Raw genomic sequence first — 102,627 nt, forward strand, 5'->3', positions numbered from 1 at the left:
CCGCCAGCCCACCCCCGGCGTCTTCGAATGGCGCACCCCCTCCGGCCACGCCTACCGCCGCGACATCACCGGCACCACCATCCCCATCCCGCCCGACACCTTCGACCCACCCACCTACTGACCAACGTCGGCAGGATGCCGCGACGGCACCCCGACGCCCGGCAAAGGAAGCGTCCCGAGGCCCGCCCGGCACACCGGCGCCCGGCGATCACCAGAACAACCGTGGCAACGGCGACCGCCTGGCTCAGGCGGCGCCGTCGTCCGGGCTCAGGGCACCCGGGCGACGACGAAGACCCGTCGGAAGGGCAGAACTGTCCCGTGCGGCCCGGAGGGATACGCCACGCGGAGCCGGCGGCGGAACTCCGCCTCGAAGCCCGGCCGCAGGTCATCCGGCAGGGCTTGCAGCGTGGGCCGGGCCCCAGTGCCGCTGACCCACGTGAACACCGGGTCCTCGCCGGTCAGCACGTGGAGATAGGTCGTCTCCCAGGCATCTACCGTGGAGCCCAGGTCCTGCAACCGTCGCAGGTACACGGCAGCACCGTGCGCGTCGGGCTCGGCGACTCCTCGCACATGATCGACGTACGGTTCCTCGGCGCCCATCTGACGGTAGATCTCATGGCTGGGCTCGGCGAAGTTGCCTGGCACCTGGAACGCGAACCAGCCGCCGGGAGCGAGGTGGCCGACCAGTCGGGGCAACAGCTCGAGGTGACCAGGAACCCACTGCAGGGCCGCGTTGGAGACGAGCACGTCGACCGGGGCGGGTGGCTCCCACGTCCGCAGGTCGCCGAGCTCCACCTGCACACCGGAACCGCCAGCCCTGGCGGCGGCGACCATGTCGGGCGAGGAGTCCACGCCCATGACCTCCGCGCCGGGCCACCGACGCGCGAGGAGCGAGGTGAGGTTCCCAGGTCCGCAGCCGAGGTCGACCACCAGCCGCGGGTCCGCCGCGTCCACGCGGGCGATCAGATCCAGGAAGGGCCGGCCGCGCTCGTCGGCATACGTCAGGTACCGGTCGGGGTCCCAGGTGTGCATCTGCCGAGGGCCGCGGTCACACGACGCCGTAGAGGCGGTCGCCCGCGTCACCCAGTCCCGGGACGATGTACTTGTGCTCGTTCAGGCGCTCGTCGACCGCGGCGGTCACGATCGTGACGTCCCCGCGTTCCCCGACCGCCTCGTCCAGCGTCCGGAGACCCTCCGGCGCGGCGAGCAGGCAGATCGCGGTGACGTCGCGCGCGCCCTTCTCCAGCAGGTAGTTGATCGCGGCGATGAGGGTGTGGCCCGTGGCGAGCATCGGGTCGAGGACGTAGCACTGACGCCCGGAGAGGTCCTCGGGCAACCGGTTGGCGTAGGTGATCGCCTCGTAGGTTGTCTCGTCGCGCTGCATGCCGAGGAACCCGACCTCGGCGGTCGGGAGCAGGCGCGTCATGCCCTCGAGCATGCCCAGCCCGGCACGGAGGATCGGCACGACGATGGGCCGCGGCGCTGCCAGGTGGATGCCCACGGTCGTCGCGACCGGCGTCTCGATCTGCACCTGCTCCACGCGCACGTCACGGGTGGCCTCGTAGGCCAGGAGGGTGACGAGCTCGTCGACGAGCAGCCGGAAGGTCGGGGACTCCGTGCTCTTGTCGCGCAGGACGGTGAGCTTGTGGGCGATCAGCGGGTGGTCCGCGACGTGCAGGCGCATGGCTTGAATCTATCGTCCACCGTGAGGGACGCGTCGGCGCAGCCGCCGCCCGCCGCGCCGGTCCCCGCCGGGGCGGTTGACATGATGACCCGGTGAGTACCACCCGTCCGCGCCGCCACGTCGTCGTCGACCCCGCCCTCGACGCCGCCATGGGGCAGTCGCTCGACCTCGCGCGCGACGCGCTGGGCAGCGGGGACGTGCCGGTCGGCGCCGTCGTCCTGGACCCCGGCGGCGCCGTCATCGGCCGGGGGCGGAACCGCCGGGAGGCCGACGGCGACCCCACCGCCCATGCCGAGGTCCTCGCCGTGCGGGAGGCCGCCGCGGCCCTGGGCACCTGGCGGCTGGAGGGCTGCACGCTCGTCGTCACGCTCGAGCCGTGCACGATGTGCGCCGGCGCGATCGTGCTGGCGCGCCTGGCCCGCGTGGTGCTCGGCGCCTGGGACCCCAAGGCCGGGGCCGCGGGATCGGTGCGCGACGTGCTGCGCGACTCCCGGCTCAACCACCGGGTGGAGGTCGTCGGCGGGGTGCGTGAGGAGGAGTGCGCCGCGCTGCTCCGGGACTTCTTCGGCGAACGGCGCTAGCTGGTCGCCACCGCCGGGGCCGCGAGGGCCCGACCGCTCGGTCAGTCGTTCGACCGCACGTGGTGCTCGGGAACACCGTCGCTGCAGCGGGCGGACAGCACGACGTCGTCCTCGTCGCTGGAGAACTCGACCTTGACCCGCTCCGGACCGGTGTCCCGGACGTCCACGCTCCAGCCGTCGCTGGGCGTCGCGTAAAGCAGAGCGATCTCGCCGGCGACGCACTCGGCCGCAACCCGGCCGGCGTCGGTCTCCCACGTCCGCGCCACGGCGGTCGGCGCGTCCGGTGAGCTCCCGACGGTCGGCGCTCGGGGCGCTGGGGAGGGCGGCGCGGGGGAGGGCAGTGGCCCCTGCGCGGCGAGGGCCGCCGACACCTCCGCACGCGTGAGCACGCCGGCCTCCCGGCTGTGCTCGCCGCCGATGGTCACGACCGCCAACCACGCCAGCGTGGTCGCCGCCGCGACCGCCAGTGCCCAGGCCAGGACGACGAGGCCCGGGACCATCCGCCGGCGGCGGCGCGGCGCGGCGGCGTCTGGCGTGGTGGCGACCGGCCGGGGCGTCATGGCGCGATGATGCCCCGACACCGGGCAAGCCGACGTTAAGACGAGAACAAGGTTCCCGAGGCCTGGCGAAGGCCGCGATCACTTGGCCCGCCCACCCGCCCACCCGCCCACCCGCCCACCCGCCGACCCGCCCGCCCGCCCGCCCGCCGGACGAGACGGCGGCGCGAACGGGGCCGCGGGGGTCGGCGACGGCCTACCGTCGATGCGTGGCCGATGTTCTGATCATCGAGGACGACGCGACGATCCGCACCGCCCTGGTCCGCGCCCTCGCGGCCCATCAGCACGCCACGACGACGTCGCCCACCGCCCTCGAGGGCCTCCAGCGACTCGTCGACCGACGCCCCGACCTCGTCCTCCTCGACCTCGGTCTGCCCGACCTCGACGGCGCCGCCCTGCTCGCGATGATCCGCGCCGTCTGCGATGTCCCGGTCATCGTCATCAGCGCCCGCGACGACGGCGCCGCCGTCGTCGCCCTGCTCGACGCCGGCGCGGACGACTACCTCGTCAAGCCCTTTGCCGCGGACCAGCTCGAGGCGAGGATCCGCGCGGTGCTGCGCCGGGCGGGACGCGTCGCCACCCCCGGACCTCTCACGGTGGGCGCCCTCGTCATCGACGCCCGCGCCCGCTCCGCCGTCCTCGAGGGGCGCCCGCTGGACCTCAGCCCCAAGGAGTTCGACCTCCTGCACTACCTGGCCGAGCGGGCCGGGGAGGTCGTCAGCAAGCGGGAGCTGCTCAGCCACGTGTGGAACCAGCCCTACGGCGGGGCCGACAAGACCGTCGACGTCCACCTGCACTGGCTGCGCCGCAAGCTCGGGGAGAGCGCGGAGGCCCCGCGCTATCTCCACCGCGTGCGGGGCGTCGGCGTCAAGCTCGTCGCGCCGACATGAGGTCGCTGCTCGTCCGCTACGGGCTCGCCATGACCTCGGTGGTGCTCGTGGCCTTCCTGGTTCCCCTCGGCCTCCTCGCCCGGTCCCTCGCGGAAGAGCGCGGGCTCGACGGCGGCCGGCAGGACGCGCAGAGCGTGGCGGTCTTCGCCGCCGGCAGCCAGGACGCCACGCAGCTCGAGGCTGCCGTCCTGGCCGTGAACGACGGCGCGCGACGCACCACCGTCTTCCTCCCCGACGGGCGGGTGGTGGGGGAACCGGCCGCGCCGTCGTCCGCCGTCGAGCTCGCCGGCCGGGGCCGGGCCCTGACGGCCCGCACCAACGGCGGCGTCGAGGTGCTCCTGCCCGTCGGCGGGCCGACCGGGGTGGCGGTGGTCCGCACCTTCGTCCCCGATGCCGCGCTCACCCAGGGCGTGCAGCGATCCTGGCTCCTCCTCGCCGGCGTCGGCGTCGTCCTCCTCGGCGCCACCGCGCTGGCCGGCGGGCTCATCGCCAGGCGCCTGTCCCGCTCGGTGCTGGAGCTCTCGGAGGTGGCCGACCGCCTCGGCAACGGCGATCTGTCTGCCCGCGTCGAGCCGTCCGGGCCGCCCGAGGTCGCCTCGGTGGGGCGGGTGCTCAACGGCCTGGGCGCCCGCGTCGCCGGGCTGCTCGCCGCCGAGCGGGAGGTCGTCGCCGACGTCTCGCACCGGCTGCGCACCCCGATCACCGCCCTCCGCCTCGACGTCGACCTGCTCGCCGACCGCAACGACCGCGAGCGGCTGGCCGGGCACGTGGACCACCTGGTCAGCGCCGTCGACGAGGTGATCCGCACGGCCCGGCAGGGCGTCCAGGACGCCCCGGCCGCCCGGTGCGACGCCGTCGCCGTCGCGCGGGAGCGGGCGCGGTTCTGGCGGCTGCTGGCCACCGACCAGGGGCGCGAGCTGCGGGTGGACGCGCCCGGCGAGGCGCTGATGGTCGGCCTCTCCGCGGCGGACCTCGGCGCCGGGCTGGATGCGCTGGTGGACAACGTCTTCACCCACACCCAGGACGGCACCGCCTTCGCCCTCGTCGTCACCGCGGCCCGGGACCTCGTCCGGGTGGCCGTGGAGGACCGCGGCGCGGGCTTCCCCATCGGCGACCTCGCCGCCCGGGGTCGCAGCGGCACGGGGTCCACCGGGCTCGGCCTCGACGTCGCCCGCACCACCGCCGAACGCGCCGGGGGGCGCCTCCTGCTCGAGCACCCGGCCACCGGGGCGCGGGTCGTCCTCGAGCTGCCTCGGCTGGCTTAACCGAGCCTTAGCGTCGCGTTGCCGCGCCGCTCACGTGGCAGCGGCGAGGGTGGGGCCACGTGCCGCCGCGCTGAGGAGGAGCCGTGAGCAGAAGCAGTCGCACCGTCCTCGCCGTCGCCACGCTCGCCGCGGTGGCCGGGGCCGGCGCCGTGACCCTGGAGCAGGCGGGCTGGTGGGACACCGGCGCCGCGACGACGTCGCACTCCTCGGCCCCGGCGCCCACGACGCCCACGACGGTCGAGCTGCGCGGTTCCGTCGAGACGTTGCTCGCCCAGGCCGCGGCGCTCAAGCGGTCAGGACCGGCGGGGACGACGGCGGGCCCCGGCGCTGCCGGCGGAAGGACCGGGCGGGCGGCGTCCGGGGGTGACGGCGACGACGGCGGGCGGGCGGCGTCCGCCGTCGGGACTCCGGACGCCCGCGACGCGGACACCCGCGGCGACGACGACGACCACGAGTCATGGCAGCACGACCGGCGGGAACGCGACGAGCACGACAGCCACCACGACGGCCACCGGCACCACCACGACCGGGACGAGGACGAGTCGGACGACTCCTGACGACGCCGCGGTCGGCTCGCCGGTCGGCACGCCGGCTCCCCGTGCCGAGACGCGCCGCGCCGTCGCCGCGGGCACACTGGGACCGTGATCCGGCGGCGCGCGATCGTCCACGGCCTCGTGCAGGGGGTGGGGTTCCGCTTCTCCTGCCAGGCGCAGGCCGAACGGCTGGGCTTGGGCGGGTTCGCCGTCAACCGCGACGACGGCACCGTCGAGGTCGTGGTGGAGGGCGACACGGTGGCCGTGGACCGCATGCTGGCCTGGCTCAACGACGGTCCGCGCGCCGCCCAGGTCACCCGGGTGGACGTCACGGTGGAGGAGCCGCAGGGGGAGGGCGGCTTCGACACCTTCTGAGCCCGTGGTGGGGGTGGAGGGTCCGCCCGCTCACCGATGAGGAGATCGTCTCGTCCGTACGTGACCTGGACGGTTGGGGAGCGGGGCACCATCGCCGCGTCGCTGGCGGGTGGTCTGAGCCCGCCGGGCGCCGGGCGAGCACAGCGCCTTGGGTCAGCGCCTTGGGCCAGCACCCCGGGCCAGCGCCTCAGGCCAGCGCCTGCGCCAACGCGCTGAGCGTCTCGGAGGTGCCGGCCTCGAGCTTGACCGTGGCGAGCGCGTCGCCTCGGGTGGCGCCGCGGTTGACGATGACCACCGGCTTGCCGGTCTTCGCGGCATGCCGGACGAAGCGCAGCCCGCTCATCACGGCGAGCGAGGAGCCGGCGACGAGCAGCGCCTCGCCCTCGTCGACGAGGTCGTACGCCGCCGCGACCCGTGGCTTGGGCACGTTCTCGCCGAAGTAGACGATGTGCGGCTTGAGCATCCCGCCGCACGCCTCGCACGCCGCCACACGGAAGCCCTCCGTGGACTCGATGACGGCGTCGGCGTCCGGGGCGATCTCGACGTCGGCCACCTCCGTGACGGACTCGAGGAAGCCGGGGTTGAGCGCGGTCAGCCGCTCGTGCATCCGCGCCCGGGAGATCACCCGACCGCAGCTCAGGCACACCACCTCGTTGTAGTGCCCGTGCAGGTCGATCACGCGCCGGGACCCGGCGGCCTCGTGGAGCAGGTCGACGTTCTGGGTGATGACGCCGACGACGACGCCGCCCGCCTCCAGCCGCGCCAGCGCCCGGTGCCCCGCGTTCGGTTCGGTGCGGCGCATGTGCCGCCAGCCCACGTGGTTGCGGGCCCAGTAGTGGCGCCGGAAGCGCGAGTCGCCGACGAACTGCTGGTAGGTGATCGGGTTGCGCGGCGGGGAGTCCGGTCCGCGGTAGTCCGGGATGCCGGAGTCGGTCGAGATGCCCGCGCCGGTGAGGACGGCGAGGCGGCGCCCCTCGAGGACGTCGAGGACGTCGTCGAGCACGGACGTGGCCGCCGGCGCGGACGTCCACGTCACCGCCGCGGGGGGCGCCGGCGCTGCGGGAAGGTCACGTCCGGTCACCCGGACAGGCTACGTTCTCGCCCCCCAGGCCGCTCCTATGATCGTGGGCATGCGCAGCATCGTGGTGGGAGCGGGAGCCTGGGGCCTGCCGGCGGCGGCCGAGCTGGCCGGGCGGGGGCACGAGGTGGTCCTGCTGGACCGGTACGGCGTCGGCAACCCGCTGAGCTCCTCCTCCGGGCCCACCCGGCTGTGGCGCTTGACCCACCCCGACCCGCTGCGGGTCCGCCTCGCCCGCCGCAGCGTCGACGCGATGGAGCGCCTGGCCGCCCGCAGCGGCCGGGAGGTCTTCCTGCGCCGCGGGCTGCTCTGGCGCGACGACGTCTCCCTCCCCGCCGTCACCTCGGCGCTCGCGGCCGAGGACGTCCCGCACGAGGTGATCGAGCCCGACGACGTCGCCCGCCTCTTCCCCGGCCTGCGCCCCGACGGGCGGCCGGCGGTGTGGCAGGCCGAGGCCGGTCCGGTGCTGGCCGCGGAGTCGCTGCGGGCCCAGGCCGAGCTGTTCGCGGCGGCGGGTGGCGAGCTGATCGTCGGCGCCGTCGTCCGCGAGGTGACCACGACCAGCCGCGGCGTGGCGGTGGCCTGCGAGGACGGCATCATCCTCGAGGCCGACACCGTGGTCCTGGCCCCCGGGCCGGGCGCCGGCCCGCTGCTCGCCGGCCTCGGCGTCGACCTGCCGCTGCGCCCCCGCCTCGAGCAGGTGGTCCACGTGGGCGACCCCGCCCACCCGCACGCGGCGGACGACCTCCCGTGCCTGTTCGACGGCCCGCGCGCCGAGGAGCCCGGGCTCTACGCCATGCCCACCCCGGGGGTGGGCTACAAGCTCGGCCTGGACCGGCACCTGCGCGACCTGCTCCCCGGTGACACCGACCGCACCCCGGACGCCGCGCTCGTCGAGGAGGTCGTCGCCCGCGTGCGCCGCGACCTCACCGCGCTCGCGCCCCAGGCCCTGGAGGCGCAGGTGTGCTCCTGGACCCTCTCGCCCGACGGCCGCTTCATCCTCGACACCCTGCCCGGCGGTGTCGTCGTCGCGTGCGGCGACAGCGGCGAGGGCTTCAAGTTCTCCGCCCTCATGGGCCCGATGCTCGCCGACCTGGCCGAGGGGCGCACCCCGGACGACGACGTCGCCAGCTTCTCGCTGGCCCGCTTCGCCGCCGGCGCCGAGATGCGCGAGCACGTGCTGGGTCGCTGAGCCCGCGCCTCGCTCAATGGCCGGGACCCGTGCAGGGCCGGCTCAGCGTGCCTGGCGGCGCCTCACCACAGCTGCGGGGCGTACGGCCGCGCCCACAGCGCGACCTGAAGGATGACCGCCTTGCGCCAGGCCTCCTGCATCGCGTCGACCTCGGCCGCGGGGCGCTCGCCCCGGGCGAGGAAGTCCCGGACGGTGAGGGTGATCGGGGAGATCAGCGCGATGAGGTAGCGCAGCGGCACGTGGTCGACCGAGGGGGCGTGGTCGGTCTTGTTCTTCTTCGCCGGGGTGTGGCGCTCGGCGATCTCCTCCTGGTAGGCGAGCCAGGCCTCGTCGTACGGCCGCAGGCAGGTGTCCTTAATCCACTGCCCGAAGCGGGGCCGCACCCGGTCGAGGTAGGTGGTGACCGGCTCTCCCTCGGGGCCGCCGAACGCCGCGACGAGCGGGGGGTTCGCGGCGACGAAGGCGTACCAGACGTCGAGGATCGCCTCGACCTGCTCCCCCAGCACCTCGCCCGCCCGCCGCAGGGCGGCCTCGTCCTCGGGCCCGAACAGCACCGCCGCCTTGAGGGCGTCGAGGTCGTCCTTGCCCACCGGTGAAGGGCCGACCCGGCCGTAGTCGTAACCCGCGATCGTCGTCTCACTCATGGTGTCCTCCCGCGTCCTCGTCAGGAGAATCCACGGTACGTCCGGAGGGGGTGGCGGCTGAAGGGCGAGTGGCGCGGGCCCCGCCCACGTGCCGGGCGCAGGCACGCGGGGCGTGCGCGGGGCGCGCCGGTGTGTCAACAATGGGCAGGGCCGAGGTCGCCGAGAACCCCGGGGTGAGCGATGAGCCGGTACGTCGTGGTGCTGGGCAAGGCGGTGCGCTCGGTCGCGCGGCTGCGGGGCGGCGGCACGGCGCTGCCCGGCCTGGTCGTCGAGAAGCTCGACCCGGGCTTCATGGGCCGCACCCTCGCGCAGCTGCCCCGCGGGGTCGCGGTGATCAGCGGCACCAACGGCAAGACGACCACGACGAAGATGGTCACCGAGCTGCTCGAGAGCCAGGGGCTGCGGGTGTTCACCAACCGCACCGGCAGCAACTACTCCCGGGGCGTCGTGGCGGCGCTCCTCGGCGCCGTGGACCGGCACGGCCGGCTCGACGCCGACGTCGCCGTCCTCGAGCTCGACGAGGCGCACGGCACCCGCTTCGTCCAGGAGGTCGCGCCGCGCTACACGCTGCTGCTCAACGTCATGCGCGACCAGCTCGACCGGTTCGGGGAGATCGACACCACCGCGCGGCTGCTCGAGCGCATCGCCGACGCCACCTCCGACACCGTCGTCCTGAACCGGGAGGACCCGCGCGTCGCCCACCTCGCCGCGCACCTGCCCACCACCACCCGGGCCCGGTACTTCGGCCTGAGCCGCAAGGTGCGCCCCACCTTCCCCTCCGACGACGACCTCTACGGCGCCGCGCCCGCCGTCGCCACTCCCGACCAGGCCGCCGACGTGACGCTGGACGACTTCGACGACACCGGGGACGGGGAGGTCGACCCGGCGGCCTCCTTCTCGGTCGCCGGCGCGACGTACCGCACCCGGCTGCACGTGCGCGGGGTGCACAACCTCGCCAACGCCGCCGCGGCGCTCGAGCTGGCCCGGGTCATCGCCGGCGACGGCGCCCCCGCCCCCCGGCTCGTCGAGGCGCTCGGCGCCGTCAGGCCGGCGTTCGGGCGCGGGGAGCAGCTGCTCGTCGACGGCCGCCCGCTGGAGCTGGTGCTGGTGAAGAACCCCGGCGGGTTCCGGCTGAGCCTGCGCTCCTTCCCCGCCGCCGGCCACGCGACGATGATCGCGATCAACGACCAGCACGCCGACGGCCGCGACACCAGCTGGCTCTGGGACGTCGACTTCACCAGCCTGCGCGACGAGGGCGTGCAGGAGGTCACGGGCATCCGCGCCTTCGACATGGCGCTGCGCCTGGCCTACGACGGCGTGCGGGTCGGCCACGTGACCAGCGACCTGTCCGGGGCGCTGCACCACCTGCTCGAGGCCAGCGGCGACCGGCCGATGCGGGTCTACTGCACCTACACCGCCATGCTGGCGCTGCGCCGTCGGCTCTCCGCCCTGACGACGGTGGAGGCGTTCGCATGACCCGCCCGGTGCGGGTGGTGTGGCTCTACGCCCGGGACATGAACGTCTACGGCGACCGGGGCAACGTCCTCACCCTCGCCCGACGGCTGGAGTGGCGCGGCTTCCCGGTGACGGTCACCGAGTACAACCCGGGCGACCCCTTCCCCGCCGACGCCGACCTGCTCGTCGGCGGGGGCGGGCAGGACTCCGGCCAGGACCGCATCCACGCCGACCTGCACGCGCTCGGCCCGCGGCTGGCCGAGCTGGCCGCGCGCGGCACCCCGATGCTCATGATCTGCGGGATGTACCAGCTCTTCGGCCGGTTCTTCCGCACCGGGGAGGGGCGGGTCATCGAGGGCCTGGGCCTGCTCGACCTCGAGACCCGCGCCGGGCCGCGGCGCCTCATCGGCAACGTGGTGGTGCGCCACCCCGACCTCGGCGACGTCGTCGGGTACGAGAACCACAGCGGCCAGACCTTCCTCGGCGACGGCGTGCGCCCGTTCGCCACGGTGGTGCGGGGGGCGGGCAACAACGGGCGCGACGGCACCGAGGGGGCGGTGCACCGCAACGTCATCGGCTCCTACCTCCACGGGCCGCTGCTGCCGAAGAACCCGGCGGTCGCCGACCTGCTCATCGAGCGGGCCGTCCACCGCGACCTCGAGCCGCTGGCGGGCACGGCCGACCGCTTCGCCGCGCTCTCGCGCCGGGTGGCGATGCGGCGCCCGCGCTGAGGGCGCCGGCGTCCCCGCGGCACGTCGCGTGACCCACGGCACGCGGCGCCGGTTTGGGAGGCCCGCCGACCGGCAGGTAGCATCACTCGGCGAGGTAGCGTGTCCGAGCGGCCTAAGGAGCACGCCTCGAAAGCGTGTGAGGTTAACAGCCTCCGTGGGTTCAAATCCCACCGCTACCGCCGGTGCGAACGGCCCGGTCCTGGGAAGTCCCAGGTCCGGGCCGTTCGCCGTTGGTGCCGTGCCTCAGAGGTGCGCCAGCGGGCGGCGCGGCGCCAGGTGGCCGCCCAGCAGCACCATCCCGGCCCCGGCGAGGACGACGGTGAGCAGGCCCACCCGCAGCCCCGCGGCGTCGGCCACCAGGCCGACCAGCGGCGGGGAGGCGAGGAAGCCGATGCGCAGCAGCCAGCTCACCACCGTCAGCCAGGCCCCGGGCGGCAGCCCGGGCAGCTCGTCGGCGGCGGCCATGGCGCCGGGGATGAGGGTGGCGACGCCCAGGCCCGCGAGGGCGAACCCGGCCAGGGTGGTGCCCACGCTCGGCACCGCGAGGGCCAGGCCCATGCCCAGCGCCACGGCCACGCCGCCCGCGCGCCCGACCGTGGCCTGGCCGAAGCGGTCGACGACGCGGTCGCCGGTGAGCCGGCCGACCGTCATGGCCACCGACAGTGCCACGAACCCGAGGCCGGCGGTCGCCGCGTCCGCGCCCAGCGACCCGGAGAGGTACACCGCGGCCCAGGAGCTGCCGGCGTCCTCCACCAGCGCCCCGCAGATCGCCAGGACGCCGAGGACGGCGAGGCCGGTCGCCGCCGTCCGGGAGACCCGGCGCCGGCCGCCGCCGGGCGTGGGCGCGGGCGCCTCGCGCTCGGCGTCCTCCGGGCCCGGCAGCATGAACCGCGCCGCCACCAGCGCCACGGCGCCGAACAGCACCGCGGAGACGCCCAGGTGCAGCGGCAGGGGCACCGCGAGCCCGGCGGCCGCGGCGCCCATGAGCCCGCCGGCCACCGCGCCGACGCTCCACAGGCCGTGGAAGGAGTTGACGATCGAGCGTCGGTAGAGCCGCTGGACGCGCAGCCCGTGGGCGTTCTGCGCGACGTCGACGATCGCGTCCACCCCGCCGGCGACGAAGAGGACGACGGCGAGGACGAGCGCCGTCGGCGCCACCGACACCGCCATCAGCGCCGCGGCGAGGACAACGATGCCCAGCGTCGCGACGCGGGAGGAGCGGAACCTGGCGATGAGGGCCCCGGCGAGCAGCCCGGCCACCAGCGCGCCGGCGGGGAAGGCGGCCAGCGCGGTGCCGTAGGCGGCGTTGCTCAGGCCGAGGTCGGCCTTGATCTGCGGGTAGCGCGGGATGAGGTTGGCGAACAGGGCGCCGTTGGTGAGGAAGACGGCGGCGACGGCGCCCCGGGCCCGCCGGACCTCCGGGGTCACGCCGCGCCCCGGGCGGCCGCGGCCCGCGCCCGCAGCAGCGCCTCGACGAACGCCGCGGCGGCGTCCTCGCCGTGGTGGCCGATCTCCAGGCGGGCCACGGCCTTGACCGGCGGGCGGGCGTTGGCCATGGCGACCGGCCAGCCGACCTGACCGAGCCACGGCACGTCGTTCTCGCCGTCGCCCAGGCCGGCGACGTGCTCGGGGGCGACGTCGAGGCGGCGGAGGATGGCCCGCAGCGCCACCCACTTGTCCGCGCCGGCGGGGCCGAGCTCGAAGACGTTGTCCATCGAGCGCACCGCCCGCGGGAAGGCCGCACGCACGGCGCCGTCGATCTCGTCGAGGCGCTCGGCGGCGCCGAAGAGCATCGCCTTGGTCACCCCCTCGCGGGGCAGGTCGGCCAGCGGCACCATGCGGGTCACCTCGTCGGGGTGGACGCCCACGAGGTAGGGGTAGGCGACGCTGCCCTCGGCCACCACCATGTCGGTGGCGGTGAACACCAGGGGCTCGACGGCGGCGGCGAGGCCGAACGCGACGACCGCCTCGACGTCGGCGGCCGTCATCACCGCCGTGTGCAGCGGCTCGGCCAGCCGCGTGTCGACGGCGACCGCGCCGTTGGAGGCGATGGCGAACCCGTCGACGCCCGCCCCGGCGAGGATCTCGGTGGCGGCGCCGACGATCCGGCCGGTGACGATGATCGGCTCGATCCCGGCCTCGTGCAGCGCCGCCAGCGCCCGCAGCGCCCGCGGGCTGACCCGGTGGTCGGCGCCCGCCAGGGTGCCGTCGACGTCGAACGCGATCGCGCGCACGCCCAGCAGCTCCCTGGGCAGCTCGGCGGGCAGGTCCATGCGGCACTCCTTGGTCGGCTCCGCCCACCGTATCGGGGCGGGCGCCCTCGCCATCCAGGTGGCGGCGGGGCGCGGGCACGACACAATCGGGCCCATGTGGACCGCCTACTGGACGACGTGGCCCGGAAACGGTGAGCTGCGGGCCGAGGCCGAGCGCGACCCCGGGCCCGGCGAGGCGATCGTGCGCACGCTGCGCTCGGGCGTCAGCCGCGGCACCGAGCTGCTCGTCCACCGCGGCGAGGTCCCGGCCGAGGTGGCCGCCACGATGCGCGCCCCGTTCCAGGTCGGCGACCTGCCCGGCCCGGTCAAGTACGGCTACCTCAGCGTCGGCGTCGTCGAGGCCGGCCCGACCGAGCTGGTCGGCCGGCGGGTGTTCTGCCTGCACCCCCACCAGGACCGCTACGTCGTGCCCGTCACCGCGCTGGTCCCGGTGCCCGACGACGTGCCCTCCGACCGCGCCGTCCTCGCCGGCACCGTGGAGACGGCCGTCAACGCCCTGTGGGACGCGGCGCCCCGGCTGGGGGACCGGGTGGCGGTCATCGGGGCCGGCATGGTGGGCGGGGCGGTGGCCGCGCTGCTGCGCACCTTCCCGCTCGGGCGCCTCGAGCTCGTCGACGTCAACCCCGCCCGCGCCGCCCTCGCCGACGCCCTCGGCGTCACCTGGCGGCGCCCCGACGACGCCGCGGGGGAGTGCGACCTGGTCATCCACTGCTCCGCCTCCGAGGCCGGGCTGGCCCGCGGCCTGGAGCTGCTCGGGGCGGAGGGCGAGCTCGTCGAGATGTCCTGGTACGGCACCCGCGCCCCGCGGGTGCCGCTGGGCGCCGCCTTCCACGCCCGGCGCCTGCGCATCCGCGCCAGCCAGGTGGGCGCAGTGGCCGCCGCCCGCCGGGCCCGCCGCACCCCGGCGGACCGGCTGGCGCTGGCGCTGGGGCTGCTCGCCGACCCCGCCTTCGACGCCTTCCTCACCGGGCGGGCCCCGTTCAGCCGGCTGCCAGCGACCATGGCCGCCCTGGCCGACGACCCGACCGCGCTGTGCCAGGTGGTCACCTACCCCGAAGGAGACTGATGTTCCGCCTCACCGTCCGCGACCACATCATGGTGGCCCACTCCCTGCCCCACCCGGCCTTCGGCCCCGCCCAGCAGCTCCACGGCGCCACGTTCGTCGTCGAGATGGCGATCTCGCGCGCGGAGCTGGGCCCGGAGCGCATCGTCATGGACATCGGGGAGGCCAACGGGCTGCTGCGCGACGCGCTGGCGGACCTCGACTACACCAACCTCGACGCCCACCCCGAGCTGACCGGGGTGCTCACCACCACCGAGACCCTCGCCCGCCTGGTGGCCGAGCGGGTGGCGGTCAAGCTGCCCGTGGGCGTGTACTCCCAGCTCGAGGTCACCCTGCGCGAGCACCCCGACGCGTGGGCGAGCTACACCCTCGACCTGCGCTAGTGCCTCCCTCTGCGCCGGCGCTGGTGACCTGGGCCGCCGAGGGGCCCAGCGGTGGCAACACCTACAACCGCGAGCTCGTGGCGGCGCTGCGCGAGCGTGGCGTGCCGGTCGAGGTCCGGGCCGTGCCCGGCCGCTGGCCCGAGCCCACGGCGGCGGACCGCGCCGCGCTGGCGGCCGCGCTCTCCGCCCCGGTCGCGCTCGCCGACGCCATCGTCGCGTGCGCCGCGCCGGCGGAGGTCGCCGCGGCCGTGGCGGCGGGGCGCACGGTGGCGGTGCTCCTGCACATGCTGCCCTCCGCCGAGGTCGGGCTCGCGCCGGCCGAGCGGGAGCGTCGCGTGCGCGACGAGCGCGCCGCGCTGGCGGCCGCCTCGGCGGTGGTGTGCCCCAGCGCCGTGGCCGCGGCCGAGGTCGCCCGCCGCTACGGGGTGGCGGCACGGGTCGCCCCGCCCGGCGCGCGGCCCGCGCCCCTCGCCGCCGGCTCGCGGCCGCCGCGCCTGCTCGCGCTCGCGGCGCTGACGGCCACGAAGGACCAGCTCACCCTCGTCCGCGCGCTGGCCCGGCTGCCCGACCTGGGCTGGACGGCGCGCCTGGTCGGCCCCACCGACGCCGATCCCGGGTACGCCGCCGCGGTGCGCGCCGAGCTCGCCGCCGCGGGGCTGACCGGGCGGGCAGTGGTGACCGGCCCCAAGGTCGGGGCCACCCTCGAGGCGGAGTGGGCCGCGGCGGACCTGCTCGTGCTGCCCTCGCGCACGGAGACCTTCGGCCTGGTGGTGCTCGAGGCGCTGGCGCACGGGGTGCCCGCCGTCGTCGGGGCCGGCACCGGGGCGGTCGAGGCGCTCGCGGCCGGCGCGGCCGGCGCGGAAGCGGGCAGCGCGGCGCCGGGCGCCGCGGTGCCCCCCGGAGATCCCGCGGCGCTGGCGTCCGCGCTGCGCGCCTGGCTGACCACGCCCGCCCTGCGCGAGGCGTGGGCCCACGCCGCCCGGGCGCGCCGGCCGCGCCTGCCCGGCTGGGACCTCACCGCCGCGCAGGTTCTCGGCGCGCTGGGCTGAACCGGCGGCTTCTCAGACGGGCGCCGCCGACAGGTCGAACTCCGTGCAGATGTCCGGCCCGAGCACGAACCGGCGCACCGGGGCCGCCAGCGCGTCGGCGAGCCGGTCGGAGCCGGTGAAGCGGATGCCTGGCACGCCGTCGCCGATGAGCAGCGGCGCGGTGGTGAGGAAGAGCCGGTCGAGCCGGCCGGCGGCGAGGAAGGACGAGACCGTCCGTCCGCCGCCCTCGACCAGCACCCGCCCCAGCCCCCGCCGGTGCAGCGCGGCCAGCACGGTCGCCGGCGCGAACCCGTCGGGGCCGACCGGCAGGCGCACCACCTCGACGTGCCCCGCCAGGCCGCCCGGCACGCCGGCGTCGGGCCCGACGCACCACAGGGTCGCCGCGTCGGCCTCGGTGAGCACCCGGCTGCCGGCCGGGACGCGGGCGCTGGGGTCGAGCACCACCCGGACCGGGGAGACGCCGGTGACGGCGCGCACCGTCAGCCGCGGGTCGTCGGCGACCACGGTGGCGGCGCCGACGACGACGGCGTCGACGAGCGCGCGCAGCCGGTGCAGGTGCTCGCGGTCGTCGGCGCCGGTGACGAACTCCGCGTCCCCGCTGCGCGCGGCGATGAACCCGTCGGCGCTCTGACCCAGCTGGCCGATGGTGAGGCGGGGGCCGGCGGCCACCAGCGGGCCGTACCGGTCGAGCAGCACGGTGTCGAGCCCGGCCACCGCGGCCGCGGGGACCCGCCCGGCGATCAGCTCGGACCAGGCGTCGGGGGCGGCGGCCAGGCTGTCGTGCCCCATCCGCACCCGCTTGGTGGTCAGGTAGAAGGCGTTCTCCGGCCGGTCGGCCACCGGGAGGGCCTGGCGGGAGACGACCTCGACGCCGAGGTCGGTGAGCTTGGTCGCCTTGTCCGGGTTGGAGGACAGCAGCCGGACCCGGGCGACGCCGAGGTCGCGCAGGATGGCCGCGGCGTCGTCGTACTCGCGGGCGTCGGCCGGGTAGCCGAGCCGGAGGTTCGCGTCGACCGTGTCCACGCCCTCGTCCTGCAGCGCGTAGGCGTGCAGCTTGGCGAGCAGGCCGATGCCGCGCCCCTCGTGGCCGCGGAGGTAGATGACCAGGCCCCGGCCCTCGCGGGCGATCTCGCGCAGGGCGGCGTCTAGCTGCTCGCCGCAGTCGCACCGGCGCGAGCCGAGCGCGTCGCCGGTGAGGCACTCGGAGTGCACCCGCACCAGCGGCGCGAGGTCGTCGAGGGTCTCCGCGGCGACGTCGCCGAGCACGAGCGCCACGTGGCCGAGGCCGGCCGCGCCGTCGTAGCCCAGCATCTGGAAGGTGCCGTGCGCGGTGGGCAGGGTGGTGGCCACCACCCGGCGGGTGAGGACGTGGACTTCGGCGTCGGTCATCCGCACAGATTGGCACATGAGCACGGCTCCGGGCAGCGGCGACGGGCACGCGTCTCACCTGCGGGGCTGCCCGCTGCCCGGGGGCGCGCAGGGGTCGGTCGCGGGTGTGCCGGGCGGCGGGTCGGTCGCGGGCGTGCCGGGTCAGTCCCGGGCGTACCGCTCGACGAAGGTGCGCAGGATGCGGTTGGGGGAGCCGTCCACGGCGGCGGTTCGGGCCATCTGCTCGACGCGGGCCTGCTCGCCCGGCGGGAAGTAGCCCGCGTCGCGGTAGATGCGGATGCGCTGGAGCAGCCCGGGCACGTCCAGCTCGGGGTGGAACTGGGTGCCGTAGAGGTTCTGCCGCACCCGGAACATCTGCACCGGGCAGGTGGCGGAGGTGGCGAGCAGCACCGCCCCCTCAGGCAGGGAGGTCATCGCCTCCTTGTGGCCCACGAACGCGCGGAACGCCGGCGGCAGGTCGGCGAGCAGCGGGTCGGCCCGCCCGGCCTCGGTCAGCTCGATGGCGGGCGCGCTGATCTCCTCGGCGTACGTGCCGTCGATGAGCGCGCCCTGGTGGCGGCCGAGGGTGCCGACCCCGTAGCAGGCGCCCAGGAAGGGGAAGTCCTCGGCGACGACGACGTCGAGCAGCCCGGCGAGGTCCGCCTCGGCCCGGCGCTGGGTGTCGCTCTTGTGCTCGAGGGGGATGGAGCCGGTGTACGGGCTGCCCCCGACGAAGACGCCCGAGTAGTCGGCGAGCTCGATGGGCGGCAGCGGGGCGGCGTCGAGCCGGATGCGCACCAGCTCGCGCTCTTCCAGTCCGCCGTAGCGCAGGAACGCCTCGTACTCGCTGTCCGCGGCGGCGTCCTCCGGCCGCGTGGCCAGGAGCAGGAAGGGCTTCACGGCATCGAAGGGTAGCCCGGCCCGGCGGGCCCCCGGCGCGCGGGCCTCCTGGCCACGAGGGCCGCCTGCCACGCGACCGCCTCTCCCGGCTGGCGCCTGGCGGCGGTGGCCTCCCCGCCGCCCCTCACCGGGTCAGGCCCGGGCGAGCAGGAGCCCGGCGAGCACCGTCCACAGCGCCGTCAGCGCGTACCCGAGGACGAGGCCGGCGACGGCCAGGCCCCGCCCCTCCCGGGCGTGCCCGGGGGCCAGGCCCGCCATGGCGCGGCCGTGCCCGGCCGGGGTGGCGCGGTGCAGCGCGAGGTGCCCGCACACGATCGCCGCGATGCCGACGAACGGCACGACGGCAAGCAGCCCCAGGGCGAGCGCGGCGACGGCCACCGGGTCCGGTGCCGCACCCGGGAACGCGGCGGCCCCCTGGTCCGACGGCGCGTCGTCTCCGGCTGGTGGGCGCGCGTCGTCGTCGTCGGGCCGGCCGCCGGCGGGGCCTCCGGGGGTTGCCTTCTTCATCGGGCGTCCCTCCCTCCTGGCGGCCAGCGTGGCACGGCGCGCGTGCCCCTCACTCTGACGGGATATCCTGACCACCCGAGCCGTGGCCCCAGCAACTGAGGGCGCGGGGATCCACGAGCATCGGGAGGGCGTCATGGACGCGGCACGCAAACGTTTCAGCGGCTGGAAGCTGTACGGCGACGGCCGGCACCTGGGTGCGGGCGAGGTGGTCGCGCCCGACGAGCGGCTGAGCTGGCCCAGCACCATCGGCATCGGGGCGCAGCACGTCGTCGCCATGTTCGGCGCGACGTTCCTCGTCCCGCTCATCACCGGCTTCCCGCCGTCGACGACGCTGTTCTTCTCCGCGATCGGCACCCTGCTCTTCCTCGTCATCACGGCCGGCCGGGTGCCCAGCTACCTGGGGTCGAGCTTCGCCTTCATCGCCCCGATCGGCGCGGCCACCGACCTGTTCGGCAGGCCCTCCGCGCTCGGCGGCATCGTGTCCGTCGGCGTGCTGCTCGCCATCATCGGCGTCGTGGTCCACTTCGGCGGCGCGAAGTGGATCGACATCGTCATGCCGCCGGCGGTGACCGGCACGATCGTGGCGCTCATCGGCTTCAACCTCGCGCCCGCCGCCTGGAGCAACGTCCAGAAGGCCCCGGTCACGGCGATCGTGACCATCTCGGCCATCGTGCTGGTCACGGTCCTGTTCCGGGGGCTGCTCGGCCGCCTGTCCATCCTGCTCGGCGTGCTCGTGGGGTACGCCACCGCGACGCTGCGCGGTGAGGTGACCTTCGAGAAGGTCAGCGCGGCGCCCTGGGTCGGCCTGCCGGAGTTCACCGCGCCGCACTTCGAGCCGGCCACGCTGGGCCTGTTCCTGCCCGTGGTCCTCGTCCTCATCGCCGAGAACGTCGGCCACGTGAAGTCCGTCAGCGCCATGACCGGCAGGAACCTCGACGACGTCACCGGCCGCGCCCTCTTCGCCGACGGCGTCTCCACCGTCCTCGCCGGGTCCGGCGGCGGGTCCGGCACGACCACCTACGCAGAGAACATCGGCGTCATGGCGGCGACGCGCGTGTACTCCTCGGCGGCCTACCTGGTCGCCGGGCTCGTGGCGCTCCTGCTGAGCCTGTCGCCGAAGTTCGGCGAGGTGGTCAACACCATCCCGCCGGGGGTCCTCGGCGGGGCGGCGACCGTCCTCTACGGCATGATCGGCATGCTCGGCGTGCGCATCTGGGTCCAGAACCGCGTGGACTTCTCCGACCCGGTCAACCTCAACACCGCCGCCATCGCCCTGGTCATCGGCATCGCGAACTTCACCTGGGTGGTCGGCGACATGCGCTTCGAGGGCATCGCGCTCGGCTCGGCGGCGGCGCTCGTGGTCTACCACGTCATGCGCCAGATCGCCCGGGCCCGCGGCACCGTCCAGGAGGCCGCCAGCCCGGCGTCGGCCCCCGCCGGCACCGAGCTCGAGGACGGCGCGCTGCACCGGGACCGCTGAGCGCCGGGCGCCTCGCCCCCGCCCTTCGGGGGCCGGGGTGGCGTCCTGGTCGCAGCCAGTACGCCACTCCGCTCGCAGCCAGAACGCCAGTCCGGCTGCGCGCCCCGGGGCCGCGGCGCAGGGTCAGGCCGGCGCCTGCGTGGGCGCCTCGACCGGCGTGCAGCCCGCCGGCGCCTGCAGCGGCGCCGAGGGGTCGAGCGCGGCGATCTGGTCGGGCGCGAGCATCTTGTCGTACTTGGCCCCCAGCACGACGTCCACCGTCTCGTCGCCACGGGAGGAGTCGAGGCTGACGACGGCGCCGGGGAAGACCCGCGCCAGGGAGTACCCGGCGGCGACGCCGAGCGGACCGACGACGATCTGCACCGCCTCGGCGTAGGCGCCCTGCGGCCAGTTCGCCTGCTGGTTGACGACCACGCCGAGCTGGCCGAGTGCCTGGCCGGTCTCGCCGGCGAGGCCGCCGCGGTCCGTGCCGTTGTAGACGTTGGCCAGGACCTCCGAGAAGGGGACCGGGGTCGCGCCCTCCGGCGGGCACGGCGTGACGATCTGCGCCTCGCTCGGGCTGGCGCTGGAGAACTGCCGGGTGAACGGTGCGGGCACCGCCCCGGCCCACATCAGCCCCGCAACGAGCCCGACCACGAGCAGCACGGCGATGAGCGCGCCGAAGATGACGGTCTGGCGTTGCTGCAGGCGCCGGCGGCGCAGCGCCTGCTGCCGCGCGGCCTCGTCGGTGGCGGTGGCTGTCACAGCACTCACGGTAGTGGAGTCAGGACGACGCGACCGGGTGCCCCGCCTCGTCGAGCTCGAGGATCCGGGCATGGAGGATGAGGCGCTGCTGCAAAGCCGCGCGCAGCGCCCGGTGCAGGCCGTCCTCCAGGTAGAGGGTGCCGCGCCACGAGACGACGTGGGCGAACAGGTCGCCGTAGAAGGTCGAGTCCGACGACAGCAGCGAGCGCAGGTCGAGCTGGCTCTTGGTGGTGACCAGCTGGTCCAGCCGCACCTGCCGCGGGGGGATGCCGGCCCAGTCCCGGGGCGTGGTGAGCCCGTGCTCCGGATAGGGGCGCCCGTCGCCCACGGCCTTGAACATCACGGCCACGATCTTAGGTGCTGCGCGTGTCCGAGCAGGTGAGGGCACGGCTGCGGCGTGGAAGGCGTCGCCGGTGTGCCAGGCCGGCTACGCGCCGGGCGGTCCCACCCGGCGCGCACGCGCGCCCGGGCCGGCCCGGGCGCGATGGCCGGGCCGGCACCGCGCCGCTCACATCACCCGGATGAAGACCGGGTTGGCCATGTAGATCGGACCCTCGGACAGCGGCGTACCGGGGTTGCGGGCCGCGATGTGGTGGCCGCCGCCGGTGTAGATGCCCACGTGACCCGGCCCCCACACGAGATCACCCGGACGGGCCTCGGCCGCGGAGACCACGGTCCCGGCGTAACGCTGCTGGCTCGAGGACCGGGGCAGGGAGACCCCGACCTGGGCGAAGACGTACTGGGTGAACCCGGAGCAGTCGAAGCCGCCGGGGCCGGTGCCGCCGTGGACGTACGGCGTGCCGAGATACTGCCGGGCGACGTTGACCACCGCGCTCGCCGACGCCGACGGCGGCGGTGCGGGCGCGGGAGCCGGGGCGGGGGCAGCTGCCGCCGGGGCGGCCGCCGCACCGCCGGCAGGGGCGGCGCGCGTGGCCGTGCGGAGGGCCGTCCGGTCGCCCGCACGGGACGCGGACGGGGCGTTCCGGGCGACCGCGGGCGCCGGTGCAGGGTCGGGCGGAGGCGGCGGGGTGGCGACGGCGTCGATCGTCGCCACGCTCCAGGTGACCTCGGCGGGCACCTTGACCGTCGGCGTGATCATCGCCGCGATGGCTGCTTTCGGCGGGGTGCCGGTGTCGACCTTGCGCGGCGGGTCGGCGCTGGCCGCGGTGGCCGCGACCGCGACGACGAGGCCCGAGGCCACCAGCGCGGCCACCCCCCGGCGGGCGACCGCTGCGGCGGAGTCCGGCGCGGCGAATACGGGCATGGATGGACGGCGCGGCAGTGTGCGGGGCGCGCCGGTGCTGCAGTTCGGCATGAGGTGCCTCTCCCGCCGCCTGCGAGGTGAGCTGTCGGGTTCGGGTGGGAGAACACCCGGTGGGCCGCATCGCCGCACTTCACCCCAGGCCCTGTCGCCAGGGCCGCAAAACGTTGGGTCCCCCGTCCCTGCCACGCGTCCATGGCCCCCGGCCGGCGGCAGGGCTCGGCGTTCCGACCGGAGGCTCGCCGTATGGAAGGGTCCGGCGAGCGCGTGTGACGTTACTCGCATTCCAAGTCGATTATCACGTTTTGGTCACGGCATGTGCGCAACCTCCGTCCGGCCGCCACCACGGGCTTCCGGGCCTGCAGGGTGGTCACCGGACCGACCGCGTGCCGATCGGGCGGCCTCGGGGACGACGGCGGCCCCCGGACCGCGCGGGGAGCGCGATGCGGGGGCCGCTGCCGTTCGGGGGCCGAGGCTCAGATGGCGCCGTGCTGCTGCAGCCAGGTGAGGGGGTTCATGGTGTTGTCGGCAGCGTCGTGGACCTCGAAGTGCAGGTGCGGCCCGGTGGAGTTGCCGTTGGAGCCGACCCCGCCGATGACGTCGCCGGCCGCGACCTGCTGGCCGGGGGTGACGTACACGCCGTCGTCGTACATGTGGACGTACCAGGTGTAGAACGTCTGGCCGTTGATGTTGTGCTGGATGATGATCAGGTTGTTCGAACGCCCGTTGATGCCGGCGCCGGCGTGGGTCACGGTGCCCGCAGCCGCGGCGTGGATCGGGGTGTTGCGCGGGGCGGCGATGTCCTGGCCGAGGTGGAAGGAGTAGGCGGAGCTGCGGCCCAGCGGGTCGTTGCGGTGCCCATAGCTCGAGGTGAGCGAGATGGGGCCGGCGATCGGCGAGACGACGCGGTTCGCGGCCTCGGCGGCCTTGCGGGCCTCCTCGGCGGCGGCGGCCTCGGCGGCCCTGCGGGCCTCCTCGGCGGCGGCGGCCTCGGCGGCCTTGCGCGCCTCCTCGGCGGCGGCGGCCTCGGCCGCCTTCTGGGCCTCTTCCACGGCCTGCCGCTCGGCAGCGCGCGAGGCAGCTGCAGGGTCGTTGCGCAGGGACTCCGGGGTGTTCGCCTCCGGGGAGGCGACGTCGATCGCCGCGAGGGCGTTCGGCTTGTCGTGCCCGGTCGCCGCGACGGCGCCATCGGTGAGCCCGGAGGTGCCGACGACGGGCGTCAGGATCGCCAGGGCGGCCAGGGTGCCGGCCATCAGGGCGCGGGGACGGGGGCTGCGCGGGGAGCCGTCACGCAGGTCTCGGCGTCGGGGGCCGGTGGCCAGGGCGAGGACCTCGGTGGCGACGGAGTCGGCGGCCGGCGTCGCGTGGCCCTGGGCCACCATCTGGGCGACGGTCTTGGAATCGACGCTCACGGTGGAGGTCGCACTGCCGGGCAGGGGGGACGTGTTCACGAATGCCTTGACGAGGCGGCGGCGCCAGTCGCGCCGCTCGGCTTCGCGGATCTCACGTCGGGTCTGTGGCGTCCGGGTCTCGGGCACGTCACGACACGGCATCTACTGAACCTCCACAGGTTGGTTGGCCCTTATAAAGGACGGGGCTGGGCGGTTACCACGACGTTTTCGGTAGCGCCACCCGGGAATGTCACGAAACGATAACGAGGCCCGATCTGGACGGTCTACCCCCCTAGCCGTGTGCGACCGGTCACGAGCGGGTGGCGCACCGGCGATGCCCGGTTCGGGGGTGGTAAAAGCGCAGCCCAGGAGGGGGAGGTTCCGGACGTGGCGGAACCTACGTAGCGGGTTGTGAGGTCGGGCACGGTTCGGTCGGTCTTCGTCCGTCGCTTATGGCACCTGGCGATGGCGGGCGTCGAGCCGGCCGGGTCGGGGGGTGCCTTCAGCAACGACGAAGCCCGGGCCCTCGAGGGAGGGTCGGGATGTCAGATGTATCCCGGCATCAGGTCCGGCGGAGCATGCGGGATGCGTGGACCGCGGCGCCCTCCTCTGCGTGCCTTGGAGCTGCACCGGATCCGCTGCGGCTGTCGACGGTGGCGCTGCGGCGGCTGGTCTGGATGGTTCAGCTGCCGCCCACGACGGCGGCGAGGGTGGGCCTTCGGAAGTACTGAGGCGGTCGGTTGGCTGCGGGAGGTTACCTCAGCCAATATTGAGGCAATGAACGACGAGCGAAGTGACGGTTTGCGGCGCCGGGTCTCGCTGCACGCGGCCCTGGCCGACCCGGCCAGGCTGCAGATCCTCGACACCCTGAGCCTGGGCGATGCCTCCCCCTCCGAGCTCGCCGAGACCCTGGGGGCGCCCTCGAATCTGCTCGCCCACCACCTCAAGGTCCTCGAGCAGGCGGGGATCGTGGCGCGGGCCCGGTCCGAGGGCGACAAGCGACGCTCCTACGTCCACCTGGTGCCCGGTGCCCTGGACGACCTGTCCGCGCCCGCGCTCCGGCCGGCGCCCCGGGTGCTCTTCGTGTGCACCGCCAACTCCGCCCGGTCCCACCTCGCGGCGGCGCTGTGGCGTCGGGCCAGCGACGTTGCTGCTGCCTCCGCCGGCACTCACCCCGCCGAGACGATCGCCCCCGGCGCCGTCGAGACCGCCCGCCGCCACCGCCTCGAGCTGCCGCAGGTCCGCCCCCAGCACGTCGACGACGTGCGCGCCGACGGCGACCTCGTCGTCACCGTCTGCGACCGCGCGCACGAGGAGCTCGACCTGCCCGTCGACGTCCACTGGTCCATCCCGGACCCGGTCGTCCCTGGCACGCCGGAAGCGTTCGACCATGCCCTGGAGGAGATCGGCCGCCGCGTCGACAACCTCGCCCCGCACCTGTGCCCGCTCGCCACCCCCGCCAACACGACTACCGCCGTGCCCGCTCACTGAGTCCCAGGAGACCCCATGTCTGACCGTCCCAGCGTCATGTTCGTCTGCGTCCACAACGCCGGCCGCTCCCAGATGGCCGCCGGCTACCTGGCCGCCCTGTCCGGCGGCCAGGTCGAGGTCCGCTCCGCCGGCTCCGCGCCCGCCGCCCAGATCAACCCCGTCGCGGTCGAGGCGATGGCCGAAGAAGGTATCGACATCACCGCCGCCAAGCCGAAGGTCCTCACCCCGGACGCCGTTCAGGCCTCCGACGTCGTCATCACCATGGGCTGCGGCGACGCTTGCCCCTACTTCCCCGGTGTGCGCTACGAGGACTGGGAGCTCGAGGACCCGGCAGGCAAGGATCTTGACACCGTCCGCCGCGTCCGCGACGACATCCGTGACCGCGTCGAGACGCTCCTCGCTGAGCTGCTTCCCTCGGTTCAGGCCTAGGGGTCGAAGGTGACCGAGAGCCCGCCCCGCAGAGCGGGGTTGGCGCCGCGGTCCTCAGGATCAGTCGGGAAGTCCAGGTCGCTAGCCCACTCCCAAGGCATTGCTGAGCGGACCCAGCGAGACGATCCGTCGCATGCCTGCGGACGCTGGTGCCGACGCCGCCTTGGGCGGGAACTGTGACCAAGGATGTTGACCCATACGGTTCAGCGTGCAAGGCTAAACCGTATGGTTGAGCAAACGGCAGACCTGGATCGGCTCTTCCACGCCTTGGCGGATCCGACACGGCGTGCCGTCCTCGAGCGGCTCGGCCAAGGGTCGGCGACGGTGACCGAGCTGGCCGAGCCGTTCGGTGTCTCGCTGACGGCCATCAAGAAGCACCTCCACGTCCTGGAGGACGCCGAGCTCGTGGTGACCGAGAAGGTCGGCCGCTCACGCCACTGTCGGCTCGGCGCGGAACGGCTGGACAGCGCCATGTCCTGGATCTCCTTCTACCAACGGCTGTTGGAGCGCCGTCTCGACGGCCTCGACGCCTACTTCACCCTCACGAAAGGAACGGACCGATGACCGAACCCACGACGAAGACGGCCCCGCTCGAGCTGCGCTTGTCGCGGCACCTGCCGGCCACGCCCGAGGAGGTCTTCGACGCCTACACCGATGCCGAGAAGCAGAAGACCTGGTTCTCCATCCTCGACGAGGAGCCAGGGATCGTCAGGATCGAGGTCGACCTGCGGGTTGGCGGGCAGCAGGTGGCGGTCTGGGGGCCCAGCGAGGACGCCCTGTTCCGCGAGACCCAGACCTTCCTGGAGATCGACCGCCCGCACCGGCTGGTCACCGAGTCCGTCGGCTCCACGCCCGACGGGCAGTCGATGACGACCCACATCACGGTGACCTTCCAGACTGACGGCGACGGCACACTCATGACGGTCCACCAGACCGGGTTCCCCGCCCCGGAGATCCGCGACTTCTTCGCCTCCAAGGCCTGGGTGGGCGCACTGGACCGAATCGATGCATACCTGCGCACCCACGGCAACCGGGCGGTGCGATGACCGGGTCCATGAGCGCCCCGACGCCCTGAAACGTCGAGCGTCTCGTCATACGCAACAGCACCGGCCGTCGACATGGCGCCGACCTTCCGCTTGGTGCTGGCCCGCCGTCGGCAGGGTCGACCGGTCGACCCGCGAGTCCAGGCCCCGCAGGCGCGAGCTCCGGCGTCGTCGGCGCTACTGATCGCGGAAGTTCAGCCCCCGCGAACCAAGCTCCTCGCGCAGGATACGGATCGCCTTGGGGCCCACGCCATGAATCTCCAGCAGCTCCCGCTCCGACCACTCCGTCAGCTGCGCGACCCGGGTGATGCCGTGCGCCGCCAGCCCGCGAGGCGCCACTGCGCCGAGGGAGGCGGGGAACTCGGTTTCCTCGGTGGTCATCCGGGCTCCCATTGTTCGTCGTTGCCCGGCCACGTGGTCACGGAGGAGCGACATCAGCGAATCGTGACGGTCTGGTCCACAGGTATACCCGAGCGCATCATCGAACGTGGCGCGAAGCGGGCGGGAGACTGCCGCGCTCCGAGCGCTGCGCGCGAGGCAGCGGCGCGGGTGCGACCCCAGACCAGCTCTTGGAGAACGTACGGACGGCGCGTTCCTGGCCTCAGCTCGTCGACGGCTCGGGATCCTCCTCGGCCGGCGCGAACTGAGCGAGCGAGACCTGGACCGCCTCGGCAAGCTGCTCCACCGTCGCGGTCCCCGAGGCCTCGACGGTCCTCGCCCACGCACGGACGGACTTCGCATTGAAGGCCACGACCTCGGGCGAGCCGGCCGCGGCGACCGGATCCTCCGGTGCCTCGCCGGCCCGGAACAAGGCCCAGCCCCATCAGGGCACCGTCCCAGCCCGGACCGACCCACATCGCGCCGGCGCCACTCTGCACCATCTCGATCGGCACGGTGTGCTCGAGCTCGAACACGGTGCGCTCGCCCTGGGGCGTCAGTCGGACCTCGACGATGGAGACCTCGGACCGGAACGTCACGCGGTAGCGGCACGGCGCCTCGCACTCGAGAATGTCGCCGCCTGAGTTGCCCTCGAGCTGGAAGCTGCCGCCCGCTCGCAGGTCGCCGCTGATGGCATGAACCAGCGGGCAACGCGCTCGGGGTCGGTCAGGGCGTTCCAGATGTCGGTGGCCGCGGCGTCGTAGGCGCGCCGGGCGACGACCGTGACGTCCTCGCCGCCGTCGTCCCGTCGGCGGCGCTCGACCGTACGGTCGATGGCGCCGATCTGAGCGGCGATGTCAATCATGGCTGCTCCTCGGGGGCTAGCTGCTGATGGTTGACGGGGCCGCGGGTGCGGCGCTGGCGCTTGCTCCGGGCGAGCTCGGTGGCGAGCGCGTCGAGAGGCTGGTCCCAGATGTGACGGAACTGCTCCAGCCAGGCGTCGACCTCATGGAGCGGCCCGGGCGCCACCGAGTACAGCCGACGCGCACCCTCGGCGCGCGCCACCGCGAAGCCGCTCTCACGCAGCACACGCAGATGCTGCGACACGGTGCAGGCTGGGAGATCCCGAACTCGCCGCGCACAACGACCGGGGGTATGGCGCTACCCGGTGCGGAGTGCAACCACCGCGGGGATGCGGCGCCGACCTTCGTCGGGCTGATGAAGCATATCGAGACGGAACTTCGTGTAGCCGGTGCCGACATTCCGCACCAGTGAGTCCCGTGCCGGTCGTTCGTGACGTCGCCAGTTTGAGGGGCGTTCCCACGGGTTGAGTTGTGGGATGCCCGGCTTGGTGGCCGGGCATCCCGGGCATTCACCAGTCCGCTGGCCGGGTGTCCTTGCCGTCGAGCCAGAGTCGGTCGCTCGCGTCTCGGTGGGAGCCGGTCGACCCGACGTGCTTGGTGCTGATCCGGTCGCCCTTGGTGATGACGTGGACGAGAGCCATCGCGTGCCCGTGGCCGAGCCCGTAGGTCTCCTTGAGCCAGGAGGCGACGGGCGTGGCCTTGCTGCCCGGACCGAACCCTTGCTCGTGGGCGTGCTCGATGAGTTGGCGCGGGGTGAGTCCGGTCTTCGTCTCGACGTTGTCGAGGTATGCCTGGAAGGACATCAGCGGTTCTCCTGGATCATCGTGTCGGAGGCGTGAATGCAGATCATGCGCAGGGTGCCGGACCCGGTGTTGGTGAACCCGTGCCAGATGCCGGGGCCCACGACGGCGGTGTCGCCGGTGCGGGCGACGACGGTCTCGTCCCCGATCGTGAGGGTGGCCTCGCCCTCCAGGACGTGCCACGTCTCGCTGTAGGGGTGGCGGTGCGGCCCGGGCCCCTGGCCGGGGTCGGTGGTGACGAGGAAGAACGAGACCCCGGACCCGTGTTCGCGGCCTTCGTAGCGCAAGGTCCGCGAGCCCGGCATCCGCACCGTGTCCGCATGGACGACCGTGACCATGCCCCTCTCCCTTCGGTGGATCGGCCACCACCGATCGACTGTCATCGACCGGTGGTGGCCGACGCCGGTCCAGCGTCGTAGGGGTTGGAACTGCCCCGCTATGGTTTCGACGTGGATCGAAACGTCGTTGAGTTCCGGCTCGCGCCCGGCGACCTCTCCTCGATCCGGTTCGGCGTCTCTCCCGGGCACGAGCTGGCGCACGCGGTACGGGTGCTCGGACAGGCGCAGTACCACCCGCTGCAGTGGGGGTGGCTGCGGCGCACGCGCGGACAGGTCCCCGGGGCCGCGTTCGAGCTCCTGGGCCTGCTGGTCGGCTCCGACGGGTACATGCCGGACTTCCTCACCTCGACACCGGGATGGGACCTCGGCCCTGACGAGGAGCTCGCCCGGCTGCGCGAGGCCGACCTCGGGCCCATGCGGGTGGACCTGCTCAAGCGCGTCGACGGCACCAGCGGCGCCGAGCAACGTGTCCTGCGTGCGATGGCCGACGACCCGGAGCGCGCGCGGGCGGTCGTTGCCGACGCGTGGAAGCAATGCTGGGACGCCCTGCTCGACCCGTACTGGCCGCAGCTCGAGCGGGTCCTTCGCGCCGACATCGGTGTGCGGTCGCGCCGGATGACGATCCATGGCACCGGCGAGATGGTCGACAGTCTGCACGAGGCGGTGAGCTGGGCGCCGCACGCCGTCCGCGTGCGGCTCCGCCTCCACGCCGAGGTGCTGGACTGTGCCGGCGGCGGGCTGGTCCTGGTGCCCTCGGTGATGGCGCCTCGTTGCGCCGTGGTGACCGAGCCGCCCGCCCAACCGACGCTTTTCTACCCCGCCCTCGGCGTCTCTGAGCGATGGGCCGACGCCGCCACCGACGCCGGGAGTGCGCTCAGGGACCTGCTCGGGACGGGACGCGCCGGCGTGCTGCTCGCCCTGCGCGGGCCGCTGTCTACGACCGAGGTCGCCGCGGCCGAAGGGCTGGCGGCATCGACGGCCTCGCACCACCTGTCGCTCCTGCGCGCGGCGGGCCTGGTCGACTCCCGGCGCGAGGGCCCGCGGGTCGTCCACGTGCGCACCCCGCTCGGCGAAGCACTCGCCGGCGGATCTGTCCCCCAGCCCCAGCCGTAGCGGCTGCGCCTCGCAACTCTGGACGCGCAACGTGGCACGAGTCGAACGCTTCGCACAAAGCGGCCGCCCGGGCCGTGCCTCGCGGTCAGCCCACGGGGTCGGTGCGGCCGCTCACGGAAGGACCTGCTCGCCGGTCGATCACCGGGGCGATGGGCCCGGATCTCCTTGAGCCCCTCATGAGCCGTGCCGGGTCAGTGAAGGCAGGGGCGGCCATGCCTGCATCGCAACGGCGAGCAGTTTGCGCGCGAGAGGCGCCGGCGTTCGCCATGGCCGACAGTCGGTGTCAGACGCAGTGAATGTGTCCGGGCAGGGTCTCGACGGACGTCGACCGGGGCAGTTCGCTCGTGTATGAGGTCCAGGCCCATACGCATCTCGGAGACGCTTAGCACATGGAGCAATGCACGAAGGCCCCTGACCTGCGTTGCTGCAGGTCAGGGGCTTGAGATACCGGCGGAGGATGGCGGATTCGAACTGTTCGCCAGCCCCTCACGGGCGAGGTCACGGATCGCCGTTTGGCGCGCAAACACTGGGGTTTCGGCGGGCTGGCCGATGGATGACAATGTTGAGATTCACCGATCTACAGGGCCGGTAGCACATGAGTTAGCACATGAACGAGCGTTCAATCGGCCGACCGTGCGAGGCGGCACCATCCGCTACGTGGCACTGCCCCCTGCACCGACCCGTCCGTTGCGGACTGGCTCACCAGCAGTCAACTGCCGTGGAAGCGGCTTGTCACGCTCGGCCCCGGCCGACTTCCCGGCGTACGCGGGACTGCGCTCTTCCCCGACCCGGCATGCCCGCCTTGGTCGGGGCGAGCTGACCGCGCCTGGTTTAGACACCCGGCCGCCCTCCGTCTTGTTGGCCCCTGCCGTGCTCAGCGTTTTGCCAGCCCTCAGGGGTCTACTGAACGTCGTGGTCGCCGGATTCGAGGTCCGTGCCTCTGGCAGCGGGGGAAGAGCCCGGCTGCTCGAGGATCTGTCTCACTCGCACGGGCTGCTGACGACGCCGCTGCCCGGAACGGTGCTGGCACTTGGCGCGGCGGTGCTCGCCGTCGTGGTGGTGCGACGCGCGCGCCGTTCCCGCGGCGGCCGGGGCTCGCTCGTCGCGGGGCTGGCGGGTCTCGTCGGCCTCGGGGTGTTGTCCGCCGCCGCGTATGTCAACGCCTATGCGGGGTACCTGCCGACCTTCGCCGCCCTGGAGGAAGCGGTCGGGCTGCGCCAGACAAGCGGGCCGGCAGCGGAGCCGCCGGCGGCGCACACCGCACCGGAGGCTGCGACGGACGCACCTGGCTCCGGGCCGAGCCGCACCACCGGGACCGTCACGCAGGTCGAGGTCCCTGCGCCCACGCTCGGCATCCGGGACGGCACCACCTACGTCTACACGCCGCCGGGCTACGACCCGTCGGCCGCGCGGCGGTATCCGGTGATCTACCTGATCCCCGGGAGCCCGGGCACTCCCGCCGACTGGTTCCGCGCCGGCAGGGTCGACCGGGTGATGGACGCCCTCGTCGCTGCCCACGCGGTACGCCCGGCGATCGTCGTCGCCGTGAACACCGGTGCGGGTGCCCTGGGCGACACGGAGAGCCTCGACGTGGTCGGTGGCCCGAAGGTGGAGAGCTACTACACCACGGTGGTCGTGCCCTATGTCGACGCGCACTACCGCACGGTGCCGGACCGGCGGGACCGGGTCATCGGTGGGATGTCCTCGGGCGGGTTCGGTGCCCTCAACGTCGGGCTGCGGCACCTGGAGCTGTACTCCACCATCCTCGCGTTCGAGCCCTACGGTGACCCGGGCCGGGAGAACCTGCGCCGCCTGCTGGGCGGCGACGCCAGACGGTTCCGCGAGAACTCCCCCAACCCGTACATCCGCACCATGGCCTTTCCCCTGCCCGTGAACGTGTTCCTGGACGTCGGCGGCGCCGCCGGCCGCGAGGTGCACGAGGTCCGGGCGTTGGCCGATGCGCTGTCCCAGCGGGGACAGCAGGTCGAGTTCCGCATCGAGCCTGGGGCGCGCCACACCTGGAACGAGGCCGTCGTCGGGCTGCCCTACGCGCTGTCCTTCGCGGCCGCGCACCTGCCCTGAGCCCACTCGTCGACTCCCGGCGCTCAGTCGACGTCAGGCTCGGCGGCGACGTCGGCCATCTGCGGCGCGGGCGCGGCGGGCGCCGCGCGGCCGCCGTCGGACGTGGCAGGGACCAGTGCCACGTCCCGGCGCGACACCGCGAGGTAGCCGACCACCGCGAGGATGACCAGCAGGAAGAGCGCGCTGGTCACCACGGTGCCGAGGCCGAGCCCGCCGTCCCCGCGGTCCTGGGAGAGCAGGTCGCCCAGGGAGGCGCCGAGCGGGCGGGTGAGGACGTAGGCGATCCAGAACGCCAGGACCGCGTTGAGCCGGAAGCGCCAGTACGCGAGCCCGACGACGGCGATGAGCGCGGCGAAGATGACGACGGAGAGCCCGTAGCCCAGGCTCAGGCTCTCGGCAACCAGGTCGCCGGCCGCGGTGCCGAGGGCGAAGGTGAACAGGATGGCGAGCCAGTAGAACCGCTCGCGGCGCGCGGAGACGATGCTGTGGATCGACAGCGTCCGCTCCTTGGCGTACCAGGCGGCAAAGGTCGCGGCCAGCGCCACGGCGAAGACGATGGTGGTGGCCTGCAGCGGCACGCCGAGGTTGTCGGTGAGGTTGTCGGTGATGAGCGTTCCCACCACGGAGATCAGCACGACGGCGAGCCAGTAGATGCCGGCGGTGTAGCGCCGGGTGCGGAACTGCAGGACCAGGGCGACGACGAGGAGCACGGTCATGACCACGGTCGTCCCGCTCAGGCCCAGGCCGAGCGTGGAGTTGAGGTAGTCCGCGGCGGTCTCGCCCACGGTCGTCGCCATGACCTTGACGATCCAGAAGTAGAGGGTGATCTCTGGGACCTTGCTCCAGAGCTGGCGGGAGGCGGAGGGGGTCCGCGGGATGTCGTATGTCACCGGAGGGAGGTTTCTCGCATCTGCTGGGCAGAACCTGCGGGCATCCTGGCAAGACCCTGAGACGGTGTGCGGCCGGTGCGGAGACCGGCAAGCATCCGGGCGCTGTCATTCGCGGAGCCGCGGCACATCTGCGGACGGGATTGCCGTCACAGGCCTTCTGCACGACATTCCCAGCAATCGCCCGTATGGTGCCCCGTCGTGATCCCGATCCTCGCCAGCGCTTCACAGACGGCCGCGTCCGCCCCCCTCGACGGCGTCGCCGGATGGGCAGTAAGCATCATGGAGACGCTCGGCGGCCTCGGCGCCGCCCTGCTCATCGCCCTGGAGAACATCTTCCCGCCCCTGCCCAGCGAGGTCATCCTGCCGCTGGCCGGGTTCACCGCCTCGCGCGGCTCGCTCGGCCTGGTGGCGATGATCGTGTGGTGCACGGCGGGGTCCGTGGTCGGCGCCTGGGTGCTCTACGGCATCGGGGCACTGCTCGGGCGCGAGCGCACCCGGGCCATCATGAACTGGCTGCCCCTGGTCAAGCTCGACGACGTGGACAAGACCGAGGTGTGGTTCGACAAGCACGGCCGGGGCACCGTGCTCCTCGGCCGCATGATCCCCATCTTCCGGAGCCTCATCTCCATCCCCGCGGGCATCACCCGCATGCCGCTTGTGCTCTTCACGGTGCTCACGGCGGCCGGCTCGCTGGTGTGGAACACCGCGCTGATCCTCGCCGGCTACTGGCTCGGCGAGCAGTGGACGGTGGTGCAGGACTACGTCGGGATCTTCACCAAGGTCGTCATCGTCGCCGTCCTCGTCGCCCTGGCGTGGTTCGTCATCGCCCGGGTGCGCAACACCCGCATGTCACGCACGTCCGGCGAGACGGGCGACGACGCCGCCTGAGCTGACGGTCCGGGCTGTCGGCTGGGCGCGCTCCGGGTCATGAACCGATCGCCGGCCGTGGGCGGGCCTGGCGCCCGGCGGGGGTCACCGGGCCGGATTCGGCGGGGGTGTCGCGAGGGAGGGTGAGCACCATCCGAGTGCCCACGGCACTCTCGCCCACCCGGAGGTCGCCGCCGTGGGCGCGGGCGATCTCCCGGGCGATCGGCAGGCCCAGGCCGGTGCCGCCGGCGGAGCGTTCGCGGCTGTCGTCCAGGCGCACGAACCGGTCGAAGACCCGGTCCCGCATCGCGGAGGGGATGCCCTCGCCGTCGTCGGCCACCTCGACGACGGCGACCGGCCCGTCGGGCCGGAGCGAGAGGGTGACGTGGCGGCCGCCGTGCAGGACGGCGTTGTCGGTGAGGTTGCGGATCGCCCGGTGCAGGCCTGGCCCGTCTCCGGTGACGCGCACCGGTGGGGCGTGGACGCTTACCTCGACCCCGGCGGCGCGCAGCCGGCGGGCGTCGTCGAGCAACAGGTCGTCGAGGTCCACGTCCTCGCGTCGCAGGGTGTGGGCGTGGTCGTCGGCGCGGGCGAGCAGCAGCAGGTCGGCGACCAGGCGGTCGAGGCGGTCGGTCTCCGCCAGCACGTCGTCCGCGACCGCGTCCCAGTCAGCGCTGTCGGGGTGGCGGCGGGCGACCTCGAGCTCGGCGCGGATGGTTGCCAGGTGCCGCGGTCGTCCTCGCGGCGATCGCCGTCGCCGTCGCCCTCGTTCTCGCCGCCGTGCGCCGCCCGCCCATCACCGAGCTCCGGCGCCTCTAGCGACGAGCGGAGCCACACGACCAGACGACCGAAGCGAGCCATACGACCGATCCGGCCACCACGCCCAGGCGCCACTCAGCGCCTTCTCAGCACGTGTGGGCATGCTCGGCTTGGCGGTTCACCGCCCCGGAAGGAGCACAGATGATTGCGACGTTGACCGCGGCCGTTGTCGCGCTGGTCTCGGGCCTGCACGGGCCCGCGCTGTACGCCCTCGTCGGCCTACTGGCGTTCGGCGAGGGCGCCGCGTTCCTCGGGCTCGTGCTGCCCGGGGAGACGGCCGTCTTCCTCGGCGCCGCGCTCGTCGCGCAGGGCCATGGACGCCTCGCGCTCCTCGTTCCCGTCATCGCCGTCGCGGCGGTGGCGGGCGACTCCGTCGGGTACGAGGTGGGCCGCTGGCTCGGACCCCGCCTGCGGAGCGGGCGGCTGGGCCGGTGGATCGGTGTGGCACGCTGGCGTCGCGCGGAGGCCGAGATCGAGCGTCGGGGCGCGGCGGCCGTGGTGCTGGGCCGGTGGGTGGGGGTGCTGCGCGCCCTTGTGCCCGCGGTGGCCGGGGCCACGCGCATGCCCTACCGCCGCTTCTTGACGGCCAACGTCGCCGGCGGGGTGAGCTGGGCGGTGGCCGTGAGCCTGCTCGGCTACGGCGCCGGCGCTGCGTGGCCGCAAGTCCAGGCGTGGCTTGGCCGGGGTGGTCTCGTCCTGGTCGCGGCCGTCGTCGTGATCCTGCTCAGCCGGCGCGTGCTAGGCCGCGGCGGAGGTCGCCCCGGCGGGCATGACCGGCACGAGACTGCGCCGGAGGCGGCCGTGCCGGAGCGGCGCGCCACGAGCGCTGCGCCCGCCCGGGCGGCCCTGTGACCGGGCCCACCGCGCATCGCACGGCCCGCCCGGCCAGGTCCCTCGTGCCGCTGCTAACCCCCATCCTGCTGACGGTGCTCGCGGTTGCGGCCGCCGCACTGGTCTGGCACGGCGTCGCACACCACACCGGCCTGGCCCGCAACGACCTAGCGGCCACCAGCTGGGCGGTCGCCCACCGGACGCCGCTTGGCACCGCCGTCATGCGGACCGCGACGTTCCTCGCCGGGACGGCGGCGTCGGTGGGGCTCGCGGTCCTGGCGGCGCTCTGGCTGTACTACCGCACCCGCGGGTGGACATGGCCGGTGATCGTCCTGGCCGCGATGGCGGCCCAGGCGCTGCTTGCCGCGACCCTCAAGATCCTCACCGCCCGGCCGCGGCCGCCGCTGGCCCTCGAGCTCGGCGCACCGGCCCGTACCTTCGCCTTCCCCTCCGGGCACACCCTCTCCGGCGGCACGCTCGCCTTCACCCTGGCCCTCGCCATCGCCGCGACGACCGCCCACCGCTGGGTGCGGGCGCTCGTCGGTGTTCTCGCGCTCGTCGCCACCGCGGTGGTCGCGGCCAGCCGCGTCTATCTCGGGTACCACTGGCTCACCGACGTCGTAGCCAGCGCGCTCCTCGCCCTGGCCATCACCGCCGTGTGTGCCGCAGCGGCCGCGCTCCTGCCCGTGACGCATGCGGCCCGTCCGGCGGCCAGGGCATGTGTCGCTGACGACCCCGCCATCGGGCATGCCGAGGGCCAGGGGGACGGAACGCCAGAGCTGCGGGGGAGACCGTGAGGGTGCTCGTCGTCGAGGACGAGCACCGGCTGGCCGAGACGCTCCGCCGAGGGCTGAACGCCGAGGGCTTCAACGTCGACGTCGTCCACAACGGGGTCGATGGACTATGGGCCGCGAGCGAGCACGGCTACGACGTCGTCGTCCTGGACATCATGCTGCCCCGGCTCAACGGCTACCGCGTCGTGGAGGAGATGCGTGCCCGCGACGTGTGGACCCCCCGTGCTCATGCTCACCGCCAAGGACGGCGAGTACGACCAGGCCGACGCCTTCGACCTCGGGGCCGACGACTACCTCACCAAACCGTTCTCCTTCGTCGTGCTCGTCGCGCGCCTGCGGGCCCTGGTGCGCCGCGGGGCACCGGAACGTCCCGTCCTGCTCACGGCCGGCGACCTCACCCTCGACCCGGCCCAGCGCCGTGTTGCCCGCGGCGAGGTGCAGATCAAACTCACGCCCCGCGAGTACGGCCTGCTCGAGTACCTCATACGCCGCGCCGGCGATGTGGCCACCAAGACCGAGATCCTCCGGGCCGTCTGGGACACCAACTACGACGGCGACGACAACGTCGTCGAGGTCTACATCGGCTACCTGCGCCGCAAGATCGACCAACCCTTCCACCGTCAGGCCATCGAGACCGTCCGTGGCGTGGGCTATCGGCTCGCCGCCGACGGCGGCTGAGGCCGTGGGCCGCTGGCACCCCCAGAAGGCCCTGGTACGGGCCACATCCACGCCATCTTGAGCCGGAGTCCTCGGGTTGTGAGCCTCGCAAACGGGACGGTCCTGGTGTGACCGCTGCCGCTCAGGCGGCGGGACGCACGTTGGGGCGGGCCGCCCGCGCGGTCGCGGCGAGCAGCGTGACGATGTGGTCGGCCGGGTCGCCCTGGGGGGCGCCGGTCCGTGGCCGGGCGGACTGCTCGAGCAGCGCCCGGGTCAACTCGTCTGCGGTCCGCGCCCACGGCGCGCCCCCGGCGGCCTCGAGCACCGCGGCGTTGGCCCGGCCGTGCCCAGCGATGCAGCGATAGCTCACCGCCGGGAGGCCGGCCACGAGCGCCTCGGTGAAGCTGAGGCCACCGGCGTTGTGGACGAGGACGTCGGCGAGGTGCATAAGCTCGTGGACGTCGTCGCGCCAGCCGCACGCGATGACGCCGGGAATGCCGGAGAGCCGGCGGCGCAGGGCGGCGTTCCGCCCGCACAGCACCAGCGGCACGAGGCCGACCTGCTGGACGACGCGGCTGGTCTCGTCGAGGTCCCCGAGCCCGAGCGAGCCCGAGACCAGGAGCGCGACCGGCCGGTCACCGGGGATCCCCAGCTCCTCGCGGAGCGCGGCGAGGCGGGCCGGCCCCGGACCGGCGGCGAAGCGCGGGGGGACGAGCGGCCCGGCCGCATGCATGGGAAAGCCGTAGACCGCCTCTCCGTGCTCGGCGGTGGCGGTCGTGACCGTGAGGTGCACGTCGATCCCGCGATGGACCCAGGTCTTGTGCGCCGCCGGGTCGGTCAGATAGGTGACCGCAGGGACGGTGACCTGCCCTCGGGTGCGCAACGTGCCCAGCGTCTGGCTGGCCAGGGGGTACGTGGAGACCACGGTTCCGTACCGCTTCGCCCGGGTCCACCGGTGGACGCGGCGGTCGCCGAGGTGGCAGGACAGGATCACCGCGCCGCGGACCCAGCGGCTGTGCTCGATGCTGTCGAACAGCCACTGGAACGCGGCCGGGATGCGCTGGACGCTGGCCGTGTAGCCCTCGCGCAGGAAGAACCGGAACCACCGGGGGAGGGCCTGGAGGTAGTCACGCACGTCGACGTCGACCCCGCGGTCCCGCAGCCGACGAGCCAGCTCGTGCGCGGCGCCGTCGTGGCCGGCCCCGACGCTCCCGGTCAGGATCAGGACGGCGGGTGCGCCCTCGCCCCCGCCGTCCGGGGCGACGATGGGCATCGGGCTCCACGTGCTGGCTGCGCGGAGATGATCGATCAGGGGCACGAGGTCGGGCCTTCCGAGAGGTGACGGGTTGCCGTGCGCAGACCCATGGGGGAGTCAGGATCGTCGGGGCCGCGAGCCGAGGTGCCCTGGGTCAGTGCGGCCAGGCGGCACACCCCGCAGGCCATGAGGACGAACCCGACCACCTGGGCGACGACCGCCGTCGGGGCCGTTGCGAAGACCTCACCGAAGGCGACGGCGCCCACAATGACCGCGACCAGCGGCTCGGCCATGGTCAACGGAGGCAGGGAGGAGGCCAGGCGCCCCGCCTGGTAGCCCCGCTGCACCACAGCCGTTCCCAGCAGTCCGAGGGTGACCATCAGGTACCCCGGCCAGGTCGTCAGCAGCCGCTGCGGGGCGATCGTGAACTGGTCGACAACCTGCTTGAGCAGTGCGCTCATGAGGCCGAACGCAACCCCGCCGGCAAGGCCGAGCAGCGCCGCCCGGTGCCTCGGCATGGGGCCGTACGCCAGCGCGACCGCGATCGCCGCGACGAGGATGCCGATACCGATCGCCGCGGCGAGCACCCACCCGTCGGCGAGACGAGCGCCCGGCCCGGGGCGTGCGGAGACCAGAAACGTCGCCAGTCCCGCCACCACGACGAGTGCGTAGAGCCACTCGCGTGCGCTGGGGCGCCGGCCGTTGAGCAGCGCGCTGGCCGGCAGGGCGAACAACATCTCCGAGACCAGGAGAGGCTGGACGGCGGCGAGCTGCCCGGCCGAGAGAGCGAGGGCCTGCAACCCCATGCCCGCCGCGCCCGCGACGAATCCCAGCAGCCAGACGGGGCGCCGGGACAGGCCCAGCAGAAGCCCCATCCCGAGCCCGGAGGCCGCGGGTGCGCGCGCGGCGGCGCGCTGCTGCAGCACGCTCGACATCGCGAAGCAGATCGCCGCGAGCAGCGCGGTGAGCAAAGCCACCACGTCAGCGCCCCACGTGCTCGGTCAACGTCCGCACCTGCCAGCGGCGGGCCTGCACGTGCGCGGCCAGCAAGGGGAGCGCGCGGACCGTCCCGCGCCACGAGCCGGGCTCGCTGGTGCAGTCGGAGTCGTGCAAGAGAACGGTTCCGCCGTCCCGCAGGGTGCGCAGCACCGTCGCCGTGATCGCCTCGGCCGGCGCGGAGATCCAGTCCCGCCCCCACGCCGTCCACAGCACCGGCCGCAGCGCGGCCCGCCGGGCCGCCCACATCGTCCCGCCCGACATCACGCCGTACGGGGGCCGGAACCAGTACGGCGCACGACCAGTGACGTCGCCGATCAGCCCCTTCGCGCGTTCGAGGTCCACCCGCAGCGCCAGCGGGCCGCGCGCCAGATGATTTCGGTGCAGGTAGCCGTGCACGCCGATCTCGTGGCCCGCCGCCACGATGTCGCGCGCCACGTCCGGGTAGCGGGCCACCTGGGAGCCGAGGAGGAAGAACGTCACCCGCCAACCGAGGACCTCGAGGACCTCGAGGACGGCGGGCGTACCCCTCGGGTCCGGGCCGTCGTCGAAACTCACCGCGATCCCGCCCGGTGCCCCCACGCCGCTGAGGCGAGGCAGGAAGGCCTGGCGCAGCAGCCGGCCACGCGTCAACGCCGGTGCGGCATGGGCTGTGAGCAGCCCGACTGATGCCGCCAGGAGAACCCAAGGCCCCGCTGTGGGACGGTCCACGGCGAAGACCCGCGACGAGGGGCTGGTAGACCAGCGGGTCCACGAATCCACGTGACGAAACCTTCCCGTGGCACGGGCGTGCGGCCACTCCACCATCTACACGGCAGGTAATAATACGGCCACTGCGGTATCCCTGGTCGCAGGCCAGATCACGGAGCGCCGTTCTGGCGCGCAACACTGGGGTTTGGGCGGGTCGGTCCCTGGATGACACGCCGTGATTCACCGATCTCCAGCGCCGGTAGCACCTGAGTTAGCACATGAACGAGCGTTCACATCGGGGCCGGTCCTGCGTGCTGGAGGGAGGTGACGTGGTGTAGCTGATGCTCACCCGGCCAGGCGGCGGGTGAGGCGAGCCGAGAACTGGTCGCCAGCCAGGCGGCCCCGACAGCGCGGGTCGGCAGCGCCACGGCCATGGCGGCGATGACGAGCCAGGGCACCTCGATGGTCCAGAGCGGGTTGACCTGCGTCAGCTCGTTGCCTTTGAAGAGCACGAGCGCCGCCGCCAGCACGAGTCCCGTGAGCACTCCGAGGATCGTGCCGATCACGACGATCGTCCCCGCCTGGGCGACCACGATCCGTTTGCGGGTGGCAGGTGCGGCGCCAATGGCGGCGAGCGTGGCCAGATCGGGCCGTGACTCGGTGGCCGCCAGTGCGACCACCACCCCGGAGGTCGCATAACCCACCAGCCCTCCGGCGGACCCAGGACGGTTCACCTCCGCCAGCTCGCCCTCGACACCAGCCGCACCTACCAGCCCCAGACAACGACAAAGCCCGAACCCTCAAACTGAGGGTTCGGGCTGTCGCGGATGTCTTGCGACATCACACCGGCGGAGGATGGGGGATTCGAACCCCCGAGGGCTTGCACCCAACACGCTTTCCAAGCGTGCGCCATAGGCCACTAGGCGAATCCTCCTGGGAAAGACGGCCTCGCGGCAGACTTCCGAGAATCGAGGATACCCGACGCCCACGACTCCCTCGACCATCGGGCCCGCCGACCGGGGTGCTCTTGCTCACCCCGCCGGGCCATCCCGGGACCCGCCGGCCCGCCTCGGTTCTTGCCGCCGTGACCGCGTGGCCCCGCGGGCGGGCTCGGGCCCCGGTTGGTCCGTCCGCCGGTCAAGCCCCTGGTCGCTAGCCGGCCTTGCCCGGGCTCCCGTCGCGTCCGTTAGACTGGTCCGCGACCCCCCGTGCGGCGTCATCTTGCCGAACTCCCCCAGGGCCGGAAGGCAGCAAGGGTAGGTGAGCTCTGGCGGGTGCACGGGGGGTCCCTCATCCTCTCCACCGGCCCGACCGGCGTCCCTGATGCGTGTCGGTGCCCCAGCTAGGGTCAGTGTCGTGACAACAGCCCTGTACCGCCGCTACCGGCCGGAGACCTTCCAGGAGGTCATCGGTCAGGAGCACGTGACCGAGCCGCTGATGGCGGCGTTGCGCGCGGACCGGGTCACTCACGCCTATCTCTTCTCCGGCCCCCGCGGCTGCGGCAAGACGACGTCGGCCCGCATCCTCGCCCGCTGCCTCAACTGCGCCCAGGGCCCCACCGACACCCCGTGCGGGACGTGCCCGTCGTGCGTGGAGCTCGCCCGCGGCGGGTCGGGCTCCCTGGACGTCGTCGAGATCGACGCCGCCAGCCACAACGGCGTCGACGACGCCCGCGAGCTGCGGGAGCGGGCCAGCTTCGCGCCGGCCCGGGACCGGTACAAGATCTTCATCCTCGACGAGGCCCACATGGTCACGCCGCAGGGCTTCAACGCCCTGCTCAAGCTCGTCGAGGAGCCCCCGGAGCACGTGAAGTTCATCTTCGCGACGACGGAGCCGGACAAGGTCATCGGCACGATCCGCTCCCGCACGCACCACTACCCCTTCCGGCTGGTCCCGCCGGAGAGCCTGCTCGCCTACCTCGAGCAGCTGTGCGCCGCCGAGGGTGTCCAGGTGGGCGGCGGCGTGCTGCCGATGGTGGTGCGCGCGGGCGGGGGCTCGGTGCGCGACACCCTCTCCGTGCTCGACCAGCTCATCGCCGGCGCGCAGGACGGCGCCCTGGACTACGACCGCGCCGTGGCCCTGCTGGGCTACACCGACGCGGCCCTGCTCGACGACGTCGTCGACGCCATCGCCGCCCGCGACGGGGCCAGCCTGTTCCGGGTGGTCGACCGGGTCATCGGTACCGGGCACGACCCACGCCGGTTCGTCGAGGACCTCCTGCAGCGCCTGCGCGACCTGGTCGTCATCGCCATGGCGGGCGAGCACGCCGCCGCCGCACTGCGCGGGGTGCCCTCGGACCAGCTCGACCGCATGCGCGCCCAGGCCCAGGCGCTCGGCCCCGCCCAGGTGTCCCGCGCCGCCGACCTCGTCAACGACGCGCTCACCGAGATGACCGGCGCCACCTCCCCGCGCCTGCAGCTCGAGCTGCTGTGCGCGCGGATCCTCCTGCCCGGTGCGGACGCCGGCGAGGCCGGCTACGGCGCCCGGCTGGACCGCCTCGAGCACCAGGTCGCTACCGGCGCGCGCCCCGCGGCGACATCCGGCGCCCTGGCCGCCGTCGCGCCCGCCGCCCCGGCACCCGCCCCGGCGCCCGCCGCTGCGGCACCCGGCCCCGCGCCCACGGACACGTCCCCGGCGGCCGCCCCTGCTCCGGCCACCGCCCCCGCTCCGGCCGCGCCCGCCGCGCCGGCTGTGGCGGCAGACGGCGCTCCGGACGCCCGGCCGGCCGGCACCGCGCCCGTCGCCGGACGACCGGCGCCCTCGTCGGCCCCGGCCCGGCCCGCCGTCACGCCCGCGGCGCCCGCCGGTCCCGCCGCGCCCACCGGTCCCACCGCGCTCGCCCAGGGCGGCGCGGACGACGGCGGCGCCGACGCGGAGATGATCCGCAACCGGTGGTCCGAGGTCGTGGCGACGCTCGCACGCATGAAGCGGTCCACCTGGACCCTGGTGTCCCAGAACGCCCACGTGGGCGAGGTCGCCGGCGGGGTTCTGCGGCTCGTGTTCACCACCGCCGGCCTGGCCACCGCCTTCCGCAACGGCCCGCACGCCGCGCCCGTGCAGCAGGCCCTCGCCGAGACGCTCGGGGTGCGCCTGCGCATCGAGGCCGTCGCGGCCGACGGGTCCGGCGCCCCGGGGCTCGCGGGTCGGGCGGCGCCCACCCCTGCCGCGGCGCCCGTGCCGAGCGCCGCCACGCCGCCGAGCGCGGTCCTCAGCGCCCGCGCGAGCTGGCAGAGCCCCGCCACACCCAGCGCCGCCTCCCCGGCCGCCCCCGGCCCCGCGGCGCCGGCGGTCCCCGCCCCGGAGGACGACTACCCGCTGCCGCCGGAGCCGGTCGACGACGAGGGCCCCCACCCGGACGGTGCCGCGGCGTTCGCGCCGGCGCCCGCCGCCAGACCGGCCACGGCGCCGCCCGCGCCCGCCGCCCCGGCTCCGGTGCCGGCGCCCCGGCCCACGGTCTCGCCCGCCGACGACGTCGCCTCCTTCGACGACCCTGACGCCGAGGGCTCCGGCCTGGTCGGCGCGCCTCTCGTGGCCAAGGTGCTCGGCGGCACAGTTATCGAGGAGATCGCCGTGCCGCCGCAGGGGGCGATGTGATGGCTGGGGTCTACGAGGGTGCCGTCCAGGACCTCATCGACGAGCTCGGCCAGCTGCCAGGCGTGGGTCCCAAGAGCGCCCAGCGCATCGCGTTCCACATCCTCTCGGCGGACGCCGACGTCGTCGCGCGCCTGGTCAACGCCCTCACCCAGGTCAAGGAGCGGGTCCGCTTCTGCGAGATCTGCGGCAACGTCTCCGAGGGGCCGCGCTGCCGGATCTGCGAGGACCCGCGGCGCAACCCCACCGTGCTCTGCGTGGTGGAGGAGGCCAAGGACGTCGTCGCGATCGAGCGCACCCGGGAGTTCCGCGGCCGGTACCACGTGCTCGGCGGGGCCATCAACCCCATCGACGGCGTCGGCCCGGACGACCTGCGCATCCGCGAGCTGATGACCCGCCTGGCCGACGGGGAGGTGGAGGAGGTCATCCTCGCCACCGACCCGAACATCGAGGGCGAGGCCACGGCCACCTACCTCGCGCGGCTGCTGCGCGGAATGGGGATCGCCGTCTCCCGCCTCGCCTCCGGGCTGCCCGTGGGCGGCGACCTCGAGTACGCCGACGAGGTCACCCTGGGCCGGGCGTTCGAGGGCCGGCGGCGCGTCGAGTCCTGACGCCCCGGCCTCCGCGCGGGCCCGCCGCCCGGCCACCCTCGCTGACGTGGTGAGATACCCGTCGTGCCACCGGAGATCGACACCCTCGCCCTCGTGCTGCTCGTCCTCGCGGGCCTGACCGCCGGGTGGGTGGACGCGGTCGTGGGCGGTGGTGGGCTCGTCCAGCTGCCGGCGCTGCTCCTCATGCCGGGCCTGACCCCGCTGCAGGCGCTGGCCACCAACAAGGTTGGCTCCATCATGGGCACCTCGACCAGCGCCCTGACCTACTACCGGCGGGTGGGCCCGGACCTGCGCACCGCCGCGCCGATGGCGATCGCCGCGTTCCTCGCCGCCGTCGGGGGCGCCGCCGTGGCCAGCCGGATCCCCGCCGCCGCGTTTACCCCGATCATCCTCGTCGCCTGCGTGTCCGTCGGCGCCTGGACGCTGGCCCGTCCCGCGCTCGGGCGCACCACCGCGCTGCGGTGGGAGGGGCGCCGGCACGTCGCCGCCGCGCTCGGGCTCGGCCTGCTCATCGGCGCCTACGACGGCGTCCTGGGCCCGGGCACCGGCAGCTTCCTCGTCATCGCCCTCGTCGGGGTGCTCGGGTATGCGTTCCTGCCGGCCTCCGCGATCGCCAAGATCGTCAACTTCGCCACCAACCTCGGTGCGCTCGCCTTCTTCGTCCCGCATGGCGCCGTGGTCTGGCCGCTCGGGCTGGTGGTCGGCACGGCCAACCTCGTCGGCGCCTACATCGGCGCCCGCATGGCGGTGGCCCGCGGCAGCGCCTTCGTCCGTGTGATCTTCGTCCTCGTCGTCGGCGCGCTGGTGATCCGGCTGGCCTGGCAGACCGCCGACCAGTACTGGATCTGACACGAAACGGCGCGCCGCGGCCGCGCCCGGGGCACCCCGACCGGGCGGCCATGTGGCGTCCACCATCCGGATCCGTCGCTGACCGCAGCATGAGACGCACCTAGACTGGTGCGGGTCAGCGGCGGCGGAGTATCGCATCCCGCCGCCTTCCCACCGGTACCGGAGCACACTCGTGGCCCTCGTCGTGCAGAAGTTCGGCGGCTCGTCCGTCGCCGACGCCGCCAGCATCAAGCGCGTCGCCAGGCGGATCGTCGAGACGAAGCAGGCCGGCAACGACGTCGTCGTCGTGGTCTCCGCGATGGGTGACACCACCGACGACCTGCTCGACCTCGCCGGCCAGATCACCGACATGGCCCCAGCGCGGGAGATGGACATCCTCCTCACCGCCGGCGAGCGCATCTCCATGGCGCTGCTGGCCATGGCCATCCACGAGCTCGGCGTCAAGGCCCGCTCCTACACCGGCCAGCAGGCCGGCCTGCGCACCGATACCCGCTACGGCAAGGCCTCCATCACCGGCGTGGTGCCCGAGCGGGTCACCCGGGCGATCCGGGACGGGCAGGTCGCCATCGTCGCCGGGTTCCAGGGCGTCAACGAGCTCGGCGACGTGACCACCCTCGGTCGCGGCGGCTCCGACACCACCGCCGTCGCGCTCGCCGCGGCGCTGGAGGCCGACGCCTGCGAGATCTACACCGACGTCGACGGCATGTTCTCGGCCGACCCGCGTATCGTGCCCGCCGCACGGCACGTCGCCCGGTTGACCTACGAGGAGACCCTCGAGCTGGCCGCCCAGGGCGCGAAGATCCTGCACCTGCGGGCGGTGGAGTTCGCTCGCCGCTACAAGGTGCCGCTCCACGTCCGCTCGTCGTTCTCGAACAAGGAAGGCACCTGGGTCACCGACACGCCCGTCGAGACCAAGACCGAGGAGGAAGCCATGGAAGACCCGATCATCTCCGGCGTCGCGCACGACCGCAGCCAGGGCAAGATCACCGTCATCGGCGTCCCGGACATCCCCGGCACGGCCGCCCGGCTGTTCGAGGTGGTGTCCTCCGCCGACGCGAACATCGACATGATCGTCCAGAACGTCTCCTCGGCCGCGACCGGCCTGACCGACATCTCCTTCACGCTGCCCGAGGCGGACGGTCCGGCCACGCTCAAGGCGATCGAGGCGGCCAAGGACGAGCTGAAGTTCGAGGAGCTGCGCTACGACGACCAGATCGGCAAGCTCTCCCTGGTGGGCGCCGGCATGCGCTCCCACCCCGGCGTGTCCGCGAAGCTCTTCGGTGCCCTCGCCGCCGCCGGCATCAACATCGAGATGATCTCGACCTCGGAGATCCGCATCTCCGTGGTCACCCGCGCGCAGGACCTCGACACGGCCGTGCGCGCCGTGCACACCGCATTCGGCCTCGACGCCGCAGAGACCGAGGCCGTGGTCTACGGAGGGACCGGACGATGACCACCACCGCAGCATCCGCCCAGCCGGCCGCGCAGGGCGCCGGCCTGACCCTCGCCGTCGTCGGCGCCACCGGCCAGGTCGGTGAGGTCATGCGCACCCTGCTCGAGCAGCGCGACTTCCCCGCCGCCACCGTGCGCTTCTTCGCCTCCGCCCGCTCGGCCGGCAAGACCCTGCCGTACCGGGGCGGGGAGATCGTGGTCGAGGACGTCGCGACGGCGGACCTCGCCGGCGTCGACATCGCCATCTTCTCCGCGGGTGGCGCCGCCTCCCGCGAGCATGCGCCGCGGTTCGCCGCGGCCGGCGCCGTCGTCGTGGACAACTCCTCCGCGTGGCGCAAGGACCCCGAGGTGCCGCTCGTCGTCTCCGAGGTCAACCCGCACGCGATGGCAGACCGCCCCAAGGGCATCATCGCCAACCCCAACTGCACCACCATGGCCGCGATGCCCATCCTCAAGGTGCTCGACCGGGAGGCGGGGCTGCAGCGGCTCGTCGTCTCGACCTACCAGGCCGTCTCCGGCTCCGGCCTCGCCGGGGTCCAGGAGCTCGAGGGGCAGGTCCGCGCCGCCGTCGAGCAGGACTTCACCCGGCTGGCCCTCGACGGCTCCGCGGTGACGATGCCCGAGCCGGTGAAGTACGTCGCGCCCATCGCGTTCGACGTCGTGGCGCTGGCCGGCTCGCTGGTCGACGACGGCTCCGGGGAGACCGACGAGGAGCAGAAGCTGCGCAACGAGTCGCGCAAGATCCTCGAGCTGCCCGACCTGGCCGTCGCCGGCACGTGCGTGCGGGTGCCGGTGTTCACCGGGCACGCGCTGTCGATCAACGCCGAGTTCGCCCGCCCGCTCAGCCCCGAGCGGGCCCGCGAGCTGCTCGCCGACGCCCCCGGCGTCGAGCTCTCCGACGTGCCGACGCCGCTGCAGGCCGCCGGCGCCGACCCCAGCTTCGTCGGGCGTCTCCGCACCGACCAGTCCGTGCCCGGCGGGCGCGGCCTGGCGATGTTCGTCGCCAACGACAACCTGCGCAAGGGCGCGGCGCTCAACACCATCCAGATCGCCGAGCTGCTCGCCAAGGAGCTCGTCGCCGCCTGACGACGCCGACGGGGCCGCAGCCAGCTCGACGAGCCGGCTGCGGCCCTGTCGCATGCCTGCGCGACCCTGGCCACGCCGCCGGCCCGGCCCGTAGGCTGACGGCGCAACCCTGCCGCCGCTGTCAGGAGCCGACATGACCGAGAGCACGCCGCAGCGCCCCACCGTCATGTGGTGGGAGGTGCCCGTCACCGACCTCGCCCGGGGCAAGGAGTTCTACGGTGCGGTCTTCGGGTGGAGCTACACCCCGATGGGCGACGACGAGAACTACGCCATCATCACCGTCGGCGGGGACTTCGTCGGGGGCCTGTACAAGGCCCCGCCGGACACCCCGACCGCGCCGTCCGTGCGCATCTACGTCAACGTCGAGGACCTCGAGGCGACCCTGCAGGCGGTCGAGGCGGCGGGTGGGTCGGTGACCACGCCGCGCACCGAGGTCGGCGGCGACATGGGCTGGTGGGCGGAGATCGCCGACCCGGACGGGCGCTGGCTGGGACTGACCACGAGCAACCCGCCGCGGGGCTGAGCCCCGCCCCTCCGCGACCGCCCTGCCCTTGTGGCCGCAACCAACCTGCCAGCCTGGCTGCGACCAGAAGGGCAGGCTGGCTGCGCCCAGTGGCGAAAGGGCCGGGGGTCAGGGCCGGTCGGGCAGGTGGCGGCGCACGAAGTCGAGCTGGCGGCGCAGCTGGGCCACCTCCTCGTCGTCGACCACGCTGCCGTGCCCGGCGCCGTAGGTGTACAGCTCCACCTCGCCGGGGTAGTCCTCGCGCGCCCGCAGCGCCCGCACGTAGTTGAGCACCTGCCCCAGCGGGCAGCGCGGGTCGTTCTCCCCGGCCATGACGAGCACCGGCGCCCGCACGGCGTCGACGTAGGTCAGCGGGCTGGCCACCCGGTAGGCCTCGGGCGCCTCCTCGGGCGAGCCGCCGAAGATCGACCGGTCGAACGCCTGCAGGTCCGGCATCTCCTCGTAGTAGGCGGTGACGTAGTCGGCCACCGGCACGTCGGCGAGGCCCACCGCCCACCGGCCGGGCTGGGTGCCCAGCCCGAGCAGGGTGAGGAACCCACCCCAGGAGGCCCCGGCCAGCACCGACCGGGCCGGGTCGACCACCCCGTCGGCCACGAGCGTGTCGTGCACCGCGGCGATGTCCTCCAGCTCGGTCAGGCCCACCCGCCCCTCGAGGGCGTCGCGCCAGGCCGACCCGTACCCGGTCGAGCCGCGGTAGTTGACGCTCACGACGGCGAACCCGTGGTCCACCCAGGCGGCGAGGTAGGCGGAGAAGGAGTCCGACCGGTGCCAGGCCGGCCCGCCGTGGACGTCGACGAGCGCGGGGAACGGACCGTCGCCCGGCGGCACGCGCAGCAGCGCGTGCACCCGCCCGCCGGGCCCGTCGGCCCACACGTCGCGCACCGGCACCGACGGGGCCGCCCGCAGCCCCTGCGGGGCGAGGATCTCCCGGCCCGTGGTGGCCGAGACCACGGTGCGCGGGCTCGCGGCGGACGACCACCGCAGCCACACGTCCCCGTCGGGCCGCGGGCTGGCCTCGGACACGGTGCCGTCCGCCGGGCCCACCGGGGTGGTCACCGCGCCGGCGAGCACGTGGCGGTACAGCCGGGTGCGCGCCTCGTGGTCGACGGCGACGAGCAGGGTGGCGCCGTCGGGGTACCACCAGGCGTCGGTGACCTCGCCGGGCAGCGGCGCCCCGCCGGGCAGGCGCAGGACGACGTCGTCGACCAGGCCGGTGCCCAAGTCCCACACGGCCAGCTCGGCGCGCCCCCGGCGCTCGTGGGCGAGGAGCAGCCGCAGGTCCCCGTCGCGCGGGGCGAAGTCGATGGCGGTCAGCCCGCGGCCGGGGCCGTCGTCGAGGTCGGCGACCACCGCACCGGTGTCCGCCGCGACCACCCGGAGCGCCATGTGGCGGTTGTCCCCGCGCTCGGAGTGCTCGATGGCCACGAGGTTGCCGTCGTGGGACAGCGCCGCCGCCTCGGCGTCGCACTCGTGCCGGTACAGCAGCACCAGCTCGTCCGTGCCCGGCTCCGTCGCGCCGACCACCACCTGGTGGATCGTCGTGCCCTGCTCCGAGCTGCGCCCGACGACGGCGGTGCCGTCCCGGGCGAGCAGCAGCCCGGCCGGGTAGGCGTCCGGGAGGTCGACGGGGTCCTGCACGCCGTGCCCGGGCGGGGAGCCGAAGGGCTGGCGGCGCCACCGGCCGAACTCGTCGCCGTCGGTGTCGTCGAACCACCACAGCCACCGGCCCAGCGGGTCGATCGTGGCCAGGGTGGTGCCCTGCGGCCGGTCCGTCGCCTGCACCAGCCGGCCGGTGCGCTGGTCCCAGGAGTGCACCTGCAGCACCCCGCGGGCGGTGGCCACCACGCAGGCCCGCGCCGGGGCGTCCTCGGCCCACTCGGGCAGCTCGACCTGGTGGGCGCGCAGCCGCATCTCCCACGGCGGCGGGGGCCAGTCGGCGGCGGGGGGTCGGGCGGCGGAAGGGGTGCTCACCCTCGCAGCGTAGAGCCGCCCGGGCGGTGGCCGCCGCGGCCCCGAGGTGCCACCGCGGCGCGGGGCGCGGCATCATGGAACGTCCCTCGCCCGGCCACCGTTTTACCGGTCACCGCTGACCCGCGCAGAAGAGGGGGCACCGATGCTGCACGCGCGCACCAGCCCCGCCGCGAAACGCGCCGTCCTGCGCGAGCGGCTGGCGACGGCCGAGCAGCCGCTGCGGCTGCCCGGGGCCTTCAACGCCCTGACGGCGAAGCTCATCGAGGAGCTCGGCTTCGAGGGGGTGTACGTCTCCGGCGCCGCGATCTCCGCCGACCTCGGCCTGCCGGACCTCGGCCTGACCACCCCGACGGAGGTGGCGGACCGGGCCGGGCAGATCGCCCGCATGACGGACCTGGCCACGCTGGTCGACGCGGACACCGGCGACGGCGAGCCGATGAACGTCGCCCGCATCGTCCAGGTCCTGGAGGAGCACGGGCTGGCCGGCTGCCACATCGAGGACCAGGTCCACCCCGTGCGCTGCGGCCCCGGCAACGGGGAGGAGACCGTCGACGCGACCACCGCCGTCCACCGCATCCGCGCGGCGGTGGACGCCCGGCGGGACGGGAACTTCCTCGTCGTCGCCCGCACCCTCGTCCGCGCCGCCTCCGGCCTGGACGGCACGGTCGAACGGGCCCGGGCCCTCGTCGGGGCCGGGGCCGACGTCGTCTTCCCCGAGGGGCTGCGCGACCTGCGCGAGTTCGAGGCCGTGGTGCGCGCCGTCGACGTGCCGGTGCTGGCCGAGATGAGCGAGTTCGGGGGGTCGGCCCTGTTCACGGTCCGCCAGCTCGCCGACGCCGGCGTGCGGATGATCGTCTACCCCGTCACACTGCTGCGGCTGGCGATGGGCATCGCGGAGCGCGGGCTCGGCGTCCTGGCCACGCAGGGGACGCAGGCCGCCCTCGTGCCGGAGATGCAGACGCCCGCGCGGCTCGACGCGCTCCTCGACGCCGCCGCCTACACCGCCTTCGAGGAGCTCATCGCCACCTACCGGCCCGACGGCACCGAGGAGTGATCGTGTCCCAGACGTCCGAGATCCACCGCGGCCTGGCCGGCGTCGTCGTCGACGTCACAGCGATCTCCAAGGTCGACGCCGCGAGCAACTCCCTGCTCTACCGGGGCTACCCGGTCCAGGAGCTGGCCACCCAGGCCACCGTCGAGGAGGTGGCGCACCTGCTCTGGCACGGCGAGCTGCCCAGCCCCGACCAGCTCGCCGTCCTCATCGCCGAGGGCCGGACGGCGCGGTTCCTGCCCGACGCGGTGCGGGTCGCCGTCGAGGCCCTGCCGGTGACCTGCCACCCCATGGACGTGTGCCGCACGGCGGTGTCGGTGCTCGGGGCCAACGACCCCCGGGCGGAGGACTCCTCCCGCGAGGCCGAGATCGCCAAGGCCGTCCAGCTCTTCGCCGTCATGCCCGGCGTCGTCGCGCTGGACCAGCGGCGCCGGCGCGGGCTGGCGCCGGTCGAGGCGCGGGCCGACCTCTCCTACGCGGAGAACTTCCTGTGGATGACGTTCGGAGCGGTGCCCGACGACGTCGTCCTGCGCACGTTCGAGACCTCCCTGATCCTCTACGCCGAGCACTCCTTCAACGCCTCCACCTTCACCGCCCGGGTCATCACCTCCACGCTCGCGGACCTGCACTCGGCGGTGACCGGCGCCGTCGGGGCACTCAAGGGCCCGCTGCACGGCGGCGCCAACGAGGCGGTGATGCGCACCTTCGACGCCATCGGCTCCGCCGCGAACGTCCCGGCCTGGCTGGACGCGACGCTGGCCCGCAAGGAGAAGGTCATGGGCTTCGGCCACCGGGTCTACAAGCACGGCGACTCCCGGGTGCCGACGATGCGGGCCGCGCTGGACGACCTCGTCGAGCACACCGGCCGCCACGACCTGCTGGAGATGTACGAGGCCCTCGAGCAGGGGATGCGCGAGCGCACCGGCATCGAGCCGAACCTCGACTACCCGGCGGGCCTGGCGTACCACCTCATGGGCTTCGACACCTCGACGTTCACGCCGATCTTCGTCGCGGCGCGGGTGCTCGGCTGGACGGCGCACATCATGGAGCAGCGCGCCGCCAACGCCCTCATCCGGCCGCTGAGCGAGTACGTCGGGCCCGCCCAGCGCGAGGTGCCCGAGGGCGTGTGACCGGGCGGGTCAGCACGGCTCGACGGCGCGGCGCACGCGCGGCCGCGGCCGGAGGGCGGCCAGCACGAGGCGGGCGCGGGCGAGCGCCCTGGCGGGCGCGGCGGGGGCCGCGCGATCGGGCAGCCCGTGCAGCCGGCGGTGGTGCTCGGCCCGGGCGAGCATCTCCTCGTGGTGGATGCGGGCGAGCATCTCGTGCGGGTGCCCGATGTAGGGCGCCGTCTGGCGGGTCATGGTTCCTGCTTCCGAGTGCGTGTCGGGATGGGGGAGGGACGTGCGGTGGATGGCGGAGGACCGGCGCGACGGGTCAGTGGAGGGTCCACTCGTCCTCGCCGAAGGCGCGGTGGCTCTGCGGCGGGCGGCGGTTGGTGAAGGCGTGCCCCCGGTCGTCGTGGCGGATGACGACGACGAGGTAGGCCAGGAGGGCGAGCGCCACGGCGGCGGCCAGGACTGAGATGACGATCACGATGAGGAACATGGCAGAAATCATGCAAGCATCTGAGAAGTGCCACGAGTGGCAGAGAAGTCATGTTCCATCGATTTTCTGCCACGTTCGTGCCACCATGGATGCGTGATCACGAACGTGGCCGCCCTCGTCTACGACGGCGTCGCCCCCTTCGAGCTCGGCGTCGTCTGCGAGTCCTGGGGCGTGGACCGCTCCGACGACGGCCTGCCCACCTTCGACTTCGCCGTGTGCGCCCCGCGGCCCGGGACCGTGGCGACCAACACCGGCTTCGCCCTGCAGGTCGAGCACGGTCTCGAGCGCGTCGCCGCGGCCGACCTCGTCGTCGTGCCCGCCGTCGGCCGGCAGCGCCCCGTGCCGGACGAGGTGATCGAGGCGCTGCAGGGGGCGTACGCGCGCGGCGCACGGATCATGTCCGTGTGCACCGGGGCCTTCGCCCTCGGCGCCGCGGGCCTGCTCGACGGGCGCGAGTGCACCACCCACTGGATGCACACCGCCGAGCTGGCCGAGCGGTTCCCCGCGGCCCGGGTGATCCCCGAGGTCCTCTACGTCGACGACGCCCCCGTGCTCACCAGCGCGGGCACCGCGGCCGGCCTTGATGCCAGCCTGTACCTGTGGCGCCAGGAGTTCGGCTCCGCGGCCGCCAACCAGGTGGCGCGGCGGATGGTCGTGCCGCCCCAGCGCGAGGGCGGCCAGGCGCAGTTCATCACCAACCCGGTGCCCGCGTGCGACGCCGAGACGCTCGGGCCGGTGCTGACCTGGATCCTCGAGCACCTCGACGAGCCGCTCGACGTGCCCACCCTGTCAGCCCGCGCGCTGATGTCCCCGCGCACCTTCGCCCGCCGGTTCCGCGCCGAGACGGGCACGACCCCGCACGCGTGGATCACCGCCCAGCGGGTCCGGCGCGCCGAGCAGCTCCTGGAGGAGACCGACCGGCCGGTGGAGCGGATCGCCGCCGAGGTCGGGTTCACCCCGGCGGTGCTCCGCCACCACCTGGCCCAGGCGCGCGGCCTGAGCCCGCAGCGCTACCGGCGCCGCTTCTCCGCCGTCGTCTGACGGGCGGGGCGGATCAGGCCGCGGCCCCTGCCCGTCGTCGGGTCTTCAGGCCGCCGCCGGCCGCGGCCCGGCCGGCGCCTGCTGCGCGCCGTCGCCCGCCGCCTTGCGCGAGGTGTCGAACAGGCGGAGGAGCTCCATCGGGATGGGGAAGGCGATCGTGGAGTTCCGCTCCGCCCCCAGCTCCAGGAGCGTGCCGAGCAGCCGCAGCTGCAACGCCGCGGGGTGCTCCTCGAGCACCACCGCCGCATCGCCGAGGTTCGTCGCGGCCTCCTTCTCGCCCATGGCGTGGATGACCTTGGCGCGCCGCACGCGCTCGGCCTCGGCCTGGGCGGCCATCGCCCGGCGCATCGTCTCGGGCAGGACGACGTCCTTGATCTCCACGATGGTCACCTTCACCCCCCACGGGTCCGTCACCGAGTCGATGACCTGCTGGAGCTGGAGGTTGATCTGGTCGCGCTTGGAGAGCAGGTCGTCGAGCACGGTCTGCCCCAGGATGCTGCGCAGGGTGGTCTGGGCGACCTGCTGGGTGCCGAAGCGGTAGTCGTCGATCGAGAGCACCGAGCGGACCGGCTCGATGACGTTGAAGTAGGCGACGGCGTTGACCCGGACGGTGACGTTGTCGCGGGTGATGATGTCCTGCGCCGGGACGTCGTAGGTCTGCGTGCGCAGGTTGACGCGGGTGAGCCGGTCGACGATCGGGATGATGACGATGAGGCCCGGGCCCTTGAGCGGCTGGATGCGGCCAAGCCGCAGGATGACCCCGCGCTCGTACTCCGGCAGCACGTGGATGGCCGCCGAGAGCACGAGGGCGACGACCACGAGAGCCACCGCGATCCCGACGAGCGTGGCAATGCTCATGACTGGTCCTTCCGTGAGGCGGGCTGTGGCCCGCCGCTGTCGCCGGCGGGGGCCGCCGGCACGATGAGGAGCACGAGTCCGTCCAGCCCGACGACGTCAGCGGTCGTGCCGGGGTGCAGCGGCGGCCCGGTGCTACGCACCGACCACCAGGCGCCCTCGACGAACGCCCGCCCGGTCACGCCGTCCGCGCCGTCGACCTGCGTCACGGTCACGGTCTGGCCGCTCAGGAGGTCCGCGCCCGTCGTCGTCGGGCGCTGCCGGCGCGAGCGCACGGCGAGGCGGCCCACCACGACGGCGGCGGCGCACAGCACCACGGCGAGGGGGACCGCCGCGGACAGGTCCACCGCGACCCCCTGGGCCCGGTCGAACAGGAACACCGCGGCGAGGACGAGCGCCAGCGCCCCGCCGAGGGCGAAGGCGCCGGTGCCGGGGGCGAACAGCTCGGCGACGAACAGGCCCGCGGCGACGGCGAGGAGGAGCAGGCCGACGGCGGTCACCGGCAGCGCCGAGATGCTGTACAGGGCGAGCAGCACCGCCGCGGCGCCGGTGGCGCCCGCGAGCCCCACCCCCGGCGTGGCCAGCTCGACGAGGACGGCGATGAGCCCGCCGACCAGGAGCAGGAACGCCAGGTCGGGGTTGGCGAGGGCCTGCAGCAGCCGCTCGGTGGCGCTGAGCTCCTGGCGCTCGACGATCGCGCCGGCGGTGTGCACGGTGACCTGCTGGCCGCCGGCGACGGTGACCACGCGCCCGTCGGCGGCGGCGAGGGCGTCGGCCAGCGTGGGGGCCACGGCGTCCGCCACGCCCAGGCGCAGGGCCTCCTCGGCGCTGATCGAGCGGCCCGCGCGCACCGCGTCGCCGGCGAAGCCGACGTCCCGGCCCCGCAGGCGGGCGAGGGCCTCGGCCTGCGCGGCGGCGTCGTTGACGATCTTGCGCGAGAGGTCCTGGCCCGCCGCGGTGATGGGGGTGGCGGCTCCGATGTTCGTGCCCGGGGCCATGACGACCACGTGCGCGGCCAGGGCGATGATCGCGCCGGCCGAGGCGGCGCGGGCGCCGGGAGGGCTGACGTAGACGATGACCGGGACCGGGCTGGCGAGGACGTCCTGGACGATGTCCCGCATGGCGCTGGCCAGGCCGCCGGGGGTGTCGAGCTCGACGACGTAGGCGGCGTCGCCGGCCTGGCGGGCGCGGTCGAGGCCCTCGGCCAGGTGGTTGGCGATGACCGGCGTGATCTCCGCGGCGACCCGGGTGACGAGCACCGTGGGGGTGCCGGGTGGCGCGGCGGGACCGGCGGCGGGGCGCGCGGCCGCGCCGGCGACGGCGGCCGCGCCCGGCGCGAGGGTCAGGAGCGCAAGGAGTCCCACGAGCGCGGCCACCAGCCGGCTCATGAGCACGAGGCGGGCGCGCATCTTCGCTCACGGTCCTTCGGCGCCATGGTAGGCACGCCGTCCACGCGGGGGCAGGGGCGGGCGGCCGGCTCAGGGGGTCAGCCCACCGGCCGGCTCGGCCGGGCCGCCACAACCGCGCCGCATCACCCGGCTCAGCCGCGGCGCATCACCCGCCTCGGCCGCGCCGCATCACCCGGCTCAGCGGACGAAGTGCGGGCCGGCGGCGGGGTCGTCCCGGAAAGCCAGCGCCCGGCCCAGCCGCTCCCGGGAGGAGTCGGTGAGGTCCGCGGGCAGCTGGTCGAGCGGGAACCAGCCGACAGCGAGGGACTCGTCGTCGGCCACGTGCGCGTCCCCGCCCACCGGCTCGCACCAGAACGTCAGGTCGAGGTACTGGGAGCGGTCGCCGTTGGGGTAGCGGACCTCCTGGCCCGCGCCGACGGAGGTCAGCGCGAGCACGCGGACGACGACGCCGGTCTCCTCGGCCACCTCGCGCGCCAGGCCCACGGCGGGCTGCTCGCCGGGCTCGAGGATCCCGGAGGGCAGCGCCCACCGGCCGTTGTCGGCGCGCTGACCGAGCAGCACCCGGTCGCCGTCCAGGACGGCGCCGGTGACGCCGGGCAGCCAGAGCAGGTCCGTGCCGATGCGGGCGCGCAGGTCGGTGATGAAGGCGGGAACGGGCATAGCGGGAGGCTACGCGGCTCAGACGAGGCCGGTCGTCCCGAGCAGGCTGCCGAGGAGGAACGTGGCGGCGAGCGCCAGCGCGCCCCCGACCACGACCCGCGTGGCGGCCCGGGCCCGGGAGCCACCGCCGATCCAGGCGGCGACCGTGCCCGTCAGCGCCAGGGCGGCGAGGGTGGCCAGGAAGGTCACCGGCACGCGCGCCGGCTCCGGCGGCAGGAGGATCGCCAGCATCGGCAGCACGGCGCCGGCGAGGAAGGAGACCGCCGAGGCGAGGGCGGCGTGCCAGGGGCTGACGACGTCGTCGAGGTCGATGTTGTGCCGGGCGCGCAAGAGGGCGCCGAGGGGGTCCCGGGCAGTGAGGTCGGTGGCGACCTGGCGGGCGGTGGCGGGGGAGATGCCGCGCGCCTCGTAGCTGCGGGCGAGGCGGTCGCGGGCGCCGTCGGGATCGGCGGTCAGGGCGGTGCGCTCGGCCTCGACGAGGCTGCGCTCGCTGTCGCGCTGGCTGGAGACGGAGACGTACTCGCCCAGGGCCATCGACACCGCCCCGCCGACGACGGCGGCCAGGCCGGCGGTGACGATGGGGCCGGTCTGGGTGGTCGCCCCGGCGACGCCGACCACCACCGCGGCGGTGGAGACGATGCCGTCGTTGGCGCCGAGGACGCCGGCGCGCAGCCAGTTCAGCCGCTGGGCCAGGCCGCCGGTGCGCTCGGCCGTCTGCTCGGTGCGGGGGACGGTGTCGGTCATGGTGGCAGCGAATCACCGGGGCGCGGCGTTCCGCAACGAAGGTGAGGATTGCCTACCCGCCGCCGGCCGCCCGCCGTGCGGCGCGGCACACGTGCCGTCCCAGGGGCGACGGGGACGGCCCCCGCACCCGCAGAGGCGGGCCGGGGGCCGTCGGGGAGCCGACCGGGCGTCGCGGTCAGCGGCCGATCGTCGTGCCGGTCAGTGACCGATCTTCTTGCCGTCGGCGCGCCAGGCCACGGCGACCGAAGGCCGCGGGACCGAGGTGCCGCCGTCGGGCCAGTGCGAGGTCGGGTTCTCGAAGGTGGAGCCGTCGCCCTCGCCGGGGTGCTGGACGCAGACCAGCACGCGGTCGTCGTCGATCCAGGGCCCGCAGGTCTCGGCGTGGACCGGGACGGTGAGGAACTGCTTGACCTGGCCGCGGAACTCCCCGTCGACCGCGACGGCGAACAGGCCGTCGTTGCTGCCCAGGGCGTTGCCGTCGGTGCTGATCCAGAGGTTGCCGCGCTTGTCGAAGGCGACGTTGTCCGGGCAGGAGATCGGGGAGACCTGGGACTTGTCGAACCCGGCGAAGTACGTGCTGGGGTCGTTCGGGTCGCCGGCGAGGAGGAAGACCCGCCAGGCGAAGGCGCTGGCGCCGGCGTCGTTCCGGGCCTCGGCGACCTCCAGGACGTGGCCGTGCTTGTTGTTCACGCGCGGGTTGGCCTCGTCCACCTCGCCGGGGAGCAGGCGCTTCGTGTTGTTCGTCAGCGCGACGTAGACCACGCCGGTGACCGGGTTGGGCTCGACGTCCTCGGGGCGGTCCATCTTGGTGGCGCCGACGGCGTCGCCCGCCTGGCGGGTGAAGAGCAGCACCTCGACCCCGCTCATGCCGGGCACGTGGCTGATGGCCTCGGACCCGTGGGAGGTGACCAGCGGGATCCACTCGCCGGCGCCGTCGAAGGCGCCGTCGGAGGGCAGGGTGCCGTCGCCGGTGATCTCGGCGGCGGGGGAGTTGCCGGTGAACTTCGCGACGTAGAGCGTGCCGTTGTCGAGCAGGTCCCGGTTGTCGCCCTTGCCGACCTTGTCGGTGGAGACGAACTTGTAGAAGTAGTCGAAGCGCTCGTCGTCGCCCATGTACACGGCCAGGCGCCCGTCGGCGGTGACCCGGGTGGTGGCGGCCTCGTGCTTGAAGCGGCCCAGCGCGGTGCGCTTCTTGGGGGTGGAGGTGGGGTCGTAGGGGTCGACCTCGACGATCCACCCGAAGCGGTTGGCCTCGTTGGGGGCCTTGAGCAGGTCGAAGCGGTCGTCGAAGCGCTCCCACTTGCGCTCGCTGGCGCCGCCGGTCATGCCGTAGCGGCGCAGGCGCTCCTTGACGACCGGGTCGGTGACCGAGGCGGCGTTGGCGAAGTACTGGTTGAAGTTCTCCTCGGCGGTCAGCCAGGTGTCCCACGGGGTGAGGCCGCCCGAGCAGTTGTTCAAGGTGCCGAGCACGGTGCGCCCGGTGGGGTCCGCCGCGGTCTTGACGAGGTCGGTGCCGGCCACCGGACCGGTGAGCTCGAACGCGCTGTGGGTGTCGAAGCGGCGGTTGAGGCGGTGGTCCACCATCGGGTCCAGGGCGCCGGAGCGCTTGCCGCGCTGGCCGGAGGTGACGGCGACGACGCTCAGGCCGTGGGCGGCCCAGGCCACCTCGACCTGCTCGCGGGTGGGGTTCTCGGCGTCGTACCCGGCGAACATGAGGATCTCGTCGGTGTACTCGTGGTTGGCCACGAGCAGGAACTCGTGCTGGCCCTTGAGCGGCAGCAGCCCCAGGTAGTCGCAGTTGTACCCGAACTGGCGCTGCTGGGCCGCGGCGGTGAGGTGGGCCGGGTCGAAGTCCGGGGCGTCGGAGAAGAGCTTGTCGCCCCAGCGGATCACGACGTCCTGGAGGTAGCCGGCGGGGGTGGTGAGCTTGTCGTCGGTGTTCGGGGCGACGGGCTCGAAGTTCAGGCCCGGGGCCGCCCCGGACTTGCCGGCCTGGCCCTTGCCGGGGGCAGCGAGGGCGGGCTGCTGGCCGAGCACGGTGGTCGCGGCGCCGGCGGCGGCCACGACGGCGCCGGCCTTGAGGGCGGTGCGGCGCGAGAAGGCGCGGGCGGCGACGTCGCCGAAGTACTCCCCGGCCGAGGTGTTGGGCACGTCGTGGAAGCAGGCGTCGCCGCAGCGGAAGCGGCACGTCAGCGCCGAACGGGAGCCGCCGTGGCGGCCGGTGAGGAGGGGAAGCAGGCGTCGGGGCGCGGTCTCGGTCATCAGGACTCCTTGAGGTGGGGTACCCGCCTGACGTTAAGGAGCGAGGTCGTCCGTTGAAGGAACGCGAGATGAACGGTGCGCGACGAGGACGTGACCGCTGCCCGGACCCGTCGGGGAGCGCGGCGCCGGAACCGTGCGCCCGCGCCGGGCGCGCGGTGCCTCCCGCGCGGGGCCGGCCACGCGGCGCCCGCCGGTGGCCCGTGGTTCACCTGCCGTTCCCCACGGGCGCCTACCGTCCGCGCGTGACCGTGCTGCTTCCCCCGGCGGGCCTCCACCCGCTCACCCTCCACCTCGGCCCGGTGCCCAGCGATGTCCAGGCGGCCGTGAGCGCTCTGCGCGGACCGGACGGGCGCCTGCCGGAGCGGGCCGCGCACGCGGCGCTGTACGCCCAGGTGGAAGCCGACGGCGGCCTCGTCGGGTTCTGCCTCGCGGAGGAGCGCAACGCCGAGCCGGGGTCCTCCTGGGCGTACCACGACGCCGCCGGGCCTGAGCTCGGCGCGCTCGTCGTCGCCCCGCGTTGGCGCGGCCGCGGCCTGGGCGCGGCGCTCGTCGGATCGGTCGCCCGGGCCGTCGCCGCCTCGGGGCGGACCGCGTGCGCGGTCACCGCCCCGGGGAGCCCCGCCGTCGCGGTCAACCGGCGGTTGGGCGCGGTGGTGGCCGGGACGTTCCGGCGCGGGGGCGAGGAGCTGTGGCTCTGGGACTTCGCGGGCGCGGGACGGGTGCCGGGCGGGGCTACGGCCGCCGCACCGCGTGGAGCTCGGGGCTGAGCTCGGCGCAGAACCGCCCGCGCGCGAGGGCCAGCTCGAGCGCCGCGTCGCGCAACCCGGTGCTCTCCTCGACGACCGGCCCCGGTACGCCGGCCGCCAGCGCCTGCACCAGCGCGACGTTGCGGGCGCACAGGCGCTCCAGGGTGACCACCGGCTCGGTCTCGAGCGCGGCCTGAGCCGCGCGCAGCGAGACGAGCGCGTCGGTGTGGGCGGGGGAGAGCGAGAGCACGGGACCTCTGTTCGTGGGGCGTCGCCTCGACGCTAGGGCCGCACAACCTCCGCTGGCGAGCGTCGCGCCACCACCGGTGCACCAGTTGCGCGCCGGTGCGGCGCCGTGGGCGCAAGCAGAAGGGCCGTCGTCCTGCGTGTCCGCAGGGCGACGGCCCTTCCTCCGGTCGGGGTGGCGGGATTTGAACCCACGACCTCTTCGTCCCGAACGAAGCGCGCTACCAAGCTGCGCCACACCCCGGAGGAACTCGTCCAGGATAGCCGAGGCGTGGGCCGTCCGTGAAACCCGGCGGCCCGGATGAGACGGATGCCACGTCGGCGGCCCGCGGTCAGGTGGTGCGCGGCACCAGCGTGAGCAGCGTGGCCTCGGGCCGACACGCGAACCGCACCGGGGTGTAGGGGCTCGTGCCCAGCCCCGCCGAGACGTGTAGCCAGAGCGACTCCTCGCCGCCGGGGGTGCCGGGGCGGGCGCCGGGCCAGCCGTGGAGGCCGCTGGCGCGGGACCGGTCGAGGTCGCAGTTGGTCACCAGGGCCCCGGCGAAGGGCAGGCACAGCTGGCCGCCGTGGGTGTGCCCCGCCAGGACCAGCTCGCAGCCGTCGGCCCGCATGGCGTCGAGCACTCGCAGGTACGGGGCGTGCGCGACGCCGACGTGGAGCCCGGTTGGCCCGGCCCCCGCCGTGGCCGGCACCGGGAACCGGTCGCGGTCGAGGTGCGGGTCGTCCACGCCGACCAGGCTGATCGACGTGCCCGCGACGTCGACGGCGTCGCGCCGGTTGGTCAGGTCCTTCCACCCGGCCCGGGTGAACGCCTCGACCATCTCGTCCGCGGGCAGCTCGACCGGCTCCGGGGGCAGCGCGGTGCGGGCGTCCCGCAGCAGGTAGCGGGCGGGGTTCTTGGGCCGCGGCGCGAAGTAGTCGTTCGAGCCGAGCACGAACGCGCCCGGGCGCTCGAGCAGCGGGGCGTACGCCTCGAGCAGGCCGGGCAGGGCCCGCGGGTGGGCGATGTTGTCCCCGGTGGTGACCACCAGGTCCGGCTCGAGACGCTCCAGCTCGCGCACCCAGGCGACCTTGTCGCGCTGGCGGGGGAGCAGGTGCAGGTCCGAGAGGTGCAGCACCCGCAGCGGGGCGGCGCCGGCGGGCAGCACCGGCACCTCGTGGCGCCGGAGGGTGTACATCCGGGCCTCGGCGAGCGCCCAGCCGAGGGCGCCGAGACCGGCGAGCGTGAGGGCGCCGAGGCCCCGGGCGGCGGGGTGGGTCGTCATGTCAGAAGCCCGGGGGCGCGGGGAAGGTCGGGAACGGGTTGGACGGGAAGGCGTCCGGGAAGAGCGCCTTCGGGGAGGGCACGGTCGCCGGCGCCGTCCCGGCACCCCCTCCGCCGCCCCCGCCGCGGCTGGTGTTGCCACCGGAGCTGGCGTTGCCGTGGCCACCGGAGCTGGCGTTGCCCTTGCCGTGGCCACCGGCGTTGCCGGTGCCGTTCCCGCGGCCGTTGGCGGCCCCGTTGCCCCCGGAGGCGGTGGGCGCCGTCGCCGGCCCGGCGCTGGGCACGATCGTGACCGCGCTGCCCGGCGCCGCCTGGGCACCGGCCGCGGGCGAGGTGCTCGCCACGTTGCCGGCCGGCCACTGCGAGGCGACCGGGCTGCCCACGGTGACCTGGAACCCGCTCTGCGTCAGGACCGCCTGGGCCTCGGCGACCGGCCGGCCGGTCACGTCGGGGACCGCCGTCTGCTGCGCGCCGGCCTGCGCCGGCGCCACGCCGAACGGCTGGGCGGGGACGCCGTCGAGCGCGCGGGTCATGTACCGCTGCCAGGTCTGGGCCGGGTAGGACCCGCCGAAGACCCACTTGTTGAACGTGCCGTTGATGGTCGTGTTCATCATCGACACGTCGCCCGAGGCGTGGCCCATCCAGATCCCGGCGGCCAGCTGGGGGGTGTAGCCGACGAACCAGGCGTGGCTGTCGTCGTTCGCCGTTCCCGTCTTGCCCGCCGCGGGCCGGCCGGGGAGGACCGCCTTGCGCCCGGTCGAGAAGGGCTGGTCGGAGACGACCTGCTGCAGGGCCTGGTTGACCCCGTTCACGATGTCGGGCTCGAGGACCTTCTTGCAGTCCGTCTTGGGCACCGGGATCTCGGTGCCCGAGCGGTCGGTGACCTCGGTGACGGCGATCGGGGTGCAGTAGGTGCCGCCGGCGGCGAGGGTCGCGAAGGCGTTGGCCATGCCCAGCGGCGTGACGGTGTTCGTGCCGAGCACCGCGGAGGGGTTCGGCACGAGCGGGGAGCCGTCCCCGCGGGTGAGGCCCATGGCCGCGGCGTTGCCGACGATGTTGCACATGTCCAGCTGGTTGGCCATCTTGATGTAGCTGAGGTTGATGGACAGCCGGGTGGCCTCGAGCACCGACATCGTCGGCGAGGTCGGGACGCCCTCGACGTTGGTCGCGTTGTCGTAGTTGTCCCGCAGCTTGGGGTTGCAGGAGATGGTCCAGGTGTTGCGCGGGAAGTTCCGCTGCGTCGTGCTGACCATGTCGTTGAGCGAGCGCCCCGTCTTCAGCCACTCGATGAGGGTGAAGACCTTGAACGTCGAGCCGGACTGGAAGCCGAGCCCGCCGCCGTGGGACAGGCCGACGTTGAGGTTGACCGCGGTGGCGTGCGGGTCCTCCGGCGTGGCCGCGGTGCCCCAGTTCGTCGTCTGCGCCATCGCGACGATCTTGCCGGTGCCCGGCTCGACCGAGCTCATGGCCATGGTGACCCCGGAGGGGTCGTTGACCGGGACGGAGCTGGTGATCTCGTCGTGGGCGGCCTGCTGCTTCTTGGGGTCGAGCGTGGTCTTGATGACCAGGCCCCCGCGGTAGAGCATGCGGGTGCGGTCGGCGCGGTCCTTGCCCCAGCCCTCGTTGTTGAGGAGGTCGTTGACGACGTACTCGCAGAAGTAGGCCGCGTTGCCCGCCGAACCGCACCCGTTGGGCGCGTTCTTGACGTGAAGCATGTCGGCGATCGGGACCGCCACGGCCTCGTCGTGCTCGGCCTGGGTGATGTAGCCCTGGTCGAGCATGAGGCCGAGGACGACGTCGCGGCGCTCCTGGGCCTTCTCCGGGTTGCGCACCGGGTCCCACTTCGCCGGCGACTGCGTGATGCCGGCCAGCAGCGCGGACTCGCCGGGGCCCAGCTCGGCCGCGGGCTTGGAGAAGTAGTGCTGGGAGGCGGACTCCACGCCGTAGACGGAGGGGCCGAACTGGGCGATGTTGAGGTAGCCCTCGAGGATCTTGTCCTTGCTCACCTTCTGCTCGAGGCCGATGGCGAGGCGCGCCTCGCGCAGCTTGCGCCCGACCGAGGTCTCCGTCGCCTGGGCGATGGCCTCCTTGTCGCCGGAGACCCGGCCGGCCTCGATGAGCACGTTCTTGACGTACTGCTGGGTCAGCGTCGAGGCCCCCTCGAGCTGGCCGCCGGCGAGGTTGTTGGCGAAGGCCCGGAGCATGCCCTCGGGGTCGATGCCGCGGTGCTGGTAGAAGCGGCGGTCCTCGACGGCGACGACGGCGTGCTGCATCGGCTGGGAGACCTTGTCCAGGCCGACGACGATGCGGTTCTCGGCGAAGAACGTCGCGATCGGGCTGCCGTCGGCGGCGAGGATGACGCTCTGCTCGGAGGGTTCCGGGATGGCCAGCTCGCTGGGGAGGTCGTCGAAGAGCTGCGTCGAGGCGGTGGTCACCGCGCCGACGGCGCCCGCGGCCGGCATGACGATCCCGGCCGCCACGACGCCGCCGAGCCCGGAGACGAGCACGAACGTCAGCAGCATGATCAGCAGCTGCTGCGGCTTGACGGCGCGGCCGGACGGCGACGGGGCTGGCGACATGGGTTCAGGGTACGTGGCGGCGTCCGTCGTGGCCGGGTCGAGCGGGGGTCGTCCGGACGTTGCCCCGAGCATGATCCGGCGCGCTGTCCGCCGATTCCCGGACCCCCGGGCGAGGGTGCACGAAGGAGCCCCGCACCGCGGGCCAATAGCACGACTGCCCCCAGCTCTGACGGCACAACACTCCGAATTTCGCTAGAGCCCTTCCGTGATCCACCTCACACGCTATAGCGTCACCCGTAGACGAAAACTGTCCGACGACCACCGGACGGGAGAGACTCCACGGCCGACCACCGAAGGGGCCTCGTTGTCGACGGGACGCACAGGAGGAAGCATGTGGGACAACGAGGACCAGACGTGGGCGGCCGACGCGGCCTGCGCGGGCACCGAGCCCGACGCGCTGTTCGTGCGCGGCGCGGCGCAGCGCATCGCGCGCGAGCTGTGCTTCAGCTGCAAGGTCCGGATGGAGTGCCTCGCGGACGCCCTGAACTCGCAGACGAGCTTCGGGGTGTGGGGCGGGCTGACTGAGCGGGAGCGGCGAGCGCTGCTGCGGCGCTACCCCGAGGTGACCGACTGGTCGAGCTGGCTGGGCCGCGAGGACGACGAGCTCATCGCCGAACTGCGCTCCCAGCGGGCCCCGCGCATCCTCGCGCGCATCCGCACGTCGGCCTGAGGGTGCGCGCGCCCGGTCGAGACGGGGCGACGGCGGTCGCGGCCGGGCGCCGGTGCGGGCCGCGGCGGCGCCCCTAGGATGACGCCATGACGACATGGGAGTACGCCACGATTCCGCTGCTGACGCACAACACCAAGGCGATCCTGGACCAGTGGGGCGAGGACGGCTGGGAGCTCGTCCAGGTCGTGCCCGGCCCGACCGGCTCCGCCAACCTGGTCGCCTACCTCAAGCGGCCCAAGGGCGAGCGGTGAGCGCCGCGACCCGGCTCGCCGAGCTCGGCCTGGCCCTGCCGGCGGTGCCCGCCCCGGCCGGGGCGTACGTGCCGGCACTGCGTCAGGGCGGGCTGGTCTACACCTCCGGGCAGCTGCCCTTCGTCGACGGCGCGCTGCCGATGACCGGGAAGGTCGGCGGCGCCGTGGACGCCGAGCAGGCCAAGGAGGCGGCCCGCACGTGCGCCCTCAATGCCATCGCCGCGGCCGCCGAGGCCGCCGGCGGCCTGGACAACATCGTCCAGGTGGTGAAGGTGACGGGGTTCGTCGCCTCCGAGCCGTCCTTCACCGGGCAGCCGGGCGTCATCAACGGCGCCTCGGAGCTGCTCGGGGAGGTCTTCGGCGACGCGGGCCGGCACGCCCGCTCCGCCGTCGGCGTCGCCGCGCTGCCGCTCGACTCCCCGGTCGAGGTGGAGATCGTCGTGGCCGTGCGCTGACCGGCCGGGCACGGCTGACCGGCTCGAACGGCTGACCGGCCCTCGAACGAACGACGACGGCGCCCCGCGGGGGGCGCCGTCGTCGTCTCTGGGGCTGTCCGGGCGGTCAGCGGGCTCGGCGCCGCAGCCGGTCGAGGTCGATCAGCAGCACCGCGCGGCCCTCCAGGCGGATCCAGCCGCGGGAGACGAACTCGGCCAGGGACTTGTTGACCGTCTCGCGGGAGGCGCCGACGAGCTGGGCGAGCTCCTCCTGGGTGAGGTCGTGCGGGACGTGGACGCCCTCGTCGGTGGTCTCGCCGAACCGGTCGGCCAGGTCCAGCAGCGCCTTGGCCACCCGGCCGGGAACGTCGGAGAAGACCAGGTCCGCCAGCGACTCGTTGGTCCGGCGCAGCCGCTGGGCCAGGGCCTTGAGCATGTGCTTGGCCAGGGACGGGCGGGTCTCGAGGAACTCCATGAGGTCGGAGTGGTTCAGCTCGAGCAGCCGGGTGGGGGCCACCGCCGTCGCCGTCGTCGAGCGCGGGCCCGGGTCGAAGAGGGTCAGCTCGCCGAGCAGCTCGCCGGGCCCCAGGACGGCGAGGAGGTTCTCGCGGCCGTCGGGGGCGGTGTGGCCGAGCTTCACCTTGCCGTCGGTGACGATGTAGAGCCGGTCGCCCGGGTCGCCCTCGTTGAAGAGGGTCTCGCCCCGACGCAACGACGTCTCGCTCATGAGCCCGCGCAGCTCCGTCTGGTCCTGCTCGTCCAGCGCGTCGAAGAGCGGCACGGTGCCGATTACGTTTTGTTCCACGGTGCGTCCCATCGTCCGGGGCCAAACTCACGATCGCACGCGGGCCAGCGGCCCTCGTGCCCGCGCCCATCCTGCCACCCCCGGTGTGATCAGGCACAGGACAGGTGTCGGCCGGGTCGCGCTCTAGGCTTGCCCCATGACTCCCGCCCGTCGCCCCGGCGCGGCCCGGCCGCGGTCCCTGAAGGCCGCGCGCGAGCAGGCCGCGGCGGTCAACGAGCTGCTCGCCCAGGCGTGGCCGGACGCCCACATCGAGCTGGACTTCTCCACGCCGCTGGAGCTGCTGGTGGCGACCGTGCTCTCGGCCCAGACCACCGACGTCCGCGTCAACCAGGTGACGCCCGGGCTGTTCGCGGCCTACCCCGACGCCGCCGCCTACGCCGGCGCCCGCCGGGAGGACCTCGAGGAGATCCTCCGCCCCTTGGGCTTCTACCGGTCCAAGGCGGCGGCCCTGCAGGGCATCGGCGCGGCCCTCGTCGAGCGCTTCGGCGGCGAGGTGCCGGCGAGCCTCGACGAGCTCGTCACCCTGCCGGGGGTTGGCCGCAAGACGGCGAACGTCGTCCTGGGCAACGCGTTCGGCACCCCGGGGATCACCGTCGACACCCACGTCGGGCGCCTGGCGCGCCGGCTGGGCTGGACCGACCAGAAGGACCCGGTCAAGGTCGAGGCGCGCATCGCCGAGCTGCTCCCGCCGGAGGAGTGGACGATGGCGTGCCACCGGCTGATCTTCCACGGCCGGCGCGTGTGCCATTCCCGCCGCCCGGCGTGCGGGGCGTGCGTGGTCGCCGAGCTGTGCCCGTCCTACGGCGAGGGCGAGACCGACCCCGAGCGCGCCCGGGCCCTGGTCACCGGCTGAGCGGCGGCCGCACCCGCCGACCGCTCCGCGGCGCGGCCGACCGGCGGCCCGTCGCGGCGGCGCCGCCGCTGCTCGGCCGCCCCGGCGCTCAGCGCGCCGCCGGCACCTCGGCCGCGAGGAAGTCCAGCAGCAGCTCGGTGATCTCCTCCGGTGCCTCCTCGGGGAGGAAGTGCCCGGCGCGGGGGGTGACGTGCTCGCGCAGCGGGCCGACGACGTAGCGGTGGTCGCGGGCGAAGGTGCGCCCCGGCAGCAGCCGGTCCTGGGCGCCGCGGACGCTGAGCACGGGCACCTGGACGGGCCGGCGGACGGCGGCCAGGTACCGCCGTCCGTCGGCGCGGGGCGTCGCGCGCACCAGCCAGCGGAAGTGCTCCATGGCGCTGTGCGCGGCGAAGGGCAGCCGCATCGCCTCGGTGTAGAGGTCCGCCTGCGAGGTCGCGCCGTCGTTGCCCGGCGCCGACCACTCCCGCAGCACGTCGCGCACCAGGGTGCCCTCGCGCACCGCGCGCTCGGGGAACCAGGGCAGCTGGAAGCGCGCGAGGGTGGACAGGGCGCGCAGCGGCATCCGGTTGCCCACCCGGTGCAGCGGCAGCGGGTGGGGGTTGGCGAGGACGGCGACGGCGCGGGTCAGGCGCGGCGCGAGCGAGGGCATCGACCAGGCCACGGTGCCGCCGAAGCCGTGCCCGACGACCACCGCGCTCGCCGCGCCGAGGGACCGGATGACGCCGGCGACGTCGCGGGCGAAGACGCCGGTCTCGTGGCGGTGCGGGGGCTTGTCGGAGCCGCCGAAGCCGCGCAGGTCCATGGCTGCCACCTGGTAGCCGGCCGCCGCCAACGCGGGGATCTGGTGGCGCCAGGACCACCAGAACTGCGGGAACGCGTGCAGCAGGACGACCAGCGGGCGGTGCGTCGAGGGCTCGCCGGCCAGCACCACGTGGAACTGGGCGCCGTTGGCGGAGACGTTGCGGTGCTCCCACGGACCGGGGACGAGCACACAGCTGGGATCGGCAACCACGCCTGGCACGGTAGCGGGTATCGGAGGACTTCAGAGCAGAGCGAGCACCGCCATGTACGTGCCCGTGCCGCCCACGATGCTCAGCAGGGCGTTGCGCCGCCACAGGTGCAGCGCGGCGGTGACGACGACGCCGGCCACCTCGGGCAGCCCGTGGGGCGCGGGGGTGAGGTCCACCGCCGAGAGGGTGTAGACCACGAGGATCGCCATGACCCCCAGCGGCATGGTCCGGCCCAGGAACGACACGAGCGCGGAGTCGCGCACCCGGCGCAGCGCCAGGAACGGCGCCAGCCGGAGGGCGTAGGTGACGGCGAAGATCACCAGGAGGGTGAGCAGGATGTGACCGGGTCTAGGCATCCGGGTCCTCCAGCCGGGCGGCCCCGCCGGCGGGCCCTGCGCCGGACCCGAGGTGGGCGCCCGGCTCCTCGGCGGCCGGCACGGTGCCGGGCTGGTCGGCGGTGGCGGCGGCCGGGACGGCCCGGTGGCGCTCGCCGGTTTCGGCGGCCCCGGCGATCGCGGCGCGGCGCCGGGCGCCCAGCGCGAAGCGCGCGATGAGCACCAGCACGAACGAGGTCAGCGCGATCACCAGCATGCTGCCCGGGGCGACCGCCAACGCGAGTGCCGCGCACGCCAGCGCGACGAGCAGGGTGGGCAGGTCCGGGGCGGCGCGGAAGGCGTCGATGGTGAGCACGACGAACAGGGCGGTCAGGGCGAAGCCCAGCCCTTCGGCGTCGAGGCCCAGGTGCGCGCCGAGCAGGGCGCCCGCGGTGGAGCCGGTGAGCCAGTACAGCTGGCAGATCACCTGCGTGGCGAGCACCCGCGTGCCGGTGAGCTCGTGCCGGGGCCTGGTGGCCAGCAGGGCGTAGGCCTCGTCGGTCAGCGCGTGGACGCCGTACAGGCGGCCAAGGGCGGAGCGGATCTTCAGCAGCGGGAAGCTCAGCCCGTAGAACACGTGCCGGAAGTTGACGAAGAAGGTGGTCGCGGCCACCTGGGCCAGCCCGACGCCGCCGGTGACCAGGCCGATGGCGAGGAACTCCATCGAGCCGGCGTAGATGAGCACCGAGAAGACCGGCGCCCACCACCACGCCAGCCCGCTGGTGGCGAGGAGCACCCCAAAGGCCGCGCCGAGCGGGAGGTAGCCCATGCCCACGCCGACGGTGTCCCGGGCGGCGAGCGCCACCTCGTGGCGGCGGTCCGGGCGCGCGGCGGCCGCGGGCGGGGTGGGCATGTCCTCAGGCTAAGCCGGGCCGCGCCGGCGGAGGCCGTGGTGCCCGCCACGGTCCGCATGCCGAGCAGCGCGGAGCACGTGGCCAAGCCGAAGGCTGAGTCAGGGTTCTCACTAGGTCTTCGGCCGCGGGTCGGCGCCTGGTGCCTGCCCACCTCGGCGTGGGCGACGCGGCCGGGCTGGTTTCACTCGGGCCCGTGGTGTACTTTCGGCAGGCAATGCCTGTCGGAAGTACACCACGGGCCCGCTCGGGCGACGCTGAAGCGGACGGCGCCGGTGGACTCGCGCGCACACGCGGCGCGAGGGTGGCCCGCACCGCTAGCGCTGCATGCCCTTGCTGATCTGGTCCATGACGGTCGAGTCCGCCAGCGTGGTGACGTCGCCGGCCTCGCGGCCCTCGGCGATGTCGCGCAGCAGGCGGCGCATGATCTTGCCCGAGCGGGTCTTGGGCAGCTCGGCCACCACCAGGATCGAGCGGGGCTTGGCGATCGGGCCGATCTCCTTGGCCACGTGGTTGCGCAGCTCGGCCACGACGTCCTCGCCCTCGCCGGCCTCGTCGGCCCGCTCGAGGGCGTCGGCGCGCAGGATGACGAAGGCGACGACCGCCTGGCCGGTGGTGTCGTCCTTGGCGCCGACCACCGCCGCCTCGGCCACCATCGGGTGGGAGACGAGGGCGGACTCGATCTCCGTGGTGGACAACCGGTGGCCCGAGACGTTCATGACGTCGTCCACGCGCCCGAGCAGCCAGATGTCGCCGTCGTCGTCCTTCTTGGCGCCGTCCCCGGCGAAGTACATCCCCGGGAAGCGGGACCAGTAGGTGTCGGCGAAGCGCTGCGGGTCGCCCCAGATGCCGCGCAGCATCGCCGGCCACGGGTCGGTGAGCACGAGGTACCCGCCGCCGCCGTTGGGCACCGGCTCGCCGCGCTCGTCGAGCACGTCGGCGCTGATGCCGGGCAGCGGCACCTGCGCCGAGCCGGGCTTGGCGGCGGTGACGCCGGGCAGCGGGGAGATCATGATCGCCCCGGTCTCGGTCTGCCACCAGGTGTCCACCACCGGGGTGCGGTCGGCGCCGATGGTGCGCCGGTACCACATCCACGCCTCGGGGTTGATGGGCTCGCCCACCGAGCCGAGCACCCGCAGCGAGGACAGGTCGTGCTTGCCGGGGTACTCCGCGCCCCACTTCATGCAGGTGCGGATGGCGGTGGGGGCCGTGTAGAGGATGGAGACCTTGTACTTCTCGACCAGCTCCCACCAGCGGTCCTTGCCGGGGGTGTCCGGGGTGCCCTCGTAGAGGACCTGGGTGGCGCCGTTGACCAGCGGGCCGTAGGTGACGTAGCTGTGCCCGGTGACCCAGCCGATGTCGGCGGTGCACCAGTACACGTCCGTCTCCGGCTTGAGGTCGAAGACGTGCTTGTGGGTGAAGGCGCACTGGGCGAGGTAGCCGCCGGTAGTGTGCAGGATGCCCTTCGGCTTCCCGGTGGTGCCGGAGGTGTAGAGGATGAACAGCGGGTGCTCGGCCTCGACGTCGACCGGGGTGTGCTCCGGGCTCGCGGCGGCGAGGGCGTCGGCCCCGCGCACGTCCCGGCCCTCGGTCCACGGCACGTCCTGGCCGGTGCGCTCGACGACGAGGACGTGCTCGACCGGGGTGCCCTTGGCCAGCGCCTCGTCCACGGCCGGCTTGAGCGCGCTGGGCTTGCCGCGCCGGTACCCGCCGTCGGCGGTGATGACCACGCGGGCCTCGGCGTCGTTGATGCGGCTGTGCAGCGCCTCGGCGGAGAAGCCGCCGAAGACCACCGAGTGCGGGGCGCCGATCCGCGCGCACGCGAGCATCGCGATGACCGCCTCGGGGATCATCGGCAGGTAGATCGCGACCCGGTCGCCGGTGCGCACCCCCAGGGCCGCGAGCGCGTTGGCCGCCCGGGAGACCTGCTCCTTGAGGTCGGCGTACGTCACGGTGCGGGTGTCGCCGGGCTCGCCCTCGAAGTGGATGGCCACCCGGTCGCCGTGGCCGGCCTCGACGTGCCGGTCGACGGCGTTGTAGGCGGCGTTGAGCCGGCCGTCGCCGAACCAGCGCGCCACCGGGGCGCCGGAGAAGTCCAGGACCTCCGTGAAGTCCTTGCTCCAGGTCAGCAGCTCGCGCGCCTGCTCGGCCCAGAAACCCTCCCGGTCCGCCGCCGCCCGCTCGTACAGGTCGGGGCCGGCGTTGGCCTGGGCGGCGAACTCCGGGCTGGGCGGAAAGGACCGCTCCTCGCGCAGCAGGTTCTCCAACCCGCCCCCGGGCGTCGCAGCAGTGGTCTCATGCTGGGACATCTGTGTCCTCCCTGTCATCGGTGGCCCGCTACAAGTGTGCACCGGCTCACATCGCTTTCCAGGGCAACATATCGAACCGGGGCCACCCGGCCCCATCCGGGGGGCAGCTCCTCTCGCGCTGTGCGCGAACATCCGCCCGCGCCGGGCTCGGCCAGCGCCGCCGGGCTCGGCGCGCGCCGACGGGCTCCGCCCGCGCCGCGACAGGCCTCAGCGCGGCCACGCTCGCCGTGCGGCCCCGGGGGTCACCTCCACGCCGGCGGGTGCGGTCGTGGCGTCAGCGCGAGCCGTGGCGGGCCGCGCCGCGGCCCAGGTCGTGGCGGGCGGCCTCGCGCCGGCCGTGCTCCTCGGCCCGGCCCAGGCGCCGGGCGCCGTGCGCGACGATCCCGACCAGCCCGAGCGTGAGCCCGGCCTGGGCCAGCCGGCCGCTCGGGCCGTCGGCGAGCAGGTGGTGCGCCACGTTCCCGCCGAGGTCGTTCAGGTCGCGCAGCCGGTCGAGGGCAGGGGCGAGCGCGTCCGCCGTCGGGCCGGGCAGGAGCACGAACGCCGCCCCGGCGAGGAGCACCAGGGCCCCGGTCACCAGGGCGCCGAGGGAGGACCAGCGGGCGGCCAGGACCACGACGGCGAGCACGAGCAGGCCGCAGACGAGCTCGACGACGGCGGCCGGCGCGAGGGTGCCGGTGGCCCACGGGCTGTCCTCGCCCAGGGTGAGGCGGGCGCCGGCGTCGGCGACGAGGTACCAGGCGACCGGCGCGAGCAGCAGGGTCAGCACGAGCGCCCACACGTGCGCCGCTGCGCGGGAGCGGGGGCGGGCCTCGCTGGCCCCGGCGAGGGCGACGTCGGCGGGGTCCGGGGCCTCCTGCCACCGGGCCCGCAGCCCCGGCACGGCGTCCTCGCGCGGCGGGAAGGCGGCGGTGGGCGGGGTCGGGTCCGCGGACGCGGGCACTGTCGTGGGCTCCGCCGCGGGCTCGGCGCCCGGCCCGGCGGGGGCGTCGTCCAGGCGGCCGAGCAGGCGCTGGCGGCGCACGGCGGTGGACTCGAGGTCGTCGACGTCGTGGGGGCGTGCCCGCCGGCCAGTGACGGCGGGATCCGCGGAGCCGGCGTGCTCCGGGCTGGTCTCGGGCGTGCTCACGGGGCCTCCTCGGGGTCCCTGCCACGGTATCCGGACGTGCGACGTCGCAGATGGGCGCCGCGCCGGGTGCCCCGAGGGCCGGGGTCAGGCGGCCACGAGGGCCAGCTCGGCGCGCTCGAGCCGCCGGCCGGACCGCCGCGCCCAGTGCGCGGCCCCGGCGCCGAGCACGACGACGACGCCGACGAGGAGCAGCTCACCGGTGCCGAGCGCCGAGACGACGGTCACGGTGCCGATGAGCGGCCAGAGCAGGTCGAGCAGCCACTCCTGGCCCAGGGTCGCCAGCGCCGCGGCGGCCGTGGGCAGCAGGTACATCAGCCACCCCGCGAGCTGCGGGCCCAGCGACGACCACGCCGCCAGGGCCAGGACCACGACCAGGAGGAGGCAGGCGAGCAGCAGCCACGGCTCACGCCAGGGGTGGGCGGCCCCGGTGAGCGCCAGGGTGAGGCTCAGGTCGTTGGCCGCCCGGCCCAGCAGCCAGATCGTCGGCGGGGTCAGCGCGAGCGCGACGAGGGTGCTCAGCGCGTGCGCCGCCACCCGGGTGCGCGGCGGGAGCGGCGGGGTGGGCGCCGCGGGGAGGTCCTCGAAGCCCGGCGGCGACGCCGCGGGCCGGGCCAGGGCCCGCTCCTGATGGCGGCCGGCCCGCCGGGCCAGGTGCGCGGCCAGCGCGGCCCCGAGCAGCGCGGCGCCGACCGCCAGCAGCGCGCCGGTGGCGGCGGGCTGGGCGAGCGCGGACCGCAGGGCGAGGCTGTCCGAGCGCTGCGCCGCCGTGGCGACCGTGCCGCCGGCGAGCCCGGGCACGGCGGCCCACAGGCCGGCGACGACCAGCGCGAGACTTGAGGCGAGGGCGGCCGCGGTGGCGACGACGGCGAGGAGCGCCGCGCCGAGCACCACCCAGCCCCACCCGGCGGCCGGGGAGGGGCCGGCGGCGCCGGGGGTGACGACGATCGGCGCGCCGTAGGCCAGCGCGAGCAGCCCGATCGGGGTGAGCACCAGGCCGACCACGACGGCGACGACGTGCGCCCGCAGCCGCGAGCGCGGCGGGACGGGGCCAGCAGGGGCTGCCTGCTCCTCGGTGCTCACATCTCTCCCTCCGGCCGGAGGGAAACTCTAACCCGCGGCCGGGTGCCGCCCGAGCGGGCTCCGGCTCACCCCGTGCTCCCGGCCCGGCGGCGCGCGCGGCGCAGCGCGTGCCGGCCGAGGGCGGCGAGGACCAGCACGAGCCCCACGGCCGTGGCCCCCACCACGCCCGATACCTCGTGGCGCAGCGGGACCGGGCGCCGGAAGCGGCGCACCTCCCAGCCCCGCTGCCGGGCCAGCCGGCGCAGGGCGCGGTCGGGGTTGACCGCCACGGGGTGCCCGACCGTCGTGAGCATCGGCAGGTCGGTGACGGAGTCGGAGTAAGCGGCGCAGGCGCCCAGCTCGTACCCCCGGCGGGCGGCCAAGTCGCGGATCGCCTCGGCCTTGGCGGCCCCGTAGACGAAGTGCGCGACCCGGCCCGTGAACCGCCCGTCCGCGACCTCCATCGTGGAGGCGACCACGTCGTCCGCGCCGAGCATCCGGGCGATGGGCCGCACCACGTCCGCGCTCGAGGCCGAGACGATGACGACATCGATACCGCGCCCGTGCAGGGCGGCGATGAGGTCGATCGCCTCGCGGTACACGCGCGGCCGGACGACGGTGCGCAGGGAGCCGTCGACCACCTCCGCGAAGCGGCGCACGTCCCAGCCCTCGACCATCCCGGCGAGCTGGGCCTGCGCCTCGGCGCTGTAGCGCCGGTCGGCCCGGACGAAGAGGGAGCGCAGGTCCGCCGCCGCCGCACGCAGCACCGCCGACCGGCTGAGCAGGCCCGAGGCCAGCAGCGGGCGCGCCAGGACCAGGGGTGAGGCGGTGGACAGGACCGTCCGGTCGAGGTCGAGGAAGGCCGCCGCCCGCGGGCCCGGTGGGTCCCCCACGGGGCTCAGACCTCGGTGGCCTCACCCGTCGGCAGCGGCCGGAACGTGGTGCCCTCGGGGGCGAACTCCGCGAACAGCCCGTAGGCCAGCCGGGTGGTCGCCATCGCCCGCTCGTGGATGGGCACCGCCACGCGGGGCTTCACGGCGCGGACGTAGTCGATGGCCTCGGCCAGCTTGAGCCAGGGGCCGCTGGTCGGCGCCCCGAGGACGTCGACCGCGGCGCCGGGGTCCGAGAAGGCGTCGCCGGGGTGGAAGAAGGCGCCGCCGTCGACGAGGTAGGCCGCGTTGGTGCAGCCGGGCCGGTCGGCGTAGATGACGGCATGCTCGCCGCCGCGCACGTCCACCGCCGCGCCGGCGAGGTCGAGGTGGTCGCCCGGGCGCGCGGTGCGGGCCTCGACGCCCAGCGTCGCGAGCAGCGGGGCGGTGTCGGGGTCGCAGACGACGGCGGCCCCCGGGTTCGCGGCGACGAGGGCGGGCAGCCGGTCGGGGTCGACGTGGTCCGGGTGCTGGTGGGTGAGCAGGATGGCGTCGAGGCCGCGCAGCTCCTCGAAGCCCTCCGACACGGTGCCGGGGTCGAACAGCAGCCGGGCGGCGCCGGTCTCGAGCAGGAGGCACGACTGGCCGAAGTGCGTGATCCGCATGCGCACACTGTCGCAGAGGCCCGGCCGCGCTGTCCCGCGAAGCGCCGGCCGGTGTGACCCGGGCCCCGCGCCCGCGCGTCGGGCGTCCGGGCGGTCCACAGGCGTCAGCGCGGCACCCCAGCCGTCCACAGGCCCCCGGCACGGGGCACCCCGCCCCCGGCACGCTGGCGAGGGGAGAAGGGGGACGGCGATGGCGCGCGACGGGGACGAGGCGGGGGCGGTGCTGCGCGGGGGCGACGCCGCGCTGGTGGCGCAGGTGCGGCGGCTCGCGGAGCTCGCCGGCGTGCCGCTCGCCGTCGCCGGGCCCGACGACCCGGCCCCCGGTTCCGCCCTCGTGCTCACCGCCGACGGCCCGCCCGGGCGGCTGAGCGTGCGGGCCGACCCGGCGCGCACGGCGGGCCCGCCCGGCGGCGCCCCCAGCGCCGTCGTCCTGCCGGCCGAGGCGGAGGCGCTGCTCGACCTGCTCGTCGCGGCCGCCAGCCGGCAGCGGGCCCGGGTCGTCGGCGTGCTGGGCGCCCACGGCGGGGCCGGCGCCTCCGTGCTGGCCGCCGCGCTGGCCCGGGCGGTGGTCGCCACCGGCGCCGCGACCGCGCTGGTCGACCTCGACCCTGCCGGCGGGGTCGACGTCCTCCTCGGGCTCGAGCACGACCCGGGCCAGCGGTGGGGCGATCTCGACGGCGAGCACGCGCTGCTGCCGCAGCGGCTCGCGCTTGCGCTGCCCGACTGGCACCTGGTGCGGGTGCTCTCGGGCGACCGGCGCGGCGGGCCGCCCGAGGAGGCGGTGGCCCTCTCCGCCGTCCGCGCCCTCGGCCAGGGGCACGACCTGCTCGTCCTGGACCTGCCGCGCCAGGTGCTCGGCCCCGGGCCCGACCGGGACCTGTGGCTGGGCTGGTGCGCCGACGTGGTGCTGGTGGCGCGCGGCGGCGTCCGGGGCGCGGCGGCCGTCGTCGCCGCGGCGCCGACGCTGGCCGGGCGCGCCCGCCCCCACCTCGTCGTGCGCGGCGGCGAGCCCGCCGCGGCGGCCGAGGTCGCCGGCGCCGCGGGCCTGGAGCTGGCGGCCCACATGCGCGACGAGCGGGCGCTGCCCGCGGGCATCGAGCACGGGGTAGCGCCGGGGGACCAGCGGCGCGGGCACCTGCGCGCCACCGCCCGGCTGCTGCTCGACCAGCTGGGGGTGGGACGGTGAGCGGCGCCGTGGAGCTGGCCCAGGTGCGCACGGCGCTGGCGCGTGGCGCGTCGCTGCCCGCCGCCCTCGAGGAGGGCGGCGGCGTGGGCGCGCGGGCGCTGCTGCGCCTGGACACGGCGGTGCGGGTCGAGCTGCGCGGCGCCGGGCCGGTGCTCCAGCCGCTGCTGGAGGACCCGGCGGTCACCGATGTGCTGGTCAACGGCACCGACGGGGTGTGGGTGGATCGCGGCGCGGGCCTGCAGCGGGTCCCCACGGACGCGGCCTTCGCCGACCCCGGGACCGTGCGGGCCCTGGCCACCCGGCTCGCCGCCGCCTGCGGCCAGCGCCTCGACGACGCCAGCCCGGTCGTCGACGGCTCGCTGCCCGACGGCACCCGGCTGCACGCGGTGCTGCCGCCGCTGTCCGCCGGCGGCACCCTCATCTCCCTACGCACCCACCGGGCCCGCAGCTTCACCCTGGCCGAGCTGGTCCGGTGCGGCACCGTCCCGGCGGACGTGGCGCCGGTGCTCCGGGCCCTCGTCGCCGCCCGGGCCAACGTGCTGGTCTCCGGCGCGACCGGCTGCGGCAAGACCACCCTGCTGGCCACCGTGCTCTCCCTGGTGGCGCCCGACGAGCGGATCGTGTGCATCGAGGAGGCCGCGGAGCTGCGCCCGGACCACCCGCACGTGGTCCACCTGCAGACCCGCCGGGCGAACGTCCAGCAGGTCGGGGAGGTGCCGCTCAGCGAGCTGGTGCGTGCCGCGATGCGGATGCGCCCGGACCGCCTGGTCCTCGGGGAGTGCCGGGGGCCGGAGGTCCGCGACGTGCTCGGGGCGCTGAACACCGGGCACGACGGCGGGTGGGCCACGGTCCACGCCAACACCTCGGCGGACGTGCCCGCCCGGCTGGTGGCGCTGGGCGCGCTCGCGGGCCTGGGCGCCCAGACCGTGGCCGCCCAGGCCGTCAGCGCCCTGGACGCCGTCGTCCATCTGCGCCGCGACGGCGGCGTGCGCCGGGTCGCCGAGGTCGGTGTGCTCGCCCGCAGCGGCGGGGAGCTGGTCTGCGCCCCGGCCCTGGTCATCGAGGGCGGCGCGGCCCGGGCGGGGCCGGGATGGTCACGCCTGGCCCGCCGCCTCGGCGGCGCCCTTCCGGACGGTGAGGCGGAGGGCGACGGCGCCCCGGTGCCACCCCCGCGCCGCGGCCGGCACGCCGCGGGACCCTCGTGACCGCCGCGGCCGTGGGCCTGCTCGTCGCGGTGGCGTCCTGGCTGCTGCTCGCCCCGCCGCGACCCCCGCGCCGCGCCCGGGCGGGGCGGGTGCGGCGGCCGGCGTGGCGCGATCGGCGGCGCCCGGGCCGGCCGGCGGAGGTGGACCTGGGCGTCCTGGTCACGGAGGTGGCCACCCGGCTGCGCACCGGGGCGCCGGTGGAGCGGGCGTGGGCCGAGACGCTGGCCCGCAGCGGCCTGAGCGCGCGAGAGCCGACCCGGACCGGCGTGCTCGGGGAGGGCGGGGTGCCGCTCCCGCTGGAGCGCCTGGCCGCTGGCGGTGCCGGCCGTGCCGGCCGCTCCCGTTCCGGCCGCTCCCGTGCCCGGGACGGGCCGCGCCTCGGGGCGGCGGCGATCGCCGCGCTGCCCGGGGCGCTGGCGGCCTGCCGGCTCACGCACGAGCTGGGCGCCCCGCTCGCGCAGGTCCTGGAGCGGTGCGCCCAGGGGCTGACCGAGGCCGGCCACGCCCGCGCCGCCCGGGCCGTGGCCCTCGCCGGGCCCCGGGCCACCGCCCGGCTGCTCGGCTGGCTGCCGCTGGTCGGGCTCGCCCTCGGGGCCGCCGTCGGCGCGGACCCGGTCGCCGTGCTGCTCGACGGCCGGCTCGGCACGGCGTGCCTGGTCGCCGGGGCGGCGCTGGTCGTGGCCGGGCGGCGCTGGGTCCGCGCCCTCGAGCGCGCGGCGTCCGCCGCGGCGGACGCGGGCGCGCCATGACGCCGCTCCTCGTCGTCCTCGCGCTGCTCGCGGCGCTGCCCTGGGCCTTGCCGGCCCGCGTGCTGCCGGCGGCGTCGGCGCGCCGGCCGGTCACCCGGGCCGCGCCCCGGGCCGTCGATGTCACCGTGCTCCTCGACCTGACCGACGCCGCCCTCGCGGCCGGTGCGTCGATCCCCCGCGCGCTGCAGGCCGTCGGCCGCGCCGTGGACCCGCCGGGCGCGGCCGGGGCGGCCCGCGGGAGGGCGGGGCGGGGAACCGCGGCCGGCCCGCACCCCGTCGGGCCGGCGCTGCGCCAGGCGGGGGCGGCGCTCGTGCTCGGCGCGCCGTGGGCCGAGGCGTGGCAGGCGGCGCCGGGGTGGCTGGCCCCGCTGGCCGACGCGCTCGAGCCGGCCTGGGTCGACGGCGCCGCGCCAAGCCCGCTGCTGCGCCGCGCGGCCGAGGCGGTGCGCGCCGACCGGCAGCGCCAGGCACAGGAAGCGGCCGCCCGGCTGGGGGTGCGCCTCGTGCTGCCGCTGGGGCTGTGCTTCCTGCCCGCGTTCGTCCTGCTGGGCATCGTGCCGGTGGTGGTGGCCGCCGGGGGCGGGTTCCTCGGCGGCTGACCGCCCGCGTCGGGATCGAGCCGGCGCGGTCCTGCCTGGTCGTCCACAGCCGCGGCCGGGCCACCGGCGGCGGGGGCGCGAACCCGAGCAGGCTCGTCATCGGCCGGCACGAGCCGGACCGAGGCGGCCCCTCGGGGCCCGACGGAAGGGGAGCGGGATGCAGGTACGACGACGATGGGGACGGGTGCGGGCGGCGCTGGACCGGCGGGTCGGGCGGCTGGTTGCCGACGGCGAGGCCGGCATGGCCACGGCCGAGTACGCGGTGGGCACGGTGGCGGCGGCGTCGCTGGCCGGCGTGCTCCTGGCCATCCTCAAGAGCGAATGGGTCCGGGAGCTGATCTCGGACCTCATCCGGTCGGCGCTCGGGCTGGGATGAGCCCGCGCCCAGCACCGGCGGCGGGCGCCGCACCGGCACCGCCGCCGGACCGGCGGGCGTCCGGCGGCGTGACCGCCGAGCTGGCCGTCGCCCTGCCGGGGGTGGTGCTGCTGCTCCTGGTGCTGCTCACCGCGGCCAGTGCGGCGCTGACCCAGGTCCGGGTGGCCGACGCCGCCCGGGCCGGGGCACGCGCCGCCGCTTTGGGGGAGCCCGCCGGGCAGGTCTCGGCGGTGGCCGCCCACCTGGCCGGTCGAGGCGTCGCGGTGCACGTGGGCCGCGAGGGCGGCTACGTCGTCGTGGAGGTGGCCCGCGACCTGCCCGGCCCGCTAGCGGTGGCTGGGCTGCGCGCCAGCGCGACCGCCCGGGCCCTGCCCGAGCCGGGGGAGCAGGGATGAGGACGCACGCCCCCGACCGGGGCGCCGGCACCGTCCTCGCGCTGGCGCTGGTGGCCGTGCTCGTCGTGCTGACGCTCGCGGTGGTGGGCCTGGCCCGCGCGGTGCACGCCCGGGCGGCGGCCCAGGCGGCCGCAGACCTGGCGGCGCTGGCGGCCGCCACCGCCCTGCGGGACGCGAGCGGTGACCCGTGCACGGTGGCGGCCGCGGTGGTGCGGGCCAACGATGCCGAGCCGGCCGGTTGCGCCGTGGCGGGCGCGGTGGTGGAGGTGGGCGCCCGGGTGGTGGTGCTCGGTCAGGCCGACGGCGTGCTCGTCGCCCGGGCCAGCGCCCGGGCGGGTCCGGCCCCGTGAGCTCAGCGCGCCGGGCGGGCCCCGCCCCGTGAGCTCAGCGCGCCGGCGCCATCCCCACCTCGGCCGGACGGGCCTGCGGGGCGGCGCGCAGCAGCAGCCGCAGCAGCCGCACGGCCCCCTGCTTGTCCAGCGGGGAGTTGCCGTTGCCGCACTTGGGCGACTGCACGCAGCTGGGGCAGCCGTCCTGGCAGCCGCAGGCGGTGATGGCGTCCAGGGTGGCCCGCAGCCAGCGCCCGGCCGCCCGGTAGCCCCGCTCGGCGAAGCCGGCCCCGCCGGGATACCCGTCGTGGACGAACACCGTCGGCTGCCCGGTCTGCGGGTGCACCGCCGTCGAGAGGCCACCGATGTCCCACCGGTCGCACGTGGCCAGCAGCGGCAGCAGGCCGATGGAGGCGTGCTCCGCGGCGTGCAGCGCCCCGGGCAGCGCGTCCTTGCCCACCCCGGCGGCCTCGCACGCCTCCGCGGAGAGCGTCCACCACACGGCAGTGGTGGGCAGCACCCGCTCAGGCATGTCCAGGGGGTAGGAGCCGACGATGTCCAGGCCGGGCACCCGGCGCTTGTCGTAACCGGTGACCTGGCTGGTCACCTCCACGTCGCCGAAGGACCACAGCACCTCGGCGTCCCCCGCGCGCCACTCCTCTTCAGCCCGCGTGCCGATGATCCGCACCGAGGCGCTCGAGCGGGCCTTGGTGCGGTGGGCGACGTCGGGGTCGGCGTGGACGAGGGCCACCTCGTCCTCGAGCGCGTCGACGACGAACGTGCGGCCCTGGTGGACGTAGACGGCGCCGGGAAAGACGGTCGCGTCGGCGCGGGCGCCGTCGACGGTGCCCAGGACCGACCCGGTGCCCAGCTCGACCACCTGCACCGGCGGCGCGTGGCCGCCGCGCAGGTCGGTGAGGTCCTGGGCGCGCTCGGGCCGGGCGAAGTTCCAGAACCATCCGTTGGGGCGCCGGCGCAGCAGGCCCCGGCGCACGAGCTCCTCGGGCAGGGTCGCGTCCGGCAGCCCGAACAGGGCCAGGTCCGCCGTCGTCAGCGGCGCCTCGGAGGCGGCGGCGCACAGGTGCGGGGCGAGCACGTACGGGTTGGCCGGGTCGAAGGTCGTGGCCTCCACCCCGGCGTCGAAGATCGCCTCGGGGTGGTGGACGAGGAAGCCGTCCAGCGGGTCGTCGCTGGCGACGAGCACCGCGACCCCCTCGGTGCCGGCCCGCCCGGCCCGCCCCGCCTGCTGCCACAGGGACACCCGGGTGCCGGGCCAGCCGGCGATGACGACGGCGTCCAGCCCGGCGACGTCCACGCCTAGCTCGAGGGCGTTGGTCGTGGCCAGCGCGCGCAGCTCGCCGCCGCGCAGCGCCCGCTCGAGCTCGCGCCGCTCCTCGGGCAGGTACCCGCCGCGGTAGGCGGCCACCCGGGCGGCGAGGTCGGGGTCGACCTCGCGCAGGTGGCGGCGGGTCTGCTCGGCGATGACCTCCGCGCCGTAGCGCGAGCGGACGAACACCAGCGCCCGCGCCCCGGCGGAGACGAGGTCCGCGAGCAGGTCGGCGGCCTCGGAGGTGGCGCTGCGCCGCGGGCCGTCCTCGAGGGCCTCGCCCTCGGCGTCCGCGGCCGTCAGGTCCACCCCCTCGCCCGGCCAGGACGCGGCCCACCCGGTGGCCAGCGCGGGCTGCCACAGGGCGATGCTGCGCCGCCCGGCCGGCGCGGCGTCGTCGGTGACGGCCACGACCTCCTCGGGGGCCACCCCGACCAGCCGGGCGGCGGTGAGGGCGGGCTCGGCGGTGGTGGCCGAGGCGCAGATGACGCTGGGGCGAGCGCCGTAGTGCGCGGCCAGGCGCAGCAGCCGGCGCAGCACCAGGGCCACGTGGGCGCCGAGGACCCCGCGATAGGCGTGGCACTCGTCGACGACGACGTAGCGCAGCCCGCGCAGCAGCCGCTGCCAGCGGCGGTGGTTCGGCAGCAGGGAGAAGTGGAGGAAGTCGGGGTTGGACAGGACGACGTCGGCGTGGTCGCGGGCCCAGTCCCGCTCGGTCAGCGGGGTGTCGCCGTCGCACGTGGTCACCCGCACGCTGCGCAGCGCGGCGGCGTCGAGGAGACGGTGCAGGCCCGCGAGCTGGTCGGCGGCCAGGGCCTTGGTGGGGGAGAGGTACAGGGTGGTGGGGCGGCGGTTGTAGGTGCCGATGCTGCCTGCGGCCGGGCTGGCCGCCTGCGCGGCGCCCTCGCGCACGGCGGAGAGGACCGGCAGCCACGCGGCGAGCGACTTGCCCGAGCCGGTGCCGGTGGCGACCACGGTGTGCCGCCCGGCCCAGGCGGCCTCGGCGGCGGCCACCTGGTGCAGCCACGGCGCGGTGACCCCCATGCGGCGGTAGCCGGCGACGACGTCGGGGTCGGCCCAGGCGGGCCAGTCGCCGGTGCGGCCCGGCCGGGCGGGCAGCTGCTCGAGGTGGACGAGCCGCCCGTCGCGCGCGCCGGCGGCGCGCAGCAGCTGGACGAGGTCGGGTGCGGGCACCGTCCCAGTGTGCGCCACCACGCCGACAGCGGCCGACGGGCCGCCGGAGACCGGGCGGGCCGGGTGGCACTGACCTGCCACGGGCACAACTCCCCCGGTCGGGGGGCTGGCCGTCAGGGGGGCCCGTGACACGATGAGGCGCACGTGCCAGCCCCCGAGGGGCGATCGCGCAACTGGAGGGGGGCGGGCGATGAACCTGTCCGTGCGCCGGCACGAGGTCGACAGCGTCGCGGTGGTGAGCTGCCGCGGCGAGCTGGACGGCGAGTCGGCCGAGCACCTCTCCGCCGAGCTCGAGCTGGCGCTGGACACCCACCCGCCGGCGGTCGTGGTGGACCTCGGCGGCCTGACGTTCATCGACTCCACCGGGGTCCACGTCGTCGTGCGCAAGCGCGCGGCCAGCGTCGCGGTGGAGACCACCGTGCTCGTCGTCGCCGTGGCCGAACGGATCCGCGACGTCTTCGGGCTCACCGGCATGGCCGAGGGGGTGGACCTGCACCGCTCCCTCCACGACGCCCTCGCCTCGCTCCTGCCGCTCACCCGGACCGTCGCGTCCCAGCACCGAGATGCGGTCGCTGCGCCTCCCATTCACGCGCCGGGGCGTTGACGCGGCGAGTAGGCTCCCAGCAACCTGGCACCGGGGGCGGTGAAGCCCGCGGTCGCACGCTGCCGAGGAGGGCGGATGCTGGAGATGGGGACCTCAAGCCTGATCATCGTCGGCGCCATCGGCGTCATCGCCGTTGCGGCACTGGTCATCGCGGTCGTGCTGCGACGGCAGGTGCTGGCCGCGGACCAGGGCACCCCACGGATGCGGGAGATCGCCCGGGCGGTGCAGGAGGGGGCGTCGGCCTACCTCAACCGCCAGTTCCGGACTCTGGCGGTCTTCGCCGTCGTCGTCTTCGCGCTGCTGTTCCTGCTGCCCGGCGGCGCGGAGGTCAAGATCGGGCGGGCCATCGCGTTCCTCTTCGGTGCGGGCTTCTCCGCCTCCATCGGCTACCTCGGCATGTCGCTCGCGGTGCGCGCCAACGTCCGCGTCGCCGCCGCGGCCAACCGCCAGGGCGGGCGGGCGGAGGGGGCGCAGATCGCCTTCCGCACCGGCGGCGTCGTCGGGATGTCGGTGGTGGGCCTGGGGCTGCTCGGCGCGGCGGGCGTGGTGCTCATCTACCGCGCCGACGCGCCGGCGGTGCTGGAGGGCTTCGGCTTCGGCGCCGCGCTGCTCGCGATGTTCATGCGGGTCGGCGGCGGGATCTTCACCAAGGCCGCCGACGTCGGTGCGGACCTGGTGGGCAAGGTCGAGCAGGGCATCCCCGAGGACGACCCGCGCAACGCGGCCACCATCGCCGACAACGTCGGCGACAACGTCGGCGACTGCGCCGGCATGGCGGCGGACCTGTTCGAGTCCTACGCCGTCACCCTGGTCGCCTCCCTCATCCTGGGCACCGCCGCCCTGGGCGAGCAGGGCCTGGTGCTGCCCCTGCTCATCACCGCCGTCGGCGCGCTGGTCGCCGTGCTCGGGGTGTTCATCACCCGGGTGCGCGGCGACGAGTCCGGGCTGCGGGCGATCAACCGCGGCTTCTACGTCGCCGCCCTCGCCGGCGTCGTCCTCGCCGCCGTCGCCGCCTACGTCTACCTGCCCGCCACGTTCGGCGCGGTCCCGGGCGTGAGCCAGGAGCTGGCCGGGCACGCCGGCGACCCCCGGCTCATCGTCTCCCTGGCGGTGCTCATCGGCGTGCTGCTGGCCGGCATCATCCTGTGGCTGACCGGCTACTTCACCGGCACCACCTCCCGGCCGACGCGGCACGTGGCCGCCACCTCCCGCACCGGCGCGGCTACCGTGGTCCTCTCCGGCATCGGGGTGGGCTTCCAGTCCGCCGTGTTCACCGCCGGCATCATCGCCGCCGCGATCTGCGGGGTGTTCCTCCTCTCCGGCGGGTCGATCGGGCTGGCGCTGTTCCTCGTGGCCCTCGCCGGCTGCGGCCTGCTGACCACCGTCGGGGTCATCGTCGCCATGGACACCTTCGGCCCGGTCAGCGACAACGCCCAGGGCATCGCCGAGATGTCCGGCGACGTCGACGACGCCGGCGCGCAGGTGCTCACCGACCTCGACGCCGTGGGCAACACGACCAAGGCCGTGACCAAGGGCATCGCGATCGCCACCGCCGTCCTGGCCGCCACCGCGCTGTTCGGCTCCTACTCCGACGCCGTGCGGGTGGCCCTCGCCCAGGTCACCGACGCCGGCGCCGCGGCGGCCGGCGGGCTGGTCGGGGCGATGATGGACTACGAGATCATCTCCCCGATCACCCTGGTCGGCGTGATCCTGGGCGGGGCGACCGTGTTCCTCTTCTCCGGGCTGGCCATCGACGCCGTCACCCGGGCCGCCGGGGCGATCGTGTTCGAGGTGCGCCGCCAGTTCCGCGAGCACCCCGGGATCATGACCGGGGAGACCCGGCCGGAGTACGGCAAGGTCGTGGACATCTGCACTCGCGACTCGCTGCGCGAGCTGGCCACCCCCGGCCTGCTGGCCGCCTCGGCGCCCATCGCGGTCGGCTTCGGTCTCGGCGTCGGCCCGCTCGCCGGCTTCCTCGCCGGCGCGATCGCCACCGGGGTGCTCATGGCCGTGTTCCTCGCGAACTCCGGCGGCGCCTGGGACAACGCCAAGAAGATCGTCGAGGACGGCCACTTCGGCGGCAAGGGCTCGGAGGCGCACGCCGCCACGGTCATCGGCGACACGGTGGGCGACCCGTTCAAGGACACCGCCGGCCCGGCGGTCAACCCGCTGATCAAGGTGATGAACCTCGTCTCGCTGCTCATCGCCCCGGCCGTCGTCCAGCTCACCGCGCCGGCGGGCGCCAGCCACGCGCTGCGCATCGGCATCGCGGTGGTGGCGGCGGCGATCGCCGGCGGCGCCATCGTGCTGTCCCGGGTCCGGGCCGCGCGCGAGGAGATCGGCGGGGAGCGCAACGGCTCGCGCCAGGAGGCGGCCGCCGGGTCGCACTGAGCGGTGGCCCGCCGCCTGGGCGAACCGTAGGTTCGGCCCATGGGTGCAACGGAACTCCTCCTCGTGCGGCACGGCGAGAGCGCCGCCAACGTCGCGGCCGCCCAGGCCGAGGCGCTCGGCGCCGAGCGGATCGACGTGCCGGCCCGCGACGCGGACGTCGAGCTGTCCGAGAACGGGCTGGCCCAGGCGCGCGCGCTCGGGGCCTGGCTCGCCGCCCTGCCGGAGCCGGACCGGCCGCAGGCGGTGTGGTCCTCGCCGTACCGCCGCGCCAGCGACACGGCGCGCGTCGCGCTGGCCGAGGCCGGCCTCGACCTGCCGCTCCTGCTCGACGAGCGGCTGCGCGACCGCGACCTGGGCATCACCGACACCCTCACGGCCGCCGGGGTCCGCGCCCGCTACCCCGAGGAGGCGGAGCGGCGCCGGTGGCTCGGGAAGTTCTACCACCGGCCCGCGGGCGGTGAGTCGTGGGCCGACGTCGCCCTGCGCGTGCGCTCGGTCCTCGCCGACCTCGCCCGCCAGGACCGCGCCGAGCGCGTCCTCATCACCGCCCACGACGCCGTCGTCCTCCTCTTCCGGTACGTCTGCGAGCGGCTCGACGAGGCCGAGATCCTCGCCATCGCCGCCTCCGAGGGGGTCCGCAACGGGGCGGTCACCCGCCTGGTGGCCGTCGGCGACGAATGGCGCCTGGACGCCTACAACGTCGACGAGCACCTCACGCAGGCCGGCACCCGGGTCACCACCGAGCCCGCCGTGGGGGAGCGGGGGCCCGCGTGAGCGCCACCCCGATCACCCCGGCGCTGCTGCGCGAGTGGCCGCTCCCGGAGCCGCGCGGCAGCAAGTACGGCCGCGGGCAGGTCCTCGTCGCGGGCGGCGCCCGGGCGACCCCCGGCGCGGTGCGCCTCGCCGGCGAGGCGGCCCTGCGGGTCGGCGCCGGCCGGCTGACCCTGGCGGTGGCCCGGTCGGTCGCCGGGTCCCTGGCGGTGGCGGTGCCCGAGGCCGGGGTGCGTGGCCTGGCGGAGGACGACGCCGGGGACGTCCGGGGCAGCGACGCGGCGGCGTTGGCCCCCGACCTCGAGCGGGCCAACGCGGTGCTCGTCGGGCCCGGGCTGGGCGAGCCGGACGGCACCGGCGCGCTGGTGCAGGGCCTCGTGCCCCACCTGCCAGCCGGGGTCCCGGTGGTGCTGGACGCCTTCGCGCTCGGCGTGCTGCCCGGCCTGAACGGCGCGCGGGCAGGCCTGGCCGGGCGGCTGGTGCTCACGCCGAACCTGGCCGAGGTGGCCCGGCTCCTCGACGCCGCGGACGTCGCGGAGGCCGACGCCGTCGACGCGGCCCGGGAGGTCGCCCGCCGCTACGGCGCCGTGGTGAGCAGCCACGGCCTGGTCACGGACGGGTCGCGCACGTGGCGGGTGAGCACCGGGCACACCGGCCTGGGCACCTCGGGCAGCGGCGACGTCCTCGCCGGGGCGCTGACCGGGCTGCTCGCGCGCGGCGCGGACCGCTCGCAGGCGGCCGTGTGGGCCACGCACCTGCACGCCAGCGCGGGTGACTCCCTCACGGCCAGCGTGGGCAAGGTCGGCTTCCTCGCCCGCGAGCTCGTCCCCGAGCTGCCCCGGCTGCTGCACGAGCTCACCGTGTGAGGCTCTCTAGTCTCATCACCATGACCACCCCTACGAGCCCCGCCCCACCCACCGGCACCGCGGCGCAGGTCGCCACCCTGCGCGCCGACCTCGCCGCGGCGGGGTTCACCGTCGACGGCGTCGCCGCGCTGCTGGGGGACGTCGCCGGTGCCGCGCTGCACCGCGAGCAGCGCGTCCCGGCCCTGCGCCTGGCCCGGGCGGCCGACGCGCCGGTGGCCACGCTCGTACGGCTGTTCATGCTCGGCGACGAGGTCACCGCCGCCGACCTGGCCGCCGCCCTGCCCGGGTCGGGGGCCGCCGGCGCGCAGGCCCTCGGCCTGGCCGCGGCCGCCGGCGCGGCGCCGGACGACGCCGTGCGGGCGCTGGTGGACCTGCGCCCCTACGGCGCCACCGACGCCGCAGGCGCGGCGCACTGGTGGGTCGCCTCCGACCTCGGCGAGGTCGAGACCGGGGCGCCGCTGACCGCCGACCACGTGCTGGGCATCGGCGGGGCGTCCCTCACCCTGGCCCAGCTCACCGTGCGGGACGCGCGCCCCCGCGTCCTCGATCTCGGCACCGGCTGCGGCGTGCAGGCCCTGCACGCCGCCCGGCACAGCGAGCACGTGGTCGCCACCGACGTCTCCGCGCGCGCGCTGGGCTTCGCCGCGTTCAACGCGGCCCTCGCCGGGACCGCGTTCGACCTGCGCCGCGGCTCCCTGCTCGAGCCGGTCGCCGCGGAGGTCTTCGACCTGGTCGTGTCCAACCCGCCCTTCGTCATCACCCCGGCCGCCGCCTACGACGCCGGCCTGCCGCTCATGGAGTACCGCGACGCCGGCCGGGGCGGGGACCTGCTGGTGCGCGACCTCGTCACCGGCGTCGGCGCGCACCTCGCCCCCGGCGGGGTCGCCCAGCTGCTGGGCAACTGGGAGCACCACGCCGGGCAGGCCTGGCAGGAGCGGGTCAGCGGCTGGCTGGAGGCCTCCGGGCTGGACGGCTGGGTGGTCCAGCGCGAGGTGCAGGACCCGGCCGAGTACGCCGAGCTGTGGCTGCGCGACGGCGGGCTGCGCCCCGAGCTCGACCGCGACGCCTACGAGGCGGCGTACGCGGCCTGGCTCGGCGACTTCGAGGCCCGCGGGGTCGCGGGGATCGGCTTCGGCTACGTCGTCCTCCACCGGCCCGCCGCGCCCCGGGCGCCCTGGCACCGGGTCGAGGAGGTCACCGGGCCGGTCCAGGGGCCGCTCGGCCCCCACGTCGCCGAGGTGCTGGCCGCGCGGGCCTGGCTCGCCGACCTGGAGGCGGACGGAGCGGGCAGGCCGGCGGGCCTCGCCGCGCTGGCCCAGCGGCGGCTCGTCGTCGCGCCGGACGTCACCGAGGAGCGCTATCTCGCCCCCGGCGCGGCCGATCCCCAGGTGCTGCAGCTGCGCCAGGGCGGCGGGCTCGGCCGGGTGGTGCGCCCCGGGACCGTGGTGGCGGGGGCGGTGGGCGCCTGCGACGGCGAGCTCACCCTGGGACAGATCGTCGCCGGGCTCGCCGCGCTGCTCGAGGTGCCCGCGGACGCGGTGGCCGCCGAGGTGCTCCCGGCCGCCCGGGAGCTGCTGCTCGACGGGTTCCTGCGCCCGGCGCCGTGACCGCGGCGCCGGGCGGGTGAGGCGCCGGCGAGCCGGCACCGCCGCGACCGCGTCGCCTCCCAGCCCGGTCCCAGCCTCGCGGGGCACCGTGGCTCTCGTGGCCGGGACCCCGGCCGGAGGAGGGGACGACATGCTCGACACCGCGACGCAGGCGGACAGCTGGCTCACCGCGACGCTGCGGCCGGCCGGGATCATCGACCGCGACGACACCGACCGCCTGCGGGACGTGCTCGGCGCGCTGGCCGCGTCAGCCTCGCTCGTGGTGGTCGACCTGGAGGCCGCGGCCCTGCGCAGCCCCGCGGCCGCGGCGGTGATCGACGACGCCGCGCACGGCCTGGAGCGCCGCGGCGGCTGCCTGCTGTGCGTCGGGGCGGACGACGGCGCCCGCCGGGCGCTGGCCACGGCCGGCGGGCACGCCGTCGTGCTCGACGGCGCCGCCGCCTGACCACTCGCGCACCGGGCGGCCCATACCCGGGCGCCGCCGCAGGTCCGGGATGCGGCCGGTGGGGCCCGCCCCCACGATGGGCCCATGGCCAACGATCAGATTCCCGCCCAGCAGCAGCAGTGGCCCGGCACCACGAAGGACATGACGCCGGCCCCGGACCACGGCGAGTCCAGCTACACCGGCCGTGACCGCCTCGTCGGCAAGAAGGCGCTGATCACCGGCGGCGACTCCGGCATCGGCCGCGCCACCGCGATCGCCTTCGCCAAGGAGGGCGCCGACGTCGCCATCGTGTACCTGCCCGAGGAGCAGGCCGACGCCGAGGAGACCACGAAGCAGGTCGAGGCCGCCGGCCGCACCTGCGTGCGCGTGCCCGCCGACCTGCGCACGCAGGAGGCCGCCGAGCAGGCCGTGCGCCAGGCGGTCGAGGGCCTCGGCGGCCTGGACACGGTGGTGAGCAACGCCGGCTTCCAGATGGCCCACCAGTCCCTGGAGGACTTCCCCGACGGGCAGATCGAGCGCACCTTCTCCACCAACGTCTTCGCGACCTTCTGGGTGGCGAAGGCCGCCGTCCCCCACCTCCGGCCGGGCTCCACGATCACCATCACCACCTCGATCCAGGCCTTCCAGCCCTCCCAGCCGCTGCTGGACTACGCCGCGACCAAGGCCGCGCTCAACAACCTCACCGTCAACCTCGCCGCCGAGCTCGGCCCGCAGGGCATCCGCGTCAACGCCGTCGCCCCGGGCCCGATCTGGACGCCGCTGATCCCGACCACCTTCCCCGGGGAGAAGGTCGAGGGCTTCGGCTCGGACACCCCGCTCGGCCGGCCCGGGCAGCCCGTCGAGGTCGCCACCGCGTACGTGTACCTCGCCAGCGACGAGGCGAGCTACGTCTCGGGCACCGTGCTCGGGGTCACCGGCGGCAAGCCGGTCTTCTGACGACGGCGGTGGCGCGATGACCGGGCGCGGCCCGGACCACCGGGTGCCCCGGGCGGTGAGCCTGCAGCGGTGGTCCGACCTCACGTTCCTCCACTGGGCGCTGCCCGCCTCGGCGGTGGCCGAGCAGTTCCCGCCCGGGCTGGAGGTCGACACCTTCGACGGGCGGGCCTGGGTGGGGCTGACCGCCCTGGCCATGCGCGACGTGCGGGCCCCGTACGTGCCCGCCGTCCCGCACCTGTCGGACTTCGTCGAGGTCAACCTGCGCACCTACGTGCGCGGCCCCGACGGGGTCGGCGGGGTCTGGTTCTTCTCCCTCGAGTGCGCCCGGCTGCCCGTGGTCCTCGCGCTGCGGGTCCTCGGGCTGCCCTACCGGTGGGCGCGGGCGGAGGTGGCCACCCGCCCGCCGCGCATCGCCTACCGCACGCGCCGGATCGGCGCCGGCGAGGGGATGCGGGCCGCGGTCCGGGTGGGGGAGCCGGTCGAGCCGGACCCGCTCGCCAGCTTCCTCACCAACCGGTGGTGGGCCTACACCTGGCGGGGGCAGGCGCTGTGGCGGGTGCCGGTCGCGCACGAGCCCTGGCCGCTGCGCCGGGCGACCGCGCGGGTGGCCGCCGGCGACCTGTTCCGCGCCGCCGGGCTGCCCGCCCCCTGGGTCGAGCCCCTCGTCCACTTCAGCCCCGGCGTCCACGTGCGGGTCGGGGCGCCGCGGCCCTCATGAGGGGCGGCAGGGCCGACCGGCCGGGGCGGCGTGCCGGGCGGGAGACGGCCGGGCACGCCGGCGATTCCGGCCGCGCCGGCAAACCCGGGCGCGCCGCCGAGTCCGGGCACGCTGGCGATCCGGCGCAGGGCCCTGCGGCGGCCCGGCAGACCACCGCGGCGCGCAAGGCCCGCGCCGCGGCCCAGCAGGCCGCCGCGGCGCGCCGGGCCCACGCGGCCCGGCAGGCGCGCGCGGCGCGCGAGACGTGGCGGTCGCGCCGGCCGGGCTGGGTCCGGCGCACCTGGGCGCGCCACCCCCGCCTGGCGCTGGCCGCGCGGGCCGCCATGGCGACCGGGCTCGCCTGGCTGGCCGCCCAGGCGGTGCCCGGCCCGACCGCCGACTACCCGTACTACGCCCCGCTCGGCGCCGTCATCGCCACCACCTCCACGCTCGTCGGCTCCGTGCGCGAGTCCCTCCAGGCGGTCGCCAGCATCGCCCTGGGCGCCGCGGTCGCCTTCGGGATCGGGGCCCTCGTGCCGGGACCCGGGGCGCCGTCGGTCGCCGTCGTCGTCGCCCTGGGCGTGCTGCTCGCCGGCTGGCGGCGGCTCGGCGCCATGGGCTCGTGGGTGCCCACCGCGGCCCTGTTCACGCTCGTCATCGGCGGGCACGACCCGAGGGGCTTCATCGGGGCCTACACCGGGCTGACCCTCCTCGGGGCCCTGATCGGCGTGGGCGTCAACTTCGTCTTCCCGCCGCTGCCGCTCGCCCCCGCCCAGCTGGCGGCGGAGCGGGTGCGGCGCCTGCTCGTCGACCAGCTCCGCGACCTCGCCGAGGGCCTGGACCGGGACGAGCCGCCGGACGCCGCGGAGTGGGTCCGGCGGCGGCGGGATCTCGCGCCCCCACTGCGGTCGATGCACGACGCCGTCGCCGACGCCGACGCCGCCCGGCGGTGGAACCGACGCAGCCGCCGCTACGACGTGGCCTTCCGCCGGATGGACCGGATGGCGGCCGCGCTGCAGCGGGCCGCGCTCGTGGTCGAGGACCTCACCGGGACCGTCGCCGAGACCGAACGGGCGGACCTGGAGGAGGTCGCGCTGGGGCCGCGGCTGCGCCCGCCGGCCGCGCGGGCGCTGCACACCCTCGCGGAGGTGTTCGCGCACGTCGAGGGCAGCGCGGATCACACCGAGGACGTCACCGCCGCCCACGACGCCCTCGACACGTTCGCCGCCGAGGTCGCCCGCAACGCGGCGCCGGGCCACTTCGTCGCCGCCAGCGTCGTCGTGGCGCTGCGCCGCACGCTGGCGGCCGCCACCGACCCGCCGGGCGCGGGGCCGGCGGGCTGAGGCGCGCGCGGCCGTCCGGCCGGCCACCGCTCGGCCCCGAGCCGGACCGGCCGCCGCCCCGGCCCGGACCGGCCGCCGCCCCACGGCGGCGGCGCCGCCGGGCAGAGCGGGACCAGTCGCCGTTCGGGACGCCCCACGGACGGTTACCGTGTCGCGGTGACCCAGACGCTTCCTCGCCAGACGCGCCGCGTCGACCGCCGGCTCGTGGCCGTCGCACTCGCCGTGCTCGCGGCCGCGGCCGTCGTCGCGGTGTGGTGGTTCTTCGTCACCACGCCCGCCGGCCAGCACGTCGACGAGGTGGCCTACACCGGCTCGCACATCGGCCGCAGCCGGTTGTCGGAAGTGACCCAGTCGATCCTCGACGTGGTCTCCGTGCCCTTCCTCGTGCTCGTCATCCTCGTCACCGCGGTGGTCGCGGCGCTGCGGCGGCAGTGGCGCCTCGCCGTCGGGGTCGGCGCGATGGTCGCCGGGATGAACCTCACCACCCAGCTGCTCAAGTACCAGCTCTTCACCCGCCCCGACCTCGGCTTCACCGACGGGTACCAGGAGAACACCCTGCCCAGCGGGCACACCACGGTGGCCGGGTCGGTGGCTGCCGCCGTGCTGCTCGTCGCGCCGCGCCGCTCGCGGTGGTTCGTCGCCCTTCTTGGCGCCGCCTACACCGGCGGCACCGGTATCGCCACCATGGCGAACGGGTGGCACCGCGCCTCCGACGTCGTCGCCGCCGTGCTCGTCGTGCTCGCCTGGGCCCTGCTCGCCCAGGCGGTGGCCGGGCCGGTCGAGCCGCTCGGCCCCGTGCGTGCCGTCACCGCCCTGCTGGGCGCGGCGGGCGGGCTGGGCGCACTCGTAGCGGCCGGGGCGCTGCTGCTCACCCGCGGGGTCGACGACGCCGACCCCTCCCGGTCCCAGATGCTCATCGCCTATGGTGGGGCGAGCGTGGGCGTGCTGGCGGTCGTCTGCCTCGCCACCTGCGCCGTGCTGCTCGTGGGCACCCGGCCGCGCCGCTGAGGCTCGTGGCCGAGCGGGCCGGCCCTGCGGTCGTCTCCGTACCCCACCGCCGTCACGGGCCCGCGCCGCACCTGTCGGGGCGACGTTGTACCGTCGCCACGAAACCCCGGGGTCGGACGGCCGTTCGTCCCCCACCGAAGTGAGGTATGTCCGCGTGACCAGCTCCCGCAAGCTCGTGATCGTCGAGTCGCCCGCCAAGGCGCGCACCATCGGCGGCTATCTCGGGCCCGACTTCGAGGTCGAGGCCAGCGTGGGGCACATCCGCGACCTCCCGCAGCCCTCCGAGCTCCCGCCGGAGATGAAGAAAGGCCCGTACGGGAAGTTCGCCGTCGACGTCGAGGGCGACTTCGACCCGTACTACGTGGTCGACTCGGACAAGAAGAAGAAGGTCACCGAGCTCAAGCGGGCCCTCAAGGACGCCGACGAGCTCTACCTCGCCACGGACGAGGACCGCGAGGGCGAGGCCATCGCCTGGCACCTGCTCGACGTCCTCAAGCCCAAGGTGCCGGTCAAGCGCATGGTGTTCCACGAGATCACCAAGGAGGCGATCGGCCGGGCGCTGGAGAACACCCGCGACCTGGACACCCGCCTCGTCGACGCCCAGGAGACCCGCCGCATCCTCGACCGCCTCGTCGGCTACGAGGTCTCCCCGCTGCTGTGGCGCAAGATCAAGCCGGGCATCTCGGCCGGGCGGGTGCAGTCCGTGGCCACCCGGATGGTCGTCGAGCGCGAGCGCGAGCGCATGGCCTTCCGGGCGGCGTCCTACTGGGACGTCAAGGGCACGTTCACCGGCGGGCCCGAAGACGACCGGGGGCAGTTCGTCGCGCGCCTGACCACCCTGGACGGGCGTCGCGTGGCCACCGGCCGGGACTTCGGCGACGACGGGCAGCTCAAGTCCGCCGCCGAGAAGGCCGGCGTGGTCCACCTGCACCAGGTCGAGGCCACCGCGCTGGCCGCCGCGCTGGAGCGGGCCGAGGCGCGGGTGGTCTCCATGGAGACCAAGCCGTACACGCGCCGGCCCGCCGCGCCGTTCACCACCTCCACCCTCCAGCAGGAGGCCTCCCGCAAGCTGCGCATGAGCGCACGGGAGACCATGCGCACCGCGCAGGGCCTGTACGAGAACGGCTACATCACCTACATGCGGACCGACTCGCCGGTGCTGTCGGGGCAGGCCATCGCCGCCGCCCGCCGGCAGGCGGCGGAGCTGTACGGCCCCGAGTTCGTGCCGGACAAGCCCCGCCTCTACGGCGCCAAGGCCAAGGGTGCGCAGGAGGCCCACGAGGCGATCCGCCCCGCCGGGGACGCCTTCCGCACCCCCGCCCAGGTGGCCAACCAGCTCAGCGGCGCCCAGTTCCGCCTCTACGAGCTCATCTGGAAGCGCACCGTCGCCTCGCAGATGGCCGACGCCCGCGGCTCGACGGCCACCGTCCGCGTCGCCGCCACCGCCGCGCTCGAGGACGGCGCCCGCCGGGCCGAGCTCACGGCGTCGGGCACCGTCATCACCTTCCGCGGCTTCCTCGCCGCCTACGAGGAGGGCCGCGACGCCGACCGCTACGAGGGCGGCGCCGAGAAGGAGACCCGCCTGCCGGTGCTGAAGGAGGGCGACGCGGTCGCCACCGACCAGGTCAGCGCCGAGGGGCACGAGACCACCCCGCCGCCGCGCTACACCGAGGCGTCCCTGGTGAAGGCGCTGGAGGAGCGCGGCATCGGCCGCCCCTCCACCTACGCCGCGACCATCTCGACCATCACCGACCGCGGCTACGTCGACCGGCGCGGCCAGGCCCTCGTGCCGACCTGGCTGGCGTTCTCGGTGGTGCGCCTGCTCGAGGACAACCTGCCCCGGCTGGTCGACTACGACTTCACCGCCGAGATGGAGGACGACCTCGACCGCATCGCCTCGGGCACCCAGGACCGGGTGGACTGGCTCTCCCGCTTCTACCGCGGCGACGCCGCGGCGGAGAGCCCGGGCCTGAAGGAGCTCGTCGACGGCCTGGGCGACATCGACGCCCGCGCCGTCAACAGCATCGACATCGGCGACGGGATCACCCTGCGGGTGGGCCGCTACGGGCCCTACCTCACCGCGCCGGGGGAGAACGGCGAGGAGCGGCGCGCCAGCGTGCCCGACGACGTCGCCCCCGACGAGCTGAGCGTCGAGAAGGCCCGTGAGCTGCTCGAGCGCCAGAGCGACGACGGCCGCGAGCTCGGCACCGACCCCGCCACCGGGCACACCCTCGTCGCCCGGGTGGGCCGCTTCGGGCCCTACGTCACCGAGGTGCTGCCCGAGGACGACGACGCCGCCGCCGCGGCCGCCGACAACGGTGCCGCCGACGGGAAGAAGCCCGCCCGGAAGAAGGCCGCCAAGGCCAAGCCGCGCACCGCCTCGCTGTTCAAGTCCATGCAGCTCGAGACCATCACCCTCGAGGACGCGCTGCGGCTGCTGTCCCTGCCCCGGGTGGTCGGCACCGACCCGGACGGGGTGGAGATCACCGCCCAGAACGGCCGCTACGGGCCCTACCTCAAGCGCGGCACCGACTCGCGCTCGCTGGCCACCGAGGACCAGATCTTCGACGTCACCCTCGAGGAGGCCCTGGCCATCTACGCCCAGCCCAAGCGCGGGCGCGGCGCCACCGCCAAGCCGCCGCTGCGCGAGCTCGGCGAGGACCCCACCAGCGGCAAGCCGGTGGTGGTCAAGGACGGCCGGTTCGGCCCGTACGTCACCGACGGCACGACCAACGCGACCCTGCGCAAGGACGACGACGTCGAGACGATCACCCCCGAGCGCGGCTTCGAGCTGCTCGCCGAGAAGCGTGCCAAGGGGCCGGCCAAGAAGCCCGCCCGGAAGACCGCGGCGAAGAAGACCACGACGAAGGCGACCACCACCAAGGCCAAGGCGGCGGCGAAGAAGTAGGCGGTCCGGGCCGGGCGCCCGTATCCGCTGCCCGGTCCGGTCCTGGCCGTGCCGGGCGCCCTCATCCGGCGCTCAGTCCGTTCCTGGCCGCCCGGGCCGCCTGCATCCGCTGCCGGTCCGGTCCCGACCGCGCGCATCCGCTGCCCGGTCCGGACCCGACCGCGCGCACTGTTTGTGGTGTGACTTCGGCAGGCAATGCCTGCCGAAGTCACACCAACGATGGCGGACGGCGCCGGGCCGCTCGGGTGCGCCGCTCGCCCGTGCCCTCGCAGGGCGTCGACGGCTCGCCCGTACCCTGACGCCATGACCGCCCCCACCGTGACGTTGCCCGTGCCGCCCGACCCGGCCGAGGCGCCGCCGCTGCGTTGGGGCATCCTCGGCGCCGGCGGGATCGCGGCCACCTTCGCCCGGGACGTCCCGGCCCGTACCCGCCAACGGGTCGTCGCCGTCGGCTCGCGCGACCGGGCCCGCGCCGAGGCGTTCGCCGCCGCTCACGGCGTGCCGCGCGCCCACGGCGGCTACGAGGCGCTCGTGGCCGACCCCGACGTCGACGTCATCTACGTCGCCACCCCGCACAGCTTCCACCGCGACCACGCGCTGCTGGCCCTGGCCGCCGGCAAGCACGTGCTCGTCGAGAAGGCGTTCACCCGCAACGCCGCGGAGGCGCGGGAGGTCTTCGACGCGGCGCGGGCCCAGGGCCGGTTCGTCATGGAGGCCATGTGGACCCGGTTCCTCCCGCACATGGTGGCGCTGCGCGCCCTGGCGGCGTCCGGCGCGCTCGGTGAGGTGCTCGCCGTCACCGCCGACCACGGCCAGCGGCTCGACACCGTCGAGCGGCTCGTCGCGCCGTCGCTGGCCGGCGGGGCCCTGCTCGACCTCGGCGTCTACCCGCTGTCCTTCGCCCACAGCCTCCTGGGGGCGCCGACCACCGTGCAGGCGGCCGGGGTGCTTACCGACCTCGGGGTGGACGCGCACGAGGCCGTCACCCTCTCCTACGCCGAGAGCCGGGCCGTGGCGGTGTGCGGGGCGAACATGTGGGCCCGCAGCGCGACGGCGGCGGCCGTGGTGGGCACCGAGGCCCGGGTCGACGTGGCGGGGGAGTTCTACCGCCCCACCGCCTTCACCGTCACCCCGCTGCGCGGCGAGCCATGGCGCTGGGAGGGCGACGGCCTGATGGGCGGCGGCTTCGAGTTCGAGGCGGCCGAGGTGGCCCGCTGCATCGGTGAGGGACGGCAGGAGTCCGCGACCATGCCCTGGCAGGCCACGCTCGAGGTGATGGAGATCATGGACGAGGTCCGCCGCCAGCTCGGCGTGATCTACCCCGGCGAGTAGCCCGCGCCGCACCCCGGTCGTCACGAGCGGCCGCTCGCGGCGATGTGGTGCCGGGCCGCCCGCGGCCCGGTGGAGGCCCGGCGGACGTGTCACCGGGGCTGGTTACGCTGACCTCGTGACCACCCCGCCCCCGCGCCCCACCACCGTGTCCCCGGCGAGCGGCTGCTTCGTCGCGCTCGAGGGCGGCGACGGCGCGGGCAAGACCACCCAGCAAGAGCTGCTGGGCCGCTGGCTGCGCGAGCTCGGGCACGAGGTGGTCCTCACCCGCGAGCCGGGCGGCACCGAGCTCGGCCGGGTGCTGCGCGAGGCGGTCCTGCACGGCGGCGACGTCGACCCGCGCACCGAGGCCCTGCTCTACGCCACTGACCGCGCCCACCACGTCCACCAGCTCGTCCGCCCGGCGCTGGGGCGCGGCGCCGTCGTCGTCACCGACCGCTACATCGACTCCTCCGTCGCCTACCAGGGCGCCGCCCGCGACCTCGGCGCTGCGGAGATCCGCGACCTGTCGCTGTGGGCCACCCGGGGGCTCCTCCCGCACCTGACGGTGCTGCTCGACCTCGACCCCGCCGCCGGGGCCGCCCGCCTCACCGGCGCGCCGGACCGCATCGAGCGCGAGTCCGCCGCGTTCCACACCCGGGTGCGCGAGCACTACCTCGCCCTCGCCGCCGCCGACCCCGAGCGCTACCTCGTCCTCGACGCCACCTGGCCGCCCGAGCGCATCCACGCGGCGGTCCGGGAGCGGCTCGCGCCGCTGCTGCCCGCCCCCGCACTGCCCGGGGCACAGACCGGGGGCCGGCCATGAGCGTGTGGGACGAGGTCGTCGGCCAGGACCAGGTCGTGGCCACCCTGCGCGCCGCCGTCGACGCCTCCCGCGCGGCCACCGACGAGACGGCCGCCCGCGCCATGACGCACGCCTGGCTCATCACCGGACCGCCCGGCTCCGGCCGCTCGGTCGCCGCCCGCGCGTTCGCGGCGGCGCTGCAGTGCACCGACCCCGACGAGCCCGGGTGCGGCCGGTGCCAGGCCTGCACGACGGCGCTGGCCGGCACGCACGCCGACGTCGCCCTCGTGGGCACCGAGAAGGTCGTCTTCAGCATCGACGAGATCCGCCCGCTGGTGTCCCAGGCGCAGCGCTCGCCCTCGCAGGGGCACTGGCGCGTCATGCTCATGGAGGACGCCGACCGCATGGTCGAGCGCACCTCCAACGTGCTGCTCAAGGCCATCGAGGAACCCCCGCCGCGCACCGTCTGGCTGCTGTGCGCCCCGAGCCCGGAGGACGTGCTCACCACCATCCGCTCCCGCTGCCGCGCGGTGCACCTGAGGGTGCCCGACCCGCGCGCCGTGGCCGACCTGCTGGTGCGCCGCGACGGCGTCGACCAGCAGGTGGCCCTCACCGCCGCCCGCGTGGCACAGTCGCACGTGGGCCTCGCCCGGCGCCTGGCCCGGGACCCCGAGGCGCGCGAGCGACGCCGCCAGCTGCTGGCGGTGCCGACGGCGATTCGCGGCGTGGGCGACGCGGTGCTGGCCGCCGCCCAGCTCATCGATCTCTCCGCCGCCGACGCCAAGGCCGCCACCGAGGAGCGTGACGCCACCGAGAAGGCGGCGCTGCTACGCACCCTGGGCGCCGAGGCCGGCGCCCGGCTGCCCCCGGCGCTGCGCGCCCAGGTCAAGCAGCTCGAGGAGGACCAGAAGCGGCGGGCCACCCGCGCCCAGCGCGACGTGCTCGACCGTGCCATGGTCGACCTGCTCGCCCTGTACCGCGACGTCCTGGTCGTCCAGCTCGGTGCCGACGTCGAGCTCGTCAACGCCGACGCCGCCGAGCAGGTGCGCCGCCTCGCCGCCGACTCGACCCCCGAGCAGACGGTGCGGCGGATGGACGCCGTCGGCGTCGCCCGGGAGCGGCTGGCCGGTAACGTCGCCCCGCTGCTGGCGATGGAGGCGATGATGATCGCGCTGCGCCCGCAGGCCTGAGGCGTCCGTGCCGGCCGGGCACATACGGACGGGACCGCGTGAGCGGGGCGTCTCGCCCCGGTCCCTGCGTAGGCGGCGCCACCCGGTCCGGTATCCGTGCCCGACGTGAGCGGCGCCGCGCGGTCCGGCGGCCCGTGCCCGGCGTGACCGGGGTCGCCCCCCGCTCCGGTGCCGGCCGCCGCGACGTGCCAGGTAGCGTGGCCGGGTGAGCTTCCGCCCCACCGTGCCCGCAATCCTCGCCGTCGTCCTCCTGCTGGCGGGCTGCGCGTCCGGCTCCCCGCAGGGCAGTTCGGATGCCTCCTCGCCCGTTACCGCCTCTGGCGAGGTTCCGGCCGGGCTCGACGACTACTACGACCAGCACGTCGCCTGGGAGCGGTGCGGCAGCGACCTGGAGTGTGCGGACGTCACCGTCCCGCTCGACTACGACCACCCCGGCGGCGAGCACGCCACCATCGCCGTCAAGCGCCTGCTCAGCGCCCGGGACGGGGAGCGGGTCGGTTCGCTGCTCGTCAACCCCGGTGGCCCTGGCAGCCCGGGCACCACGCTCGTGGACTCCGCGACCACGATGTTCAGCGCGGACCTGCGCGACGCCTACGACATCGTCGGGTTCGACCCCCGCGGCACCGGAGAGTCCAGCCGCGTCGAGTGTGTCAGCGACGCCGAGCTCGACCGCATCCGCGCCACCCAGTACGACACCGACAGCCCCCAGGGGGTGGCGGACTACGCGGCGGACGCGAAGAAGATCGCCCAGGGCTGCGCGAAGCACACCGGTGCCCTCCTCACCGAGGTCGACACCACCTCCGCCGCCCGCGACATGGACGTCCTGCGGCACGTGCTGGGCGAGAAGCAGCTGAACTACCTCGGCTACTCCTACGGCACCTACCTCGGCGCGACCTATGCCGACCTGTTCCCCAAGCACGTGGGCCGGTTCGTCCTCGACGGCGCCATGGACCCCGCCCTCAGCGCCCACGAGACCACCCTGGGCCAGGCCGAGGCCTTCGAGCAGGCCCTGCATGCCTACGTCGAAGACTGCCTCGGGGGACAGGCCTGCCCCCTCAGCGGCAGCGTGGACGACGGCGTCAGGAAGGTGCGCACCCTGTTGCAGGTCACCGAGGACACCCCGCTGCCCACCTCCGACGGGCGCGAGCTGACGGCGCCCCTGGCCTTCTCGGGGATGCTCCTGCCGCTGTACGACAACCGGCAGTGGGTGGTGCTCACCCAGGCCCTGACGCAGGCGATGCGCGAGAGCGACGGGTCGATGCTGCTCTACCTGGCCGACCTCATGGCCGGCCGCGCCTCCGACGGCACCTACCCCGACGGGTCCACCGAGGCGAACTGGGCGATCAACTGCGCCGACTTCGGCTCCACCGGCGACCCGGACGTGTGGACCGAGCAGGCCAAGGAGCTCGAGCAGGCCTCGCCGACGTTCGGTCGGATGCTGGCCTACGGCGACGTGCTGTGCGCCGAGTGGCCGGACCAGCCCGCCGCCGACCGTGCGCCGATCCACGCACCGGGCGCGAACCCCATCATGGTCGTCGGCACCACCGGTGACCCCGCCACCCCCTACCCCTGGGCGCAGTCCCTGGCCGAGCAGCTCGACAGCGGCTTCCTCGTCACCTACGAGGGGGAGGGGCACACCGCCTACGGCCGGTCCAACGCCTGCGTCACCGGCGCGGTGGACAGCTTCCTGATCGACGGCACCCACCCGCAGGAGGGGCTCACCTGCTGAGTCCGAGCCCGGACCGATGGCGTCCGAGACCGTTCCGGCCGCCGCACGGCGGCCGCCTCGCCACAGGACGACGGCGCCGCGCCGAGCGTGCCGTACATCACCCCGGGCGGTGTGGTCCCGCTTTGTCCCAGCCGCGCCCGGCCCGGTACAGTGGTCCGGGCGCCCGGGTTGCCCGGAGGCACGCCGCCTTAGCTCAGTCGGCAGAGCGATTCACTCGTAATGAATAGGTCGTGGGTTCGATTCCCACAGGCGGCTCAGTGCGGGGCCCGGTCCATCGGATCGGGCCCCGCGGCGTTTCCCGGATCCGCCGTGGTGTCGGCGGGGCGGCCGACCCCTCCGTGCCGTGTCCGGCTCGGCATTCTCCGCCCGGCTCCCTGGTCGTCCTTTCCCGCCCGGTCGGCTCCTGCGGCGCCATTTACGCCCCCTCCTGCGGTCGTCCGTGGGCGTGCACGTCACCCATGTGCCCCGACCTCCCTGAGCGTCGAACCCCGTCGGTAATAGGCGCCCACCCAGCCTCGCCTGAACAAAACCTGAGAGTCGCAGGGCGGTCCCGTCGCGCGAGCCATTCTTATTGCGGACCGTCTGGTGCAGAATTCGATTTTGTGAGCGGTGTCACGAAACCGCTTTGGCGGGAGGTGGCCGCCCCGCGCCGGACGTCGCGCGCCGGACGTCGCGCGCCGGACGTCGCGCGCCGGACGTCATGCGCCGGACGTCGCCTGCCGCGGCGGCACGTAGACTCGTGCGCGTGAACTATCTTGTGGCACTGCTCCCCTCGATCGGTGTGGGAATTCTCTTCTACATCGTCATCCGTGCCCTGGTGAACGCCGACCGCAATGAACGGGCGGCGCTCAAGCGCCTCGAGGAGGAGGACGCCAGAAAGGCCGCCTCTCCCGACCAGCCCTAGGTGCCCCCCGGGCGGCGGAGTATCGGCGAGCCGGCATTCTTCATCGAGCGTCGGTCTTTTCCACCTAGGAGCGTGGGTCAGTAACACGCCAGGGGTGGTCCGCTATTGATGGGCTTGTCGGCGGGAGAATCGGGGAGTGAGCGGCGAGGGGTTGTTCGAGGCGGGTCCGTTTCGGGTGGGGCGGGTCGGGG

Annotated in this window: 104 protein-coding genes, 4 tRNA genes, 1 other RNA gene, 2 pseudogenes and 1 riboswitch; of the genes and pseudogenes, 62 read left to right on the top strand and 49 right to left on the bottom strand. The window is 75.1% G+C overall.

Annotated elements, in window-relative coordinates; genetic code table 11:
* Positions 1-267: 267 nt before the first annotated feature.
* Positions 268-1,032: a trans-aconitate 2-methyltransferase gene (locus tag GD880_RS15500; RefSeq protein ID WP_152232528.1), complete on the bottom strand. Its 765-nt coding sequence runs from the start codon at positions 1,030-1,032 to the stop codon at positions 268-270.
* Positions 1,033-1,048: 16 nt separating this feature from the next.
* Positions 1,049-1,684, bottom strand: coding sequence for a uracil phosphoribosyltransferase (gene upp, locus GD880_RS15505; RefSeq protein ID WP_152232529.1), 636 nt, complete (start codon positions 1,682-1,684; stop codon positions 1,049-1,051).
* A 149-nt stretch (positions 1,685-1,833) separates the two neighbouring features.
* On the opposite strand from upp, the gene tadA reads away from it, so the two are divergent.
* Positions 1,834-2,265 (top strand): tRNA adenosine(34) deaminase TadA, encoded by a 432-nt coding sequence (gene tadA / locus GD880_RS15510; protein ID WP_152232618.1) that lies wholly within the window; start codon positions 1,834-1,836, stop codon positions 2,263-2,265.
* A gap of 41 nt (positions 2,266-2,306) precedes the next feature.
* Here the strand turns inward: tadA and GD880_RS15515 are convergent, their stop codons facing one another.
* A complete protein-coding gene (locus tag GD880_RS15515) occupies positions 2,307-2,825 on the bottom strand; it encodes a hypothetical protein (RefSeq protein WP_152232530.1) in 519 nt (172 codons plus the stop codon).
* A gap of 206 nt (positions 2,826-3,031) precedes the next feature.
* Here GD880_RS15515 and GD880_RS15520 point away from each other — a divergent pair, with 206 nt between their 5' ends.
* From GD880_RS15520 to GD880_RS15535, 4 genes are all read left to right on the top strand, one after another.
* Positions 3,032-3,712 carry a response regulator transcription factor gene (locus tag GD880_RS15520; protein WP_152232531.1) on the top strand — a complete coding sequence of 227 codons (681 nt, stop codon included), beginning with the start codon at positions 3,032-3,034 and terminating at the stop codon, positions 3,710-3,712.
* Positions 3,709-4,977: a sensor histidine kinase gene (locus GD880_RS15525; protein ID WP_152232532.1), complete on the top strand. Its 1,269-nt coding sequence runs from the start codon at positions 3,709-3,711 to the stop codon at positions 4,975-4,977. The genes GD880_RS15520 and GD880_RS15525 overlap by 4 nt, the downstream gene beginning before the upstream one ends.
* 83 nt (positions 4,978-5,060) lie before the next feature.
* On the top strand, positions 5,061-5,534 hold the full coding sequence (locus GD880_RS15530; protein WP_152232533.1) for a hypothetical protein: 474 nt from the start codon (positions 5,061-5,063) through the stop codon (positions 5,532-5,534).
* Between the two features lie 84 nt (positions 5,535-5,618).
* The gene (locus tag GD880_RS15535; protein ID WP_152232534.1) at positions 5,619-5,885 is read left to right on the top strand and encodes an acylphosphatase; all 267 of its coding nucleotides are present in this window, start codon (positions 5,619-5,621) and stop codon (positions 5,883-5,885) included.
* Between the two features lie 187 nt (positions 5,886-6,072).
* On the opposite strand, the gene GD880_RS15540 is transcribed toward GD880_RS15535, so the two are convergent.
* A complete protein-coding gene (locus tag GD880_RS15540; RefSeq protein WP_152232619.1) occupies positions 6,073-6,921 on the bottom strand; it encodes an NAD-dependent protein deacetylase in 849 nt (282 codons plus the stop codon).
* A gap of 94 nt (positions 6,922-7,015) precedes the next feature.
* Here GD880_RS15540 and GD880_RS15545 point away from each other — a divergent pair, with 94 nt between their 5' ends.
* Positions 7,016-8,155: an FAD-dependent oxidoreductase gene (locus GD880_RS15545; protein ID WP_226909714.1), complete on the top strand. Its 1,140-nt coding sequence runs from the start codon at positions 7,016-7,018 to the stop codon at positions 8,153-8,155.
* A 62-nt stretch (positions 8,156-8,217) separates the two neighbouring features.
* On the opposite strand, the gene GD880_RS15550 is transcribed toward GD880_RS15545, so the two are convergent.
* A complete protein-coding gene (locus tag GD880_RS15550) occupies positions 8,218-8,799 on the bottom strand; it encodes a protoglobin domain-containing protein (RefSeq protein ID WP_152232536.1) in 582 nt (193 codons plus the stop codon).
* A gap of 180 nt (positions 8,800-8,979) precedes the next feature.
* Between GD880_RS15550 and GD880_RS15555 the strand changes: the two genes are divergently transcribed.
* The 3 genes from GD880_RS15555 (at position 8,980) to GD880_RS15565 (ending at position 11,164) form a co-directional block, all read left to right on the top strand.
* Positions 8,980-10,275, top strand: coding sequence for a Mur ligase family protein (locus tag GD880_RS15555; RefSeq protein WP_152232537.1), 1,296 nt, complete (start codon positions 8,980-8,982; stop codon positions 10,273-10,275).
* Positions 10,272-10,985, top strand: coding sequence for a type 1 glutamine amidotransferase (locus GD880_RS15560; protein ID WP_152232538.1), 714 nt, complete (start codon positions 10,272-10,274; stop codon positions 10,983-10,985). Before GD880_RS15555 ends, GD880_RS15560 begins: the two co-directional genes overlap by 4 nt.
* 93 nt (positions 10,986-11,078) lie before the next feature.
* A tRNA-Ser gene (locus GD880_RS15565) sits at positions 11,079-11,164 on the top strand.
* Between the two features lie 64 nt (positions 11,165-11,228).
* Here GD880_RS15565 and GD880_RS15570 read toward each other — a convergent pair.
* Both GD880_RS15570 and GD880_RS15575 read right to left on the bottom strand, forming a co-directional pair.
* Positions 11,229-12,413, bottom strand: a complete 1,185-nt coding sequence (locus GD880_RS15570; RefSeq protein ID WP_152232539.1) for an MFS transporter — start codon at positions 12,411-12,413, stop codon at positions 11,229-11,231.
* Entirely contained in the window at positions 12,410-13,258 is an 849-nt protein-coding gene (locus tag GD880_RS15575; protein WP_193314553.1) for an HAD family hydrolase, read from the bottom strand. The genes GD880_RS15570 and GD880_RS15575 overlap by 4 nt, the downstream gene beginning before the upstream one ends.
* 94 nt (positions 13,259-13,352) lie before the next feature.
* Between GD880_RS15575 and GD880_RS15580 the strand changes: the two genes are divergently transcribed.
* The 3 genes from GD880_RS15580 to GD880_RS15590 are packed head-to-tail and all read left to right on the top strand — an operon-like array spanning position 13,353 to position 15,753.
* Complete coding sequence (locus GD880_RS15580; protein ID WP_152232541.1) at positions 13,353-14,324, top strand: zinc-dependent alcohol dehydrogenase; 972 nt, start codon at positions 13,353-13,355, stop codon at positions 14,322-14,324.
* Positions 14,324-14,704: a 6-pyruvoyl trahydropterin synthase family protein gene (locus tag GD880_RS15585; RefSeq protein WP_152232542.1), complete on the top strand. Its 381-nt coding sequence runs from the start codon at positions 14,324-14,326 to the stop codon at positions 14,702-14,704. The genes GD880_RS15580 and GD880_RS15585 overlap by 1 nt, the downstream gene beginning before the upstream one ends.
* On the top strand, positions 14,704-15,753 hold the full coding sequence (locus GD880_RS15590) for a glycosyltransferase (protein ID WP_226909715.1): 1,050 nt from the start codon (positions 14,704-14,706) through the stop codon (positions 15,751-15,753). The genes GD880_RS15585 and GD880_RS15590 overlap by 1 nt, the downstream gene beginning before the upstream one ends.
* A gap of 12 nt (positions 15,754-15,765) precedes the next feature.
* Here the strand turns inward: GD880_RS15590 and ribA are convergent, their stop codons facing one another.
* From ribA to GD880_RS15605, 3 genes are all read right to left on the bottom strand, one after another.
* Positions 15,766-17,142, bottom strand: a complete 1,377-nt coding sequence (ribA, locus tag GD880_RS15595; RefSeq protein WP_152232543.1) for a GTP cyclohydrolase II — start codon at positions 17,140-17,142, stop codon at positions 15,766-15,768.
* Between the two features lie 141 nt (positions 17,143-17,283).
* A complete protein-coding gene (locus GD880_RS15600; RefSeq protein WP_152232544.1) occupies positions 17,284-18,021 on the bottom strand; it encodes a glutamine amidotransferase in 738 nt (245 codons plus the stop codon).
* Positions 18,022-18,153: 132 nt separating this feature from the next.
* On the bottom strand, positions 18,154-18,528 hold the full coding sequence (locus tag GD880_RS15605) for a DUF4190 domain-containing protein (protein ID WP_152232545.1): 375 nt from the start codon (positions 18,526-18,528) through the stop codon (positions 18,154-18,156).
* Between the two features lie 133 nt (positions 18,529-18,661).
* Here GD880_RS15605 and GD880_RS15610 point away from each other — a divergent pair, with 133 nt between their 5' ends.
* Positions 18,662-20,008, top strand: coding sequence for a uracil-xanthine permease family protein (locus GD880_RS15610; RefSeq protein WP_152232621.1), 1,347 nt, complete (start codon positions 18,662-18,664; stop codon positions 20,006-20,008).
* A gap of 123 nt (positions 20,009-20,131) precedes the next feature.
* Here GD880_RS15610 and GD880_RS15615 read toward each other — a convergent pair whose 3' ends face one another.
* From GD880_RS15615 to GD880_RS21065, 4 genes are all read right to left on the bottom strand, one after another.
* The gene (locus GD880_RS15615; RefSeq protein ID WP_193314554.1) at positions 20,132-20,752 is read right to left on the bottom strand and encodes a LytR C-terminal domain-containing protein; all 621 of its coding nucleotides are present in this window, start codon (positions 20,750-20,752) and stop codon (positions 20,132-20,134) included.
* Positions 20,753-20,771: 19 nt separating this feature from the next.
* Positions 20,772-21,095 (bottom strand): type II toxin-antitoxin system VapB family antitoxin, encoded by a 324-nt coding sequence (locus tag GD880_RS15620; protein ID WP_152232547.1) that lies wholly within the window; start codon positions 21,093-21,095, stop codon positions 20,772-20,774.
* Between the two features lie 165 nt (positions 21,096-21,260).
* Positions 21,261-22,016 carry a C40 family peptidase gene (locus tag GD880_RS15625; protein ID WP_152232548.1) on the bottom strand — a complete coding sequence of 252 codons (756 nt, stop codon included), beginning with the start codon at positions 22,014-22,016 and terminating at the stop codon, positions 21,261-21,263.
* Positions 22,017-22,089: 73 nt separating this feature from the next.
* Positions 22,090-22,192, bottom strand: a riboswitch (cyclic di-AMP (ydaO/yuaA leader).
* 297 nt (positions 22,193-22,489) lie between these two features.
* The gene (locus GD880_RS21065; RefSeq protein ID WP_152232549.1) at positions 22,490-23,425 is read right to left on the bottom strand and encodes a M23 family metallopeptidase; all 936 of its coding nucleotides are present in this window, start codon (positions 23,423-23,425) and stop codon (positions 22,490-22,492) included.
* Between the two features lie 756 nt (positions 23,426-24,181).
* Between GD880_RS21065 and GD880_RS15635 the strand changes: the two genes are divergently transcribed.
* The 4 genes from GD880_RS15635 to GD880_RS15650 all read left to right on the top strand — a co-directional run bounded on the left by GD880_RS15635 (position 24,182) and on the right by GD880_RS15650 (position 26,370).
* Positions 24,182-24,895: an arsenate reductase/protein-tyrosine-phosphatase family protein gene (locus GD880_RS15635; RefSeq protein ID WP_152232550.1), complete on the top strand. Its 714-nt coding sequence runs from the start codon at positions 24,182-24,184 to the stop codon at positions 24,893-24,895.
* A 15-nt stretch (positions 24,896-24,910) separates the two neighbouring features.
* Positions 24,911-25,324 (top strand): arsenate reductase ArsC, encoded by a 414-nt coding sequence (locus GD880_RS15640; protein WP_152232551.1) that lies wholly within the window; start codon positions 24,911-24,913, stop codon positions 25,322-25,324.
* A 225-nt stretch (positions 25,325-25,549) separates the two neighbouring features.
* Positions 25,550-25,888, top strand: coding sequence for an ArsR/SmtB family transcription factor (locus tag GD880_RS15645; protein WP_152232552.1), 339 nt, complete (start codon positions 25,550-25,552; stop codon positions 25,886-25,888).
* Complete coding sequence (locus tag GD880_RS15650) at positions 25,885-26,370, top strand: SRPBCC family protein (RefSeq protein ID WP_152232553.1); 486 nt, start codon at positions 25,885-25,887, stop codon at positions 26,368-26,370. The genes GD880_RS15645 and GD880_RS15650 overlap by 4 nt, the downstream gene beginning before the upstream one ends.
* Positions 26,371-26,544: 174 nt before the next feature.
* Here GD880_RS15650 and GD880_RS15655 read toward each other — a convergent pair whose 3' ends face one another.
* The 6 genes and pseudogenes from GD880_RS15655 to GD880_RS15675 all read right to left on the bottom strand — a co-directional run bounded on the left by GD880_RS15655 (position 26,545) and on the right by GD880_RS15675 (position 28,746).
* Positions 26,545-26,760 (bottom strand): helix-hairpin-helix domain-containing protein, encoded by a 216-nt coding sequence (locus GD880_RS15655; RefSeq protein WP_152232622.1) that lies wholly within the window; start codon positions 26,758-26,760, stop codon positions 26,545-26,547.
* Between the two features lie 208 nt (positions 26,761-26,968).
* Positions 26,969-27,178: a hypothetical protein gene (locus GD880_RS20855; protein WP_226909716.1), complete on the bottom strand. Its 210-nt coding sequence runs from the start codon at positions 27,176-27,178 to the stop codon at positions 26,969-26,971.
* Between the two features lie 162 nt (positions 27,179-27,340).
* Positions 27,341-27,610 (bottom strand): SRPBCC domain-containing protein, encoded by a 270-nt coding sequence (locus GD880_RS20860; protein ID WP_226909717.1) that lies wholly within the window; start codon positions 27,608-27,610, stop codon positions 27,341-27,343.
* Positions 27,607-27,890: pseudogene (locus tag GD880_RS15665) on the bottom strand (ArsR/SmtB family transcription factor); the annotation flags it as partial. The gene GD880_RS20860 and the pseudogene GD880_RS15665, both read right to left, overlap by 4 nt.
* 227 nt (positions 27,891-28,117) lie before the next feature.
* Positions 28,118-28,411, bottom strand: a complete 294-nt coding sequence (locus tag GD880_RS15670) for a DUF4287 domain-containing protein (protein WP_152232554.1) — start codon at positions 28,409-28,411, stop codon at positions 28,118-28,120.
* On the bottom strand, positions 28,411-28,746 hold the full coding sequence (locus GD880_RS15675; RefSeq protein ID WP_152232555.1) for a cupin domain-containing protein: 336 nt from the start codon (positions 28,744-28,746) through the stop codon (positions 28,411-28,413). The genes GD880_RS15670 and GD880_RS15675 overlap by 1 nt, the downstream gene beginning before the upstream one ends.
* Before the next feature lie 111 nt (positions 28,747-28,857).
* Between GD880_RS15675 and GD880_RS15680 the strand changes: the two genes are divergently transcribed.
* Both GD880_RS15680 and GD880_RS15685 read left to right on the top strand, forming a co-directional pair.
* Positions 28,858-29,859 carry a DUF5937 family protein gene (locus GD880_RS15680; protein WP_152232556.1) on the top strand — a complete coding sequence of 334 codons (1,002 nt, stop codon included), beginning with the start codon at positions 28,858-28,860 and terminating at the stop codon, positions 29,857-29,859.
* Between the two features lie 912 nt (positions 29,860-30,771).
* A complete protein-coding gene (locus GD880_RS15685; protein WP_193314556.1) occupies positions 30,772-31,941 on the top strand; it encodes an alpha/beta hydrolase in 1,170 nt (389 codons plus the stop codon).
* A gap of 23 nt (positions 31,942-31,964) precedes the next feature.
* Here the strand turns inward: GD880_RS15685 and GD880_RS15690 are convergent, their stop codons facing one another.
* Entirely contained in the window at positions 31,965-32,831 is an 867-nt protein-coding gene (locus GD880_RS15690; protein WP_226909719.1) for a COG4705 family protein, read from the bottom strand.
* A gap of 207 nt (positions 32,832-33,038) precedes the next feature.
* On the opposite strand from GD880_RS15690, the gene GD880_RS15695 reads away from it, so the two are divergent.
* Positions 33,039-33,719, top strand: a complete 681-nt coding sequence (locus GD880_RS15695) for a DedA family protein (protein WP_452176751.1) — start codon at positions 33,039-33,041, stop codon at positions 33,717-33,719.
* Positions 33,720-33,756: 37 nt separating this feature from the next.
* On the opposite strand, the gene GD880_RS15700 is transcribed toward GD880_RS15695, so the two are convergent.
* On the bottom strand, positions 33,757-34,344 hold the full coding sequence (locus GD880_RS15700) for a sensor histidine kinase (RefSeq protein ID WP_152232558.1): 588 nt from the start codon (positions 34,342-34,344) through the stop codon (positions 33,757-33,759).
* A gap of 314 nt (positions 34,345-34,658) precedes the next feature.
* Here GD880_RS15700 and GD880_RS15705 point away from each other — a divergent pair, with 314 nt between their 5' ends.
* The 3 genes and pseudogenes from GD880_RS15705 (at position 34,659) to GD880_RS15715 (ending at position 36,820) form a co-directional block, all read left to right on the top strand.
* The gene (locus GD880_RS15705; RefSeq protein ID WP_152232559.1) at positions 34,659-35,369 is read left to right on the top strand and encodes a DedA family protein; all 711 of its coding nucleotides are present in this window, start codon (positions 34,659-34,661) and stop codon (positions 35,367-35,369) included.
* A 44-nt stretch (positions 35,370-35,413) separates the two neighbouring features.
* Positions 35,414-36,145 (top strand): phosphatase PAP2 family protein, encoded by a 732-nt coding sequence (locus tag GD880_RS15710; protein WP_193314557.1) that lies wholly within the window; start codon positions 35,414-35,416, stop codon positions 36,143-36,145.
* Positions 36,142-36,820: pseudogene (locus GD880_RS15715) on the top strand (response regulator transcription factor). Before GD880_RS15710 ends, GD880_RS15715 begins: the two are co-directional and overlap by 4 nt.
* 121 nt (positions 36,821-36,941) lie before the next feature.
* On the opposite strand, the gene GD880_RS15720 reads toward GD880_RS15715, so the two are convergent.
* From GD880_RS15720 to GD880_RS15740, 5 genes are all read right to left on the bottom strand, one after another.
* Positions 36,942-38,072 carry an MGDG synthase family glycosyltransferase gene (locus GD880_RS15720; protein ID WP_152232561.1) on the bottom strand — a complete coding sequence of 377 codons (1,131 nt, stop codon included), beginning with the start codon at positions 38,070-38,072 and terminating at the stop codon, positions 36,942-36,944.
* 35 nt (positions 38,073-38,107) lie between these two features.
* A complete protein-coding gene (locus GD880_RS15725; protein ID WP_152232562.1) occupies positions 38,108-39,031 on the bottom strand; it encodes a DMT family transporter in 924 nt (307 codons plus the stop codon).
* A 4-nt stretch (positions 39,032-39,035) separates the two neighbouring features.
* Entirely contained in the window at positions 39,036-39,608 is a 573-nt protein-coding gene (locus GD880_RS15730; RefSeq protein WP_264372292.1) for a polysaccharide deacetylase family protein, read from the bottom strand.
* A gap of 422 nt (positions 39,609-40,030) precedes the next feature.
* On the bottom strand, positions 40,031-40,444 hold the full coding sequence (locus GD880_RS15735) for an FtsX-like permease family protein (protein WP_193314558.1): 414 nt from the start codon (positions 40,442-40,444) through the stop codon (positions 40,031-40,033).
* Between the two features lie 145 nt (positions 40,445-40,589).
* Positions 40,590-40,674, bottom strand: a tRNA-Ser gene (locus GD880_RS15740).
* Positions 40,675-40,937: 263 nt separating this feature from the next.
* On the opposite strand from GD880_RS15740, the gene ffs reads away from it, so the two are divergent.
* From ffs to GD880_RS15775, 7 genes are all read left to right on the top strand, one after another.
* Positions 40,938-41,034: signal recognition particle sRNA small type (gene ffs, locus GD880_RS15745), an RNA gene on the top strand.
* Positions 41,035-41,096: 62 nt separating this feature from the next.
* Entirely contained in the window at positions 41,097-43,334 is a 2,238-nt protein-coding gene (locus GD880_RS15750) for a DNA polymerase III subunit gamma and tau (protein WP_152232565.1), read from the top strand.
* The gene (gene recR, locus GD880_RS15755) at positions 43,334-43,942 is read left to right on the top strand and encodes a recombination mediator RecR (RefSeq protein WP_152232566.1); all 609 of its coding nucleotides are present in this window, start codon (positions 43,334-43,336) and stop codon (positions 43,940-43,942) included. Before GD880_RS15750 ends, recR begins: the two co-directional genes overlap by 1 nt.
* A 63-nt stretch (positions 43,943-44,005) precedes the next feature.
* Entirely contained in the window at positions 44,006-44,791 is a 786-nt protein-coding gene (locus GD880_RS15760; RefSeq protein ID WP_152232567.1) for a sulfite exporter TauE/SafE family protein, read from the top strand.
* Between the two features lie 172 nt (positions 44,792-44,963).
* Entirely contained in the window at positions 44,964-46,244 is a 1,281-nt protein-coding gene (locus GD880_RS15765; protein WP_152232568.1) for an aspartate kinase, read from the top strand.
* The gene (locus GD880_RS15770; protein WP_152232569.1) at positions 46,241-47,329 is read left to right on the top strand and encodes an aspartate-semialdehyde dehydrogenase; all 1,089 of its coding nucleotides are present in this window, start codon (positions 46,241-46,243) and stop codon (positions 47,327-47,329) included. Before GD880_RS15765 ends, GD880_RS15770 begins: the two co-directional genes overlap by 4 nt.
* A gap of 133 nt (positions 47,330-47,462) precedes the next feature.
* Positions 47,463-47,852 (top strand): VOC family protein, encoded by a 390-nt coding sequence (locus GD880_RS15775; protein ID WP_152232570.1) that lies wholly within the window; start codon positions 47,463-47,465, stop codon positions 47,850-47,852.
* A 108-nt stretch (positions 47,853-47,960) separates the two neighbouring features.
* Here the strand turns inward: GD880_RS15775 and GD880_RS15780 are convergent, their stop codons facing one another.
* On the bottom strand, positions 47,961-49,823 hold the full coding sequence (locus GD880_RS15780; RefSeq protein ID WP_226909720.1) for a S9 family peptidase: 1,863 nt from the start codon (positions 49,821-49,823) through the stop codon (positions 47,961-47,963).
* Between the two features lie 142 nt (positions 49,824-49,965).
* Here GD880_RS15780 and GD880_RS15785 point away from each other — a divergent pair, with 142 nt between their 5' ends.
* Positions 49,966-50,877, top strand: coding sequence for an isocitrate lyase/PEP mutase family protein (locus GD880_RS15785; protein WP_152232571.1), 912 nt, complete (start codon positions 49,966-49,968; stop codon positions 50,875-50,877).
* A gap of 2 nt (positions 50,878-50,879) precedes the next feature.
* Positions 50,880-52,004, top strand: a complete 1,125-nt coding sequence (locus GD880_RS15790; protein WP_152232572.1) for a bifunctional 2-methylcitrate synthase/citrate synthase — start codon at positions 50,880-50,882, stop codon at positions 52,002-52,004.
* Between the two features lie 9 nt (positions 52,005-52,013).
* Here GD880_RS15790 and GD880_RS15795 read toward each other — a convergent pair whose 3' ends face one another.
* Both GD880_RS15795 and GD880_RS20430 read right to left on the bottom strand, forming a co-directional pair.
* On the bottom strand, positions 52,014-52,235 hold the full coding sequence (locus tag GD880_RS15795) for a hypothetical protein (RefSeq protein WP_152232573.1): 222 nt from the start codon (positions 52,233-52,235) through the stop codon (positions 52,014-52,016).
* Positions 52,236-52,308: 73 nt separating this feature from the next.
* Entirely contained in the window at positions 52,309-52,479 is a 171-nt protein-coding gene (locus GD880_RS20430; RefSeq protein ID WP_193314559.1) for a hypothetical protein, read from the bottom strand.
* A gap of 93 nt (positions 52,480-52,572) precedes the next feature.
* Here GD880_RS20430 and GD880_RS15800 point away from each other — a divergent pair, with 93 nt between their 5' ends.
* Positions 52,573-53,520, top strand: coding sequence for a GlxA family transcriptional regulator (locus GD880_RS15800; protein WP_152232574.1), 948 nt, complete (start codon positions 52,573-52,575; stop codon positions 53,518-53,520).
* A 45-nt stretch (positions 53,521-53,565) separates the two neighbouring features.
* On the opposite strand, the gene GD880_RS15805 is transcribed toward GD880_RS15800, so the two are convergent.
* From GD880_RS15805 to GD880_RS15825, 5 genes are all read right to left on the bottom strand, one after another.
* Positions 53,566-54,378: a slipin family protein gene (locus tag GD880_RS15805; protein ID WP_152232575.1), complete on the bottom strand. Its 813-nt coding sequence runs from the start codon at positions 54,376-54,378 to the stop codon at positions 53,566-53,568.
* Complete coding sequence (locus GD880_RS15810; protein WP_226909721.1) at positions 54,375-55,784, bottom strand: NfeD family protein; 1,410 nt, start codon at positions 55,782-55,784, stop codon at positions 54,375-54,377. Before GD880_RS15810 ends, GD880_RS15805 begins: the two co-directional genes overlap by 4 nt.
* A gap of 177 nt (positions 55,785-55,961) precedes the next feature.
* Positions 55,962-56,444, bottom strand: a complete 483-nt coding sequence (locus GD880_RS15815; protein WP_152232576.1) for an NUDIX hydrolase — start codon at positions 56,442-56,444, stop codon at positions 55,962-55,964.
* Positions 56,445-56,462: 18 nt separating this feature from the next.
* The gene (locus tag GD880_RS15820) at positions 56,463-57,188 is read right to left on the bottom strand and encodes a VIT1/CCC1 transporter family protein (RefSeq protein WP_152232577.1); all 726 of its coding nucleotides are present in this window, start codon (positions 57,186-57,188) and stop codon (positions 56,463-56,465) included.
* 198 nt (positions 57,189-57,386) lie between these two features.
* On the bottom strand, positions 57,387-59,450 hold the full coding sequence (locus tag GD880_RS15825) for a PhoX family protein (protein WP_152232578.1): 2,064 nt from the start codon (positions 59,448-59,450) through the stop codon (positions 57,387-57,389).
* A gap of 242 nt (positions 59,451-59,692) precedes the next feature.
* Between GD880_RS15825 and GD880_RS15830 the strand changes: the two genes are divergently transcribed.
* Positions 59,693-60,217: a GNAT family N-acetyltransferase gene (locus GD880_RS15830; RefSeq protein ID WP_193314560.1), complete on the top strand. Its 525-nt coding sequence runs from the start codon at positions 59,693-59,695 to the stop codon at positions 60,215-60,217.
* On the opposite strand, the gene GD880_RS15835 is transcribed toward GD880_RS15830, so the two are convergent.
* The 4 genes from GD880_RS15835 to GD880_RS15850 all read right to left on the bottom strand — a co-directional run bounded on the left by GD880_RS15835 (position 60,183) and on the right by GD880_RS15850 (position 64,285).
* Positions 60,183-60,446, bottom strand: a complete 264-nt coding sequence (locus GD880_RS15835) for a hypothetical protein (RefSeq protein ID WP_152232580.1) — start codon at positions 60,444-60,446, stop codon at positions 60,183-60,185. The two genes, GD880_RS15830 and GD880_RS15835, sit on opposite strands and share 35 nt — an antisense overlap.
* 166 nt (positions 60,447-60,612) lie before the next feature.
* Positions 60,613-60,686: transfer RNA gene (locus GD880_RS15840), tRNA-Pro, on the bottom strand.
* An 88-nt stretch (positions 60,687-60,774) separates the two neighbouring features.
* Complete coding sequence (locus GD880_RS15845; RefSeq protein ID WP_152232581.1) at positions 60,775-61,707, bottom strand: metallophosphoesterase; 933 nt, start codon at positions 61,705-61,707, stop codon at positions 60,775-60,777.
* A gap of 1 nt (position 61,708) precedes the next feature.
* Positions 61,709-64,285 (bottom strand): transglycosylase domain-containing protein, encoded by a 2,577-nt coding sequence (locus GD880_RS15850; RefSeq protein ID WP_193314561.1) that lies wholly within the window; start codon positions 64,283-64,285, stop codon positions 61,709-61,711.
* A 331-nt stretch (positions 64,286-64,616) separates the two neighbouring features.
* On the opposite strand from GD880_RS15850, the gene GD880_RS15855 reads away from it, so the two are divergent.
* From GD880_RS15855 to GD880_RS15860, 3 genes are all read left to right on the top strand, one after another.
* On the top strand, positions 64,617-64,955 hold the full coding sequence (locus tag GD880_RS15855) for a WhiB family transcriptional regulator (protein ID WP_152232583.1): 339 nt from the start codon (positions 64,617-64,619) through the stop codon (positions 64,953-64,955).
* A gap of 86 nt (positions 64,956-65,041) precedes the next feature.
* Positions 65,042-65,206 (top strand): DUF4177 domain-containing protein, encoded by a 165-nt coding sequence (locus tag GD880_RS20865; RefSeq protein WP_226909722.1) that lies wholly within the window; start codon positions 65,042-65,044, stop codon positions 65,204-65,206.
* The gene (locus GD880_RS15860; protein WP_226909723.1) at positions 65,203-65,661 is read left to right on the top strand and encodes a RidA family protein; all 459 of its coding nucleotides are present in this window, start codon (positions 65,203-65,205) and stop codon (positions 65,659-65,661) included. Before GD880_RS20865 ends, GD880_RS15860 begins: the two co-directional genes overlap by 4 nt.
* A gap of 106 nt (positions 65,662-65,767) precedes the next feature.
* Here GD880_RS15860 and GD880_RS15865 read toward each other — a convergent pair whose 3' ends face one another.
* Complete coding sequence (locus tag GD880_RS15865) at positions 65,768-66,457, bottom strand: Crp/Fnr family transcriptional regulator (RefSeq protein ID WP_152232585.1); 690 nt, start codon at positions 66,455-66,457, stop codon at positions 65,768-65,770.
* 124 nt (positions 66,458-66,581) lie between these two features.
* Here GD880_RS15865 and nth point away from each other — a divergent pair, with 124 nt between their 5' ends.
* The gene (gene nth, locus GD880_RS15870) at positions 66,582-67,298 is read left to right on the top strand and encodes an endonuclease III (RefSeq protein WP_152232586.1); all 717 of its coding nucleotides are present in this window, start codon (positions 66,582-66,584) and stop codon (positions 67,296-67,298) included.
* 88 nt (positions 67,299-67,386) lie between these two features.
* Here the strand turns inward: nth and GD880_RS15875 are convergent, their stop codons facing one another.
* From GD880_RS15875 to GD880_RS15910, 8 genes are all read right to left on the bottom strand, one after another.
* The gene (locus GD880_RS15875; RefSeq protein WP_152232587.1) at positions 67,387-68,310 is read right to left on the bottom strand and encodes an alpha/beta fold hydrolase; all 924 of its coding nucleotides are present in this window, start codon (positions 68,308-68,310) and stop codon (positions 67,387-67,389) included.
* 30 nt (positions 68,311-68,340) lie between these two features.
* Entirely contained in the window at positions 68,341-68,664 is a 324-nt protein-coding gene (locus GD880_RS15880) for a branched-chain amino acid transporter permease (RefSeq protein WP_152232588.1), read from the bottom strand.
* Positions 68,657-69,535 carry an AzlC family ABC transporter permease gene (locus GD880_RS15885; protein WP_152232589.1) on the bottom strand — a complete coding sequence of 293 codons (879 nt, stop codon included), beginning with the start codon at positions 69,533-69,535 and terminating at the stop codon, positions 68,657-68,659. The genes GD880_RS15880 and GD880_RS15885 overlap by 8 nt, the downstream gene beginning before the upstream one ends.
* Before the next feature lie 315 nt (positions 69,536-69,850).
* Positions 69,851-71,842 carry an acetate--CoA ligase gene (acs, locus tag GD880_RS15890; protein ID WP_152232590.1) on the bottom strand — a complete coding sequence of 664 codons (1,992 nt, stop codon included), beginning with the start codon at positions 71,840-71,842 and terminating at the stop codon, positions 69,851-69,853.
* Positions 71,843-72,116: 274 nt separating this feature from the next.
* Positions 72,117-72,971: a hypothetical protein gene (locus GD880_RS15895; protein ID WP_152232591.1), complete on the bottom strand. Its 855-nt coding sequence runs from the start codon at positions 72,969-72,971 to the stop codon at positions 72,117-72,119.
* 84 nt (positions 72,972-73,055) lie between these two features.
* The gene (locus GD880_RS15900) at positions 73,056-74,051 is read right to left on the bottom strand and encodes a hypothetical protein (protein ID WP_152232592.1); all 996 of its coding nucleotides are present in this window, start codon (positions 74,049-74,051) and stop codon (positions 73,056-73,058) included.
* Between the two features lie 65 nt (positions 74,052-74,116).
* On the bottom strand, positions 74,117-74,923 hold the full coding sequence (locus GD880_RS15905; RefSeq protein WP_226909724.1) for an HAD family hydrolase: 807 nt from the start codon (positions 74,921-74,923) through the stop codon (positions 74,117-74,119).
* Between the two features lie 5 nt (positions 74,924-74,928).
* Positions 74,929-75,564: an MBL fold metallo-hydrolase gene (locus tag GD880_RS15910; RefSeq protein WP_152232594.1), complete on the bottom strand. Its 636-nt coding sequence runs from the start codon at positions 75,562-75,564 to the stop codon at positions 74,929-74,931.
* A 190-nt stretch (positions 75,565-75,754) separates the two neighbouring features.
* Here GD880_RS15910 and GD880_RS15915 point away from each other — a divergent pair, with 190 nt between their 5' ends.
* From GD880_RS15915 to GD880_RS15945, 7 genes are all read left to right on the top strand, one after another.
* Positions 75,755-76,750 carry a hypothetical protein gene (locus tag GD880_RS15915; protein ID WP_152232595.1) on the top strand — a complete coding sequence of 332 codons (996 nt, stop codon included), beginning with the start codon at positions 75,755-75,757 and terminating at the stop codon, positions 76,748-76,750.
* Positions 76,747-77,955, top strand: a complete 1,209-nt coding sequence (locus GD880_RS15920) for a TadA family conjugal transfer-associated ATPase (protein ID WP_152232596.1) — start codon at positions 76,747-76,749, stop codon at positions 77,953-77,955. The genes GD880_RS15915 and GD880_RS15920 overlap by 4 nt, the downstream gene beginning before the upstream one ends.
* Positions 77,952-78,704 (top strand): type II secretion system F family protein, encoded by a 753-nt coding sequence (locus GD880_RS15925; protein ID WP_226909725.1) that lies wholly within the window; start codon positions 77,952-77,954, stop codon positions 78,702-78,704. Before GD880_RS15920 ends, GD880_RS15925 begins: the two co-directional genes overlap by 4 nt.
* Positions 78,701-79,303, top strand: a complete 603-nt coding sequence (locus GD880_RS15930) for a type II secretion system F family protein (protein WP_152232597.1) — start codon at positions 78,701-78,703, stop codon at positions 79,301-79,303. The genes GD880_RS15925 and GD880_RS15930 overlap by 4 nt, the downstream gene beginning before the upstream one ends.
* Positions 79,304-79,460: 157 nt before the next feature.
* Positions 79,461-79,679, top strand: coding sequence for a DUF4244 domain-containing protein (locus GD880_RS15935; RefSeq protein ID WP_152232598.1), 219 nt, complete (start codon positions 79,461-79,463; stop codon positions 79,677-79,679).
* 68 nt (positions 79,680-79,747) lie between these two features.
* Positions 79,748-80,074 (top strand): TadE family type IV pilus minor pilin, encoded by a 327-nt coding sequence (locus GD880_RS15940; RefSeq protein WP_152232599.1) that lies wholly within the window; start codon positions 79,748-79,750, stop codon positions 80,072-80,074.
* Positions 80,071-80,424, top strand: a complete 354-nt coding sequence (locus tag GD880_RS15945; protein ID WP_152232600.1) for an Rv3654c family TadE-like protein — start codon at positions 80,071-80,073, stop codon at positions 80,422-80,424. The genes GD880_RS15940 and GD880_RS15945 overlap by 4 nt, the downstream gene beginning before the upstream one ends.
* Before the next feature lie 34 nt (positions 80,425-80,458).
* On the opposite strand, the gene GD880_RS15950 is transcribed toward GD880_RS15945, so the two are convergent.
* Positions 80,459-82,924 (bottom strand): DEAD/DEAH box helicase, encoded by a 2,466-nt coding sequence (locus GD880_RS15950; protein WP_152232601.1) that lies wholly within the window; start codon positions 82,922-82,924, stop codon positions 80,459-80,461.
* A gap of 190 nt (positions 82,925-83,114) precedes the next feature.
* Between GD880_RS15950 and GD880_RS15955 the strand changes: the two genes are divergently transcribed.
* The 17 genes from GD880_RS15955 (at position 83,115) to GD880_RS16040 (ending at position 102,436) form a co-directional block, all read left to right on the top strand.
* On the top strand, positions 83,115-83,528 hold the full coding sequence (locus GD880_RS15955) for an STAS domain-containing protein (protein ID WP_193314563.1): 414 nt from the start codon (positions 83,115-83,117) through the stop codon (positions 83,526-83,528).
* Positions 83,529-83,603: 75 nt separating this feature from the next.
* Positions 83,604-85,919 carry a sodium-translocating pyrophosphatase gene (locus tag GD880_RS15960; RefSeq protein ID WP_152232603.1) on the top strand — a complete coding sequence of 772 codons (2,316 nt, stop codon included), beginning with the start codon at positions 83,604-83,606 and terminating at the stop codon, positions 85,917-85,919.
* Between the two features lie 39 nt (positions 85,920-85,958).
* A complete protein-coding gene (locus GD880_RS15965) occupies positions 85,959-86,693 on the top strand; it encodes a histidine phosphatase family protein (protein WP_152232604.1) in 735 nt (244 codons plus the stop codon).
* Entirely contained in the window at positions 86,690-87,556 is an 867-nt protein-coding gene (locus GD880_RS15970) for an NAD(P)H-hydrate dehydratase (protein ID WP_226909726.1), read from the top strand. The genes GD880_RS15965 and GD880_RS15970 overlap by 4 nt, the downstream gene beginning before the upstream one ends.
* 20 nt (positions 87,557-87,576) lie before the next feature.
* The gene (locus GD880_RS15975) at positions 87,577-89,163 is read left to right on the top strand and encodes a DUF7059 domain-containing protein (protein WP_152232606.1); all 1,587 of its coding nucleotides are present in this window, start codon (positions 87,577-87,579) and stop codon (positions 89,161-89,163) included.
* Between the two features lie 130 nt (positions 89,164-89,293).
* The gene (locus GD880_RS15980; protein ID WP_152232607.1) at positions 89,294-89,608 is read left to right on the top strand and encodes a hypothetical protein; all 315 of its coding nucleotides are present in this window, start codon (positions 89,294-89,296) and stop codon (positions 89,606-89,608) included.
* A gap of 84 nt (positions 89,609-89,692) precedes the next feature.
* Complete coding sequence (locus GD880_RS15990) at positions 89,693-90,544, top strand: SDR family oxidoreductase (protein ID WP_152232609.1); 852 nt, start codon at positions 89,693-89,695, stop codon at positions 90,542-90,544.
* Positions 90,545-90,560: 16 nt separating this feature from the next.
* A complete protein-coding gene (locus GD880_RS15995) occupies positions 90,561-91,262 on the top strand; it encodes a YqjF family protein (RefSeq protein WP_152232610.1) in 702 nt (233 codons plus the stop codon).
* A complete protein-coding gene (locus tag GD880_RS16000; RefSeq protein WP_152232611.1) occupies positions 91,259-92,584 on the top strand; it encodes an FUSC family protein in 1,326 nt (441 codons plus the stop codon). Before GD880_RS15995 ends, GD880_RS16000 begins: the two co-directional genes overlap by 4 nt.
* 156 nt (positions 92,585-92,740) lie before the next feature.
* Positions 92,741-93,592, top strand: coding sequence for a phosphatase PAP2 family protein (locus GD880_RS16005; RefSeq protein ID WP_152232612.1), 852 nt, complete (start codon positions 92,741-92,743; stop codon positions 93,590-93,592).
* Between the two features lie 154 nt (positions 93,593-93,746).
* Positions 93,747-96,500, top strand: a complete 2,754-nt coding sequence (gene topA, locus GD880_RS16010) for a type I DNA topoisomerase (RefSeq protein ID WP_226909727.1) — start codon at positions 93,747-93,749, stop codon at positions 96,498-96,500.
* Between the two features lie 303 nt (positions 96,501-96,803).
* Positions 96,804-97,832, top strand: a complete 1,029-nt coding sequence (locus GD880_RS16015) for a Gfo/Idh/MocA family protein (protein ID WP_152232614.1) — start codon at positions 96,804-96,806, stop codon at positions 97,830-97,832.
* A gap of 115 nt (positions 97,833-97,947) precedes the next feature.
* Positions 97,948-98,634 (top strand): dTMP kinase, encoded by a 687-nt coding sequence (tmk, locus tag GD880_RS16020; RefSeq protein ID WP_226909728.1) that lies wholly within the window; start codon positions 97,948-97,950, stop codon positions 98,632-98,634.
* Positions 98,631-99,803 (top strand): DNA polymerase III subunit delta', encoded by a 1,173-nt coding sequence (locus GD880_RS16025; protein WP_152232615.1) that lies wholly within the window; start codon positions 98,631-98,633, stop codon positions 99,801-99,803. The genes tmk and GD880_RS16025 overlap by 4 nt, the downstream gene beginning before the upstream one ends.
* Before the next feature lie 205 nt (positions 99,804-100,008).
* On the top strand, positions 100,009-101,532 hold the full coding sequence (locus GD880_RS16030) for an alpha/beta hydrolase (RefSeq protein ID WP_152232616.1): 1,524 nt from the start codon (positions 100,009-100,011) through the stop codon (positions 101,530-101,532).
* Between the two features lie 182 nt (positions 101,533-101,714).
* A tRNA-Thr gene (locus GD880_RS16035) sits at positions 101,715-101,787 on the top strand.
* A gap of 490 nt (positions 101,788-102,277) precedes the next feature.
* Positions 102,278-102,436 carry a hypothetical protein gene (locus tag GD880_RS16040; RefSeq protein ID WP_170297287.1) on the top strand — a complete coding sequence of 53 codons (159 nt, stop codon included), beginning with the start codon at positions 102,278-102,280 and terminating at the stop codon, positions 102,434-102,436.
* Positions 102,437-102,627: the final 191 nt, after the last annotated feature.

The organism is Georgenia ruanii, assembly GCF_009193175.1.
Lineage (GTDB): Bacteria > Actinomycetota > Actinomycetes > Actinomycetales > Actinomycetaceae > Georgenia > Georgenia ruanii.

Coding starts and splice junctions, on each gene's coding strand:
- GD880_RS15500 (WP_152232528.1), bottom strand. CDS start 1,032: ATGCACACCTGGGACCCCGACCGGTACCTGACGTATGCCGACGAGCGC.
- upp (WP_152232529.1), bottom strand. CDS start 1,684: ATGCGCCTGCACGTCGCGGACCACCCGCTGATCGCCCACAAGCTCACC.
- tadA (WP_152232618.1), top strand. CDS start 1,834: ATGGGGCAGTCGCTCGACCTCGCGCGCGACGCGCTGGGCAGCGGGGAC.
- GD880_RS15515 (WP_152232530.1), bottom strand. CDS start 2,825: ATGACGCCCCGGCCGGTCGCCACCACGCCAGACGCCGCCGCGCCGCGC.
- GD880_RS15525 (WP_152232532.1), top strand. CDS start 3,709: ATGAGGTCGCTGCTCGTCCGCTACGGGCTCGCCATGACCTCGGTGGTG.
- GD880_RS15545 (WP_226909714.1), top strand. CDS start 7,016: ATGCGCAGCATCGTGGTGGGAGCGGGAGCCTGGGGCCTGCCGGCGGCG.
- GD880_RS15550 (WP_152232536.1), bottom strand. CDS start 8,799: ATGAGTGAGACGACGATCGCGGGTTACGACTACGGCCGGGTCGGCCCT.
- GD880_RS15555 (WP_152232537.1), top strand. CDS start 8,980: ATGAGCCGGTACGTCGTGGTGCTGGGCAAGGCGGTGCGCTCGGTCGCG.
- GD880_RS15560 (WP_152232538.1), top strand. CDS start 10,272: ATGACCCGCCCGGTGCGGGTGGTGTGGCTCTACGCCCGGGACATGAAC.
- GD880_RS15575 (WP_193314553.1), bottom strand. CDS start 13,258: ATGGACCTGCCCGCCGAGCTGCCCAGGGAGCTGCTGGGCGTGCGCGCG.
- GD880_RS15580 (WP_152232541.1), top strand. CDS start 13,353: ATGTGGACCGCCTACTGGACGACGTGGCCCGGAAACGGTGAGCTGCGG.
- GD880_RS15585 (WP_152232542.1), top strand. CDS start 14,324: ATGTTCCGCCTCACCGTCCGCGACCACATCATGGTGGCCCACTCCCTG.
- ribA (WP_152232543.1), bottom strand. CDS start 17,142: ATGACCGACGCCGAAGTCCACGTCCTCACCCGCCGGGTGGTGGCCACC.
- GD880_RS15605 (WP_152232545.1), bottom strand. CDS start 18,528: ATGAAGAAGGCAACCCCCGGAGGCCCCGCCGGCGGCCGGCCCGACGAC.
- GD880_RS15610 (WP_152232621.1), top strand. CDS start 18,662: ATGGACGCGGCACGCAAACGTTTCAGCGGCTGGAAGCTGTACGGCGAC.
- GD880_RS15625 (WP_152232548.1), bottom strand. CDS start 22,016: ATGCCCGTATTCGCCGCGCCGGACTCCGCCGCAGCGGTCGCCCGCCGG.
- GD880_RS15635 (WP_152232550.1), top strand. CDS start 24,182: ATGAACGACGAGCGAAGTGACGGTTTGCGGCGCCGGGTCTCGCTGCAC.
- GD880_RS15640 (WP_152232551.1), top strand. CDS start 24,911: ATGTCTGACCGTCCCAGCGTCATGTTCGTCTGCGTCCACAACGCCGGC.
- GD880_RS15645 (WP_152232552.1), top strand. CDS start 25,550: ATGGTTGAGCAAACGGCAGACCTGGATCGGCTCTTCCACGCCTTGGCG.
- GD880_RS15650 (WP_152232553.1), top strand. CDS start 25,885: ATGACCGAACCCACGACGAAGACGGCCCCGCTCGAGCTGCGCTTGTCG.
- GD880_RS15655 (WP_152232622.1), bottom strand. CDS start 26,760: ATGGGAGCCCGGATGACCACCGAGGAAACCGAGTTCCCCGCCTCCCTC.
- GD880_RS20860 (WP_226909717.1), bottom strand. CDS start 27,610: ATGATTGACATCGCCGCTCAGATCGGCGCCATCGACCGTACGGTCGAG.
- GD880_RS15670 (WP_152232554.1), bottom strand. CDS start 28,411: ATGTCCTTCCAGGCATACCTCGACAACGTCGAGACGAAGACCGGACTC.
- GD880_RS15675 (WP_152232555.1), bottom strand. CDS start 28,746: ATGGTCACGGTCGTCCATGCGGACACGGTGCGGATGCCGGGCTCGCGG.
- GD880_RS15705 (WP_152232559.1), top strand. CDS start 34,659: ATGATTGCGACGTTGACCGCGGCCGTTGTCGCGCTGGTCTCGGGCCTG.
- GD880_RS15720 (WP_152232561.1), bottom strand. CDS start 38,072: ATGCCCATCGTCGCCCCGGACGGCGGGGGCGAGGGCGCACCCGCCGTC.
- recR (WP_152232566.1), top strand. CDS start 43,334: ATGGCTGGGGTCTACGAGGGTGCCGTCCAGGACCTCATCGACGAGCTC.
- GD880_RS15770 (WP_152232569.1), top strand. CDS start 46,241: ATGACCACCACCGCAGCATCCGCCCAGCCGGCCGCGCAGGGCGCCGGC.
- GD880_RS15775 (WP_152232570.1), top strand. CDS start 47,463: ATGACCGAGAGCACGCCGCAGCGCCCCACCGTCATGTGGTGGGAGGTG.
- GD880_RS15785 (WP_152232571.1), top strand. CDS start 49,966: ATGCTGCACGCGCGCACCAGCCCCGCCGCGAAACGCGCCGTCCTGCGC.
- GD880_RS15795 (WP_152232573.1), bottom strand. CDS start 52,235: ATGACCCGCCAGACGGCGCCCTACATCGGGCACCCGCACGAGATGCTC.
- GD880_RS20430 (WP_193314559.1), bottom strand. CDS start 52,479: ATGTTCCTCATCGTGATCGTCATCTCAGTCCTGGCCGCCGCCGTGGCG.
- GD880_RS15805 (WP_152232575.1), bottom strand. CDS start 54,378: ATGAGCATTGCCACGCTCGTCGGGATCGCGGTGGCTCTCGTGGTCGTC.
- GD880_RS15810 (WP_226909721.1), bottom strand. CDS start 55,784: ATGCGCGCCCGCCTCGTGCTCATGAGCCGGCTGGTGGCCGCGCTCGTG.
- GD880_RS15815 (WP_152232576.1), bottom strand. CDS start 56,444: ATGCCCGTTCCCGCCTTCATCACCGACCTGCGCGCCCGCATCGGCACG.
- GD880_RS15820 (WP_152232577.1), bottom strand. CDS start 57,188: ATGACCGACACCGTCCCCCGCACCGAGCAGACGGCCGAGCGCACCGGC.
- GD880_RS15825 (WP_152232578.1), bottom strand. CDS start 59,450: ATGACCGAGACCGCGCCCCGACGCCTGCTTCCCCTCCTCACCGGCCGC.
- GD880_RS15845 (WP_152232581.1), bottom strand. CDS start 61,707: ATGACGACCCACCCCGCCGCCCGGGGCCTCGGCGCCCTCACGCTCGCC.
- GD880_RS15850 (WP_193314561.1), bottom strand. CDS start 64,285: ATGTCGCCAGCCCCGTCGCCGTCCGGCCGCGCCGTCAAGCCGCAGCAG.
- GD880_RS15855 (WP_152232583.1), top strand. CDS start 64,617: ATGTGGGACAACGAGGACCAGACGTGGGCGGCCGACGCGGCCTGCGCG.
- GD880_RS20865 (WP_226909722.1), top strand. CDS start 65,042: ATGACGACATGGGAGTACGCCACGATTCCGCTGCTGACGCACAACACC.
- GD880_RS15865 (WP_152232585.1), bottom strand. CDS start 66,457: ATGGGACGCACCGTGGAACAAAACGTAATCGGCACCGTGCCGCTCTTC.
- nth (WP_152232586.1), top strand. CDS start 66,582: ATGACTCCCGCCCGTCGCCCCGGCGCGGCCCGGCCGCGGTCCCTGAAG.
- GD880_RS15880 (WP_152232588.1), bottom strand. CDS start 68,664: ATGCCTAGACCCGGTCACATCCTGCTCACCCTCCTGGTGATCTTCGCC.
- GD880_RS15885 (WP_152232589.1), bottom strand. CDS start 69,535: ATGCCCACCCCGCCCGCGGCCGCCGCGCGCCCGGACCGCCGCCACGAG.
- acs (WP_152232590.1), bottom strand. CDS start 71,842: ATGTCCCAGCATGAGACCACTGCTGCGACGCCCGGGGGCGGGTTGGAG.
- GD880_RS15910 (WP_152232594.1), bottom strand. CDS start 75,564: ATGCGGATCACGCACTTCGGCCAGTCGTGCCTCCTGCTCGAGACCGGC.
- GD880_RS15915 (WP_152232595.1), top strand. CDS start 75,755: ATGGCGCGCGACGGGGACGAGGCGGGGGCGGTGCTGCGCGGGGGCGAC.
- GD880_RS15930 (WP_152232597.1), top strand. CDS start 78,701: ATGACGCCGCTCCTCGTCGTCCTCGCGCTGCTCGCGGCGCTGCCCTGG.
- GD880_RS15935 (WP_152232598.1), top strand. CDS start 79,461: ATGCAGGTACGACGACGATGGGGACGGGTGCGGGCGGCGCTGGACCGG.
- GD880_RS15945 (WP_152232600.1), top strand. CDS start 80,071: ATGAGGACGCACGCCCCCGACCGGGGCGCCGGCACCGTCCTCGCGCTG.
- GD880_RS15955 (WP_193314563.1), top strand. CDS start 83,115: ATGAACCTGTCCGTGCGCCGGCACGAGGTCGACAGCGTCGCGGTGGTG.
- GD880_RS15960 (WP_152232603.1), top strand. CDS start 83,604: ATGCTGGAGATGGGGACCTCAAGCCTGATCATCGTCGGCGCCATCGGC.
- GD880_RS15965 (WP_152232604.1), top strand. CDS start 85,959: ATGGGTGCAACGGAACTCCTCCTCGTGCGGCACGGCGAGAGCGCCGCC.
- GD880_RS15975 (WP_152232606.1), top strand. CDS start 87,577: ATGACCACCCCTACGAGCCCCGCCCCACCCACCGGCACCGCGGCGCAG.
- GD880_RS15980 (WP_152232607.1), top strand. CDS start 89,294: ATGCTCGACACCGCGACGCAGGCGGACAGCTGGCTCACCGCGACGCTG.
- GD880_RS15990 (WP_152232609.1), top strand. CDS start 89,693: ATGGCCAACGATCAGATTCCCGCCCAGCAGCAGCAGTGGCCCGGCACC.
- GD880_RS15995 (WP_152232610.1), top strand. CDS start 90,561: ATGACCGGGCGCGGCCCGGACCACCGGGTGCCCCGGGCGGTGAGCCTG.
- GD880_RS16000 (WP_152232611.1), top strand. CDS start 91,259: ATGAGGGGCGGCAGGGCCGACCGGCCGGGGCGGCGTGCCGGGCGGGAG.
- GD880_RS16015 (WP_152232614.1), top strand. CDS start 96,804: ATGACCGCCCCCACCGTGACGTTGCCCGTGCCGCCCGACCCGGCCGAG.
- GD880_RS16025 (WP_152232615.1), top strand. CDS start 98,631: ATGAGCGTGTGGGACGAGGTCGTCGGCCAGGACCAGGTCGTGGCCACC.